Below are 114,095 nucleotides of genomic sequence, written 5' to 3'. Positions count from 1 at the left end.
GTCCAGGGTGTCGGCGCGGGCGGACTGATGATCGGTGTGCAGGCGATCATGGCCGACATCGTGCCGCCCCGCGAACGCGGCCGCTACATGGGCATCATCGGTGCGGCCTTCGGTCTCGCGTCCGTTGCCGGGCCCCTTCTCGGCGGCTACTTCACCGACCACCTCTCATGGCGCTGGTGCTTCTACGTCAACGTGCCCTTCGGCCTTGTCACCCTGGCCGTGGTCGCCGTCGTGCTGAGACTGCCGAAACCCACCACGAAGGCCCGTCTCGACGTCATCGGCACACTGCTGCTGGCCGCCGCCTCGACCTGTCTGGTGCTGCTGAGCAGCTGGGGCGGAACCGAGTACGCCTGGGGGTCCCGGGTCATCCTGTGCCTGGGCGCCGGTGCGGCCCTCGCGAGCGTGCTCTTCCTGATCACCGAGAGGTTCGCCGTCGAACCCCTCATCCCGCTGCGGCTGTTCCGGGACTCCGTCTTCAACATCACCGCCCTGGTGGGGCTGGTCGTCGGCGTCGCGCTGTTCGGCGCGGCCAGTTATCTGCCCACCTTCCTGCAGATGGTCGACGGGGCGAGCGCCACCGAGTCCGGGCTGCTGATGCTGCCGATGATGGCCGGGATCGTCGGGGCTTCGATCGTCTGCGGCCAACTCATCAGCCGCACCGGCCGCTACAAGGTGTTCCCGCTCCTCGGCAGCGCCCTGGCCGCCGTCGGCATGTGGCTGCTGTCCCTGCTGGAGATCGGCACACCGCGCTGGCAGTACAGCATCTGGATGGCGGTCCTCGGCACCGGCATCGGCATGGTGATGCCGGTGCTGATCCTGGCCGTGCAGAACTCCGTGCGCCCCGCCGACCTCGGCACCGCGACCAGCGCCAACAACTACTTCCGGCAGATCGGCGGCAGTGTCGGTGCCGCCGTCTTCGGCACCCTGTTCGCGGGCCGGCTCTCCGACGCGCTGGAGGACCGCCTCACTCCGCGGGCCGGGGCGGGACTGCCCGATCCCGACTCCATCACCCCGCAGCTCGTCCGCGCACTCCCGCCGGCAGTGCGCGACGTGTACATCGCCGCATACGCCGACGCCATGCCGAGGATCTTCCTCTACCTCGTGCCGGTGATCGTCCTCGGCCTGCTCATCGCCTTTTTCCTCAAGGAGAAACCACTGGTGTCCCACAACGCCCCCGCCGACCAGCAGCCCGCGGCCCAGGTCCCGCAGGCACGTTCGCCGTACGCCGCCGGAGTGCCCGTGTGCGGCACGGTCCAGCACCCCGACGGCACCGTCGTGCCGCGCGCCGCGCTCACCCTCATCGATGTCGCGGGAGTGCAGATCGGACGCGGCGCGAGCGGCGAGGACGGCCGGTACGCGCTGTCCACGCCCGGAGCGGGCTCGTACGTCCTGATCGCGGCCGCGGGCGGCCACCAGCCGCAGGCGGTCTCCGTGACCGTCGGGGAGCGCCCGGTCGAACTGGACGTCGTGCTCGGTGGCGCGGGACGGCTCGCGGGCAGTGTGCTCACGGCCGACGGCTCGCCCGTGCGTGATGCCGCGGTCACGCTCACCAACGTGCACGGAGAGGTGGTCGCGAGCACCCGCAGCGGGCGTGAGGGCGGGTACGTCATCAGTGAGCTGGTGGCCGGCGAGTACACCCTCGCCGCCAGCGCGCCCGCGTTCCGCCCGGCCGCGCTGCCCGTCACCGTGCAGGCCTCGCGTGAGACCCGGCAGGACGTGGAACTCGCGGGCGGCGCCGTGCTGCGCGGCACGGTACGGGCGGGAGACGGGCGGCCGGTGGAGGACGCCCGGGTGACCCTGCTGGACGCGGCGGGCAACGTCGTCGACACGATGACGACCGGAGCCGACGGTACGTTCCGTTTTGTCGATCTGTCGTCCGGTGAGTACACGGTGATCGCCGCGGGGTACCCGCCGGTGGCCACGGTGTTGCAGGTCGCCGGGGGCGGTCGCACCGAGCGGGACCTGCAGCTGGGCCACGAGGACTGAGGGCCACGAGGACCGAGGGGCGCGAGGACCGAGGGGCGCGGGCGGCGGGACCCGGCGACGGCGGCCGGTCCCGCCGCCCGGTGTCGCCGAGCGCGCCCCGGTCCCGCGCCCCCTCGAACGCACCGACGGCGCCCCCGGTTTCAATTCGCGCAATGCCACACATCGCAACCGGACTGCGCCGTACCGTGGTCGGGCGGTACAGATCTTGCGGACGCGGTGGGAGAGAGGTCGCGGGCCATGGACCACGGCGCCGACACGGATGCGGTTCCCGTCCCGCCGGCCGGCGACGAGGCGGCGGAGCACGCCGCACCCGGCCGAATACCCCTGGCCGTGGTCGTGGTGGACCGCGAAGGCCTCGTCTCGCACTGGAGCCGTGGTGCCCGGCGGTTGTTCGACACGGCCCGGCAGGACGCGGTCGGGCGGCCCGCCGTCGATCTGCTCCCCGTCTCCGGCGCCCTGCCCGAGAGTGGCGGGAGAGACGCGTACGTGGCGCACGACGGACTCGGCCCAGACCTCGAGGCCTCGCTCGACGGGCGGCTGTCCTACCCGGCCGCGGGACGGGCCCGCCTCTTCGTGCCCGAGGGCGGGCGAAGCGCCACGGGGACCCGTCCCGGCGTGGGGTGGGACCGAGCGGATGTGCTGTGGTGGGCCTACCCGTTGGTGGGGCCAGGACCCGAACGGCTCCTGGTGCTGGCCGCAGACGCGGACGCGCTGCACCAGGAAGGCGGAGCGGCGGTCGAGTCCGTCGCCCCCGGATTCGCCCTGCACACCGATTTCCCCGGAGCCGAGGAACTCGCCCGCAGACTGCCCGAGATCATGCCCAGCATGAGCGTCGGCGAGAGCGCCCGCATCGTCGCCCAGGTCCTCGAACTGGGTTACCCGGTACTGGAGTTCAGCAGGTACGACCGGGTGCCCGTCACCCCCGACTGGGGTGTGCCCCGGCGCGCGGGGCGCAGGGCGCGCCGCGCGGAGGCCGCCCGCGTCGCGGCGTCCGCGCGTCCGGTGCCGGAGGATCTTCTGCACGACGGCGAGGACCTCGAGTACGTCGCGGTGCGTGAGCGCCTTGAGTTCCTCAACGAGGTCAGCGGGAGAATAGGCACCTCGCTCGATCTGGCGCAGACGATCATCGAGGTCAGCAGGGCCGTGGTGCCCCGCTTCACCGATGTGGCGGGCACGTATCTGAGAGAACAGGTCGTGGCCGGTGAGGGGTTCGCCGAGGGAGTGCCGGACACGACCACCATGGACGCCGCCGAGAAGAGCGAGGCGGAGACGTTGCACGCCGAACTGGGCGACACCAACGTCTATATGCGTGGTGTGCTCCACCAGTGCGAGCCCGACGACCGGCAGTCGCTCGTCGACGGTATCGCGACCCTGGTGGGGGAGCGCGGCCGGCTCTTCCTCGTCGAACTCGCCGAAGCGGCCGGACATGTGCTCAAGGGTCTGGCCCGGAGCGCCGAGGGGCCGCCCGCCAAGCTCGCCGCCGTCTTCCGGCACGGCATCGCGCCCGGAGAGGTGGCCGATGCGGCGGTGCCGGAGTACCTGCGTTCGGCCGGTCTCGATGTTCTGGCGAGCGGTGACCTTCCGCTGCTCACCACGGAGCGCTCGGCGGACGGCACACGCACCGAGCTGCCGTCGAAGTGGATCGTCGCGGGGCGGCAGGCCTGAGCCGGGGAGCAGCCGACCGGACACGGCGTCCGAGACGGGGCGGAGTTGATACCACAGCGCCCGCCCCGCCCACGGGCTTCGTCAGGCCCCCGTCCCCGGTGCCGCCGTGGTGCCCCTGATCTCCAAGGAGGGGGGCCTGAGCAGCAGTTCGGCCGGGCGGGCGGGGTCGGTGATGCGGTCGAGCAGGCACTGGGCGGCGCGGCGCCCGACGTCGTGACTGCCGTTGTCCACCGTGGTGAGCCACAGGTGGCGCAGGCGGGAGAGATAGGTGTTGTCGTACCCGACGAGGGAGAGGTCGCGCGGTACCCGGAGTCCGAGCTCCTCGGCCGCGGACAGGGCGCCGACACACGCTATGTCGTTGAACGCGAGGACGGCGGTGGGGCGTTCACGGCCGCTGAGGAGGCGCACCGCGGCCCGGTAGCCGCCCTCCTCCGTCAGATCGCCCTGCTCGACCACGGCCGTGTCCGCGAGACCGTGTTCACGCATGACACCCTCGAAGCCGCGCCGCCGCAGTGCGCCGACCACCCCCTGCCCGGCGATGTGCGCGATCCGGTGGTGTCCGAGGCCGATGAGGTGCTCTGTCGCGAGACGGGCGCCCCGCTCGTCGTCGCCCGCGACGATGTCGACCGACGGCAGCTCCGGCTCCCGGGCGCCCGCGACGACGGTGGGGACACGGGCCGCCGCCGTGCGCAGTGCCTCGGAGGGCGGGAGTGTGCCGACGGCGATCAGTCCGTCGACCCGTAGGTCGGTGAAGGTGCGGGTGAGGTCCTCGCCGAGACGCCGGTTGAGATGTCCGTCGGCCAGCAGAGTGTGCAGACCGTTGTCGTGCAGCAGGGAGTTGAGGCCGTCGAGCAGTTCCACGAACCAGGGGTTGCGCATGTCGTTCAGCAGGACGCCGACGGTGCGGGTGCGCCGCTCGCTGAGGCTGCGCGCGGCGGCGTTGGGGCGGTAGCCCAGTTCCTCGACGGCGGCCAGCACGGCCCGCCGCTTCTCCGGGCGTACCTGGTCGGAGCCGCGCAGCACCAGGGAGACCAGCGACTTGGACACCCCGGCCCGTTCGGCCACATCGCGGATGGTCGGCGGTCTCATGTCTGGACCGTTCCATATGGCTTCCGTGCTTGTCAAAGGCGTTGACAAGTGCAGAGACGGCCACCAGTGTGAGGGAAAAGGTTCCTGGACCGGTCCAAAGAAGGGCAGTCATGGTGAGCAGGCTCGGCGTCGCCGTCGTGGGATTCGGCTGGATGGGACGGGTGCACACCCAGGCCTACGTCCGTGTGCCGCACCACTTCCCGCAGCTGTCCCTGCGGCCCGAACTGGTCGCCGTCGCCGACGACGTGCCCGGTCGCGCCGAGGAGGCCGCCGGCCGCTACGGCTTCGCGACGGCCGTCCGGGACTGGCGCGAGATCGCCGTCGACCCGCGGGTGCATGCGGTGAGCATCGCCGCGCCGAACTTCCTGCACCGCGAGATCGGCGTCGCCATGGCCGAGGCCGGCAAGCACATCTGGATCGAGAAGCCCGTCGGCCTCACCGTCGAGGACGCCCGCGCCGTCTCCGGCGCCGTGACGAAGGCCGGTGTCCGGGGCACGGTGGGCTTCAACTACCGCAATGCGCCGGCCGTCGCCGCCGCCCGCGAGCTGATCGCCTCCGGTGACATCGGCACCGTCGCCCATGTGCGCATCCGTCTCCTCAGCGACTACGCCGCGCACCCCGAGGGCGCCCTGACCTGGCGTTACGAGCGCGAGCGCGGCGGTGGCGGGGTCCTCGGCGACCTCGCTTCGCACGGGGTGGACCTGGCCCGGTTCCTGGTCGGCGAGATCGAGTCGCTGGCCGCGGACACCGCCGTCTTCATTCCCGAACGCGCCCGCCCCACGAGTGCCACCGCGGGCCACACCCGCGCCACCGGTGGGGTCCCGGGACCGGTGGAGAACGAGGACTACGTCAACTGCCTGCTGCGCTTCGCCTCCGGCGCCCGCGGTGTACTGGAGGCCTGCCGGGTCTCGGTCGGCGAACAGAACAACTACGGCTTCGAGGTCCACGGCACCCGCGGCGCGGTGTTCTGGGACTTCCGCCGCATGGGGGAACTCCGCATCAGCCGCGGCACCACCTATCAGGACCAGCCCGTCAGCACCCTCCACGTCGGGCCGGGCCACGGTGAGTACGCCGCTTTCCAGCCCGGCGCCGCGAATGCGATGGGCTACGACGACCTGAAGGTCATCGAGGCGTACCACTTCCTGCGGTCGATCGAGGACGGTACCGCGTACGGTCCGACCCTCGACGACGCCGTGCACAGCGCCGCGGCGCTGGACGCCATGAGCGGTTCGGCCGAGCGGCGCGGGTGGGTCAGTCCGGTGGTGTGAACGGGTGTGTGCGCCCGCTCCGAGAGCCGGCCCGGCGGGACGATGACCCGCCGGGCGCTGCCGCGGTGGCGGGAGCCCCCGTGCGCCGGGCGTCCTCCCGCCCGGCGCGCACGTTGTCAAGGCCGTACGAGGAGCTGGAAGTCGAAGGCGTAGCGCGAGGCGCGGTAGATGTGGGTGCCGTACTCGACGGCCCGGCCCGTGTCGTCGTAGGCCGTGCGCTGCATGGTGAGCAGGGCGGCGCCCTCCGGTTCGCCCAGTCGCTCTGCCTCCTCGGGGGTGGCGCAGCGGGCGCCGACGGACTGCCGGGCGCTGTGCAGGGTGATACCGACGCCGCGCATCATGCGGTACAGGCCCGTCGCCTCCAGCCTCTCCGTGTCGAGGTCCAGAAGGGCCACCGGCACGTAGTTGGACAGATAGGCCATCGGCTGGCCGTGGGCCAGCCGAAGCCGCTCGATATGGCGTACGTCGTTGCCCTCGGCGATGCCCAGAGCGGCGGCGACCTCCGCCGACGCCTGCACCACCTCGTTGCGCACCACCTGTGTCGCGGGCTTCTGCCCGGCGGACTCGAGGTCGTCGTAGAGGCTGCTGAGTTCCAGCGGGCGCTTGACCTGGCTGTGCACGACCTGGGTGCCCACGCCCCGGCGGCGGACCAGCAGCCCCTTGTCCACCAGCGACTGGATGGCCTGGCGGACCGTGGGGCGGGAGAGCCCCAGCCGCCCTGCGAGCTCGATCTCGTTGCCCAGCAGGCTGCCCGGGCCCAGCGCGCCGTGCTCGATCGCCGCCTCGAGCTGCTGGGCCAGCTGGTAGTAGAGCGGGACCGGACTGCTGCGGTCGAGGGTGAAGTCGAGGGTCGCGGGGCTGGAAGTGCTCACGGGGAGAGGATAGGCGGGGGACTGGTTGACAGGAACCCTTGTCATCACATTGTCCTGACAATAGATCCGGAGGTGGCCGGTGCGGGAGGGTGTACCGCCCTTCCCGCACCGGCCACCGCGTTTCTCAGGAGTTGCTCGGGAAGCCGAGGTTGATACCGCCGTCGGCCGGGTCGGGCCACCGTGTGGTGATCACCTTGCCCTGGGTGTAGAAGGCGATGCCGTCGTTGCCGTAGACGTGCAGATCGCCGAAGAGCGAGTTCTTCCAGCCGCCGAAGGAGTGGTAGCCGACGGGCACCGGGATCGGCACGTTCACGCCGACCATGCCCGCCTGGACCTCCAGCTGGAAGCGGCGCGCGGCGCCGCCGTCCCTGGTGAAGATCGCGGTGCCGTTGCCCCAGCGGGAGGCGTTGATCAGCTCGACGGCGTCGTCGTAGGTCTCGGCGCGCACCACGCACAGCACCGGGCCGAAGATCTCGTCCCGGTACGCGTCCGCCGTCACCGGCACCCTGTCCAGCAGCGAGACGCCGATGAAGAAGCCGTCCTCGTGACCCTGAACCGAGTAGCCCGTGCCGTCGACCACGACCTCGGCCCCCTGATCGGCCGCGCTCGCCACGTACGAGGCCACCTTGTCGCGGTGCTCACGCGTGATCAGAGGGCCCATCTCCGACGCCGGGTCGTCTCCGGGGCCGATGCGCAGGCTCTTCGCCCGCTCGGCGATCCTGCCGACCAGTTCGTCGCCGGTGTCCCCGACCGCCACCACGACCGAGACGGCCATGCAGCGCTCGCCGGCCGAACCGTAGGCCGCGTTGATGGCCTGGTCGGCCGCGAAGTCCAGGTCGGCGTCCGGCAGGACCAGCATGTGGTTCTTGGCACCGCCGAGGGCCTGCACGCGCTTGTCGTGCTCGACCGCCTTGAGCTGGATGTACTTGGCGATCGGGGTGGAGCCGACGAAGGAGACCGCGGCCACGTCCGGGTGCTCGAGGAGCCGGTCGACGGCCACCTTGTCGCCCTGCACGATGTTGAAGACGCCCTCCGGCAGGCCCGCCTCGGCCAGCAGCTCGGCGAGCCGGAAGGAGGCGGACGGGTCCTTCTCGCTGGGCTTCAGCACGAAGGTGTTGCCCGTCGCGATGGCCAGCGGGAACATCCACATCGGCACCATGGCGGGGAAGTTGAACGGCGTGATGCCCGCGACCACGCCGAGCGGCTGGCGGATCGAGGCGACGTCCACACGGGTGGAGACCTGGGTGGACAGCTCGCCCTTCAGCTTCTCGGAGATCCCGCAGGCCAGTTCCACGATCTCCAGGCCTCGCGCGACCTCGCCGAGAGCGTCCGAGTGCACCTTGCCGTGCTCGGCCGTGATCAGCTCGGCGATCTCGTCGCGGTGCGCGTCGAGCAGTTCGCGGAACTTGAACAGGATCGCCGTGCGCTTGGCGAGCGAGGACTGTCCCCAGCTCTCGAAGGCGGCCCGCGCGGCGGCGACGGCGGCGTCGACCTCGTCCACGGTGGCGAAGGCGATCTGCTTCTCCTGGGCGCCGGTGGCCGGGTTGTAGACGGGACCGAAGCGGTCCGAGGTGGCCTCGACGGGCTTGCCGCCGATCCAGTGGCTGATGGTCTTCATGGTGCGGGGGCCTTTCGTGAGCGGGGGTCAGAGGTGGTGCCGGCGGTCGGCGGTGTGCCGGTCGTACCGCTCGCGGGCGGCCAGGGCGGCCGGGCGGGAGGCGACCTCGGCGACGGGCACGTCCCACCAGGCCTCGGCACCGGGGGCGGTGGGCGCCGGGTCGGTCTCGACGTAGACACAGGTGGGCCGGTCGGATGCGCGCGCCGTGGCCAGCGCGTCACGCAGCTCCCGCACGGTCTTGGCGCGCAGCACGTCCATGCCGAGGCTTCCGGCGTTGGCGGCGAGGTCCACCCGCAGCGGGGTCCCGGTGAAGGTCCCGTCGGCGGCGCGGTGGCGATAGGCGGTTCCGAAGCGTTCGCCGCCTGTCTCCTCGGACAGGCCCCCGATGGAGGCGTAGCCGTGGTTCTGGATGAGGACCAGATTGACCGGCAGGCCCTCCTGGACGGCGGTGACGATCTCGGTGGGCATCATCAGATAGGTGCCGTCGCCGACCAGCGACCACACCGGCGTACCCGGCGCGGCCTGCTGGACACCGATCCCGGCCGGGATCTCGTAACCCATGCAGGAGTAGCCGTACTCGAGGTGGTACTGGCGGGGCGAGCGGGCCCGCCACAGCTTGTGCAGGTCGCCGGGGAGCGAGCCGGCCGCGTTGATCACCACGTCGTCGTCGCCCACGACCGAGTCCAGGGCGCCGAGGACCTGGGTCTGGGTCGGTACGGCGTTGTCGTCGTCCGCGCGGAAGGCGGCCTGAACGACCTCCTCCCAGCGCTCCTTGCCCGCACGGTACTCGGCCACGTACGCGTCGCTCACGTGATGGCCGGCAAGGCCCTCGGACAGTGCCTCCAGACCCGACCGCGCGTCGGCCACCAGGGTGCGGCCGGCGAGCTTGTGGGCGTCGAAGGCGGTGATGTTGAGGTTGACGAACCGGACGCCGGGGTTCTGGAACAGCGTGCGGGACGCGGTGGTGAAGTCGCTGTAGCGGGTGCCGACCCCGATGACCAGGTCGGCGGTGCGCGCGAGGTCGTCGCAGACGGCGGTGCCGGTGTGCCCGATGCCGCCGAGGTCGGCGGGGTGGTCGTGGCGCAGCGAACCCTTGCCCGCCTGGGTGGAGGCGACCGGGATGCCGGTGGCGTCCACCAGCGACTTCAGCGCCTCCTCGGCCTCGCTGTGGTGGACGCCGCCGCCTGCCACGATCAACGGCCGTTCGGCCGCGCGGATCGCGCGGACGGCCTCCGTCAGCTCCGTGCGGTCCGGTGCGGGACGGCGCACGTGCCAGACGCGCTCGGCGAAGAACTCCTCCGGCCAGTCGTACGCCTCCGCCTGCACGTCCTGCGGCAGGGCGAGGGTGACCGCGCCGGTCTCGGCCGGGTCGGTCAGCACCCGCATGGCGTTCAGCGCGGACGGGATCAGCATCTCGGGGCGCGTGATCCGGTCGAAGCAGCGGGAGACGGGGCGGAGCGTGTCGTTGACGGACACGTCTGCCTCGACGGGGTGTTCCAGTTGCTGGAGCAGCGGGTCGGCCGGGCGCGCGGCGAAGTAGTCGCCGGGCAGCAGCAGGACCGGGAGACGGTTGATGGTGGCGAGCGCGGCTCCGGTGACCAGGTTGGTGGCGCCGGGGCCGATGGAGGTGGTGACGGCCTGCGTGGAGAGCCGGCCCCGCTGGCGGGCGTAGCCGACGGCGGCGTGCACCATCGCCTGTTCGTTGCGGCCCTGGTGGAAGGGCATGGCCTCCTCGCCGGCCTCGAGCAGCGCCTGGCCGATCCCGGCGACGTTCCCGTGGCCGAAGATGCCCCAGGTGCCGGCGATCAGCCGGTGCCGTACGCCGTCGCGCTCGCTGTACTGCGCGGACAGGAACTGCACCAGTGCCTGGGCGACGGTCAGGCGGCGCACTGACTGGTTCGGGTGGCTCATCGGGACCTCATTCGGACGGCTTCGTACGCGAAGGACTTCACTGGGCGGGGGCGGCGTAGAGCGGGAGGCGGGGGTCGACGGGATGCTCGGGCCAGGTGTCGCGGATCCATGCGTGGTCGGGGTGGTCGCAGATCAGCCAGGCGCGGTCGGGGTCGGGTCCGGCCATGACGTTCAGGTAGTACATGTCGTGGCCGGGCACGGCCATCGACGGGCCGTGCCAGCCGTCCGGGATGAGGACGACGTCACCGTCGCGCACCTCCGCCAGCACGTCCGTCCCCCCGGCGTGACCGGAGGGGGAGACCCGCTGGTAGCCGAGCCCGGGCGTGCCGTCGTGGGCGGCGAACTCGAAGTAGTAGATCTCCTCCAGCTCGGACTCCTCCCCGGGCCTGCGCTCGTCGTGCTTGTGCGGCGGGAAGGAGGACCAGTTGCCGCCCGGTGTGATCACCTCGACGGCGATCAGCCTGTCGCACTCGAACACCCCGGCGGCACCGAAGTTGTTGACCTGGCGCGAGCAGTTGCCGGTGCCGCGCAGTTCGACCGGGACGGAGGAGGCGGGTCCGTAGCGCGCGGGCAGCCGGCGCTCGCAGCGGGCGCCGGCGAGCGCGAACCGGCCGCCCTCGCGGGTCGTGATCGCCGCCTGCGCGTCGCGCGGCACATAGGCGAAGTCGCTGACGCCGCTGAACACGCTCGCGCGGCCGTGCAGCCGGAAGGTGTCGTCACCGACGGCCACGGTGCAGGAGCCCGACAGGGGGAGCACGATCCACTCGCTGTCGCCGGTGTCGAAGGAGCGCCGGCCCTCCGGCGGCAGTTCGAGCACCCGCAGGCTGGAGTAGCCCCATCCGGCGGATTCGGGGGAGACGTCGACGGTGTGGTCGCCGGTGGCGGCCCTGCCCGCGGGAAGGTGGTGCGTGGTGGTCATGATGCCCTTCGTCGTTGCGGTGTCACAGCAGGCCGACCGCGGTGTCGACCGCGGTCTCCACACTGCCCTCGGCGGGATACAGCAGGGACCGGCCGACGACCATGCCCTGCACGGTGGGCAGGCGCAGCGCCTTGCGCCACTTCTCGTACGCGCCCTCCTGGTCCTTGCCGACCTCGCCGCCGAGCAGCACGGCGGGCAGGGTGGACGTCTCCAGAGCCTCGGCGGCCTCGTCGGGGTCGTCGGTGACCGGCAGCTTGAGCCAGGTGTAGGCGGAGGTGCCGCCGAGCCCCGAGGCGATGGCTATGGAGCGGGCCACGGCCTCGGCGCTCAGGTCGTTGCGCACCCTGCCGTCGATCCTGCGGGACCGGAACGGCTCGACGAAGAGCGGCAGCCTCCGCGCGGCCATGTCGTCGACGGCGCGGGCGGCGGACTCCAGGGTGCGCAGGGAGCCGGGGTCCTCGTAGTCGATGCGCAGCAGCAGTTTTCCGGCGTCGAAGCGCAGCCGCTCGATGTCCTCGGGGCGGTGGCCGGTGAAGCGGTCGTCCATCTCGAATGCGGCGCCCGCGAGTCCGCCGCGGTTCATGGAACCCATGACGACCTTGTCGTCCAGAACGCCGAGGAGCAGGAGGTCCTCCAGGATGTCGGCGGTGGCCAGCACCCCGTCCACGCCGGGCCGGGCCAGTGCGACGCACAGGCGTTCCAGCAGATCGGCCCGGTTGGCCATGGCCAGCCGGTGGTCGCCGACGCCGAGAGCCCCGCGGGCCGGATGGTCGGCGGCCACGATCATGATCCGGCCGCTGTCGCCGATCAGCGGTCGGCGCAGCCGGCGTGCCGCGGCCTCGGCGATGGCCTCCGGGTGACGGGCGCGCACCGTGGCGAGGTCGGGGATGCTGATGGTCAAGACAGGCTCCGTTCAGGGGTGGCGGCGGTCGGCCGCGTGCGAGAGGCCTCGGCGGGACGGTCAGTCGCGTGCGAGGAGGCCGGCGACCTCCGGTTCGGTCGGCATCGCGGAGGAGCAGGCGAGACGGGAGGCGACCAGCGCCCCGGCCGCGTTGGCATGGCGCATGGTCTTCTCCAACGGCCAGCCGGAGAGCAGTCCGTGGCAGAGCGAGCCGCCGAACGCGTCACCGGCGCCGAGTCCGTTGACCACCTCGACGGGTACGGGCGGCACCTCGGCCGTCGTGCCGTCGCGGTGCACGGCGAGCACCCCCTTGGGTCCCTGCTTGACGACCGCCAGTTCCACGCCGGCGTCCAGCAGCGCCCGGGCACAGGCCTGCGGTTCGCGTACGCCGGTCGCGATCTCGCACTCGTCGAGGTTGCCGACGGCCACGGTGGCGTGGCGCAGCGCCTGCGCGTAGTAGGGCCGCGCCGAGGCGGGGTCGCTCCAGAACATGGGGCGCCAGTCGAGGTCGAAGACCGTGATGCCGGCCTTGTCCCGGGCCGCGAGGGCGGCGAGCGTGGCCGAACGGCTCGGCTCCTCGCTCAGACCGGTGCCGGTCATCCAGAAGATGCGGGTCGAACGGATGGCGTCGAAGTCCAGTTCGTCGGCGTGGATCTCGAGGTCGGGTGCCTTGGGCCGGCGGTAGAAGTACAGGGGGAAGTCGTCCGGCGGGAAGATCTCGCAGAACGTGATCGGGGTCGGATGGGCCGCCACGGGTGTGACGAACCGGTCGTCCACGCCGAACTCCCCCAGCTGCTGGTGCAGATAGGTCCCGAAGGGGTCGTCGCCGGTCCGGGTGATCACCGCCGTGCTACGGCCGAGCCGCGCCGCCGCCACCGCCACGTTGGCCGCGGAGCCGCCGAGGAACTTTCCGAAGGATTCGACCTGGGGGAGCGGCACACCGGTCTGCAGCGGGTAGAGATCCACACCTATGCGTCCCATGGTGATGAGATCGAAATGTTCGGCAGGCTCAGGCATGAGCGTCGCTCCTCGTACGGGGATGCGGGGTCGGATGTCCGCAAGGGGGACATCGGGGCCCGGATGCCTCACAGGTGTAGGCCGCACGGGTTGTCCCTGTCAAGACTTTGTTCTTACATTCGGACCTGCTTCTGAAATGATGTCTTAACAAAGTATTGACAGGCGGGTGTCGCAGGGGTTTGTATCCCGTCCCAGCGAATCCGCCGGTTCACCCGGTACCTACCCGGACATCCCGTCCGGACCCGGGCGGGACATCCCGTCCGGCGTCGTCCCTCCCGTCCCCTTTCCCCCCGGTCGCACAGTGAGGTGCAGGAAAGATGGATCGCACGTTTCACCCCCGCCGTTCCCTCAGGGTCGCCCCGCTCGTTGCGATAGCGGCGGCGTCGGCGCTGCTCGTCGCCGGCTGCTCCAGCAGCTCGGGTGGAAAAAAGGCGGAGGAAAGCAGCTCCGGCGCCGCCGCGGGCAAGGCGGACACACCCCGTATGACGGTCGCGCTGGTCACCCACCAGGCGCCGGGCGACACCTTCTGGGACATCGTCCGCAAGGGCGCCGAGGCGGCCGCGGCCAAGGACAACATCAAGCTCGTCTACTCCGCCGACCCGAACGCCGGCACCCAGGCCAACCTGGTCCAGAACGCGGTCGACCAGAAGGTCGACGGCATCGCGATCACCCTCGCCAAGCCGGACGCGATGAAGGACGTCGTGAGCAAGGCCAAGTCCGCGGGCATCCCGGTGGTGGGCCTCAACTCGGGTGTGAGCGACTGGCAGAAGCTCGGCCTGATGGAGTTCTTCGGGCAGGACGAGAGCGTGGCGGGCGAGGCGCTCGGCAAGAAGCTGAACGAGGTCGGCGCGAAAAGCACCGTCTGCGTGATCCAGGAGCAGGGCAACATCGGGCTCTCCCAGCGCTGCGACGGTGTGAAGAAGACGTTCAGCGGCAAGACCCAGATCCTCTACGTCAACGGCACCGACATGCCGTCGGTGAAGTCGACGATCACCGCAAAGCTCAAGCAGGACAGCTCGGTCGACTACGTCGTCACGCTCGGTGCGCCGTTCGCGCTGACGGCGGTGCAGTCGCTGGCCGACGCGGGCAGCAAGGCGAAGGTCGCCACGTTCGACCTCAACAAGGACCTGACCAGCGCCATCAAGAAGGGTGACATCCAGTTCGCCGTCGACCAGCAGCCCTACCTCCAGGGTTACCTCGCGGTCGACTCCCTGTGGCTGTACAAGAACAACGGCAACTACAGCGGCGGCGGTGAGCAGCCGGTGCTGACCGGCCCGGCCTTCGTCGACAAGTCGAACGTCGACACCATCGCCACCTTCGCCGCGAAGGGCACCAGGTGATGACCATGTCCCAGCAGGCTGCGCCGGCGGTGACCTCACCGCCGGCCTCCGGCCCCAAGGAGCGTGACGGCCGGACCGCGCAGCGCTCCCTCGTGTTGCGGCTGCTGGCCCGGCCCGAGGTCGGCGTCTTCCTCGGCGCCGTCGCGGTGTTCGTCTTCTTCTTCGCCATGGCACCCACGTTCCGCTCGGGCAGCGCCATGGCCACCGTCCTCTACCAGTCGTCCACCATCGGGATCATGGCGCTGCCCGTGGCCCTGCTGATGATCGGCGGCGAGTTCGACCTGTCGGCCGGTGTCGCGGTGATCACCTCCGCGCTGACCGCCAGCATGGTGAGCTTCCAACTCACCATGAACGTCTGGGTGGGCGTGATCGTCGCGCTCGTCGTCTCGCTCGCCGTCGGAGCGTTCAACGGGTGGATGATGGTGCGCACCGGGCTGCCCAGCTTCCTGGTCACCCTCGGCACCTTCCTGGGTCTGCAGGGCATCAACCTCGCGGTCACCAAGCTGATCACGGGCAATGTGGCGACCGACGACATCAGCGACATGGACGGCTTCGGCCAGGCCAAGGCGGTCTTCTCGTCGTCGTTCACCGTCGGTGGCGTCCAGTTCAAGGTCACCGTCCTGTGGTGGCTGTTCTTCGCGGCGCTGGCGACCTGGGTGCTGCTGCGCACCAAGTACGGCAACTGGATCTTCGCGGTGGGCGGCAACAAGGACAGTGCGCGGGCCGTCGGCGTGCCCGTGAAGTTCACCAAGATCTCGCTGTTCATGCTGGTCGGCTTCGGCGCCTGGTTCGTGGGCATGCACCAGCTGTTCTCCTTCAACACCGTGCAGTCGGGTGAGGGCGTCGGCCAGGAGCTGATCTACATCGCCGCCGCAGTGATCGGCGGCTGTCTGCTGACCGGTGGTTACGGCTCCGCGATCGGCCCGGTGTTCGGCGCCTTCATGTTCGGCATGGTGAGCCAGGGCATCGTCTACGCCGGCTGGAATCCCGACTGGTTCAAGGCCTTCCTCGGCGTGATGCTCCTCGGCGCCACGCTCATCAATCTGTGGGTCCAGAAGTCTGCGACCCGGAGGTGACCCCCATGACGACCGCCGACACCGGCAAGAACAACGACCAGGCCGCCGCGGCCGACCGGACTCCCGTCGTCGAACTGCGCGGCACGGGCAAGTCGTACGGCAACATCCGCGCCCTGCACGGAGTCGACCTCGCCGTCCACCCCGGCAAGGTCACCTGCGTCCTCGGCGACAACGGCGCCGGCAAGTCCACCCTGATCAAGATCATTTCCGGTCTGCACCAGCACACCGAGGGCGAGTTCCTGGTCGACGGAGAGGCGGTGCGCTTCAGCACCCCGCGCGAAGCCCTGGACCGGGGCATCGCCACGGTCTACCAGGACCTGGCCACCGTGCCGCTCATGCCGGTCTGGCGGAACTTCTTCCTCGGCTCCGAGATGACGAAGGGCCCCTGGCCGGTCCGCCGTCTCGACATCGCCCGGATGAAAAAGACCGCGGACGAAGAGCTGCGGAACATGGGCATCGTGCTGGACGACCTCGAACAGCCCATCGGGACGCTGTCCGGCGGCCAGCGCCAGTGCGTCGCCATCGCGCGCGCCGTCTACTTCGGCGCTCGTGTCCTGATCCTCGACGAGCCCACGGCCGCGCTCGGGGTCAAGCAGTCCGGTGTCGTCCTGAAGTACATCGCCGCCGCCCGCGACCGCGGCCTCGGCGTCATCTTCATCACCCACAACCCCCACCACGCCTACATGGTCGGCGACCACTTCAACGTACTGCGCCTCGGCACCCTGGAACTCAGCGCCGACCGCAGCGAGGTCAGCCTCGAGGAGCTGACCAACCACATGGCAGGCGGCGCCGAACTCGCCGCCCTCAAGCACGAGTTGGCGCAGGTCCGCGGCGTCGACGTCGAGGAGCTCCCCGAAGCGAAGGACCTCCAGGCACCCATGGCGGCATCCTCCGAAGGGAATTCCTGACATGACGCAAGCCCTGGACCGCATCCGGGTCGGCTCGGCACCCGACTCCTGGGGCGTCTGGTTCCCCGACGACCCGCAGCAGGTGCCGTGGGAACGCTTCCTGGACGAGGTCGCCGACGCCGGCTACTCCTGGATCGAGCTCGGCCCGTACGGCTACCTGCCGACCGACCCGGCACGTCTGACGGACGAGGTGGCCAAGCGGGACCTGAAGGTGTCGGCCGGCACGGTCTTCACCTCCCTGCACCGCGGACCGTCCGTGTGGGAGTCCACCTGGGAGCACGTCGGCCAGGTCGCCGCGCTCACCCAGGCGATGGGCGCGAAGCACCTCGTGGTCATCCCCTCCTTCTGGCGGGACGACAAGACCGCCGAGATCATCGAGCCGTCGGAGCTCACCACCGAGCAGTGGGCACACCTCACCAAGGGCATGGAACGGCTCGGTCACGAGGTCAAGGAGACCTTCGGCCTGGACATCGTCGTGCACCCGCACGCCGACACCCACATCGACACCGAGGCCCACGTCGAGCGCTTCCTCGACTCGACCGACTCCGACCTCGTCAACCTCTGCCTGGACACCGGGCACTACGCCTACTGCGGCGGCGACAGCGTCAAGCTCATCGAGACCTACGGCGAGCGCATCGGCTATCTGCACCTCAAGCAGGTGGACCCGGAGATCCTCGCCGACGTCGTCTCGAACGGGGTGCCCTTCGGCCCCGCCGTCCAGCGCGGAGTGATGTGCGAGCCCCCCGCGGGCGTTCCGGCGCTCGAGCCCGTCCTCGCCGCCGCACAGGGACTCGGCGTCGACCTCTTCGCCATCGTCGAGCAGGACATGTACCCCTGCGCGCCGGACAAGCCGCTGCCCATCGCCGTACGCACCCGCGCGTTCCTCCGCTCCTGCGGCGCCTGATCACCCCCGAAGGGACGAACGACCACCATGACCCAGCGTGGAACGCTCGGAGTCGCCGTCATCGGTACCGGGCGGATGGGCGCCGACCATGTGCGCCGCATCAGCGAGGTGATCAGCGGGGCCCGGGTGGCCGCCGTCGTGGACGTGGACGCGGAACGCGCCAAGAACGTCGCGTCAGGCGTCGAGGGCTGCACGGCCTACACCGAACCGGACGCGGCGATGGCCGCCGCCGACGTCGACGCGGTACTGATCGCCTCTCCCGGCCCCGCGCACGAGTCGGCGCTGCTCGCCGCCTTCGAACGCGACCTGCCCCTCCTGTGCGAGAAGCCGCTCACCCCCGACGCGGCCTCCGCGCTCAGAGTCCTCGAGGCCGAGCAGCGGCTTGGCCACCGCCGGGTCCAGGTGGGCTTCATGCGGCGCTACGACGCCGAGTACGTGAAGCTCAAGGCGCTGCTGGACAGCGGACAGCTGGGCCGCCCGCTCATGCTGCACAACCGGCACCGCAACGCGTCGAGCCCGCCCGGCTTCACCGACGCGATGCTCATCAACGACTCGGTCGTGCACGAGATGGACGTCACGCGCTGGCTGCTCGGGCAGGAGATCACGGCGGTGACGGTGCTGCGCCCGACACCCTCGGACGTCGCGCCGGAGGGCCTCGCCGACCCGCAGTTCGTCGTCCTGGAGACCGACGGCGGCGCCCTCGTCGACGTCGAGATCTTCGTCAACTGCGGCTTCGGCTACCAGGTGCAGGCCGAGGCGGTCTGCGAGCGCGGCACCGCCCGGATCGGGGACGGGCACGCCATGGTCACCAACGCGGCGGGGCGCTGGGGCGGGACCATCGCCCAGGACTTCGTGGAGCGCTTCGAGGAGGCGTACGACCGCGAGGTGCAGGCCTGGGTCGACGCCACCCGGCGCGGTGAGGTGACCGGGCCGAGCATCTGGGACGGTTACGCCGCGGCGGCGGTCTGCGAGGCGGGGGTGCGCGCCCAGACGGAGGGGCGCCGCACGGAGGTCGAACTGATAGAGCGCCCCGCGCTGTACCGCTGAGACGTGCGTCGCGCGCGGCCGGTCGCGGACCGGCCGCGCACGACGTCCCCCGAGGCATCGGGGCAGACGGGCGGCGGTGGCGGGACACTTTTCCACAGGGCTGGGCGCGCATCGTCACGAGCGCGTAAGTTGCCTGGCATGAAGATCCTCATCAGCGCCGACATGGAGGGCGCCACCGGTGTGACCTGGCCGGCCGACGTGCTGCCCGGGACGCCGCAGTGGGAGCGATGCCGGTCGATGTTCACCTCGGACGTGAACGCCGCCGTGCTCGGCTTCCTCGACGGCGGCGCCGACGAGGTGCTGATCAACGAGGCCCACTGGAGCATGCGCAATCTGCTCCTCGAGCGGCTGGACGAGCGGGCGCAGATGCTCACCGGTCGGCACAAGTCCCTGTCCATGGTGGAGGGCGTGCAGCACGGGGACGTGGACGGCGTCGCGTTCATCGGCTACCACGCGGGCGCCGGCACGGAGGGTGTACTGGCGCACACCTACCTCGCGAACTCGATCACCGGGGTCTGGCTGAACGGCGTCCGCGCCAGCGAGGGCCTGCTGAACGCGCACGTGGTCGCCGAGTACGGCGTGCCCGTCGTCCTCGTCACCGGCGACGACGTCGCCTGCGAGGACGCACTCGGATACGCGCCGGAGGCGCTCAAGGTCGCCGTGAAGGACCATGTCTCGCGGTACGCGGCCGTGTGCCGCACCCCGGCCAGGACCGCCGCCGACATCCGCGCGGCCGCCAAGGAGGCGTCCGTGCTGGCCGTGCGTCACGATCCGGTGAGAGGCGGGCCGTTCACCGTGACGCTGGAGTTCGACGCGGAGCATCTGGCCATGGCCGCCACCGTCGTGCCGGGCGTGGACCGCGTCGGCGAGCGGAAGGTGGCGTACACGAGCGAGACCATGTACGAGGGGATCCGGACCTTCAAGGCGGTCACCACGATCGTCTCGGCCGCGGTGGAGGAGCAGTATGGCTGACGAGCAGGCACTCGAGGAGGTCGTGCGCTTCACGTCCGACCTCATCCGCGTCGACACCACGAACCGCGGTGGCGGTGACTGCCGGGAGCGGCCCGCCGCCGAGTACGCGGCGGCGTTGCTGGCCGAGGCGGGCCTGGAACCCACTTTGCTGGAGCGCACCGAGGGCCGGACGAACGTCGTCGCCCGTATCGAGGGCACCGATCCCTTGGCAGACGCCCTGCTCGTGCACGGCCATCTCGACGTGGTGCCGGCGGAGGCCGCCGACTGGAGCGTGCACCCGTTCTCCGGCGAGGTCCGCGACGGCGTCGTCTGGGGCCGGGGCGCGGTCGACATGAAGAACATGGACGCGATGATCCTGGCGGTCGTGCGCTCCTGGGCGCGTTCGGGCGTACGCCCGCGCCGCGACCTCGTCATCGCCTTCACCGCCGACGAGGAGGCGAGCGCGCAGGACGGCTCCGGCTTCCTCGCGGACCGGCACGCCGACCTCTTCGAAGGATGCACCGAGGGCATCAGCGAGTCGGGCGCGTTCACCTTCCACGACGGCGGTGGGCGGCAGATCTATCCGATCGCCGCTGGTGAGCGGGGCACCGGCTGGCTCAAGCTCACCGCCCGCGGCCGCGCGGGCCATGGCTCCAAGATCAACCGTGACAACGCGGTCACCCGGCTCTCCGCGGCCGTCGCGCGCATCGGCGCGCACGAGTGGCCCCTCAGACTGACACCGACGGCACGCGCGGCGCTCGTCGAACTCGCCGCCCTGTACGGCCTCGACGCCGACCTGGACGATGTGGACGGCCTGCTGGACAAGCTCGGGCCGGCCGCCGCTCTGGTGGCGCCGACCGTCCGCAACAGCGCCAACCCGACCATGCTCGACGCCGGATACAAGGTCAATGTGATCCCGGGAGAGGCCGTTGCCCATGTCGACGGACGCTATCTCCCGGGCGGCGAGGACGAGTTCCGCACGACCCTCGACGAGCTCACCGGCCCTGACGTGGACTGGGAGTTCCACCATCGCGAGGTGGCACTCCAGGCACCGGTGGACTCACCGACGTACGCCCGGATGCGCGCCGCGGTGGAGGAGTTCGCGCCCGAGGGGCACGTGGTGCCGTACTGCATGTCCGGCGGCACGGACGCCAAGCAGTTCTCGCGCCTCGGCATCACCGGCTACGGGTTCGCGCCGCTGAAGCTCCCCGAGGGCTTCGACTACCAGGCGTTGTTCCACGGAGTCGACGAGCGCGTGCCGGTCGAGGCGCTGCGGTTCGGCGTCCGGGTCCTGGACCGCTTTCTGCGCACGGCATGAGGGACGTGGGGGAGAAGACGATGAGCGAACCGGGGGAGACGACGATGCGGACACTGCCGTACGGGGCCTGGCCCTCGGCCATCGACGCGGCGCTCGCCGCCGCGCACGACGGACAGCCCGAGTCGGTGGACTTCGTGGGCGAGGAGGCGTGGTGGACCGAGCCGCGCCCGGCCGAGGGCGGACGCCGCACACTCGTGCGCCGCACGGCGGACGGCACGCAGGAGTCGGTGCTCCCCCCTCCGTGGAACGTGCGCAGCCGGGTCATGGAGTACGGCGGCCGGCCCTGGGCCGGGGCATCGGGTCCAGGCGGGCCACTGGTGGTGTTCGTGAACTTCGCGGACCAGCGGCTGTACGCGTACGAGCCCACGGCGGGCGGCGCCGAGCCGCGCCCGCTCAGCCCCCTGTCACCGGTGGGCGGCGGACTGCGGTGGGTCGACCCGCGGCTGCATCCGGAACGCGGTGAAGTCTGGTGCGTCCTCGAGGAGTTCACCGGCGACGGGCCGACGGATGTACGGCGGGTGGCCGTCGCGGTGCCGCTGGACGGTTCGGCGGCGCAGGACCGGGACGCCGTGCGTGAACTCACCGACGCGCACCACCGTTTCGTCACCGGACCCCGGCTCTCGCCGGACGGCCGGCGCGCGGCCTGGCTCGCCTGGGACCATCCGCGCATGCCGTGGGACGGCACCGAGCTGATCGTCGCCGAGGTGGCCGAGGACGGGACCCTGGGCAAGCCGCACACCGTCGCCGGAGGCCCCGAGGAGTCGATCGCCCAGGCCGAGTGGGCGCCCGACGGCTCCCTGCTGTACGCCAGTGACCGCACCGGCTGGTGGAATCTGTACCGCGACGGCGAGCCCCTGTGCCCCCGCGAGGAGGAGTTCGCAGGGCCGTTGTGGAAGGTCGGGCAACGCTGGTTCGCCCCGCTGGAGAACGGGCTGATCGCCGTCGTGCACGGCCGCGGCGCCGGCCGGCTGGGCATCCTCGACCCGGAGAGCGGCGAAGTGGTCGACGCGGCCGGGCCGTGGACCGAGTTCGCCGCCACGCTCGCCGTGCACGGCAGCCGCGTCGTCGCCGTCGGTGCCAGTCCGCGCAGCTTCCCCGAGGTCGTCGAGCTGGACCTGCCGGCGCAGGACCGTACGGACGCGCGTCCGGGTGCCCCCACCGGTCCTCCCCGTGTCATCGGCGCGGCCCACCGGGACCCGGTGGATCCCGCCCACTACCCGGAACCGCAGATCCGCACCTTCACCGGCCCGGGCGGCCGCGAGATCCACGCACACATCTATCCGCCCCACCACCCCGGCCACATCGCGCCCGCCGACGAGCTGCCGCCGTACGTGGTGTGGGCACACGGCGGTCCGACCGGTCGTGCGTCGCTCGTCCTCGATCTGGAGATCGCCTACTTCACCTCGCGCGGCATCGGCGTCGCCGAGGTCAACTACGGCGGCTCCACCGGATACGGCCGGGAGTACCGCAACCGCCTGCGCGAACAGTGGGGCGTCGTCGACGTCGAGGACTGCGCCGCCGTCGCGCTCGCCCTCGCCGACGAGGGCACAGCGGACCGTGACCGGCTCGCCGTGCGCGGTGGCAGCGCGGGCGGCTGGACCACGGCCGTCTCCCTGACGACGACGGACGTCTACGCCTGCGGCACGATCATCTACCCGGTCCTCGACCTGGTGAACTGGGGCAGCGGGGGGACCCACGACTTCGAGTCGCGGTATCTGGACTCGCTCGTCGGACCGTACGCGCAGGTACCCGCCCGCTACGCCGAACGGTCGCCGCTCGAGCACGCCGACCGGATCACCGCGCCCTTCCTGCTGCTTCAGGGACTGGACGACGCCATCTGCCCGCCCGTGCAGTGCGAGCGGTTCCTGGACCGGCTCGCGGGGCGGTCGGTCCCGCACGCCTACATCGCCTTCGAGGGCGAGGGGCACGGCTTCCGGCGGGCCGAGACCATGGTGCGCGCCCTGGAGGCCGAGCTGTCGCTGTACGCACAGGTCTTCGGGCTGAACCCACCCGGCATTCCCCTTCTGGAGCTCACCACGTGACCCCTCTCGTACGACCGCCCAGACTCGGCCCCGGTGCCCGCGTGGCCGTCGTCGCACCGAGCGGGCCCGTGCGCGAGGAGCGGCTCGCCGCCGGGCTGGACATCCTGCGCGCCTGGGAACTGGACCCCGTCGTGGCACCGCACGTGCTCGACCGGCACCCCGACTTCCCCTATCTCGCGGGCACGGACGCCGACCGGGCCGCCGACTTCCAGGCCGCATGGTGCGATCCGGACGTGTCCGCGGTGCTGTGCGCCCGCGGCGGGTACGGGGCGCAGCGGATGGTCGAGCTGCTCGACTGGGACGCGCTGCGCGCCGCCGGCCCCAAGGTGCTGGTCGGCTTCAGCGACATCACCGCACTGCACGAGGCGTGCGCGTCCCGGCTCGGCCTGGTGACCCTGCACGGGCCGATGGCGTCCGCCGTGGACTTCATCAAGAACACACGGGCGCAGGACCACCTGCGTGCGACGCTGTTCGAGCCGGAGAGCGTGCGGACCATCGCGTCGCCGGGCTCCGCGCTTGTGCCCGGCCGCGCCCGCGGCGTCACCCTGGGCGGCTGTCTGAGCATGCTCGCCTCGGAACTGGGGACCCCCGGCGCCCGGTCCGGGGCCCGGGGCGGGCTGCTGCTGATCGAGGACGTGGGCGAGGAGGCGTACCGCATCGACCGGATCCTCACCCAGCTGCTGCGCTCCGGCTGGCTGGACGGGGTCGCCGGGATCGCACTCGGGTCGTGGGAGCGCTGCGGGCCGTACGAACTGCTGCGCACGGTACTGCTCGACCGGCTCGGCGGACTCGGGGTGCCGGTCGTGGAGGACTTCGGGTTCGGTCATGGTGAGGGCGCGCTGACGATTCCGTTCGGCGTCGGCGCCGAGCTGGACGCGGAGGCGGGCACGCTGACCCTGGACGTGCCGGCCCTGGCATAGCGGGGGCGCGACCGCAGCGCGCGCTCCGGGAACGGTCACCCGTCCGGACCCATCGGCCGGGCGCCGCCGTCCGCCCCGCTCGTCCGGCACCGAAGGCCTTCGCCGGCGCCGGTCCGGCCCTGCCGTGTACCGGAGCCCGCCGCGGCCGACCCCGCTTCGCATAGGGTGTCAAGGTGCCTGACACCCCTGGATATCTCGCCGAAGGCCCCCGCGTGGGCATACGTCACTTCGCCCAGGAGGACGCCGCCGAGTTCACCGCCCGAGCCAGGGAGAGCAAGGACCACCACCATCCGTGGCTGTTCCTGCCGACCAGCGCCCAGGCGTACGCCGCCTACGCGGGGCGGCTGATCGAGGACCCGACAAGAGCGGGGTTCCTGGTCTGTGAGAAGGACAACGGGAGCATCGCCGGGTTCATCAACATCAACAACATCGTCGAAGGCGGCTTCCTGAGCGGGGCCCTCGGGTACGGCGTCTTCGCGCACGCCGCAGGACGCGGGCTGATGACGGAGGCCCTGGACCTCGTGGTGGGCCACGCCTTCGGACCCATGGGGCTGCACCGACTCGAGATCAACGTCCAGCCCGGCAACGCCGCCTCGATCGCCCTGGCCCGGCGCAGCGGGTTCCGTCTCGAGGGCTTCTCACCCGACATGCTCTACATCGACGGGGCGTGGCGCGACCACGAACGCTGGGCGATCACGGCCGAGATGGTCGCTTCCCGCCGTTCGGCGCGCGACGCCGGATGAGCCCCCTGCGCCTGGCGGGCGCCGTTGTGTCCGCCTTTGCGGAATCCTGACCGGCAGGGCCTCTGGTCGGCTCGCCGGAGGGCGGGTTCCATGGAGATCGTGACGACGATACGACGGGACACAATGACAGTGCCCGCCGCGGCGCTGGGACCGGACAACCCGCTGCCCCCGCTGCGGCCGCTCGACGAGGTGCACCGTATCGAGGACCGCGACAGGGAGGACCTGCCGCGCGACATGGCCCGGCAGATCGGCTGGGAGCCGCTGCACAGTCTGCTGCCCGTGCGGGTGAGGGACGGTTACGGCAGAGCGCGCGCACCCATGGACATCGACACCGTCGTGATCGAGAACGACAGGCTGCGCGCCACCGTCCTGCCCGGCCTCGGTGGACGGATCGCCTCGCTGTTCCACAAGCCGACGGGCCGCGAACTCCTCTACCGCAACCCGGTGTTCCAGCCCGCCTGTTTCGCGCTCAACGGTGCCTGGTTCTCCGGTGGCATCGAGTGGAACATCGGTGCCACGGGCCACACCACCCTTTCCTGCTCTCCTCTGCACGCGGCCCGGGTCACCGCGCCCGACGGCGGGGAGATGCTGCGCCTTTGGGAGTGGGAGCGCCTGCGCGACCTGCCGTTCCAGGTGGACCTCTGGCTGCCGGAGGGCTCCGACTTCCTGTACGTCGGCGTCCGGATCCGCAATCCGCACGAGAGGCCGGCGCCGACCTACTGGTGGTCCAACATCGCGGTGCCCGAGGAGTGCCGGGTGCTCGCCCCCGCCGAGGAGGCCTATCGCTTCGGCTACGAACGCCGGCTGCACCGGGTGCCGGTGCCGACGTACGACGGTGCCGACCGCACCTACCCCATGAACGGCACCCATCCCGCCGACTACTTCTACGAGGTGCCCGACGGGCGGCGCCGCTGGATCGCGGCGCTCGACGAGGACGGGCGCGGACTGGTGCAGACGTCGACCGATGTGCTGCGCGGCAGAAAGCTCTTCGTGTGGGGCACGGGCACCGGCGGGCGCCGCTGGCAGGCGTGGCTCACCCAACCGGGCACGGGCGGCTACTGCGAGATCCAGGCCGGCCTCGCCCGCACCCAGTTGGAGCATGTACGGCTGGAGCCGGCGAGCGAGGTGTCGTGGCTGGAGGCGTACGGGCCGCTCGAGGCGGAGCGGGAGGGGGAGTGGACCACCGTGGTAAGCGGGGCCGAGGCCCGGCTCGACGGGGCCCTGCCGCGTCCGGTGGTCGACGCCGCGTACGAGGCGTGGCTGCCGTACGCGGACGCGGACCCCGGCGAGACGCTCGCCGTCGGCTCCGGCTGGGGCGCGCTCGAACTGCTGCGGTCCGGCGGCAAACTGCCGGGCACGCCGTTCGAGGAGACGACGCTCGGCGAAGCGCAGGCGCCGTGGCGGGAGTTGCTGCTCACCGGCTCCCTTCCCGAGTCGCGGCGGGTGGCGCCGCCCGGTGAGACTCTGGTGGCACCGCACTGGCGGGACATGCTGGAGACCGCGCCGGCCCGGCCGCTGACCGAGTATCACCTGGGAGTGGCCCAGTGGCATGCGGGCGATCGGGCCCAGGCGGTGCGCAGTTGGGAGCGTGCTCTCGAACTGGCCCCGTCCCTGTGGCCGTTGCTGCGCTGTCTCGCCGTTGCCGACCAGGAGGCCGGTAACCGGGAACGCGCGGCCGACCGGTACGCCGAAGCCTTCGACGATCTGTGCCGGGAGCGCCGCGACGACGGGGAGAGCTGGACGGCCGCCACGGCTGCGCTCGGCCGCGAGGCGCTCGAGACACTGCTGGCCGTGCACCGTGTGGCCGAGGCACGCGCGGTGTGGAACCGTCTGCATCCCGCGACGCGCGAGCGCGGGCGGTTCCGGCTGCTCGGTGCCCGGCTGCTGCTCGCGGAGGGCGACCGGGCGGGCGCCCGGTCCGTCTTCGACGCCGGGTTCGAGGTCGCGGACCTCCGGGAGGGCGCCGAGACCATCGGTGAGCTGTGGGCCGAACTCACCGACGAGCCGCTGCCCGCCCGGTACGACTTCCGGATGCGACCCGGCGACCCCGGAGCCGCAGGCCGGCAGTGACGTGGGGTGCCGCCGGCCGTCAGTCGGCCGGCCGGCGGTCCGCGTACTCGTACACCGAACCGTCCGGGTGCACGGCGATCAGGTTGCGGCCGACCGGCGTGGCCACCGGTCCCGCCAGGACGCGGGCGCCCGAGCCGGTCAGGACCCGGTGCGCCTCGTCGACGTCCTGCACCGCGATCGTCGCCGAGACCTTGCGCAGGATCGCGAGTTCGGACTCGGGTCCGCTCATCAGCAGGAAGCAGCCGATCGCGGCCACCGAGACTCCGCCGCGCTCGAAACGGAGGGCGGGACCGCCCGCCAGTCTCTCGTAGAACGGGACCGAAGCCTCCAGGTCGTCGACGCAGATCCGCAGCGTGGCTCCCAGAATCTCCATGTGCACGAGCCTAGTTGGGCCCGGGCGGGGAGGAGATCGTTTCGGACTGATCGCGAGCTTGCGGGCCGGCGGGCACGGGCGGTGCGAGGCCGGGTGCGCGGCGTTACCCGGCGCCGGGTCCGGGTACCCGGCGGGCATGAATCGATTGGATCATCTGGAACATCTGGACAAGGACCTGGTCGACGAGCTGGCGCAGGTGGCCCGTGAGGCCGTACGCGACGAACTGCGCGAGCAGACGCGCAAGCAGCGCCGTACGGCCGCGCTGTACGCCGCCTCCGGCGCCGTCGGCCTGTACGCGGGTGCCGCGCTGGCGCTCGCCCTCGGCCTGGTGCTCGCGCTGGGTCTGCCCGGCTGGGCCGCCGCGCTGATCATGGCGGCGGTGCTCGGTGTCGCGGCCTATCTGCTGCGTGGGGCGGCCCGTTCCGGCAGCGGCCACGACACGATGGCCTCGCCGGGCGACGGCGCGGTCATCGGCGGTACGGCGCCCTCCGCGCCGCCGAGCCGGCGAGGGATGCCCTACCCGCCGACGCCCCCCACCGTCCCCGGCGTTCCGGGCGCGGGTGCCCCCGAGCCGGGAACCGGGGGTCCCGGACCGGATCCCGAGGCGCCGCATCACCGAGCCCGGTGAGCGACGGCGGCAGCCCCGTCGGACGCCCTGCCGGGGATCGCGGGGCGCTCGCGGTGACCGGCCGCCGGGCGGCCCGGACCACGCCGCCCCCGTCCCCGTCGCCCTCGGTGACCGGGGCGCGAAGGGGATCCGACCCTGGGAGGCGTGCTCCGGCGCCCGGGGGTCCACGGAGGCCGGAACCGGCCCGTCCGGGCCGCCCTCGCCCGGTGCCGTCCGATCCACGGGACCGGACGGCACCGGTGAGGAAGCACCACCACGGAGAACAGCCGGACCCCGCCACGGGGTCCTGCGCACGGGCATCGCGCCGGTACCCGGCCGGACCATGACGGCGGCGGGTGCGAATCGCCCGTTCCACGGCGTTTGGGCGCCCGGACCAGGGGGACGCGGAAGGTCTCGCAAGGGCGGCATCCGTGCGCCCGCCAGCCATACGCAGACGACGTACGCGCGACCACGCCGGAGGCGAATCGTGAGTCGACCCCGCATCCTGATCGTCGGTGCCGGATTCGCCGGCTACCAGACGGCCCGCACCCTGTCGCGGCTGACCCGGGGCAGAGCCGACATCACCCTGCTCAACCCGACCGACTACTTTCTGTATCTCCCGCTGCTGCCCCAGGTCGCCGCGGGCATCCTGGAACCCCGGCGCGTCACGGTCTCCCTCTCGGGCACCCTGCGCCATGTGCGGCTGGTGCTGGGCGAGGCCGACGGCATCGATCTCGACGCGCGCACCGTGCACTACACCGGCCCCGAGGGCCAGGGCGGCACACTCGGCTACGACCGGCTGGTGCTGGCCGTCGGCAGCGTCAACAAGCTGCTGCCCATCCCCGGCGTCTCCGAGTATGCGCACGGCTTCCGCGGACTGCCCGAAGCGCTGTATCTGCGGGACCATGTGACCCGCCAGATCGAACTGGCAGCCGCGGCCGAGGACCCCGAGAGCTGCTCCGAACGCTGCACCTTCGTGGTGGTCGGCGCCGGCTACACCGGTACCGAGGTCGCCGCGCAGGGCCAACTGCTCACCGACGCGCTCGTGCGCGATCAACCGCTGCGCCAGGGCATGAGGCCGCGCTGGCTGCTGCTCGACGTCGCGCCGCGTGTGATGCCGGAGATGGACGAGCGGCTCTCCCGCACCGCGGACCGTGTGCTGCGGCGGCGCGGTGTCGACGTGCGGATGGGCACCTCCGTGAAGGAGGCGACGCACGACGGAGTCCTGCTGACCGACGGGGAGTTCGTCGCGACCCGCACGCTGGTGTGGTGCGTCGGCGTACGCCCCGATCCACTCGTCGAGAGCATCGACCGCCCTCTGGAGCGCGGACGGCTGCTCGTCGATCCGTATCTCCAGGTACCGGGCCATCCCGAGGTGTTCGCCTGCGGGGACGCGGCCGCCGTGCCCGATCTGGAGAAGCCGGGCCAGTACACCCCGATGACCGCGCAGCACGCCTGGCGGCACGGCAAGGTCTGCGCCCACAACGTCGCCGCGTCCCTCGGGTTCGGTTCCCGGCGCGTGTATCGCCACCGCGACCTGGGCTTCGTCGTGGACCTCGGCGGGGTGCAGGCCGCCGCCAACCCCCTCGGCATCCCGATGTCCGGACTGCTCGCCGGGGCCGTCACCCGCGGATACCACCTCGCGGCCATGCCCGGAAACCGGGTCCGGGTCGCAGCCGACTGGCTCCTGGAAGCCCTACTGCCCCGCCAGGGGGTCCAGTTGGGGCTGGTCCGCTCCTGGTCCGTGCCACTGGAGTCGTCCTCGCCCGAACTTGCCCGTGTACCCGGAGGCCCCGACCTTCCCCACGGGACGAAGGAGAAGTCATGAACACCCGTCAGCTCCACGAACTGGCCCAGCAGTTGCGTGTCGACAGCGTCCGCGCCGCCGCCGCGGCCGAATCCGGACACCCCACCTCGTCGATGTCCGCCGCGGACCTGATGGCCGTACTGCTGGCGAACCACCTGCGCTACGACTTCGAGCGCCCCGCCCACCCCGCCAACGACAGGTTCGTCCTCTCCAAGGGGCACGCCTCCCCGCTCCTGTACGCAGCGTACAAGGCGGCGGGAGCCATCAACGAGACCGAGCTGCTGACCTTCCGCAAACTCGGCAGCCGTCTGGAGGGGCACCCCACCCCCCGCCGGCTTCCCTGGGTGGAGACGGCGACCGGCTCGCTCGGCCAGGGGCTGCCCGTCGGCGTCGGTATCGCCCTGGCCGGCAAGCGGCTCGACCACACCGGGTACCGGGTCTGGGTGCTGTGCGGTGACAGCGAGCTGGCTGAGGGCTCCATCTGGGAGGCCGCGGAGCACGCCGGGTACGAGCATCTGGACAACCTGATCGTGATCGCCGACATCAACCGGCTGGGCCAGCGCGGACCCACCCGCCACGGCCACGACCTGGACGCGTACGCGCGCCGCTTCAAGGCCTTCGGCTGGCACACCGTGGAGGTCGACGGCCACGACGTCGACGCCGTGGAGCGCGCCTTCGCCGAGGCCGAGTCCACCACGGGACAGCCCACCGTCGTCCTCGCCCGCACCCTCAAGGGCAAGGGCGTCGCCGCCGTCCAGGACCGGGAGGGCATGCACGGCAAGCCCCTGCCGGACGCCGAGGAGGCCGTCACCGAGCTCGGCGGCGTACGTGACCTGCGTGTCGAGGTGCAGTCGCCGCCCGCGGCCCGGATGCTGCACGCCGTGCAGGGCGGGCATCTCGACCTGCCGCGCTACGACATCGGCGACGAGGTACCCACCCGCGACGCCTACGGCCAGGCGCTCGCCGCGCTCGGCCATGCCCGCGGCGACGTCGTCGCCATCGACGGTGAGGTCGGCGACTCCACGCGCGCCGAGTTCTTCCACAAGGAGCACCCCGAGCGCTACTTCGAGTGCTACATCGCCGAGCAGCTGATGGTCGGGGTCGCGGTGGGCATGGCGGCGCGCGGCTGGGTGCCCTACGCCTCGACGTTCGCCGCCTTCCTCACCCGCGCCCACGACTTCATCCGCATGGCCTCGATCAGTGGCGCAGGCATCAACCTCGTCGGTTCGCACGCGGGCTGTGCGATCGGCGAGGACGGCCCCTCCCAGATGGGCCTCGAGGATCTCGCCATGATGCGTACGGTGTACGACTCGACCGTGCTGTACCCGTGCGACGCCAACCAGACCGCGCGGCTGGTCGCCGCGACGGCCGGTCTGGAGGGCGTCCGGTATCTGCGCACCTCGCGCGGCAAGATGCCGGTCATCTACGGCCCCACCGAGGAGTTCCCGATCGGCGGCAGCAAGGTGCTGCGCGCCTCGGCGGAGGACCGGCTCACCCTCGTGGCGGCCGGAGTCACCCTGCACGAGGCGCTGAAGGCGGCCGACGCCCTCGCCGGGCAGGGCATCAGCGTGCGGGTGATCGACCTGTACTCGGTCAAGCCCGTCGACCGCGCCACCCTGCGCGAGGCCGCCGAGCGCACCGGCTGCCTGCTCACCGTCGAGGACCACCGCGAGGAGGGCGGCCTCGGCGACGCGGTCCTGGACGCCTTCACGGACGGGCGCCCCGTGCCCCGCCTGGTGCGGCTCGCCGTCCGTACGATGCCCGGCTCGGCGACCCCCGCCGAGCAGCTGCACGCCGCCGGCATCGACGCCGAGTCGATCGCGGCCGCGGCCCGGCTGCTGGTGGAGGAAGCCGTCGTGCGCTGACCGGAGGGAGCACGATGACCAGCGCGCGGACCATGCGCGTGGGCCACCGCACGGTGGCGGTCCACCGGCCGGACAAGGTGCTGTTCCCGGGAGAGGGTGCGGCGAAGGCGTACACGAAGGCCGACCTCGTCGCCTATTACCGCTCCGTGGCCCGTTTCATGCTGCCCCGGCTGAGGGGCCGGCCGCTGATGCTGGAGCGGCATCCGGACGGTTTTGCGGGCCCCCGATTCATGCAGAAGAACACCCCGGAGCACTACCCGGACTGGATCCACCGTGTCGAGGTGGACAAGGAGGGCGGCACCGTCTGCCACACGGTCTGCGACGACACGGCCACCCTTGTGTACCTGGCCGACCAGGCGTGTGTGACCCTGCACCGCTGGCTGTCCCGCGCCGACCGGCTCCGCCGGCCCGACCGGATCGTCTTCGACCTCGATCCCGCGGACGACGATTTCGGCCAAGTGCGGCGTGCCGCACGGTTGGTGGGCGATCTTCTCGGTGAACTCCGGCTGCCGTCCGGTCTGATGACAACCGGATCACGCGGGCTGCACGTCATCGTCCCGATCAGCGGAGACCACGACGTGGACGACATACGGGAGTTCGCGGCGGACGTCGCGGAGACCCTCGCCGAGGCCCACCCCGAGCTGCTCACCACAGCCGCCCGCAAGAAGGACCGAGGGGACCGGCTCTACCTCGACGTACAGCGCAACGCCTACGCACAGACCGCAGTCGCCCCCTACAGCGTGCGGGCCCTGCCGGGCGCTCCCGTCGCCACGCCTCTGTCCTGGGACCAGTTGGACGACCCGGAGCTGCACGCCCGTCGTTGGACCATCGCCGACGCGGTGGACCAGGCCCGTACCGAGCCCTGGGCGGGGCTGAGGCCCCATGCGCCGGATCCCGCGCGCAGGCGACTGGCAGCGCTGCGCTGACGACAAGGCGGATTCGACGCGTCGCCGTGGGTGAGCGCGCGGGACCACCCTCAGTGCGCCTGAGGGTGGTCCCGCGCGAGCCCGCATTCTCCCGTCCGAATACCGGCTCCGCATGTTTGTGGAGAACACAGTGGGCACTCGGCTTACGAGGTCGCCATGTCAAATACATCAAGCGCATCGAATTCACAGGACTCGCCCAAGAAGTCCGGGGACGGCGCGGGAAGGGCCCGGTTGAAGCCGATGGAGGTGCTGCGTCGGGGCCGCGACGAGTTCGCGGAGCTGACCGGCATGACCCCCGAATCCGTGTCGTCCTTCGAGCGTACGGAGGGCGGCTGGCAACTGCAGATCGAGGTCCTGGAGCTCGCCCGGGTCCCCGACACGATGAGCCTGCTCGCGAGCTACGAGGTGGAGCTCACCTCCGAGGGTGAGCTCGCCGGCTATCGGCGCGTTCGCCGCTACGAACGCGGCAGGGCCGACGCACATCGGCCGGGCGGTCAGCACTAGACCGCCGTCCGGCCCGCATTCCCGAACACCACACGGACAAGGAGGATCGGTTGGTATGACGGTTGTCCCGGCACAGACCGGCGGAGGTGGCGGCTCCAGTGGGCTGTACGACGTCCTGGAGCTTGTCCTCGACCGAGGACTCGTCATCGACGCGTTCGTCCGCGTCTCCCTCGTCGGCATCGAGATTCTGAAGATCGACGTGCGGGTCGTGGTCGCGAGCGTCGACACCTATCTGCGCTTCGCCGAGGCCTGCAACCGGCTCGACCTCGAGGCGGGCCCGCGCAAGTCCCCCGGACTCCCGGACCTGGTCGGCGAGATCACCGAGTCGGGTGCGCGGGGCAAGTCGAAGGGCGCCCTGTCAGGAGCGGCGGAAACGATCTCCGATGCCTTCAAGCAGGCCCGTGAGGAGGGTCAGGGCGAGGAGAGGCCGCGGCCGCGCAGGAGCACGTCCGCCCGGAAGAGGGAGGAGTAGGAGTGAGCACGTACGTCTACGGCATCGCCGCGAGTTCGCACCCCTCGCTCCCCGAGGACATGGGCGGCGTGGGTGACCCGCCGTGCCCGATCCGGATCCTGAAGGCGGGCGAGCTGGCGGCGATCGTCAGCGACGCCCCGGAAGGACTGCGGCCCAAGCGCAGGGATCTGCTCGCCCACCAGAGCGTCCTCAGTGAGGCGGCCGGCGGCGGTTCGGTGCTGCCCATGCGCTTCGGCAGCGTCGCCCCGGACGACAGCGCCGTCACCGAGGTGCTCGCCGAGCGCGCCGAGCACTACCGGGAGCGGCTGACCGCTCTGGCCGGCAGGGTCGAGTACAACGTCAAGGCCAGTCACGACCAGGAGGCGGTGCTCCAGCGGGTGGTGGCCGGCAACCCGGAGCTGCGCGCCTTGATCGAGGCCGGACGGCAGGCGGGCGGCGGCAGTTACGACGACCGGCTGCGGCTCGGTGAGATGGCCGCCGGGGCGGTGCAGAGCCTCGAGGAGGAGGACGCCGCGGAGCTGAGGAACCTGCTGGAGCCGACGGCCGAGGCCGTCAGCGTGGGTCCCGAGTCCACCGGCTGGCTGGCCAATCTCTCCTTGCTGGTGTCCAGGGACGCGGCCGAGGAGTTCGTGGCTGCCGTGGAAGAGATCCGCAAGAGCCACCCGCACCTCGAAGTGCGAGTCAACGGGCCTCTGCCGCCTTACAGCTTCGTCGAGCCGGGCCCTGCCGAACCCGCGGCGAGCACGACGAGCACGGCAACGCACGAGGAGTGACTGATGGGACTGCTCACGGAGGCCCTGCTGCTGCCGTTCGCACCGGCGCGCAGCAGCCTCTGGGTGATCAGACAGGTGATCGCCGAGGCCGAGCGACAGTACTACGACCCGGCGACGGTCCGGGCCGAACTCGCCCTTCTCGAGCGTCGGCTCGAGGAGGGCGAGATGACAGAGGAGGAGTTCGACCGCGAGGAGGACGCGCTCCTCGCCCGGCTGGAGGTCGGTATGGGTCGTACATCGGGAACTGGCGACGGGACGACATGATGAATCGAACCGCACTGGGCCTCGCCGTTGGGGCGGGATACGTCCTCGGGCGTACCAAGAAGATGAAACTGGCGTTCGCCGTGGCCTCACTGGTCGCCGGAAAGCGCATGCAGCTGAGCCCCCGGGCGATCGCCGATCTGCTCAACCAGCAGCTGCTCAACAATCCGCAGTTCAAGGAGATCGGCGACCAGCTGCGCCAGGATCTGCGCGGGGTGGGCAAGGCCGCCTCCGGCGCGCTCCTGGAACGGCAGATGGAGGGCATCGCCGACCGGCTGCACGACCGCACCTCGCAGGTGCGGGACGGACTGTCCGGAGTGGTGCCGGAGAAACCCGACCTGCCCGGCCTCGGGGACGAGGACGAGAAGGACCGGTCGCAGGACGAGTCCCGCGAGTCCGGTGAGCGCGCGGAAAGGGATGCCCCGTCGCGTGCCGAGCCGGAGAAGAAGGCCGCGGGCAGGCAGAGGCCTGCGAAGAAGCCGCCCGCCAAGCAGGCACCCGGTTCCAAGGCGGCCGCCAAGAAGACCCCGGGCAAGAAGGCCCCCGCGAAGAAGACCGCGGCGGCCAAGAGCGGCGCGCGGAGCGCCGCACGCGGATCCCGTGGTGAAGGGAGGCGATGACGATGTCCGACACAGCGGGTTCCGCGGCGGACAGGACGAACGGCGGACTGTCCAAGGTCGCCCAGAGCGAGGCGTTCGACCACCTCAAGCAGGAGATGCAGGGTTATCTGGCCGCGCAGGCCGAGCGGATGCTCGTGGGCGTGGGCCGCAAACTGGGCTCGACGACAGTCAAGCTGAACGACATCGCCGAGGGCAACAGCCCCGGCTTCGCCAAGCTCGCTCTGGAAGGCGGACGCAAGCTCGCCGAGGGCAAGGGCCCGCTGCGCGCCGTCCTGGAGACGGGTGCCGGCCAGGCCAAGGAGAAGCTGGGCGAGGCCGTCAAGGGCCTCACCGGAGGCAAGAGCAAGCGCAAGCGCGGTGGGGGCAACAAGCCCACGGTGATCATCGAGTCCATCGACGTCGGCGTGCCCGTGCGGACCGCGTACGACCAGTGGACCCAGTACCAGGACTTCAGCACCTTCGCCAAGGGCGTCAAGAGCGCCAACCGCGCCGACGACACCACCTCCGACTGGCAGGCCAAGGTGTTCTGGTCGAGCCGCAGCTGGAAGGCGCACACGATCGAGCAGGTGCCCGACTACCGCATCCAGTGGAGTTCGGAGGGCGCCAAGGGCTCCACCAAGGGCGTCATCACCTTCCACCCGCTCGGTGAGAACCTCACGCGACTGCTGCTGGTGATGGAGTACTACCCCAGCGGGTTCTTCGAGAAGACCGGCAACATCTGGCGGGCCCAGGGCCGCCGGGCGCGCCTCGACTTCAAGCACTTCGCACGCTTCATCAGTCTCAAGGGAGAGGCGGAGGACGGCTGGCGCGGCGAGATCCGCGACGGCGAGGTCGTCCGCACCCATGAGGACGCGGTCGCCGAGGAGGAGCGCGAGGAAGAGGGCGTTGAGGAGGAGGGCGCCGAGGAAGAGGGCGCCGAGGACGAGTACGAGGACGACGAGGACCAGGAAGGCGCCGAGGAGGAGCCCGAGGGCGAGTACGACGAGGAGGCCGAGGACGAGTACGAGGACGAGGAGGAGCCGGAGGAGGAGTACGAGGGCGACGGCGAGGAGGAAGAGGAGTACGAGGAGGAGGACGAACGTGAGGCCGAGCCGTCGGCCGCCGGGAGCAGGCGATGACGACGCCCCACCGGCTTCCCGACCCCTATGGGGGGCCCAGCAGCGGCGCCAACCTCGCCGACATCCTTGAACGGGTCCTCGACAAGGGCATCGTGATCGCCGGTGACATCCGGATCAACCTGCTCGACATCGAACTCCTCACCGTCAAGCTCCGGTTGATCGTCGCCTCCGTGGACAAGGCGAAGGAGATGGGCATCGACTGGTGGGAGTCCGACCCCGCCCTGTCCTCCCGCGCCCGACGCGACGAACTCACGCGGGAGAACACCGAGTTGCGCGCCCGTCTCGAACGCCTCGAGGCCAGTCGGGAGGCTGACGAGCTCGAAGCCGCCCCGCGACAGGCCCCGCGACGCAGGAAGAAGGAGTCACCGTGACGGCGCTGCGGTACGTCTATGCCGTCTGCCGCCCCCTTAGCGCGCCCCTGCAGGCCCAGCTGACAGGGGTGGCCGGCATTCCCGCACGGCAGTTGGAGCACCACGGCCTCATCGCGGTCCTCAGTCTCGTTCCCGAGGAGGACTTCGCGGAGGAGCCGCTCAAGGAGCATCTGGAGGACCTGGAGTGGCTCACCGCCACGGCCCGCGCCCACCAGAACGTCGTCGACGCGCTCACGGGCGTCACCACTCCACTGCCCCTGCGGCTCGGCACCGTGTTCCGTGACGACAGCGGCGTACGCGTGATGATCGAGGAGCGCGAGGAGGATTTCCGGCGCGCCTTGGACCGGCTGGAGGGCCGGGTGGAATGGGGCGTGAAGGTGTACGTCGAGCAGGAGGAGGAGAAGGAGGCCGTGGGGGAACGCCCCGCGGCGAGGCCGGCCTCCGGACGGGACTATCTGCGGCAGCGCCGCAGGCGTACCGCCGCACACGAGGAGCGGGGGCAGAAGGCCGAGGAATTCGCGGCCCGGCTGCACGAAGTGCTCTCCGGGTACGCGGAGGACGCCCGGTTGCACGCCCCGCAGAACGCGACGCTCTCAGGGGCCACCGGACGCAATGTGCTCAACGCCTCCTACCTTGTCCCGCGATCACGTTCCGAGGAGTTCGTGGAGCTGGTGGACCGTGCCGAGGACGACACCCCGGGCGTCCGGGTCGAACTCACCGGTCCCTGGGCGGCCTACTCCTTCACCGGACTGACGCAGGGAGTGGCATGATCGCCGTCGAACACCGCGAGATCGCCCTGGTCGACCTGCTCGACCGGCTGCTCGCGGGCGGGGTCGTCATCACCGGTGACATCACTTTGCGCATAGCGGACGTCGATCTCGTCCGCATCGATCTGAACGCCCTGATCAGTTCGGTGAACGCCCAAGTCCCCTCGCCCTGGCCGGAGGCCGAAGCCCCATGACCGACAGGACGCCCCGCAAGCCGCGCAACCGGCTGGACCTGGAGCCCGACACCGTCGAACGGGACCTGGTCAAGCTGGTGCTGACGGTTGTCGAACTGCTCCGCCAGCTGATGGAGCGCCAGGCGGTGCGCCGGTTCGACACCGGGGAGCTGACCGAGGACCAGGAGGAGCGGATCGGGCTGACGCTGATGCTCCTGGAGGACCGTATGGCCGAGCTGCGTGACCGCTACGGGCTGCGGCCCGAGGACCTCAATCTGGACCTCGGGCCACTGGGCCCGCTGCTGCCGCGTGACTAGGGGTGCATACGCGCGCCCTTGAGGACCTTGTCGACCGCGTTGCGCGGTCCGTGGACCGCCATGCCCACCAGATCGAGCTGCTCACTTCGGACGGCCCGCACCGCCGCCCGGTTGTCCCGGTCGTTGCCCGTGCCGAACAGATCCGAGGTGAAGACGGCTGTCGCCAGCGAACGCGACAGGGCACGGGCGTGCGCGAGCGACAGCGTCTCCTTCGTCCCCTCGAAGACCAGCACGGGCTGGCGGAACATCGGCAGATACGCGGTGCCGTCGGCGTCGGCGTACGGCTCGCCGATCACCTCGGGCGCCGCCGTGCCGAGCCCGCTGACCACAAAGGCGGTCACATTGAGCCGCTGCCAGGGCTCCAGATCGTCCCGCAGCAGTACGGCGATCTTCGTATCGAAGCGGACGGGTGTCCTCTCGGTCGCCTCATCGGTCCGGGCCCCGCCCCCGGCCACCGTCTGATCCATCGTTCTCATGGAGTGAGACTGCGGTGTGGACGCCCCCGGCGTCTTGTACGTTTCTTGCGTGGCATCCCGGCAGGAGATCTCTGCTTGGCGCCCGCCGGTCCAGGGCGTCGTCGAGGTCTTCCACGCCCATTTCGTCGAGCACGCCTATCCCATGCACGTCCACGACGCCTGGACGCTCCTGATCGTCGACGACGGCGCGGTCCGCTACGACCTGGACCACCACGAGCGGGGCACCCCGCACGACACCGTCAGTCTGCTGCCGCCCCAAGTGCCGCACAACGGATCCCCCGCCACCGCGCACGGCTTCCGCAAGCGTGTCCTGTACCTCGACATGACGCAGCTCGACGAGAGCTTCATCGGCCCGGCGGTCGACGGCCCCGACCTCGCCGATCCCCTCCTGCGCCGACGTATCGGACAGCTCCACGCGGCCCTCGCCCACCGGGGAGACGAACTGGAGGCGGAGAGCCGTCTGGCCCTGATCAGCGGACGCCTGCGCGCACATCTGTCGCCCGGCCTCCCCGCCGATCCCGCGGTGAGCGACCGCGGTGTGGCCCGGGACCTGCGCGACCTCCTCGACGAGCAACTCCGCGAAGGGACCACGCTGGACGAGGCCGCGAGCGTGCTCCACGCCCACCCCGCACATCTCGTACGTGCCTTCAGCGCCGCGTTCGGCATCGCGCCCCACCAGTACGTGACGTCCCGCCGCGTCGATCTCGCCCGCCGCCTGCTGCTCGACGGGCGACCGCCGGCGGAGGTGGCGACCGCCGTGGGCTTCTACGACCAGTCCCACTTCACCCGGCACTTCAAGCGGATTCTGGGCACGACTCCGGGCCGGTATCTCCGTACCGGGACGAGGAGGGGCGGAACGGGAGACAGTGCCGAGAAAATAAGACGTATCGAATCGCTGAATTCCTGAGCACGGCCGGATTCCATTCCCTACGGCGTGGAACAGCCGCGTGAATTCACCGGAACGGCCGAGCCGGCCCGCGGGCGGTACCCGCGGGCCGGCTCGGCCGTGGCCGACGCTTCTCGAAATGCCGGTGACGGACGGATCACCGGACGCGCGTCAGGGTCACCATCGGTACCAGCGGCCCCTTCCACCGGCGGCGGTCGTCCCGCGCACGAGGAACCCGAGGAGCCAGATCACAAGAACCGCGAGAGCGATCCACCACAGCACCTTCACCGCAAATCCAACGCCGAAGAGAATCAGGGCGAGAAGCAGAACCAGCAGAATGGGAACCATTTTGTTGACCTCCTGCCGACCGTGTTTCCCGAACCGCGCCGTTCAGACTTGCTTTTGGCAGAGAATTTCTCCGTGAAGTACCGCGAACCAGCCGTCCTCGTGCCGTCCCCAGTCCCGCCAGGCCTCCGAAACCGCGCGCAGCCCCCCGGGTGTCGCATGGCCTCCTTCGGCGGCGCGGTCCGCGTATGCCGAGGCGAGGGTGCGGTCCGCCCACAGCCCGCTCCACCAGGCCCGCTCCTCCTCGGTGGCGAAAGTCCAGGTGCCGGACGTGGTGGTGATGTCGCGGATGCCCGCGCTCAGTGCCCACGACTTCAGGTGCCGTCCGGCGTCGGGTTCGCCGCCGTTGGCCCGTGCGACCCGCCTGTAGAGGTCCAGCCAGTCGTCCAGGCCCTCGGATGCCGGGTACCAGGTCATCGCCGCGTAGTCGGCGTCGCGGACGGCGATGTATCCGCCCGGCTTGGTCACCCGGTGCATCTCGCGCAGCGCCTGCACCGGGTCGCCCACGTGCTGGAGCACCTGATGGGCGTGGACCACACAGAACGTGTCGTCCGGATACTCCAGTGCGTGCACGTCGGCGACCGCGAAGTCGACGTTGCCCAGGCCGCGCGCCGCGGCCGTCGCCCGGGCCTGCTCCAGGACGCCCTCGGCCCGGTCCACGCCGGTGACATGGCCGTCGGGGACCAGTTCCGCAAGGTCGGCGGTGATGGTGCCCGGGCCGCAGCCGATGTCCAGAATCTTCATGTGCGGTTTGAGCGATTCGAGGAGGTACGCCGCGGAGTTGGCGGCGGTCCGCCAGGTGTGCGAGCGCAGCACGGACTCATGGTGGCCGTGCGTGTAGACGGCCGTCTCCTTCGACATGACCTTCCTCTTCCCATCGTACGGACCGGCGGCCGAACCGCCGGGCGATACGCATCACGGTAGGCGCTCATGCCGAATAATGAGACCCGCGTCTTGTTATATGGACGTGCCCGCAAAGGGGGACGGTCAGCCGAGCGGCAGGGGCCGGTAGACGGTCAGCGCCTCGGGCAGCTTCTCGAGCGTCACGTCGCCGTCGACCTCCGTGACCTCCCCGTCGTAGGCGAGCGGAGTGCCCGGGGCCACCCCGTCCAGGCGCAGACGCCGCACCCGCACGGCCGCATGGGCCGGAGAGCGGGACAGCGGACCCGCGAAGGCGGCGGCCAGCAGCCGCGCGGCCGGGCGGCGCCCGCCGTGCACCACCCGCACGTCGAGCTTGCCGTCCGAAAGATCGTGGCGGCGAGCGGGGGCGAGGCCCATCCGGTGGTACGTGCCGTTACCGGCGAAGAGCAGCCACAGCGGGCGGGTGCCGCCGCCGAGGTCCACGCGGAGGGGGTGGCGGTCGGCGCCCAGGACGCGCAGGGCGGCGAGGACCCCGGCCGGCCAGCCGCCGATCCGCGGTGACCAGCGCTCCCGCTCGCGCACCAGCTCCGGGTACACGCCCAGACTGAAGGTGTTGAGGAAACAGCCGCGCTTCGCGCCCGAGACGAAACGCCCCACGTCGACGCGGACCGCGTCACCTTGCTGGACGGCGCGCACCACGTCGCGTACGTCCTCGACGCCGACGTCCAGGGCGAAGTGGTTGAGGGTGCCGCCCGGGACCACGGCGAGCGGCAGGGTGTGCCGCATGGCCACCTTGGCGGCCGCGTTCACCGTGCCGTCGCCCCCGCAGACGCCGAGGACCCGGGCGCGGGCGGCCGCCTTCTCCAACTCGGTTTCCACGTCGGCCGGTTCGCTTTCCACGATCTCCGCACCGGGAAGGGCGTCCTGCAGGGCGTGTATCCGGTCGGCGGTCCCCGAGGCCCTGTTCGCCACCACCACGAGACCGGTCCCGTCCGGCAGCGCGGGTGCGTCCGCGTGCGGGCGGCCGGGCGGCGGCGCCGGGTAGCGGGTCGGGACCAGGCCGCGTACGGCCAGGGCGGCGCCCACACCGAGGGCCGCGCCGGCCAGGACGTCGCTCGGGAAGTGGACGCCGGTGTACACGCGGGAGACCGCGACGGCGGCCGCGAGCGGGACGACCGCCGCGCCCCAGCCGCTCGACTCCAGCGCCACGCCCGCGGCGAAGGCGGCGGCCGAGGCGGAGTGCCCGGACGGGAACGACGTGGTGATCGGCTGGCGCTTGAGCCTGCGGGCGGCGGGGACCGGGTCGAGGACCGGACGGGGGCGGCGCACCGTCCGTTTGCCCAGGGTGTTGATGGCGGCGGACGCGAGGGTCAGCGAGGCGACGCCGCGAGCGGCGGCCCGGCGGGCGCGCGGGGTCCGGGCGGCGGCGATGGCGGCGGCCGTGGCGAACCACAGGACACCGTGGTTGGCCGCCCGGCTGAGCCGGGGGAGCACATGGTCGGCGCCGGGCCAGTGCCGGGAGGCGACGGCCTCGAACAGGCGGCAGTCGGAGGCGAGCAGGCGATCGCGGAACGGATGCGGGCCCGGCGGACGCATGGTGAGGTCGACATCTGGGGTCATGGAACGCGGATACCCCGAGAAGGACGAACCCTGCCCGGACCGCCGCCGGAGCGATAAACGATTGCCCGGCACCCCCGTGCCCGCACACAATGCGCCACATGGGACACCTGGAAGCCGCGCACCTCGAGTACTACCTCCCGGACGGGAGGGCGTTGCTCGGCGACGTGTCCTTCCGGGTCGGCGACGGGGCGGTCGTCGCGCTCGTCGGGCCCAACGGCGCCGGGAAGACCACCTTGCTGCGGCTGCTCTCGGGCGAGCTGAAGCCGCACGGCGGCGGTGTCACCACGAGCGGCGGGCTCGGGGTCATGCGGCAGTTCGTCGGCTCCGTACGGGACGAGACGACCGTGCGGGACCTGCTCGCCTCGGTCGCCCCGCCCCGTATCCGCGAGGCCGCCCGCGCCGTGGACGCCGCCGAGGTCGCCGTGATGACGGTCGACGACGAGTCCGCCCAGCTCCGGTACGCGCAGGCCCTGTCCGACTGGGCCGAGGTCCGCGGCTACGAGTCCGAGACCCTCTGGGACATGTGCACCATGGCGGCCCTCGGCGTCCCGTACGAGAAGGCCCAGTGGCGCCAGGTCCGCACCCTCTCCGGCGGCGAGCAGAAGCGGCTCGTCCTCGAGGCGCTGCTGCGCGGAACCGATGAGGTCCTGCTCCTGGACGAGCCCGACAACTACCTCGACGTGCCCGGCAAGCGCTGGCTCGAGGAGCGGCTGGAGGAGACCCGCAAGACCGTGTTGTTCGTCTCCCACGACCGGGAGCTGCTGGCCCGCGCCGCGCAGCGGATCGTCTCGCTGGAGCCGAGCCCCACCGGCGCCGACGCCTGGGTGCACGGCGGTGGTTTCGCCACCTACGACGAGGCCCGGCGGGAGCGCTTCGCACGTTTCGAGGAACTGCGCCGGCGCTGGGACGAGAAGCATGCGCAGCTCAAGAAGCTCGTGCTCAATCTGCGGCAGGCCGCGAGCGTCAGCCATGAGATGGCGTCCCGCTACCAGGCCGCGCAGACCCGGTTGCGGAAGTTCGAGGAAGCCGGGCCGCCGCCCGAGCCGCCGCGTGAGCAGGACATCAGGATGCGTCTCAAGGGTGGCCGCACCGGCGTCCGGGCGGTCACCTGCGCGGGACTGGAGCTCACGGGCCTGATGAAGCCCTTCGACCTGGAGGTCTTCTACGGCGAGCGCGTCGCGGTCCTCGGATCCAACGGCTCGGGCAAGTCGCACTTCCTGCGGCTGCTGGCGGGCGGCGACGTGGCGCACACCGGGGAATGGCGGCTGGGGGCGCGTGTCGTGCCGGGGCACTTCGCCCAGACCCACGCCCACCCCGAGCTGGAGGGCCGTACCCTCCTGGACATCCTGTGGCTCGAGCACTCCCAGGACCGCGGCGCGGCCATGTCCCGGCTGCGCCGCTACGAGCTGACCGGGCAGGCCGAGCAGAACTTCGAGCGGCTGTCCGGAGGGCAGCAGGCCCGCTTCCAGATCCTTCTGCTGGAGCTGGAGGGTGCCACGGCCCTGCTGCTCGACGAGCCGACGGACAACCTGGACCTGGAGTCCGCGGAGGCGCTCCAGACCGGCCTCGAGGCGTTCGACGGCACGGTCCTCGCGGTCACCCACGACCGCTGGTTCGCCCGCTCCTTCGACCGCTACCTGGTCTTCGGCAGCGACGGCCGGATCCGCGAGACCCCGGAACCTGTCTGGGACGAGCGAAGAGTGGAGCGGGCGCGCTGAGGGGTGCCGGGAGGCCTGCTGCGCTATGCCCAGCGCAGCAGCGCCCCCACGCCGCCCATCGGCGCCTCGCCCGGCTGTACGGCCGGCACCGAGATCGCCGCGGCCCCCGTCTCCACCACGGCGCGCAGGAGCGCGTCGTCCGCCCGGGCCTGCTCGGGGTACCGCTCGCCGAGCGCCGTGAGGTCCCCGCGGCGCACCGCGACCTGGTCGGCATCCTCTCCGATCCACACCTCCCGGTGCGTCTCGGAGCCGGACGGGTGGATCAGAAGTTCGTCGATACGGTGCTCGCGAGCCGCCTCGGCCACCGCCTGCACGCCCTCGGCCGCCCGTGACCGACCCGTTGCGTCCGGTGCGCGGGCCGCGAGGAAGCGCTCCAGCTCCTCCGCCGCCCGGGCACGCCCATGCTGGGCGCGGATCCGTTCCACGTCCTCGTCCAGCAGCCGGCTGCCCGGGCCGTGCGGCGCCTCGGCGACCTGGCCGCGGAGCCGGTTCGGCAGCCGCTCGTGCACGGAGTGCCGCTCACGCCGCTCGCCGACCAGGATGACCAGGTCGGCGCCCGTCTCCTCCTGGCAGACGGCGAGCGCGTCCGCGATCTCGGCCGCGTTGTGCTCCCAGATGTTCTCCACCCGCAGCTGGAAGTGGCGCACGGACCAGTCACCGGTGGTCGTGCGGTGCAGCGGCCGCTCCTGTCCGGTCACCCTCCCGGCGTCCCTGCTGCCCAGCGCCCCGCGCAGCTCGAATTCGGCGCCCTTGCGCTCGATGTACGCCACCACGCACACCGGCTCCTCGTTGGCCAGGTCGAGCAGTGGAGCCGTGTGCGGCAGAGCGGCCCAGGACGCCGAGGACTCGCCCGGGACGGCGGCCAGCGGCGGATCCAGGACCACCTCGCCGGCCCGCGCGAACAGTGCCCTGCCGTGCGGTTCGGGGGAGTGGGCCAGTTCCTCGACGGCGGTCCGCACGGCCCGGCAGGTGGGCTCGTCCGCGCCCTGCCAGTCCAGATCACGGGCGAGCGCCTGAGCGGTCAGGGCGCACTCGTGGGGGGTGGACTCGGTGTGCCGGGAGGTGTCCACGTACACGGAGGCCCAGGGTCCGGGATGTTCGTACAGTGGATGGAGAAAGGCGAGATCCATGGCTCCCTCCCGGATGCCGCTCGGGGTAGTGCTTCGTCCGGGCGGGTACCCGGACCGCACCGAGGAACACGACGAGCGGGGTACCACGATGACCGGAGTCGACCCGGGCCGGCTGACCGACCAGCAGCTCATGAAGGAGCTGGAGACGATCCACCGCACGCGGCACGACACGCTGCTGTACGGATCGAACGACGCGCTGCGGGCCCACAACGACCGCATGGCGAAGCTGGAAGGCGAGTACCTGCTCCGCCATCCCCGCCGTGTGATCGCCGCGAGCCGGACGCGCGACGGCGCCCGGGAACGCGACCGGGGGACGAGTCTGACGGAACTCGGAAGCGCGGAACCCGAACGGGTGAACCCCGCCCGCTGACACGGGCGTGCCGTGGTCCTCGGAGCGGCGGGGCCGACCGGCACCGCGCCCGCCGGGGGAGCGCGTGTCGGGCGCATCCCCCTGATCGGGGAGGTCAGCGCCGACCGGCCGCCGTCCCTCACCGTCGGTGCCGGGATGCCTGCGTCCGGGGAAACCTGCTTTCGGCGGTGGCGTTCCGTTACGCAGCGAACTCGGTCAGTATGGCCTCGTCGAACGCCTTGAGATCGGCCGGCTTGCGGCTGGTGATGAGCTTGTTGACGCCCTGGTCGACCCTCACCTGCTCGTCCACCCAGGTGCCGCCCGCGTTGGTGATGTCGGTGCGCAGGCTGGGCCATGACGTCAGGGTGCGGCCCCCCACGACATCGGCCTCGACCAGCGTCCACGGCGCATGGCAGATCGCCGCCACCGGACGCCCCTGGGCGAAGAAGGAGCGCACGAACTCCACGGCCCGTTCGTCCGTCCGCAGGAAGTCGGGGTTGGCCACGCCTCCGGGCAGTACCAGCCCGTCGAAGGACTCGGCCTGCACCTGGCCGACCACCGCGTCCACCGGGAATGTGTCCGCCTTGTCCAGGTGATCGAACGCCTGGATGTGGCCCGTCCTCGTCGACACCAGAACCGGTTCGTGGCCGGCTTCGGTCAGGGCCTGCCAGGGATCGGTGAGTTCCACCTGCTCGACGCCTTCGGGCGCGGTCAGGAACGCGATACGCATGACGGTCACTCGTCCTTTCTCTGCTTGCGCGTGCCGGGTGGCGCCGTCGCGCGCGGCCCTCGGGCGGCCCGTCGCGGCGGCCGGCGCCGGCCGGCAGGGGTACTGCTGCGGCGCAGCGACGCCCGCAGTACCCCTGGGCCGGACGTCCATGCCTCCCGCACGGCCGGCTAGCTGCGCGCGACGGCTTCCGCGAGCGCCTCGGCGTTGGCGTAGCGGGCCGGGCGGGGGAGCCGCTCCACCGCCTCGAGCAGGGGGTCGGGCGCGTTCTTGCTCCGCAGGACGCGGGCCAGATGGCTCGGCGTCGCCGGGAAGTTGCCGCGTCCGAGATACCGGGCCAACTCCAGGCGGGCGGCCTCCAGGGCCGTCCGTGAGTCGCCGGGCACCACCGCTCCGCGCCAGACCGCCGGGTCGTCGTCGGCGACCGGTTCGGGGTCGTACCACTCCTCGGTCCTGGTCGGGTGACCGGACCGCAGCAGGCCCTGCAATTCGTGCTTCATCTCGTCGTCACGGTGGACGCTCAGGCGGTCACTGCCTCGCTGCATGACTCCCTCCAGATCTTCGGGGTGGACCCTCGCGTACCCGGTGGGCCGCGATCGACACGGAGGAAAGCCGGATGGCCGAACCGGGTGGTGGGAAGGGACGCGCACGGCCCGCGATCGCGGGGGAAGAGCTGATCAGCGCGCCTCGGGCGGGCCGGAACGGAACGAGGGGCCACGGGACGCCGCGTCCCCCGCCGGGGTGTCCCCGCCCGCGGTGGCGCTCCGGGTGGCGGGCGCCGCCGCCCAGCTGGAGAGGATGTGGAGCTTCTCCTCGGACGGTGAACCCGCGGCCGCGAGGTAGAGGGTGAGATACAGATCCGCCTCGGTGGGGGTGTGCAGTGTCTCGTACCTGAGTGTCATGTCACCGACGGCCGGATGACGGAAACGCTTTGTGCCGTGCGTGTGCTGGAAGACGCGGTAGTTGGCCCAGTAGCGAGCGAACTCCTCCGATCGGGTGCTCAGTTCTCCGACCAGGGAGGCCAGGGCCGGGTCCGAGGTGCTGCGGCCCGCGGCCACGCGGAGGATGGCCACGGTCTGCTCGGCGATCTCCCCCCAGTCGGGATAGACCTCCCGGGCCCTGGGGTCGAGGAACATCCAGCGGGCCATGTTGCGCTCGGCCGCCGGCATGGCCTCGAAGTCGTCGAGGAGGGCCTTGCCCATCCGGTTGATGCCGACGACCTCCAGGCGCGGTCCGTGCAGCACGGCGGGTGTCGGATCCAGGGACCGCAGCAGCTCGTGCAGCCCGGAACGGGCCCTGGGCGCCCGTGCGGGCGGCGCGGCGGCGGTCCGGTCGGGGCGGCCCGCGTCGGCCCTGACCAGGTCGAACAGGTGCTGCCGCTCCAGCCCGTCGAGCCGGAGCGCGGCGGCCACCGCGGCGAGGACCTGGTCGGAGACGTTACGCGCCCGACCCTGTTCGAGCCGCGTGTAGTAGTCCACGCTCACCCCGGCCAGTACGGCGATCTCCTCCCTGCGCAGCCCGGCCACCCGGCGCCCGTCCATGTGCCAGGGAAGCCCTACGTCCGGAGGCGTCAGGCGAGCCCTGCGGGACCTGAGGAACTCGCGCAACTCGGTGTGCTCGGCCATGTCCTCAAGTATCGGCAGCCGGTGATCGGCCTGCCAGGGCGAAGGGGGGTCTGCCGGAACCAGGAACACCGGAGCCCGACAACCGCTGGGACACCGCCCCGGTCTCCGGTCGTATGGGGAGGGTCCGCTCCGGTCGTGGCAGCGACCGGATCCTCACCCCCCTCATGGAGTCTCTTTCATGCGTACGTGGTTCATCACCGGCGCCTCCCGCGGCTTCGGACTGGAGATCGTCCGCCAGGTCCTGGCGGACGGTGACAACGTCGTGGCCGCCGCCCGCAACCCGCGGGCCGTGACCGACGCCCTGCCGGGGCACCCGGAGCGGTTGCTGGCCGTGCCTCTCGACGTGAACGACCCCGAGCAGGCCGAGGCGGCGGTGGCCGCCGCGCTGCACCGCTTCGACCGGATCGACGTGCTGGTCAACAATGCCGGACGGGGGCTGGTCGGAGCCGTGGAGGAGACCTCCGACGCCGAGGCGCGCAGTGTCTTCGACACCAATGTCTTCGGCCTGCTGACCGTCACCCGCGCCGTACTGCCGGTCATGCGCGCCGGCCGCAGTGGAACGGTCCTGAACATCAGCTCCGTCGGCGGCTTCGTGGGCTGGGCCGGCTGGGGTCTGTACTGCGCCACCAAGTTCGCGGTCGAAGGCCTCACCGAGGCGATGGCTCTGGAGCTCGCTCCCCTGGGCATCAAGGTCAGTGCCGTCGAGCCCGGACCGCTGCGTACGGACTTCCTGGACGGCTCCTCGCTGCATCGCGCCGCCGGCGTCATCGGCGACTACGCGGCGAGCTCCGGTGCCTCGAGGACCTGGGCCGACGACACCAACCACGCCCAGGCGGGCGACCCGGTCAAGGCCGCCCGGGCGGTGATCACCGCGGTTCGGGGCCCGTCGCTGCCGATCCGCCTCCCTCTCGGCGCCGCCACCGTCCACGACGTCGAGGCCAAGCTGGCCGCGACGGGGGACGTGCTGGCCGCCTGGCGGGACGTCGCCCTGTCCATCGACGAGCCGTCCGCGGCCTGACGGAGGGAGCCGCGGCCCTCGCCGCCCCCGAGGCGGCCGGGCGCCGGCGGACGCCCGCTTCTGCTGGCGGTGGCCCGCGTGCGGATCCCACTATGGGGAGGTGGGTGCGTTGCGTCGTTCGACGGCCGATCGCGGCTGAGCGGCCCTGCGGTCCACGTGCCGGTGGGACGGAGGTGTGTGGTGCCATGACAGGCAGTGACATGCTCATGCGAATCGATGACGCCGGGCGGGTGATCGAGTGCTCTCCGCTGGCCTGTGAGCTGTTCGGATGGGACGCGGCGGACGTGGCCGGCCGTTCCGTCGGTGCCCTCTTGGACGGGGCCGTCGCCGAGGGCGAACGACACCGGCCCGGCTGCGGGGGCGCGGACTCGATGCTGGTGAGGTCGGTGCCGGCCGGCTCCTCGAAGGTGTGGGAGGTTCGTGCGGCCGCCGGCGCCGTCTCCAAGCAGGATCTGGCGATCCTGCGGGCGATGTTCACCCAGTCGCCCGTGGGCCTGCATGTCCTGGACGACCGGCTGCGCATCGTGCGCGTCAACACGGCGACACGCGGACTGCGTGACGTCCCTGCCGAATCACTGGTGGGCCGGGTGTTCGGCGAGGCGTTCCGGCTCATGGCACCCGAGAAGGAGGAGGAGACGGCCCGAGAGGTCCTGGCGAGCGGCAGGCCGGCGCTCGATCGGCTGGTGCGCTCCCTGATGGGGGCCGTCGGCCGCAGGCCCCGGGTCTACTCGGTGTCCTACGCCCGGCTGGAGAGCGAGTGCGGGGAGGTTCTGGGGCTGATCGTGTCCACCGTGGACGTCACCGAACGTGAGCGGGCCCTGCAACGCCTGGAAACGCTGGAGCATGTGCGCGGATGCGTGGGGGAGCGGTTGGAGGTCGTGGCCGTCTGCGAGGAACTGGCCGACGCGGTCGTACCGGCGTTCTCCGGGATCGTGGTGGTCGAGGTGATCGAGGACGTGGTGCGCGGCGAGGAGCCGCCGCTGGCTCCGGTCGACCGGGACATACCCCTGCGCCGGGCCGCCTTCCGGGGGCTGCGGTCGGCGTATCCGGTGGGCGAGGTGCGGAAGCTGCCGTACGGCACCCCCTTCTCGCGGGTCCTGACCGATCTGCGGCCGCGGCTCGTGCCCGTGGAGCCGGACAGCATTTGGCTCGAGGCGGACCCGGCCCGAGCGGAGTCCATCCAGCGTTCCTGCGCCCACTCCTTGATCGTCGCTCCGCTGTCCGTGCGGGGCGAGGCGCTCGGGGCGGTGAGCTTCTACCGCTACCGGGACGAGGACCCGTTCGACGAAGCGGACGTCGCACTGGCGTCCGACATCTGTGCGCATGCCGCGCTGTGCATCGAGAACGCCCGCCGCTACACCCGGGAGCGGACCATCGCCGCCACTGTCAAGCGCAGACTGCTCCCGCAGCAGCCGGCGACACCGTCCACGGTGGCGATCTCCCATCTGCACATTCCCGGGCCGGGGGGCGGGGGCGCTTGGTTCGACGTGATCGAACTCGCGGGGGCGCGGACGGCACTCATCCTCGGCGATGTGTCCGGACGCGGAATGGACACCGCGACCACCATGGGGCAGCTGAGGACCGCTCTCCACTCCCTGGCCGCCCTGGACCTCGAACCGGACGAACTGATGGCACGGCTGAGCGACACCGCCGCCCGTCTGGCCGAGGAGCGGGAGGCACTGCCCAGCGGCGACCCCCTGCACCGTGTGCCGCTCGCCGCGGGTTGCCTGATCGTGGTCTATGACTCGGTCGAACAAAAGTGCGCCATCGTGCGTGCGGGGCACCCGAAGCCCTTCGCGGTGCTTCCGGACGGCAGCGCGGCCACGATGTGCGTACCGGCAGGCCCTGTGCTCGCCGGCAAGGGCAGCGCGCCGTTCCCGGCCACCGCGGTCTCCCTCCCCCCGGGCAGCACCCTCGCGATGATCAACGAGGACCTTCCCGTGCCCCTGGGCCCACTCCTCGAGACGGGCGCGCGCCGGCCCCTGGGCGACCTGTGCGACGCACTCGCCTATGCGCTCCGGGACGCGAACGACAAGGAGAAGATGGTCCTGCTGGCGCGCATCGAAGCGCTGCCCGCGGACCAGGTGCTCACCTGCCCCCTGCCGGCCGAACCCAGAGCGGCACCGCTCGCGCGTGCGGCCGTCCGCCGCCAGCTGGAGACCTGGAAGATCGACGAAGAGACCTCCTTCACCACCGAGCTCATCGCCAGCGAACTCGTCGGCAACGCGGTCCGCTACGGCGCCCCGCCCATCCGGCTGCGCCTCATTCTGGACCGTCAGCTGACCTGCGAGGTCAGCGACACCGCGTCCAGCGCCCCGCACCTCAAGCACGCCCGCACGATCGACGAGAACGGCCGGGGGCTGTTCATCATCGCCAACCTCGCCGACAACTGGGGGACCCGCTACTACGCGGACGAGAAGACCGTCTGGGCGCAGCAGACCGTCGGCGCGACCTGAGCGGTGACTTCTGCGACTCGACGAGGCGCCTGCCGTGCGAACGGGGACGTCGGGCGCCGTCCGGTCGCGCCCTTCACAGGGGCTCGGTCGTCCTCTCCCGCATTCGGGTGTTTGCCGTCCAGGGGTCAGGGCAGGCGGAGTTCAGTGCTTCGGACAGGAGGCACGTCCGTGGGAGTGATCGAGACCCGCCACGGGTGTGCCCGTCCGGCCCGGGTGCCCCTCCCACGGTGACTGTCCACCCCAGGCACCAGTAAAGGGAGTTGCGACCCACCATGCCGAACCGCGCGAGCGTGAAGCACCATCCCCATGACGACGCCCCGGACACTGCTGAGGCCTTCCGCAGGCTCGCCACGCTCTCCCCGGGCCCGGAGCGCGACGTGCTCCGCGACCAGATCGTCGAGGCCTGGCTCCCCATGGCCGAACGGCTCGCGGGACGCTTCCGCAGTCGCGGCGAGAGCTACGAGGACCTGCGCCAGGTCGCGGCGCTCGGCCTGGTCAAGGCCGTCGACCGCTACGACCCCGAGCGCGGTCATGCCTTCGAGAGCTATGCCGTGCCCACCGTGACCGGTGAGATCAAGCGTCACTTCCGCGACCACATGTGGACCCTGCACGTGCCGCGCCGCGTTCAGGACCTGCGCAATCGAGTGAGGTTCGCGAATCAGGACCTGTCACAGACCATCTCCGGCCGAAGGCCCACCGTCGCCGAGATCGCCGAGCACGCGAACATGAGCGAGGAGGACGTGCTGGTCGGACTGGAGGCCCTGGAGAGTTTCACGGCGCTCTCGTTGGACGCCGAACTGCCGGGCAGCGAGGACGGCTACTCGCTCGGCGACTCCCTCGGTTCGCCCGACCCCGCGCTGGACACCGTCGTCGACCGCGAGGCCGTCAAGCCCCGGCTGCAGGCCCTGCCCGAACGCGAACGCGCCATCCTCTACATGCGCTTCTTCGACGACATGACCCAGAGCGTCATCGCCGAGCGCCTCGGCATCTCCCAGATGCACGTGTCCCGGCTGATCAGCCGCTGCTGCAACCAGCTCCGGGAACAGGTCATGAGGGACGCCGCCTGACGTCCGTGGACCGGGAGCGAGCGCGAAGGTGACGGGACATCACGTCGTCCTCGCGCTCGTGTCGCCGCTGAGGGCCCCGTGGCTCTTCGGGGCCGTTGATCCGGTCGGGTGCCCCTCGCCGCCGAGGGGCACCCGACCGGATCCCCTGCGTCCTCCTCCGTCACCCGCCCGGCTGCCCCGGTAGCGCGAATGGGGTCCGGCCGCGCGCGGGCCGCGGCCGGGCGGGCTGTCATGGGCTTGCGAGGGCACGCTCACCGTGCCCGGAGGAACCCGGCCGAAGGAGCCCGCCGCATGCGCCGCAGTGACCATGTCCCGTTCGCCGCCGTGGCCGGTGCCGCTCCGGGTGCCGTAGCCGCACCCGCGTCCGCCGGCCCAGCCGCGCGCATCACACCGCGGACGGTCGCACAAGGCGGACTGGACACCGTCTCGGTGTCCTGCGATGCCGTCGGCGGCGCCCTGCCCGAATTCATCGACGCCGCCTCATACGCCTTCGACGAGGGCAGGGGCCGGCTGGACCGGGTCGGCGGCCACGACTATGCCGACGGAGGCGGCATGCAGGCCAGGAGCCCGGGCGCCGTCGTGTACAGCGGTACGGCCCGGATCCCGGTCGGCGGCAAGTTCCGGAGCCGGATCCCGGGTCAGCGGCAGACTCAGAGCCGGACTCCGGACCAGGCCCAGGTCCCGGGGCAGTACCGCGGCCAAGCCCGAGGCCAGGGCCAGGAGGGTTCCGACGATCGTGGGCAAGGACAGTCGCCCCCCGGAGTCCAGCACGGGTCGCAGGCCGGTATGGGCGGTGCCTTCTGCGGTTCCGTACCGTCACTGGTCGCAGGCGGCCCGCTCAGCGCGGCCGTGCTCGGGGCCGCGGCGCACCGGCTGCGCCGCCACGGCCCGAGCGTCGACCGCTGACCCGTGTCCCGTGCGCCTCGCAGGCACGGCCATGACCTTCCGGATCCCTGGGTACTCAGACCCCGAGGGCGTCCCCCGCACCGGGGAGGAACAGGAGTATGAGCGCGGACCACGGTCACGGTCGATGGCCCTGAGCGAGCCGGAGCCCCGGGGGACCGGCTACCGCACCAGGGACGGCGTGGAGGCACATATGCGGCGCACGGATCCGGAAGGGCACGGTCCCGTCCGTTACGGTCCGCCCCTTCCCGGTCAAGGGCTGCCCCTGCTGCCCGGCCTGTCCGCCGCGCTCGCCGAAGCCGCCGACCACGACGGCGCCTTCCCCGCCGGGCGTACCGACGCCCTCCTGGACGCCGCCTGCGGCTACTTCGCCCGGCGTGGACTGCCGGCCGACCCGGACACCGTGGCCGCGGCTCCCGGCGCGCCCATCCTGTTCGCGGCGGTCACCGCCGCGCTCGGCGGCGACGTACTGGTACCGCGGCCGTGTCCCGCCTGGTGGGCGCCCCAGATACGGGCGCTCGGCCGCTCCGTGTTCCATGTGCCGACGCCCGCGGAGTGCGGTGGGGTCCCGGATCCGTACGCACTTCTGGAGACCGTCCGCAGGATCCGTGCGGAGGGCGGTGACCCGCGCCTGCTCGTGCTCGCGGTCGCCGACGACCCGACCGCGACCGTGGCCCCGCCCGAGGTGGTGCACGAGACCGTCGAGGCCGCCGCCGGCCAAGGACTCCATCTGGTGAGCGACGAGACCTGGCGCGACTGCGTGCACCGGCCGCACGAGACCGTGCTGCTCAGCCCCGCCGAGATGCTCCCGGACCGGATCACGGTGGTCACCGATCTCGCCGGTCCGTTCCTTCCGGCCGGCTGGCCCGCGGCCGTCGCCCGCTTCCCGGCCACCACCGACGGCGCCGGGCTGCGCGCCCGCGTCCTCGATGTGCTCACCGCTCTCGGCGCCCGCGTCGCCGATCCGGTCGCAGCCGCGGCCGCCTACGCCCTCGACGAACCCGACGACGTCACCGAGCGCCTCGCCACCGGCATCGCGCTGCACGCGCAGGTGGCCGCCGCCGCGCACCGGTCCCTCGTCGCGGCGGGCGCCCTCGTCCGGCCCCCGCAGGCGGGCCGCCACCTCTACGCGGACCTCGGCCCCTTGCGCTCCGCGCTCGACGCCCGGGACGTCGGCGACTCGCAGGAGCTGGAGGACTTCCTCACGGCCCGGCTGGGCATGCCCGCGCCGGGCGGTCACCGTTTCGGGGACGACCTGGCCGCATTGCGTGTCCGTCTGTCCACCTGGCCGTTCCTCGGGGGCACCACCGACGAACGCCACCAGAGCCTCGTCTCGCCCACGCCGCTGGAACTGCCGCACGTGCAACGCGCGTTGAACCTCCTGGGATCGGTCTTCGACGATCTACGCGACGACGCTCAGCGATGGGAGCCTCCCCGATGACGCAGCAGTCCGAGCCGACCACGAGCACCGTTTCGACCCGATCGGACGCCGGTGAGCCCGTGTCCGCCTCCCTGCTGAGTCCGGACGCCGGTCCGCGGACCCCGTTTCCGCCGATCACCGAACCGAGACCACTCGGCGAACACCGCATCTGGCCGCGTTCCTTCGTGGACCGGCTGACCGCGCCGCTGCCGGGGCTCAAGGCCTTCGCCCGCTTCGCCCGCGAGGGCGCGGTGAGGCCGGGTCCCGATGGCCTTCGGGACATCCCCCTGCTGCCGTACGAGCCGGCGCCGCTGCCCCGGGTCGGCGCTGGCACGATCGCCGTCTCCTGGGCGGGGCACGCCAGTTGGGTGGTGCGGATCGGCGGGCTGACCGTTCTGACCGATCCGGTCTGGTCCCGCCGGATCCTCGGCACCCCTGCCCGGATCACCCCCGTAGGCATCGTCTGGAGCGCCCTGCCGCGCATCGACGCGGTCGTCATCAGTCACAACCACTACGACCATCTGGACCTACCCACCCTGCGCCGACTCCCGTACGACACACCGGTGTTCGCGCCCGCGGGCCTCGCACTGTGGTTCCGGCGCCGCCGGTTCACCTGCGTCACCGAGCTGGACTGGTGGGAGGGCGCCGAACTGGGCGGCGTGCGCTTCGACTTCGTCCCCGCCCACCACTGGTCCAAGCGCACCCTGACCGACACCTGCCGTTCGCTGTGGGGCGGCTGGATCATGACCGCACCCGACGGACAGCGTGTGTACTTCGCGGGCGACACCGGACACGGCCACTGGTTCGAGCGGATCGGCCGCCGCTATCCCGGGATCGACCTGGCGCTGATGCCGATCGGCGCGTACGACCCGCGGTGGTGGCTCAGTGACGTGCACTGCGACCCGGAGGACGCGGTGCGCGCCACCCGGGAGCTCGGCGCACGGCGGATGGCGCCCATGCACTGGGGCACGTTCGTACTGTCGGCGGAGCCGGTGATGGAACCCCTGGCGCGGGTGCGGGCGGCCTGGGAGAAGGCGGGCCTGGCCCGGGAGGACCTGTGGGATCTGCCGGTGGGGGCGTCGCGGGTGCTGGACTGAGTGCGACCGGCGCTCACGAGGCGGCGGTCCTGCGTATCCGGCGCCATATGCCGGGCGCGGCGCCGACGGCCAGCGTCAGCACGACCGCCGCCGCCACGCCCTCCCACGGCTCCGGGAACAGGGAGCCGCCGAGGATCCCGATCAACTGGTAGGTCGCGGCCCAGGCGAGGCAGGCCGGGGCGTCGCCGCGGGCGAAGTCCCGCAGCGGCATCCGGGCCAGCAGGCAGGCGAGCATGACCGGTATGCGGCCCGCGGGAACGAGTCGGGAGAGGGTCAGCACCGCGATGCCGTGGTCGTTCAGCTTCTGCTGCGCCTGGGCCAGCCGCTCCTCGGGGGCCCGGTCGCGGATCGTCTCCAGCCAGCGGGAACCGTTCTTCGACCGCATTCCGCGGCGTCCGAGCCAATACAGCGCGACATCCCCGAGGAAGGCCGCGAACGCCGAGACGACGAACACCAGGGCGAGCGAGAAGGGTGCGGTCTGGTGGAAGGCCACGACCGCCGCCGAACTCACCAGAGCGCCCGTCGGCACCACCGGGACCAGCGCACCGATCAGCACCAGCAGGAACAGCGATGGATATCCGAGTGCCTGCTGCGTCGACTCCGGGGGCACGCCGGTACCGGCGGTGCCGAGGAACATCACCGGGCGACCTCCGGCCGGACACTCTCCCCGTGGGCCAGGAGGTGCACCGACACCTCCGGCGCACGGTGCGCGGCCAGACGTACGAACTCCTCGCCCGGCGTGTGGAACTCATGGGGTCGCACGGCATCCATCCCGATCGGCCAGTACGTGCCGTAGTGCACCGGCACCGCGCTGCGCGGCATCAGCCGGGCCAGGGCCTCCGCCGCGCGCCCCGCGTCCAGATGCCCGGGACCGAGGTAGGGACCCCAGCCGCCGACCGGCAGGATCGCCACGTCGACCGGTCCGACCTCCTCGGCCATCGACTCGAACAGGCCGGTGTCCCCGGCGAAGTACGTCCGTGCGCCGCCCTCGAGCACAAAGCCGAGAGCGGGGGACCGGTGCGGCCCGACGGGCAGCCGGCGCCCGTCGTGACGGGCCGGCACCACCCGGACGACCAGGTCGTCGACGCGCACGACGTCCCCGGGCACGACCTCGGTGAGCCGCAGACGGCCCAGTCGGCGCAGCCCCGGCACCTGGGCCAGGGCACCGCGCGGCACCAACAGGCGGGTGCCCGGGGCCAGGCGGGCCAGCGAGGGCACATGCAGATGGTCGGCGTGCAGATGCGAGACCAGCACGACGTCCGCGACGCAGGCTTCGGGCGGCGGCGGCGCCCCGCGGCGTCTGCGCAGATGTGCGAGACGGCGCGCGAACAGCGGATCGGTCAGCACCCGCGTACCGGAGTCCTCGACCGTGCAGGTGGCGTGACCCCACCACGTGATCTCCACCGGCACTCCATTGCCTCCTTCGTGCGACTCCCCTCGAGCCTACGGGCAGGAGTAGGGTCGGCGGCGAAACCCTGAGGTGAGGGGACCCCATGGGAGATGCGTACGGTACCTCCGGCCCGCCCGACGGCTGTGACCGGCCCGGAGCGGTACGGGTGGCGGCCATCGCGAGTCTGACGCCGCTGGAGGAGCTGGACGCGGACCCCTTCCTCGTCGACTCCCGCAGCCAGCACGCGATGTGTGCGCGCTGGGCGGCTGAGCGGGGATACGTGGTGACGAGGGAGCTGCTCGTGCGCAGTCTGCGCCCCGACCACAGCGCGCTGTGGTCGGACGTGGAGGCGGGCCTCGTCGATCTGTTCGTGGCCCCGAGCCGGCGGGTCCTGGAGCGGGCCCTGTCCTCCGTGGACGAGTTCGCCGCGGAGTGCGCGCGGCGGGGCGTGCGCGTCGAGACGGTCGGCTGCGCGGAACCGTTGTACGACGCCCAGATGAAGGCGCGCATCCACCGCCGTCTGTCGATGCCGACCGCGGGGTACGACGGTCGTTGACCACCGGGGCGTGGCCGCCCGCGCCCGGTGCGTTTCGGGTGATCCCGGGCGATGTGACAAGGTGGGGCGGGTCCCCAGGGGATCGCGGCGGCCGGGACGTGAGGTGAGCGGGGCGTGGGGCAGGAGCGCTGGCGGAGACTGATCAGCGGAGCGGGGCGGAGCGTCGCGGTGTGGGCCGCGTCCACCGCGACTCTGCTCGTTCTCGCCGGTGTCCTCCCCGACTTCCGGCTGGAGTCCGCGGCCGGTGACAGCGTCACCCGCGTCGCCCTCACCGCAGCGGCCGGCGCCGGTGTCTTCGGTCTGCTCTCGTCTCTCGTGTGGCCCCTGCTCGTCCGGTTGCTGCTGCTCGTGCCGGCCCTCGTGCTGGGGCTGCTGGTCTTCTTCCTCAACGGGTCCCTGCTGCTGCTCGCCCTGCGCCTCAACCCCTCCGGACGGGGCGAGGCGGCGCCCGAGACGGCGGTCCTGGTCGCCGCCATGATGTCCGCGGTCGCCTCGGCGACAGGCGGTGCCCTCGCCGTACGGGACGACGACGCGTACCGCAGGCGGCTGTACCGGCTGGCGGCCCGCCGGCGCAGGCGGGGCGACGGGCGTGCCGGGCCCGGCAGCCCGGCGGCACTGTTCATCCAGCTCGACGGGGTCGGGCACGACGTGCTCAGGGCGGCCGTCGACAAGGGGCTCATGCCGACCGTCGCCTCCTGGCTCGGTCCCCGCGACGGCCGTGGACCCACGCACCGGCTCGGCGCATGGCGCACCGACTGGTCCAGCCAGACCGGCGCCAGCCAGCTCGGCATCCTGCACGGCAGCAACCACGACGTGCCGGCCTTCCGGTGGTACGAGAAGGAACACCGCGAGGTCGTGGTGTGCAACCGGCCGTCGAGCGCCGCCGAACTCCAGCGCCGGGCCATCGAACGGACCGGTGACGGCGGACTCCTCACCGTCGACGGCGCGAGCCGAGGCAATCTCTTCAGCGGTGGCGCCGACGAGGTCGCCCTCGTGCTGTCCATCGCCGTCAGGCGAGGTCGGGAGAACCGGTCCCGTGCGGGGTACTTCGCCTACTTCAGCGATCCGGCCAACGCCGTCCGCACCGCTCTGTCCTTCCTGGCAGAGGTCGGCCGTGAGGCCTCTCAGTCCGTCCGGGCCCGTCTCACCCGGCGGCGACCGCGGGTCAAGCGCGGCGGCCTCTACCCCTTCGTGCGCGCCTTCGCCACCGTCGTCGAGCGGGACGTCGTCGTCGCCGCGGTCATCGGCGACATGCTCGCCGGGCGCAACGCCATCTACGCGGACCTGGTGGCCTATGACGAGGTGGCCCATCACTCCGGTCCGCACAGCCGGGACGCCGAGCAGGTCCTTGCGCGGCTGGACCGGTCGCTGGCGCTGCTCGCGCAGGTCGCCGAACACGCCCCGCGTCCGTACCGGATCGTGGTGCTCTCCGACCACGGCCAGAGCCCCGGCGAGACCTTCCGGACCCGCTACGGGCTGAGCCTCGCCAATCTGGTGCGGGCCGGCTGCGGACTGCCCGTGCCGCGCAGGGTGGAGCGCACCCACAGCGGGACGGAGGCGCGTGCGGCGGTCCGGGCCGCGCTGCGCCGGCCGGTGGAGGAGGGCGGCGCGGAGCACCGGCCCGCCCGCCGCCGCAACGAGCCCATCGTGCTCGCCTCCGGCAACCTCGGACTCGTCTCCTTCCCGGACGTGCCGCACCGGATGACCAAGGAGGAGATCGACCGCCGCCACCCCGCGCTGCTGTCCACGCTCGCCCACCACCCCGGCATCGGCTTCCTCCTCGTACGGAGCGAGCAGCACGGCGGGGTGGTGCTCGCCGCGCACGGCGCCGAGGTCCCGGTCGACCTGCTCGCCGACGAGACCGGTCCGCTCACCGGCTTCGGCGCCGGCGCCGCCGACGCCATACGCCGTACGCACTCCTTCCCGCACACCGCCGACATCATGGTCAACTCCTGGTACGACCCGGACGAGGGCGAGGTCCTCGCGTTCGAGGAGCAGATCGGCTCGCACGGCGGGCTCGGAGGTGCCCAGACGCGCCCCTTCCTGCTGTCCCCCGTGGCCCTGTCGGCCCCCGTCGAGGCGGGCGCCGAACTCGCCGGAGCCGAGCGGCTCCACGGGCTCTTCCGCCGCTGGCTGCGCGAGTGCGACGGCCCCCAGGTGCCGTTGTCCGCGATCGAGGACGAACGCGCCGCCTGAGCCGGCAGGAACCCGGCGGCGGCACGCGCACGAAAATGACATGACGGCCGCTGCCGGTCGTTGAGAACCTCGACGGCGAGCAACCACGGCCGCGAGAGCGGCACCCGTTCAGGCCCGAAGAGGAGAGCCGCTGCGTGCAGGCAGCCGTCACCGTCACCCCCGCCCGCATTCCGGAACTGCTGCTCGGTCTCGCGACCGTGCGGCCCGTGTTCATCTGGGGTGCCCCCGGTATCGGAAAGTCCTCCCTGGTGCGCGCGTTCGCCGAGTCGCTGGGGCTGGAGTGCGTGAGTCTGCTGGGCACGCAGCTCGCCCCCGAAGACCTGATCGGCGTCCCGCAGATCCGGGACGGCCGCTCGGTGTTCTGCCCGCCGGAGGCCATCGCCCGAGACGAGCCTTACTGCCTTTTCCTGGACGAGCTGAACGCGGCGACCCCGGACGTGCAGAAGGCGTTCTACTCGCTGATCCTCGACCGCCGCATCGGAACCTATGAGCTGCCGAAGGGTTCCATCGTCATCGGCGCGGGCAACCGCGCCACCGACAACGCCCTCGCCCGGCCGATCGCCTCGGCGCTGGTCAACCGTCTCGCCCACGTCCACCTGGAGGCCTCCGCGAAGGACTGGCTCGTCTGGGCGGCGGCGAACGCCATCCACCCGTGGATCCTCGATCACCTCACCGACCGGCCCGACCACCTGTGGTCCAAGCCGCCCAAGACCGAGGAGCCGTTCTCCACGCCCCGCTCGTGGCACATGCTCTCCGACGCGCTGCATTCCTTCGGCCGAGAACTCGACGAGGAGACGCTGAAGGTGCTCGCCCACGGCACCCTGACCCCGGCACACGCCACCGCCTTCTGCGGATACGTCAAGATCGTGCGCAGCCGGTACGGCATCGAGGCCATCATCAAGGGCGACGCGCACTGGCCGAACCGCATACAGGACCGGGACCTGCTGTACTACCTCGCCGAGTCCTTCCGGGGCCGGCTCGTCAAGGAGCTGCCCGCGAGCAGGGAGCACATGTCGACGAACGGACGGCAGACCGCGTACCGCGCCAAGTCCCTGCTCGTGCAGCTCGCGGAGATCTCCGTCGAGATAGCCCAGAGCGTCATCGCATCCGACGCCGACGGCAACCCCGTCCTGCCGTCCTGGTTCCTGGTGGAGGCGGCCCGGGACATGCCGCGGCTGGTGGAGGCGCGGCGATGAGCCGCACCCGCCCCGGGAAGAAGCGGGACCTCGCGGCGGAGGCCTTCGCCGAGGGCATGCGGCTGATGCGGGCCAACCCGGCGCTGGCCGCCGTCGAGTTCAGCGTCTGCCGCGCGGAGGAATGCGCCACCGCCCCGCGCGACGGGTTGGTCCGCGTCGACTCCGACGGCGTGTTGCACGCCCATCCGGACCGGCTCGCCGACCCCGCCGACTGGGCCTGGGCGCTGGCGCACGCCGTGCTGCATCTCGGCTTCGGGCACGTCCCCGCGATCAAGGGCACGCGTGTCCAGCCCGACCGCCACGACGTCGCCGCGCGCTGCGTGGTCGTCAACCGGTTCCTGCTCGGCTTCCCCGTCGGCAGGTCCCCCGAGGACCTGCCGGCCTCCTACCCCGACGGTGACGAGGAGCAGCTCGCCGCGCGCTGGCGCCGGGACGGTCTGCCCGCCGTGTACGAGCGCTGCGGTACGGCGGGCGGGGAGCCCGACCAGCTGCTCGTGGACGGGAAGGGATGGTGGGGGCAGGCCCCTGACTGGCAGCTGGCCTTCGCCACCGCCCTGACCCGGACCGTGTCCGCGGCGATGGACATGGCGGGCGGCCGCCGTGACTCCCTGGACGGCGAGGCGGCCCGGCCGCGCCCTTGGGAGCACGCGCTGAGCTGGTTCGTCTCCTCCTACCCGCTGCTCGGTGGCGTGGCGGCCGGGATCAAGCTCGTCGCCGACGCCGAACTCGCCCACGCCCACGGCATCTCCGTGGCCGCGGTCAACGCCGAGGCGGGCGAGATCTACATCAACCCGCTGCGGCAGTTCGAGGACGAGGAGTGGCGTTTCGTCCTGGCGCACGAGATGCTGCACGCCGCCCTGCGCCACGGCGACCGCTGCGGCACCCGCGACCCGTACCTGTTCAACATCGCCTGCGACTACGTCATCAACGGCTGGCTGCGCGAGATGCAGATCGGCACGATGCCCGAGGGGCTGCTGTACGACGCGGACCTCGCGGGCCTGTCCGCGGAGCAGGTCTACGACCGCATCGCCGGCGATCTGCGCAGGATGCGGCGGCTGGCCACGCCGCGCGGCCGGGGTGTCGGCGACGTGCTCGGCGCGCCGCTGCGTCCGCCCGGCGACCACGTAGACCTCGACGAGTTCTACCGCCGGGGCCTCGCACACGGCCTGGACCTGCACCAGCAGCAGGAGCGCGGTTTCCTGCCCGGCGGTCTGGTGGAGGAGATCCGCGCGCTCAGCCATCCGCCACTGCCGTGGGACGCCCGACTCGCCCGCTGGTTCGACGAGTTCGTCCCCCGCCCCGAACCCGTACGCTCCTTTGCGCGCCCCTCCCGCCGCCAGAGCTCCACGCCCGACATCCCGCGCGCCGGGCGCTACTTCCCGCCCGAGGAGGTGGCCCGCTGCACCTTCGGCGTCGTCCTCGACACCTCGGGCTCCATGGACCGCGTCCTGCTCGGCAAGGCGCTCGGGGCGATCGCCTCGTACGCCGGGGCCCGCGACGTACCCGCGGCCCGGGTCGTCTTCTGCGACGCGGCGCCGCACGACGCCGGCTATCTGCCGGTCACCGACATCGCCGGCCGGGTACGGGTGCACGGCCGCGGCGGTACGGTCCTGCAGCCGGGGATCGATCTGCTGCACCGGGCACGGGACTTCCCGCCCGGTGCCCCGGTCCTGGTGATCACGGACGGCTGGTGCGACGTGCTGCGGGTACGGCGGGAACACGCGTATCTGATACCGCAGGGCGCGCGGCTGCCGTTCACAGCCCAGGGGCCGGTCTTCCGGGTGCGGTGAACCCGCGGGCCGGGGACGGCTTCACCGCCATGTCCGGTGCGTGCGCCGTGTGCCGATGTGATCGGATGGTGCCTACGGAACCCGGCAACGGGCCCACACGTGAAAGGAAGAATTGTGGCAACCACGCGCACCGCACACACCGTCTGGGAAGGCAATCTGCTCGAGGGCAACGGCGTCGTGACCTTCGACTCCTCCGGCATCGGCCAGCAGCCGGTGTCGTGGCCGTCGCGCGCCGAGAAGGCCAACGGCAAGACCAGCCCGGAGGAGCTGATCGCCGCCGCCCACTCCAGCTGCTTCTCCATGGCGCTGTCGCACGGCCTGGCCGGCGCCGGCACCCCGCCCACCAAGCTCGAGACGAAGGCCGACGTGACCTTCCAGCCGGGTGAGGGCATCACGGGCATCCACCTCACCGTCGAGGGCACGGTCCCCGGCATCGACAACGACGCGTTCGTCGCAGCCGCCGAGGACGCCAAGAAGAACTGCCCGGTCAGTCAGGCGCTGGCCGGTACGACGATCACCCTGGAAGCCAAGCTCGCCTGACGTACACACATACGAGGTGCCGCGCCCGCCGGGAGGGGGGCGCGGCACCGCCGTTTCCGGGGTATGGGCCAGGGGGCCGAAGGCGTCAGCCATGACCCGACGTCATTGACAAGGGGCCACTCAAGTTTTCCGATGGAGGGCGGGACCGCCCTGGCGGAAGGGGACAGCGATGGCACGTGCGGTGGGGATCGACCTCGGAACGACGAACTCGGTGGTGGCCGTCCTGGAAGGTGGTGAGCCCACCGTCGTCGCCAACGCCGAAGGCGCCCGCACTACCCCGTCGGTGGTCGCCTTCGCCAAGAACGGCGAGGTGCTCGTCGGCGAGGTCGCCAAGCGGCAGGCCGTGACGAACGTCGAGCGCACCGCGCGCTCGGTGAAGCGGCGCATGGGTGACACACAGTGGCGCTTCCCGGACAAGGGCACCGTGGACGGCACCCGTTACCGGGCCCAGGAACTGTCCGCCCGGGTCCTGCAGAAGCTGAAACGGGACGCCGAGGCATATCTGGGCGAGGAGGTCACCGACGCCGTGATCACCGTGCCCGCCTACTTCGACGACGCCCAGCGGCAGGCCACCAAGGAGGCCGGCGGGATCGCGGGGCTGAAGGTCCTGCGGATCGTCAACGAGCCGACGGCCGCGGCCCTCGCGTACGGTCTCGACCGCGCGGAGGAGCAGACGGTCCTCGTCTTCGACCTCGGCGGCGGCACGTTCGACGTCTCCCTTCTGGAGATCGGCGACGGAGTCATCGAGGTGAAGGCCACCAACGGCGACACCCGTCTCGGCGGCGACGACTGGGACCAGCGGATCGTCGACCATCTGGTCAAGCGGTTCAAGGGGCAGTACGGCGTCGACCTCGGCGCCGACAAGATGGCGCTTCAACGGCTGTGCGAGGGCGCCGAGAAGGCCAAGATCGAGCTGTCCGGTTCCACCGAGACGACCGTCAACCTGCCCTACATCACCGCTTCCGCGGAGGGGCCGCTGCATCTTGAGGAGAAGCTGACCCGCGCCCGCTTCCAGGAGCTCACCGCCGATCTGCTGGACCGCTGCCGGACCCCGTTCCGCCAGGCGGTCGAGGACGCCGGTGTGCAACTGTCCGCGATCGACCACGTCATTCTGGTCGGCGGTTCGACCCGCATGCCCGCCGTCACCGACCTGGTGAAGGATCTTACCGGCAAGGAGCCGCACAAGGGTGTCAACCCCGACGAGGTCGTGGCCGTGGGCGCGGCCCTGCAGGCCGGTGTCATCCGCGGCGACGTCAAGGACGTCCTGCTGCTCGACGTCACCCCGCTGTCCCTCGGCATCGAGACCAAGGGCGGCATCATGACCAAGCTGATCGAACGCAACACGACCATTCCCACCCGGCGTTCGGAGATCTTCACCACCGCCGACGACAACCAGCCGTCGGTCGGTGTCCAGGTCTACCAGGGCGAGCGCGAGATGGCCGCCCACAACAAGAAGCTCGGCGTCTTCGACCTGACCGGACTGCCGCCCGCACCGCGCGGGGTACCGCAGATCGAGGTGGCCTTCGACATCGACGCCGACGGGATCATGCACGTCTTTGCCAAGGACCTGGCGACGGGCCGGGAACAGAAGATGACGGTGACCGGCGGCTCCGCGCTCCCCAAGGACGAGATCGACCGGATGATGCGGGACGCGGAGCAGTACGCGGAGGAGGACCGCAGGCTCCGGGAGACCGCGGAGACACGCAACCAGGCCGAGCAACTCGTGTACCGGACCGAGAAGTTCCTGCGGGACAACGAGGAAGGCGTTCCGGCGGACACCAGGGACCAGGTCACGGCCGTGGCGGCCGAGCTGAAGGGTCTGCTGAAGGACGAGGCCGATACGGCGGCGCTGCGCGCCGGGATCGAGGAACTGGCCACGGTGAGCCAGAGGATGGGGCAGGCGATGTACGACAGGGCCCAGGCCGGGCCGTCCGAATCCGGCGGTGCCGGAGGTTCCGGCGACGAACGGAACCCCTCCGACGACGAGTCGGTGGTGGACGCCGAGATCGTCGACGACGACAGGGACACGAAGGGCGGCGCGGCCTGAGGCGGTGATGAGGACACGAGGCGTGGCGGCCGGTCGGCCGGGGCCGGGACGCGCTCAGGACTTGCGGGCGACCCCCGCGTACACCGGCACGATGCCCTCCGCCTGGGCCGTCACGTCGTCCGGCTCCGGCCGCCACCCGAAGACGGGGATCACCCCGGGTCCCAGCAGTTCCAGTCCGTCGAAGAAGCGCGAGAACTCGGCGAGCGGGCGAGGGAAGAAGGGGGTGCCGCTGTGCCGGAACAGTCCGGCGGCCCGCTCGACGGCCTCGGGGTTCAGGTCGGGCGTGACCTGGGAGACGACCAGGTGGCTGCCCGGGGCGAGCGCCTCGACGTAGCGCTTCAGCAGGTCGTGCGCCTCGTCGCCGAGATAGTGCGTCAGTGCGATCAGCGAGAGTGCGACCGGCTTCCCGAAGTCGAGGGACTCGGCCGCGCGGCCGAGGACGGTGTCGGGATCGTGGACGTCCGCGTGGACGTAGTCCGTCGTGCCCTCCGCCGAGCCGTGCAGCAGCGCCTGGGCGTGCCGCAGCACGATCGGGTCGTGGTCGGCGTACACCACCCGGGCGTCGAGGGCGATCTCCTGCGCGACCTGGTGGAGATTGGGCTCGGTGGGGATGCCCGTGCCGATGTCGAGGAACTGGCGCACCCCCGCCCGCGCGAGCGTCCTCGTGGCCCGTTGCATGAACCGGCGGTTGGCGCGCGCCCCGCGCCGTACGGTCGGGTCGGCGGCGAGGATCTTCCGGCCCAGTTCCTCGTCGACCGGATAGTTGTCCTTGCCGCCCAGCCACCAGTCGTACACGCGCGCGGGATGGGGCCGGCCGGTGTCGATCCGACCCGGTTCTGCTTCGTGTCCTGGCGTCATACGCGTGCTCCTGAAGAGGCTGGGGGCAGGGGAGCGGCCGGGTCAGAAGGTGTCGCGGTACTCCTGGAAGAGCCTTTTCGTCCGCTGGACGGAGGCCGCCTTCGCGGACATGTGGTCCAGCACCTCCAGATGCATGGACACCTCGGGGCGCGAGTCGAGATAGAGCGCGCCGGTCAGGTACTCGCTGTAGACCATGTCGGGCAGCTCCGGCTCCCCGAAGCGGAAGAGGACGAACGGAGTGCAGGCCCCCGGGTGCGGACCGGCGGCGAACTCGGCGACCTGCAGGGTGATCCGCGGATTGTCGCCGGCCTCGATCAGCCTGTCGAGTTGCTCGCGCATCACCTTGGGGTCGGCGCTCACCGGGCGCCGCAGCACGGTCTCGTCCATGATCACCCAGAAGTGCGGCGGGTTCTCACCGGTGAGCAGCGTCTGCCGGGCCATCCGCAGCGCCACATGCCGCTCGATGTCCTGGGGGCGGACCTGCCCCACCGTTCCGGCCTCCAGTACGGCACGGGCGTAGTCCTCGGTCTGCAGCAGACCGGGCACGAAGTGCGGCTCGTAGGAGCGCACGATACGGGCGGCGCCCTCCAGGCTGACGTGCAGGCTGAACCAGTCGGGCAGCACGTCGTGGTAACGCTGCCACCAGCCGGGCAGGTTGGCCTCCTCGGCAAGCCGGACGAAGGCGGTGACCTCCGGATCCGGCACGCCGTAAGTGGACAACAGCACCTGCAGGTAGGGGATCTTCAAGGCGACTTCGGCGGCCTCCATGCGCCGCACGGTCGCGGGAGCGACGCGCAGTATCCGCGCCGCCTCCTCACGCTTGAGACCGGCGGCCTCCCGCAACTCCTGCAGCCGCCGTCCGAGGACCACCTGCCCCACGGTGGGCGCAGCCCGCCGCTCGCTCACGCCACGCCTCCCCTACGCGTCCCTGTACGCGAGCAGTGTGGCACGTTCGGACGTACGTCTCATCGGGACGACGGGAAAACTTTGACGCCACCTCAATTCCCCGTGCTTTGCAGGTACTTCGCCGTCGCCGGGTCGGCGGGCAGAAACGTCTCGACGGCCAGTTCCGCCACCGTGACGTCCATCGGGGTGTTGAAGGTGGAGATCGACGAGATGAAGGACAGCACCCGGCCGTCGTGCTCGATCCGCATCGGGAGAGCGAAGCGCGGTACGGGCCCGGCCGGTTCGGACCCGATCCGGTCCGGGACCGGATAGGCCGCCACCTCGTCGTACAGCGCCCGCAGCACCTCCGAGCGCCGCAGGGCGATCTGACGCTCCATCTGCGTCAGCAGATGGTCCCGCCACTCGCGCAGATTGCGGATGCGCGGAGCCAGGCCCTCCGGGTGCAGCGTGAGGCGCATCGCGTTCAGGGGCGAGGCGAGCAACCGCTCCGGGACGCCCTCGAGGAGCATCGTGATGCCCCGGTTCGCCGCCACCACGTCGTACCGCGCGTCCACCACCAGCGCTGGGTAGGGCTCGTAGGCGTGGATCAGCCGCTCCACGCCCTCGCGCAGCGCCTCCATCGAGGGGTCGTCCAGCGGTGTCTCCGGGTAGTGCGGTGCGTAACCCGCCGCCAGCAGCAGCGCGTTGCGCTCGCGCACCGGTACCTCCAGATGCTCGGCGAGCCGTAGGACCATCTCCTCGCTGGGCCGCGAGCGGCCCGTCTCGACGAAACTGACGTGCCGGGCCGAAGAACCGGCCCGCAGCGCCAACTCCAGCTGGGTGATGTGCCGTTGCTCCCGCCAGCCGCGCAGCAGCGCTCCGAAGGCCGGTTCGGAAGGGGCCGGCGAGGGGGCGGCGGTGCCGGACGCGAGAATGGTCATGAGACCGACCGTAATCGAGGAGTGGCGCATGTACGACCGGCTCGGCCCGTCCTGGGAGGCCACCGCGATCTACCGCGCACGCGTGCGCGGCTGTCTGCTCGCAGGCGCGATGGGCGACGCCCTCGGGTACCCGATCGAGTTCGCCTCCCTGGACCGCATCCGCGCCCTGCACGGCGAGCGGGGCGTCACCGGTCTCGTCCCCGGCGGCGGGGGCGTGGTGGGCCGTGTCACCGACGACACGCAGATGACGCTGTTCACGTTGGAGGGCCTCCGGCAGGCGCACGAGCGCGAACGGCTCAAGGGCATCGGCGGCGGCTGGTCTCGGCTGGTGCGCGAGGCGTACGGGCGCTGGTTCGACACCCAGCGCCTTCCGGCCCCGCCCGAAGGGGCGACGGGCCTTGCCGCGCAACCCTGGCTGTACGCCCGCCGCGCCCCGGGCAACGCCTGCCTCTCCGGCCTGGCCCAGGAATTCGTCCCCGATCCGACGGCCGAACTGGGCCGCCCCGGCCCGGTCAACTCCGACTCCAAGGGCTGCGGCGCGGTCATGCGCTCGGCGCCCTTCGGACTGAGCCGGGTGCCCGGCGACACCGCGTTCGCCATGGCCGCCCGCTCCGCCCAGACCACCCATGGCCATCCCACGGGCTACTACTCCGCGGGCGCCTTCGCCGCGATCGTCGCCCACCTCGTCGAGGGGGACTCCTTGGAGGGCGCCGTGCTTCGCGCCCTGCGTCTGCTCGCCCGGTATCCCGGCCACGAGGAGACCACGGCCGCCCTGCACGAGGCCCTCGACCTGGCCGCCGAGGGATCGCCGACCCCCGAGAAGGTCGAGTCGCTCGGTGAGGGCTGGATCGCCGAGCAGGCGTTGGCCATTGCCGTGTACTGCGCGCTCGTCCAGCCGGAGCCACGGCACGCGCTCCTGCTGTCCGTCAACCACTCCGGCGACAGCGACTCCACGGGGGCCATCTGCGGCAACCTCCTGGGCGCTCACCACGGTGACCACCGGCTGCCGCAGGAGTGGCTCGAGCCGGTCGAGGGACGTGCCGAGATCGCGGTCTGCGCTGACGACTTCGCCGCGGAGTGCGTACGACGCTGAGGGACCGACCGCGCGTACGGCGTCGCACACGCGTACGCCGTCGCACAGGGGGGATGTGTCAGGGTGAGGCGATCCCGCGTCCCACGGAAGGAGCCGGTGATGGCCGTCGAACCGCTGTCGCAGAAGGAGATCGAGGACCGGCTGGCGGAGTTGCCGGGCTGGTCGCAGGACGGCGACCGGATCGCCCGTTCCTACCGGCTCGGCTCGCACTTCGCGGCGACCGGCATGGTCGTGCACATCGCCCAGGTGCAGGAGGAACTCGACCACCACTCCGATCTCACCCTCGGCTACAACACCGTCGTCGTCACGGTGAACACCCACAGCGTCGGCGGCGCGGTGACCGAACTCGACTTCCGGCTGGCCCGGCGGATCGAGGAACTGGCCCCCGGGCACGGCGCCCACTGAGTGGAGGTCACCGTGCTCGACTACGAGGCCGAGGCCGACGCCTACGACGCCACGCGCGGCGGTGAGCCCCGGGCCGGAGCCGCCGCCGATGCCGTGCTCGGGCTGGTGCCAAAGGACGCCGGCCGGCTGCTGGACGTGGCCTGCGGGACTGGGATCGTGACCCGGCGGCTCGCGGCCGGGCGGCCGGGACTGGTGGTGGCCGGCGCCGATCTGACCCATGCGATGGCCCGGCTGGCCGTGGCACGGCTGCCCGGCGCCGTCGTCCGCGCCGACTGCCGCCGGCTGCCCGTCCGCGACCAGGCGTTCGAGGCGGTCACGACCATCTGGCTGCTGCACCTCCTCCAGGGTCCCGAGGACGTACGAGCCGTGGTCACCGAGTGCGCCCGGGCTCTGCGCCCGGGCGGTGTGTACATCACCACCGTCGACAAGGCCTCCGCCCACGACGTGGGCAGCGACATCGACGCCGCCCTGGCCGTGCGCCCGCGCCGCCCGGCGCTGGACGCCGCGGAGACCGTCACGGAGTACGCGGCCGTGTGCGGTCTGGTCCCGGCCGGGCAGGCCCGCTTCCCCGGGGTCGGGCAGGGACGCAGCCCCCGCACGACCATGGAGGACCTGCGGCGCGGCTGGTTCACGACGACGGGGCCCGGTGATCCGACGGGCGACCGGATCGCCGCGCGCCTCGCGGCCCTGCCGGACCAGGACCGCACACGCCCGGACCCGGTGTTCACACTGCGGGCGTTCCGCAAGGGCTGAGGGCCGCCGGCCACGTACCGGCGCCGGGGCATGTCATCCCGAGACGGTCTTCGACCAGTCCTGGTCGACCGTCCGCCGCGCCTTCGCCAGCTGTGCGTCCGTCGGGAACTGCGGCGTCCCCTCGACCGTCGGCAGCCGGGCGGCTGCGGCCTCGTCCAGCGTGCCGTCCCGCTTCATGGTGTCCATGAGTACCGGGCGGGCGTAGCCGGCGAGCCGCAGGTTCTGGCCCTCGGTGCTGAAGAGGTATTCCTCCCACAGGCGCGCTGCGGCGGGGTGCGGGGCGTTCTTGTTGATCGCCTGTGCGTAGTACTGGGCGAAGCTGCCGTCCAGGGGGATCGCCACGTTCCAGTCCACCCCCTTGGCCCGAAGCCCTTCGGCGTAGCCGAGGTTGAGGTAGTCCCAGTTGATGCTGATGGGTGTCCGCCCGGTCTTGACGGCCCCGGAGGTCGACTCGAGGGGGTTGAAGTTGCCGCTCTTCTTCAGCTGGGCGAAGAAGTCCAGACCGGGCCGGATGTTGTCGAACGACCCGTCGTTGGCCAGTGCGGCGGCGAAGACGGCGGCGAAGGCGGAGTTGGCCCGGGTGGGGTCGCCCTCCAGGGAGACCCTGCCCTGGTAGCCGGGTCTGAGCAGTTCGGCGAAGGTCCCGGGACAGGGCTTGACGCGGTTGGCGTCGCATCCGATCGAGACGTAGCCGCCGTAGTTGTTGTACCAGTGGGCCTGCGGGTCCTTCTGGAAGGCGGGGATGGAGTCCCATGCGGCGACCTTGTACGGCGCGAGCAGGTTCCGGCTCGCCGCCGACCGCGCGAATGTGTCGCCCAGGTCGATCACGTCGGGTGCCGTCGGCCGCTTCCCGCTCTTGACCAGGGCGTCGATCTCGTCCTCGCTGTGGGCGTCGGGATGGTCGACCGTGACCCTGATGCCGTACCTCTTCGCGAAGCCGTCGATCAGACCGCCGTAGTTGGCCCAGTCGCGCGGAATGGCGATCGCCCGGAGCGTACCTTCCTTCTTCGCTGCGGTGATCAGCGCGTCCATACCGCCCGCGTCCGCGGCGGAGGTGGCCGCGGAGGGTTTCCTGGGCCGCTCGGGTGCCCTGCTCTCGCAGGATGCCAGCGCCGTGAGGACGAGACAGCAGAACGCGGCCGCTGCTCGGGCCCGGAGTGGGGTCACGACGGCTCCAGAGGGTGCGATGTGCGAGGAGGGCGGTCACGGAGAACGTTTGTCATCGGGCCGCCGGAGCGAACGACCGGTGCCGTCGGTGTGCGGGCCGCCGTGCGTCCGCGGACAGCGCCTCGGCGTGGTCGCGGAGTCGGGGAAGCGGTCGGGGTCGGGGCCGCTTCACGCCCCGGGCCACGCGTTTCGATCGGCCGCCGAGTTCGCGCGCGGGGGCGGGGCGGCGGGTCCTTCGCGGCGCTTCCCGGCCCCCTGGTCTGCAGGCCTCCTCGGGTCCACTGCGACGACATGGTCATCGAGGTCAGCGTACCTGGCGCCTTCGTGGTACGACGGCTTGTGCGAGCGCCTGCGATCAGCGCGTATCCAGGGCGGACCGGCGGTTTGCCCTTCCCCGTCCGGCCGCTGTGCGCGGCGTGTCGTCCACGGCGGCCGGCGGCCCCGCGCGGCCCCTCACAGAGCCGTGTCGTCAAACTGGTCGAGCAGCATCTCGCCGAGGTCCTCCGCCTCGGACGCGGCGCCGCCGCGCAGCGACTGCTCGGCCCAGATGACCTTTCCGGTGGGGGTGTAGCGGGTGCCCCATCGTTCGGTCAACTGGGCGACCAGGAAAAGTCCGCGGCCGCCCTCGTCGGTGACGTTGGCCCGGCGCAGGCGCGGCGATGTGCTGCTGCCGTCGCAGACTTCGTAGATCAGGGTGCGGTCGTGGATCAGGCGGACGGTGATGGGGTCGCTGCCGTAGCGGATGGCGTTGGTGATCAGCTCGCTGAGCACGAGCTCGGCGGTGAAGGAGATCTCCTCCAGGCCCCACTGCGCCAGCCGGTCGGTGCAGGCGCTGCGCACCGACGACACGGCCGCCGCGTCACAGGGCACATGCCACTCGGCGATCCGGTCGGGGTCGAGCCTGCGGATGCGGGCCACCAGCAGGGCGATGTCGTCCTTGGGCCGGGCGGGCAGCATGGCGTCCATCACCGCCGCACACGTGGCCTCAGGGGTGCGATCGGGCCCGGTCAGAGCAGCGCGCAGAGCCGCCAGGCCGGCGTCCAGATCGTGGTCCGCGCCCAGGACGAGGCCGTCGGTGTAGAGCACCAGCCGGGATCCCTCGGGCAGGGTCAGGTCGGTGCACTCGAAGGGCAGTCCCGCGCCCAGTCCGAGTGGCGTGGAGACGGGCACCGGGGGGAAGTCCACGGTCCCGTCGGGATGGACGAGGGCCGGTCCCGGATGGCCGGCGGTGGCGATGACCAGATGGCCGGAGGTGGGGTCGTAGACGGCGTACTGACAGGTCGCGCCGGTGATCCCCTGCTCTTGCCCTTCGTCCGCGTCGATCTGGGCGACCAGCTCGTCCAGCCGGGCCAGCAGCTCCTCCGGGGGCATGTCCAGTCCGGAGAAGTTGTGCACGGCGGTGCGCAGCCGGCCCATGGTCGCGGCGGCATGCAGACCGTGACCGACCACATCGCCGACGACCAGCGCCACCCGGGTGCCGGACAGCGGGATGACGTCGAACCAGTCCCCGCCCACCCCGGCCTGGGCCGGGAGGTAGCGGTAGGCCACCTCGAGGGCGGACTGCTCGGGCAGCTCCTGCGGCAGCAGCCTGTGCTGCAGGGTCACCGCCATGGCGTGTTCCCGGGTGTAGCGGCGGGCGTTGTCGATGCAGACCGCGGCCCGGGTGCCGAGTTCCTCGGCGAAGGACACGTCCTCGTCGTCGAAGGGCGGGGAGGCGCCGGCCCGCCAGAACATCGCCATCCCCAGTACCACTCCGCGGGCCCGCAGCGGGACCACGAGCAGGGAGTGGATGCCGTGGTCGATGAGCTGCCGGGTGCGTTCGGGATCCTGGGCCCGCCAGTCCCTCAGCGTGCGCAGATCCTTGACCAGGAGCGTCCGGTTGGTGGCCATCGCTGCGGCGACGGGATGGGCGTCGCCGAAGGGGATCGGCTCGCCGAGGGGGTACAGCAGGTGGGACCTGTCCAGGCCCGCGACCGCGACACGCCGCAACGGCGCGGTCTCGTCGGAGGACTCCTCGCCGCGCAGTACGGGGTCCAGCAGCTCGACGGTGGCGATGTCGGCGAACCGCGGCACCGCCACCTCCGCCAGCTCCTCGGCCGTGTGTGTGACATCCAGCGTGGTGCCGACCCGGATGCCGGCGTCGTAGAGCAGCCTCAGGCGTTCCCGCGCGCCCTCCGCCCTGCCGGAGAGGGCGCGCAGCTCGGTGGTGTCGCGCAAGGTCACCACGTATCCCGCCGTTCCATGGGGCGCGGTGGGCCGCTTGTTGATCGCCAGGAGCCGGTCGCCCGCCAGGTACACCTCGTCGGTGACCGTGCGGTCGGAGACGAGCAGCGCGGCGATGTCCGCATCCAGCCCGAGCCCGCCGACATCACGCTGCTCGGCGTCCGCCGGGAGGTCCAGCAGCCGGCGTGCCTCGTCGTTGGCCAGCACCAGCCGCCCGTCGCAGTCGAGGATCAGGACCCCTTCCCGGACGGCGTGCAGTACCGCGTCGTGGTGCTCGTACATCCGGGTCATCTCGGCCGGCCCCAGGCCATGGGTCTGCCGCCGCAGTCGCCTGCTCACCAGTGCCGCGCCGCCCGCGGCGATGACGAGGGCCCCGGCGGCGCCCCCGAACAGGTACGGCAGCTGCTGGTTCATGCTGTGTTGGACCTTCTCGACCGTGACGGGCACGGCGACGACCGCGACGACGGAGCCGTCGGGTGCCCGCACGGGCACCGCCGAGACCACGGAAAGCCCCAGGGATCCGTGGAAAGTGCTGGTGAACGCCCTGCCGTCGGCCGCCTGCCCGTAGGGGCCGATGACATGCTTGCCGATCTGGCTCGGGTCGCTGTGGGTGAGGGTGACCCCGTCCAGCGTGTACACGATGATGGCGTCGACGCCCGCGGCCTTCCGGGCCGCCTCGGCGTCCGGTTGCAGCACCGCGGTCGGGTCGGGACTCTTCAGGGCCTCCACGATCCCGGGCGCGTGCGCGAAGGTCTGTGCGGTCGCGAGCGTCCTGTGCTCGGCATCGGCCATGCTGTCGCGCCGGGCCTGGATCACGAGGGCGACCAGCGCGGCGGCGACGAGCAGCGCCACGACCAGCAACTGCAGAAGGAAGACCTGGCCCGCGAGGCTGCGCATGTTCAGTACCGGGTGCAGGCGCCACGGTCGCCACCATCTGCGCCTGCGAGAGGGCCGGCCGCGGTCCTGCCCCTGGTGCCCATCGACGGGGCGGGGAGGCCCACCGGTCCGATGGCCCCGGGGCGCGTCCGACGCCCCACGACCACCGTGACCAGAAACTCCGCGCATACCCCTTTTGTATCGCTTCTTGGCCGATGACCACGGGGTGTGGGCGTCACGGACCGGCCGGCACGGCGTGGCGGTGAGCTGTCCTCGGAGCGCCGCGGACCCGGCGTACGGCACGTCCGCCCGGTCCGCCGGGACAGGTCGCGGCGCCCGCCGACCCGCCGTATCCGCGCTGTGCCGCTGAGCCGACCGGTGTGCGACGAGGTGACGGGCAGCGGCACGACGTGGTGGGTGTGCCGCCGGGCCGTCCCGTACGTCGCCGCGTCATCCGGCCGTGTCGATCGAGCGGGAACCGGACCGTATGACCGATGCCGCCGTCACCGGTCCGGACGGTAACACGGCTTCCGGCGGTACGGCCGAGGACCGCGCACCGCCTCGAGCCCGTCGCGTCGCCCGGAGCGGAGGGTGCCGTCCCGGTCCGCCTCGGTCGTCAGACGACGTCGGTGGGCCGGGGCCCGCCTCCGTGGGCCAGACCCTCACGGATCGCGAACTCCACGGCCGAGTAGTCGCCGTCCTGCCGCTCCAGCTCGCACGGCACCGTCGCGTACAGCGGCGGCTGCGCCATGAAGCGGGGGCGCGTGCCGTGGTGGGGCTGGGCGGCGTGGACGAGGAACGGGTGGCAGAGGTAGACGTCCCCGGGGCGCCCGGTTGCGTAGTCGATCGGGCGGTGCGCGGAGGCGGCGTCGACCTTCGGCCCGAGCTCCAGGAAGGAGGCGCCGCGTTCGCCGTACGGCTCCAGGACCGGCGGTACGTCGAGATGCGAGCCCACGCGGATACGCGTCGGGGCATCCTCCTCACCGACCTCGGAGAACAGGAAGAGCATCAGCAGGGCACGGTCCTTCGACCACAGGTTCGTGTGCCAGAGAGTGGCGCCCTCCGGCAGATAGCTGCCCTCGATGTGCCAGCCCGCGTCGTCCGGCTCCTCCTCGTGCGGGAAACGCAGCGGAAAGCTGCCGAGCGCGTACCGCGGTTGCCAGCGGTGCTCACCGCACAGCAGGTCGAAGGCCTCGTGCAGCGCGGGGGAGTTGGCCGCGGCGGCAAACGGGCCCTGCGCCATGGCGGACACCCAGTGCACCGGGTCCTTCCAGGTGCCGGGGTCGTCGGGGTCGTACCCGGTCTCCTTCCACAGCAGCCGCGCGCATCCCTCGGCGACGCGCGGGGGAAAGGCACCCTCGATCTTCACGAACCCGTCCCGCAGGAAGCGTTCCACCGACTCGTCGTCCATGAGGTACATCGTGGGAGACGGCCGGGACCGGGCGCATCCCGTTTTTCCGGGGCCGGGCGCATGCCGTTCATGGCGAGGCCCGTGCGGATGGTCCCGCCGCACACCGTGCCGTTTCCGGAGGCGCGTTTGCCGGACCGGCAACGGAACTGGCCGTGCCCCGGTGCGTGGGCCCAGTCTGGGAACCTCCGGACGAGAGGCTCATGACCATGGCACACCACCACCACGATCACGACGACCACACCGACATCGACTGGGCCGTGATGGCTCCCCTGCTCGAGGCGCAGGCCGAGCTGTTCACCCCGCTGTACGAGAGTGCCATGGCCTGGCTCGCGCAGGAGGTGCCGGGACCGGGCCTGGTCGTCGACTCGGGCAGTGGGCCGGGTGTCGTCTCCTGCTTGTTCGCCGAGGCGTTCCCGAGCGCGCGGATCGTCGCGGTGGACGGCTCCGAGCCGCTGCTGGAGCGGGCGCGAGCCCGGGCGGAACGGCTGGGACTCGCCGATCGCTTCGGCACGGTCGCGGGTGAACTCCCCGAGGCCCTGGACGACCTGCCCTATCCGGCCGACCTGTTGTGGGCGAGCAACAGCCTGCACCACCTCGCCGACCAGCGGGCCGCCCTGGCCGCGTTCGCCGGGCGGCTGGCGCCCGGCGGCACCCTCGCCCTGCTGGAAGGCGGGCTGCCCGCCCGGTTCCTGCCGCGGGACATCGGCTTCGGCCGTCCGGGGTTGCAGGCGCGGATCGACGCGGTGGAGGCCGAGTGGTTCGCGCGGATGCGGGCATCGCTGCCCGGCGCGGTCACCGAGGCCGAGGACTGGCCGGCGCTGCTGTCCGCCGCGGGTCTGAAGCACACCGGTACCCGGAGCTTCCTGCTGGACCTGCCCGCACCGGTCTCGGACCGGGCGCGCGCCTATGTCGTCGCATCCCTGAGCCGGCTCCGCGAGGCACTGGAGGAGGATCTCGACCGCGAGGACCGTGCCACGCTGGACCGGCTGCTCGACCCGCAGGACGAGGCGAGCGTGCACCACAGGAGCGATGTGTTCGTGCTGAAGGTGCACACGGTGTACACGGCCGTACGGACCGCCTGAGACCGGTCGCCCCTGGCTCGGAGAGCGCTCGAGGTGGTGAAATTCCCCCGGCTTCACCGAAATACGGGGGCAATCATGACCGGCTCCCCGGTCGCACTCGTCGAGCGCGGTGGCGGCGGGGTCGGCGCCGCCGGTGCCCGGCGGCTTCTCGACGCCGGGCACCGGGTGGCCGTCACCTGGTGCGGTGAGGAGCGGTTGCGCGGCTTCACCGTCCAACTCGGTCGTCCCGATGGCCTGGTGACGGTCGCGGGGAGCGCCGCCGACCGTATCGCCGGCTCGATCGTCCGGGCGATACGGCGGCCCGAGGGTGTCGACGCCGACGCCGTGGTCGTACGTCCGATCGGGCTGCCGAGTGAGGGGCGCCGGCCGCCCGGTACCGCGGAGGACCGCGACGCCGGGCGGGCCGGGCCTTGTTTCAGTTGTTCTGGATGAACTGCTGGGCCAGCGACTGGCCGAGGGAGACGGCCGCGCTGTGACTCTCGATCGGCGACACCTGCGAGTTCTTGAACAGGATGTACGTCACGCCCGAGTCCGCACCGCCGGTCTCCGGGTCCGGGTCGATACCGAGAGCGTTCGCGGTGGCGTACGAGGCCTCGCCGATGATCTGCGTGGGGCCGGTGTCACCGACGACCGCGTACTCGACCTTGTTGTTGTAGATGACGGCCACCACGCCGCCGCCCTTGATGCCGGCGCTGGAGTACTTCCAGATGCTGCTGGAGCTCGGCACGACGACGTACGGCAGCGAGTCGGCGCGCAGGGGCCTGCCGTCGGACTGGTGGAAGGCGGTGTCGTCCTGGAACCAGGGGTCGGTGTCGCCGTTGCAGTTGGCCGTGACCTGGCCGTCGCAGTCGATGTCCATGTCGGCCTTCCAGAACACCGCGCCGTTCTTGCCGCACACGGGGATGGTGGCCGAGGTCTCGTCGTCGGTCTTGTACTTGCCGTTCGATATCTGCGAACAGGACGTCACCTTGGCGAGCAGGGCGGACGCGCTGACGGTGCCTTCCTGGGGGGACTTGGGGGCGGCCGCTCCCGATGCGTTCGTGGGGAGCACCGCGGTGGCGAGAAGTGCGGCGCCGGAGGCCGCGGCGAGGGTCAGTGTTCGAGTGCGCACTGTGGGGGACCCTTCTGTTAGGAAAGTTTCCTTACCGGGTGCCGTACAAGGTGGACCGACTTACATGACCGCGTCAACCCCCTTGAGGCAAAGGGGATTTCGGCGACGGTCGGTCCTGCGCACGAAGGGCCGGATCACCGTCGGCGCGCAGTCCGCTGACCACCGGATTCTCGGGTTCCGCCTCGGCCGGACCGGTGTGGAGGCCACCCGCGGGCCGGCCGGGACAGATCGGTGCCGGGCCCCGGCGGCTCCACGAACGGGTGCGCGGCGGCGTCAGCCCACGTCGAAGGTCGCGGGGTCGGGGCCGAGGCGGCGGTCCTCGTTGAGCGCGCTGATCGCCGCCATGTCCTCGGTGTCCAGCGAGAAGTCGAAGACCTCGATGTTCTCCCTGATCCGGTCCGGCGTCACGGACTTCGGGATCACGACGTTGCCCAGCTGGATGTGCCAGCGCAGCACGATCTGGGCGGGGGTGCGGTTGTGCTTCTGGGCGATGGCGATGATCGCCGGGACCTCGAGGAGGCCTCTGCCCTGGCCGAGCGGGGACCACGCTTCGGTGGTGATGCCCTCCTGTGCGTGGTACTCGCGCGCCGCGTGCTGCTGCATGTGCGGATGCAGTTCGATCTGGTTGACCGCCGGGATGAGCGAGGCGTGGGCGATCAGCGTGCGAAGGTGCTCCGGAAGGAAGTTGGAGACGCCGATCGCCTTGGCGCGGCCGTCGGCGTTGAGCTTCTCCATGGCCTGGTACGTCTCGACGAACCTGCCCCGGGACGGCAACGGCCAGTGGATCAGGTAGAGGTCCACATACTCCAGGCCGAGCTTCTCCAGCGACACGTCGAGCGCGCGCATCGCGGGGTCGTACCCGTGGTCGGCGTTCCAGAGCTTGGTGGTGACGAAGAGGTCCTTGCGCGGGATGCCCGAGGCGGCGACCGCCCTGCCGACGCCTTCCTCGTTGCCGTAGATCGCCGCCGTGTCGATGCTGCGGTACCCGGCCTCCAGGGCGGTGGCGACGGCGCTCTGCGCCTCGTCGTCCGGCACCTGCCAGACGCCGAAGCCCAGCTGGGGCATCGCGACGCCGTTGTTCAGGATGATCGGAGGGACCTTGCTGCTCACGAGCTCTCGATCCTTCAGTCGTGGGGTGGTATTCCCATGGTCGACGATCACGACCGGACCTGCATTCCTGGCCGGGCGTGTCCTCGGGGAACATCGGTGACGGCCGTGGATTGGCCGGAAATGGCTCCGACTCCGTCGGCGGATCATTGACCGGGGCCCGCCGTCCCGAGACCCTGTATCGCGTGACCGAACGCGTTGATGAACCCGGTGCATACATGTGAACACACCGGCTGCCCGGGCCGTTCCCCGGACCTCCCACCCCCACCGCGGAAAGCAGGTAAGCGCCCTGGTGATCGCACCCCGATCGCGGCCCCCGTTCACGACGACCAACACGTGAGTTGCACGGCCGGGTCGCCCGTCTCGCGGCCGGGCGCGCCCGGTGCAGGGACTTCCTCCCGTTCGAGGGGGCAGCGCGATGTGACGCCCGGTCATGGTGACTCAGGTGCCCCGGGTGGAGCGGCGGCGTCGCCTCGTACGGTCCCGGCGAGACCCTCGGCGCGGCAACCGGCCCTCGGCGCCGGGCGACCCGCGGTCGGCGACCGGTTCAGGCCCGGTAGAGCGCCTCCACCTCGGTCGAGTACGCGGTCTCGATCGCCTTGCGCTTGAGCTTCAGCGACGGTGTGAGCAGTCCGTGCTCCTCGGTGAACTGGTGCGCGAGGATACGGAACGTGCGGATCGACTCCGCCTGCGAGACCAGGGTGTTCGCCGCGACCACCGCGCGTCGCACCTCGGTCTCCAGATCCGGATCGCGAACCAGATCGGCCGGGGGCATGTTCGGCTTGCCGCGCATCTGCAACCAGTGCTCCACGGCCTCCGAGTCGAGCGTGACGAGGGCCGCGACGTAGGGCCGGTCGTTGCCGACGACGATGCACTGCGCGACCAGCGGATGGTCCCGTACACGCTCCTCGAGCACCCCGGGCGAGACGCTCTTGCCGCCGGAGGTCACGAGGATCTCCTTCTTGCGCCCCGTGATGGTGAGGAAGCCGTCCTCGTCGAGGGAACCCAGGTCACCCGTCGCCAGCCAGCCGTCGTGCAGGGACTCGTCGGTGGCCTTGGGGTTGTTGAGGTAGCCCTGGAAGACATGGCCGCCGTGCAGCCAGACCTCGCCGTCGTCCGCGATGTGCACGGTCGTACCCGGGATGGCCTGGCCCACCGTGCCGTACCGGGTGCGCTCGGGCGGGTTCGCGGTCGCCGCCGCGGTCGACTCCGTCAGCCCGTACCCCTCGTATATGTGCACACCGGCGCCGGCGAAGAACAGCCCGAGTCTGCGGTCCATGCCCGAGCCGCCCGACATCGCGTGCCGCACCCGGCCGCCCATCGCCGCGCGGATCTTGGCGTAGACGACCTTGTCGAAGAAGCCGTGTTGCATCCGCAGGCTCGCCGACGGGCCTGGGCCTATGCCCCACGCCTTGGACTCCATGGCGTCCGCGTACTTGACGGCGACCTCGACCGCCTTCTCGAAGGGGCCGGAGCGGCCCTCCTTCTCGGCCTTGCGGCGGGCCGCGTTGAAGACCTTCTCGAAGATGTAGGGCACGGCGAGGAAGAACGTGGGCTTGAACGCGGCCAGGTCGGGCAGCAGCGCGGCCGCGTTCAGTTGGGGCTGATGGCCGATCTTGACCCGGCCGCGGATGCACGCGACCTCGACCATCCGCCCGAAGACGTGGGCCAGCGGCAGGAACAGCAGTGTGGAGGCCTCGTCGCCCCTCTTGGAGTGGAAGACCGGCTCCCAGCGTTCGATGACCGTGTCGCCTTCGAACATGAAGTTGCCGTGCGAGATGACACAGCCCTTCGGGCGGCCGGTGGTGCCGGAGGTGTAGATGACCGTCGCCGTCGAGTCGGGGGTGACCGCCTGCCGGTGCCGGTGCACCACCTCGTCCTCGATGTGCGCGCCCGCGTCGTACAGCTCCTGCACCGCACCCACGTCGAGCTGCCACAGCCGGTGCAGCTGGGGCAGCCTGTCGATGACCGTGGCGATCGTCATCGCGTGGTCCTCGTGCTCCACCATGGCGGCCGACACCTGAGCGTCGTACAGCATCCAGAAGACCTGCTCGGCCGACGAGGTGGGGTAGATGGGCACCACCTGGGCGCCGATCGTCCAGAGGGCGAAGTCGAAGAGCGTCCACTCGTAGCGCGTACGGCACATGATGGCGACGCGGTCGCCGAACCGGACCCCGTGCGCCAGCAGCCCCTTGGCGAGCGCGAGGACCTCGTCGCGGAACTCCGCGGCGGTCACATCACGCCACCGGCCTTCCCCGTCCTTGCGGCCGAGGGCGACACGGAGCGGATCTTCCTGGGCATACTCGAAGATGACATCGGCCAGACCGCCCACCGGCGGCGCCGATGCCAACGGAGGGTTGGTGAACTCGCGCAATCCCACTCCTTGTGGCGCTCCGCACAGCGCCGTGAAAGCTACCCCAACGCACGGCCGGGCGGGAGGGGGGTGTTTTCCGGGGCATTCGCCGCAAACGCACAGGTCAGCCAAGGAAAATGACCGCACATGGGGTGGCGTCGGGCGCATTTCCCTACGGCGCCGTAGGTTGTTGACCCTTAATCTCCACGGAATCTGTGCGACGCATTTACTGCTCCCTGCACCCTACTCGCGAGTATCACCGGGCGGTGGCCGGTTGTCGAGACCACCGCCCGCGCCGTTCAGCTCGGCGCCGCCGTCTTCTCCAGCACCTCGGGCGCCGGTTGCACGACCGCGGCTCGCGGCTGCCGCAACAGGATCAGCACCAGGGCACCTGCCACAATCCCCGTCAGACCCGCCCCCACCAGAGCCGCGTTGAGCCCCGAGGCGAACGTGGAGCGCAGCGTGTGCTCGGGGAAGACACCCCGCAGGGCCGCGGCCCCGCCGCCCGCAAGAGCGTGCGCCGAGTCGTGCGACATCGTGGTCTGCATATGGGACGTCAGTACGGTGCCGCAGGCCGCGACGCCGAGGGCATACCCCAACTGACGGAACGTATTCACCGCTCCGCCCGCCATGCCCGCGCGCTCGGGTGGCACGGAGGCGAGCGCCGCTCCGGCCACCGTGGGCGACACGAGGCCGGTGCCGACGCCCACCAGGACGAGCCCGGGCACCAGAGTGGTCCAGGTGCTGCTGGCGTCCAGCACGGCCTCGCAGAGGGTGCCCGCACCGATCAGGAGGATGCCGGCGCCGATGGTCAGCCGGGCCTGCACCCCGTGCAGCAGCCGGCCGACCAGGATGGCGACCGTCATGGACGCGAACGTCAGTGGCAGCAGTGTCATCCCCCCGTGCACCGGGCTCATGCCGAGCAGCGTCTGCGTCCAGATGGAGAAGTACGGAGTCATCCCGAACGCCACGCCGCTGAAGGCCAGCGCGCCCGTCATCACGCCCACGAACGCGGGCTTGCGCAGCAGCGTCAGATCGAGCAGGGGATGGGCCACCCGGCACTCCACCATCACGAACAGCGCCAGGGCCAGCGTCGCGAGCCCGAACGAACCGAGCGTCGTGGCGGAGGACCATCCGTCCACGCCCGCGCGCACCACGCCGTAGGTGGTGCAGCCCGCGAACCCCGCGAAGGCGAGCGTGCCCGCCCAGTCGATCCGCATGCCGCGCGGGCCCCGCGACTCCGGTACCGCCCGCAGCATGAGCACCACCGCGGCCACGCTGACCGGCAGGTTCACGAAGAAGATCCACCGCCATCCGGGTCCCTCGGTGAGTGCGCCACCGAGGACCGGTCCCACCGCCGCGGCCGAGCCGCTGACGGCGCCCCAGATGCCGAGCGCGGCGGACCGCTGCCGTCCGCGGTAGACCGAACCGAGCAGCGGAAGTGTCGTCGCGTACATCGCTGCCCCGCCCACCCCCTGCAGCGCCCGGGCCGCGACCAGCGTGCCCGGCCCGGAGGCGAGCCCGCACATCAGCGATGCCGCGGCGAACAGAGCCACACCCGCGATGTGCACCCTGCGCCGTCCGAGGATGTCGGCCGCGGCCCCGATCCCGAGCAGCAGTGCCGCGAGTGCGAGCGCGTACCCGTCGACGACCCACTGCAGATCGTTCAGGGAGGCGTGCAACGACCGCGCCATGTCCGGCAGTGCGACGACCACGATCGTCGCGTCCAACAGCAACATGAATGTGCTCAGGCACACCGCTGTGAGCGGCCCCGATGTGCGCATGTCTCAACTCCCTCTGCGATGGATGCGTGTGACTCCCTACGATGAGCGGCAAGCGGCCGATCGCAGCGCAAGGCAACGCTGGGCGTCGGAATTCGACGAAGGAAGGTCCGATGGAGAGGGAATCCCTCACCCTCGACAAGCTCGACCTGCAACTGCTGTCGGCGCTGGAGATCGACGGACGGGCCTCGTTCAGCCGGATCGCGGCGGTGCTCGACGTCTCCGACCAGACCGTGGCACGCCGGTATCGCAGACTGTGCGCCGAAGGAGGGCTTCGCGTCGTCGCGCTGCGGGACGCCCACCGCCTCGGCCAGGACCAGTGGATGCTGCGCGTGCGCTGCGCCCCGGACACCGCGCTGACCATCGCGGACGCCCTCGCCAAGCGCCCCGACACCTACTGGATCGGGCTCGCCTCCGGCGGCACGGAGGTCCTGTGCCTGACCCGGCCGCGCACCCGTGGCGACCACGACGATCTGCTGCTCGCCAAGCTGCCACGGACCCCGAGTGTGGTGGAGATCCGCGCCCATCAGCTGCTCCACCGTTACTACGGCGGGGTGAACGGCTGGATCCGCAAGTTCGGCGTGCTCACGGACGATCAGATCGCCGCTCTCCGGCCCGGTCCGCCCCCGGGACCGGGCCCGGTCGGCATCGAACCGGAGGACGAACCCCTGCTGGCCGTGCTCGAGCGGGACGGACGCGCCACCCACCCCGAACTCCAGCGCGCCACCGGCCGCTCCGAGTCCGTGGTCAAACGCCGGCTGAACGCGCTGCTGGCCTCCGGTGCGGTGTACATCGACACGGAGTACAACGCGGACCTGTTCGGCCACTCCGTCGCCGCCGTCCTCTGGATCACCGCCGCGCCCGCCGCCCTGCACTCCGTCGGCGAGGCCCTCGCCACGCACCCCGAGATCGCCCATGCCTCCGCCACGGCCGGTCCGTCGAACATCGTCGCGACGGCGGTGGTCAGGAGCACCCAGGAGCTGTACGCCTATCTGAGTGGACCTCTCGGCCGGCTCGAGGGCGTACAGCACGTGGAGACGACGCCGTTCCTGCGCCGGGTCAAACAGCTCACCTATCAGCGCCCGTCGCGTTGACCGGCGGGTGCCCGGCCTCCGCAAGCAACCGCTCTCGCGGGTCGGCGGCGGCCGGCGCTCTCGCTCACAGACTCAGCAGCCCCCGCACCAACGGCAGCAGTTCGGTCGGGTCCGCCGCCGCCAGTTCCTCGAAGGCCCCGGCGCCGCGGCCCATGATCACCCCGATGAACGCGGCCGTCGCCACCTCGGCACGCAACCGCGGCCGGTCCAGACCCCGCGCCGTGAAGTGTTCCTGCAAGGGGGCGATCATCCTGGCCTCCAGCGCTTCGTGCGCGGCCTTCTGCACGGCCGGATCCCGGGTCGGCTGGACGGCGACCTGGAACACGGGGCCCGGACCGAGCCGCCCGACTCGTTCGAACAGGTCGAGCACCCGCTCGGGGTCGGCCAGGGACGGCAGCGTGCCGTCGCCCTCCTCGGCGCGCAGGACGGCAATGAAGAGCCGGGCCTTGCTCCCGAAGTACCGGGCGATCAAGGCCTGGTCCACTCCCGCGCGCTCGCCGATGTCCCGCACCGTGGTGCGTTCGAAACCGCGCTCCGCCAGCAACTCGCGCGCGGCCTGGAGCAACCGCTCCTTGCTGCGTGCGGAGTCCCTGCGGTGCGCGGGCTTTCCGGTGCTCATCGACGGAGACGGTCCCTCCTCGTGCGGTCCCCCGCCTGCGACTCTGCCATGACGGGCCGATCGCCGGCGCACGGGGAGTGAGTCGCGTCACGCCGACGCGGACCACTACGAGGTGAGGTAGTAGCGTCTTCGCTTCCCCCCTTGCCCCGTCGCGCGCCGGGCGGAACGGCGGGAGCGCGGACGTCGGCGGATCGCCATCTACTAAGCACCCTCGTATGTACGGGGAATCGGTCGGGCGCCGGAATTCTCTACATTGCTATGTCAGCAAGTGCTGACTTGGCGACCCATCAGGAGATGTGCCCGTGCATCAAGAGGGATTCACGTCCGCGACGACGGGCCCCGATGTCGTCCCGCCTTCCTGGGCGTCCACGGATCCGGAACAGCGCGGAAACCGGTCCCGGCACCGGGCGCATCCGCAGTCCGACGCGGCGCCGGTGCCGCGCGGTCTCACCGGCACCAAGGCGGTGCTGATGCCGGTCGTCACCGTGCTGACCATCGGCCTGGTGTTCGTCTCGGTCTTTCTCGCCGCCTTCCATACGCCGAGGGCCCATCGCCTGCCGATCGCGGTCGCCGCCTCGGACCGGGCGGCGGCACTCTTCGACGTGAAGCTGCAACGGGTGGCGCCCGACGCCTTCCAGGTGGAGCGCTATCAGGACGCGGACACCGCCAGGTCGGCCGTCGAGCACCGCCGGGTGTACGCGGCCTACGTGGACACCACCGGCTCCCCGCGCCTGCTCTACGCGGGCGCCAACGGCCTCGCGGTCACGGCGATGGTCACTCCGCTCGGCCGCGACGCCCACGGGGACACCGGCACGATCCAGGTGCGGGACATCCTTCCGCTGTCGAAGGGGGACAGTCGCGGACTGTCCGTCTTCTACGCCTCCTTCGGGCTCGTCCTCGCCGGATTCCTGTTCGGCCAGATGACGTACCAACTCGCGCCGAGGCTCTCGTTCAGGCAACGAGTGGTCAGCCTCGGGATCTTCGCGGTGGCGGGGGGCCTCGCCACGGCGCTCATCGCGTCGACGATCTTCGATGCGATCCCGGGCTCCTTCCTCTCCCTCGTGGGGGTCATCACGCTCATGGCGGGAGCGGTGGCGGCCGGAACGGTCCTTCTCATCCGTGTCTTCGGCCCCGTCGGTGTCCCGCTGGGCTCGATCTTCATGCTGGTGATGGGCAATGCCACCAGCGGCGGAGTCCTGCCACCCTCCTTCCTGCCGGGCTGGCTCCAGCCGCTGGCCTCGGTGATGCCCGCGGGTGTCGGGGTGCGGGCCATCAACGGCCTTGCGTACTTCCACGACGACGGTGTCGGCAGCGCGGTGGTGATCCTGTCCTGCTGGGTCGTGCTGTGCGTCGGAGCCGTCTTCGGACTCGACCGCATCGCCGCCTCGCCGGGCATCGTGCATGTCGCGCACCGCGGGAAGCCCCCTGCGCACGCCTGATCCCCGCCCGGCGCGGATCGGGCTCAGTGCGTGCCGGGTTCCTCGTACGGGATGCGGCGCAGGTGCAGGATCTCGCCCAGCGTGCCCCATTCGTCGCCGCCGAGCTTGGTCAGCGGCTGGAGCGACCGGCTGTCGGGGCGGCCGCCGACGAGGCAGCCCTCGTCCACGGCCGCTTGGACCACGCGTCCGAAGACCAGCGTGGAGTTGCCCATGCGCAAAGTGGTGTGCGACCGGCATTCCAGTACCACGGGGGAGGCGGCGACCCTCGGTGGACGTACCCGTCGGCTGTCCTCGCGCTCGACGCCGGCGGTCTCGAACTCGCTGATCGACCGGGGCTGGTCGATGGCGGTGGCGTTGATCACCGCCATCAACGGGGCGGGGGAGAAGTTGACGACGAACTCACCGGTGTCCTCGACATTGCGCAGGGAGTCCTTGCGGCCGATCGAGGTGAACTGCACGATCGGCGGATCGGTGCTGGCGATGCTGAAGAAGGAGTGCGGGGCGAGGTTCTCGGTGCCCGCGTCCGTGGTGACCGTGGACACCCAGGCGATCGGGCGGGGCACGACGACGGACGTCAGGAACCTGTAGAAGGAGTCGGTGCTCATCTCCTGGGGGTCGAACTCGACGCGCATGGCGACCAGTATGGAGCCGGACACGTTCCGTCACGGTCAAGACGCGGCCCACGGCGAGGGGTGCGAGGTTCCGTGGCGGACCTCCGTCCGTACCGGCCCTCTTCAGCGCCGGTGTAGTCGGTCCCCCGCCGCCAGGACCGCCCCCGCCAGAGCCTGGGCGGCGGTGCGGGCCGGGCCCTGACGGGGGCCGTGCGCCAGTACGAAGTCGATCTCGCCGAGCTCCGGCAGCCCGGCACGCTCGGGTACGCGCACCAGGCCGGGCGGCACCAGTCCCCGGGCGTGCGCCATCACGCCGAGGCCGGCGCGGGCCGCCGCGATCAGACCGTTGAGGCTGCCGCTGGTGCACGCGATGCGCCAGGCCCGGCCCTGATTCTCGAGGACCTCCAGGGCGCGGGCGCGGGTGATCCCGGGCGGTGGGTAGACGATCAGCGGAACCGGCCGGTCGGGGTCGAGGCGCAGCCGCTCGGCGCCGATCCACACCAGTCTGTCGTGCCAGACCAGTTCGCCGCGCCGGTCCTCGGGTCGCCGTTTGGCGAGCACCAGATCAAGACGACCCGCCGCGAGGCGCTCGTGCAGCGTGCCGGACAGCTCGACCGTCAGTTCGAGGTCGACCTCGGGATGGTCGTACCGGAACGCCTCCAGGATCTCCGGCAGCCGGGTCAGCACGAAGTCCTCCGAAGCGCCGAACCGCAGCCGGCCGCGCAGCCGGGTCCCGGTGAAGAACGCCGTCGCCTGCTCGTGGACCTCCAGGATCCGCCGTGCGAAGCCGAGCATGGCCTCGCCGTCCTCCGTCAGTTCCACGGAGTGCGTGTCCCGGGAGAACAGCTGCCGTCCGGTTGTGTCCTCCAGCCGTCGTACGTGCTGGCTGACCGTCGACTGGCGCAGCCCGAGCCGCCGGGCGGCCTGAGTGAAGCTCAGCGTCTGGGCCACGGCCAGGAACGTGCGCAACTGGGAAGGGTCGTACATCTTCCCCACGTTATCGCGGAGCGCGATAACAGTCAGAGCGGTATACCGGATTCCCGATCGGCGGCCGGAAGAGGACGATGGGGAGGGCACGACCGTGTCCGGCACGGAACGTACAGCGAAGCAATGGAGCACAGTGAAACGCCTGCAGTGGCCGTCGTGGATGCCCGTCGATCCGTTCATCGTCCTGCTGCTGGGAACGGTGGGGCTGGCGGCTCTCTTCCCGGCCCGGGACACGGCCGCCGATGTGGCGTCCGGTGCCTCCACGGCCGCGATCGCCCTGCTCTTCTTCCTGTACGGGGCCCGGCTCTCCACGCGTGAGGCGATCGAGGGGTTCAAGCACTGGCGACTGCACGTCACGGTGCTGGCCAGTACGTTCGTGGTCTTCCCGTTGCTGGGTCTTGCGGCGCGTGGACTGGTGCCGGTGCTGCTGACCCACAGCCTCTTCACCGGACTGCTCTTCCTCACCCTCGTCCCGTCCACCATCCAGTCCTCGATCGCCTTCACCTCGATCGCGCGCGGAAACGTGCCCGCCGCGATCTGCGCGGGCTCCTTCTCCTCGCTCGCCGGCATCGTGATCACCCCGCTGCTCGCCGCCGCGCTGCTCGGGGGCAGCGGCGGTGGCTTCTCGGCGGACTCCCTGATCAAGATCGTTCTGCAACTGCTGGTGCCCTTCGTCGCCGGGCAGGTGCTGCGGCCGTGGATCGGCGGGTTCATCACCCGGCACAAGAAGGTGCTCGGGGTCGTCGACCGCGGCTCGATCCTGCTGGTCGTCTACACCGCCTTCAGCGAGGGCATGGTCCAGGGCATCTGGCACCAGGTGAGCCCGCTCAGGCTGGGCGGACTCCTCGTCGTCGAGGCGGTGCTGCTCGGCGTGATGCTGCTCCTGACCTGGTACGGCAGCCGGGCGCTGGGCTTCGCCCGTGAGGACCGGATCGCGATCCAGTTCGCCGGGTCCAAGAAGTCCCTGGCCTCAGGTCTGCCGATGGCCAGCGTCCTCTTCGGCGCCCACGCCTCGCTGGCCGTCCTCCCGCTGATGCTCTTCCACCAGATGCAGCTCATGGTGTGCGCGGTGATCGCCAAGCGCCGCTCCCGCGACCCCCGGAACGCGCCGGTCGCCATCGCACCGGCCGCGACGTCACGCACGGCGGTCGGTACGGGGGCGCGTTTCCGCTGAGGTTCGCCCGGGCGAGGCGTGCGTAGCACCCAGTGAATTTCGGAGCGTGCCCTGGACCGGAGCCGGCCGAGGACGCCTGCGGCCACGGTGTGCTCCGGCCGTGTGTGTGACCGTAGGCGCCGTGGACGCGCCGAACCACGGCCCTGCCCCCGGGCAGCTTCACCCGGGAGTGGGAGTCGTCGTCGGTGCGCGTGGCGGCGTCGGAGTTCCGTGCCGATCCTGCGTCGAGCGTGGCTCCCGACCTCCGCTTCCGAGCCGCGCGAGCCGTCCCTCGCCGGGAACGTGGCCCGCCTTCCCCGGCGGAGCCGTTCGGCGCGACGTCGATCACTGAACGCGACCGGTTCACGGATATGTTGATCGGGATTTCCGGTACGGACGGCTGACGGGAGATAACGTTCCGTCATGAACGCACCCCTCGCGCTCGACCCAGCGCGCACCGCCCTTGTGCTCGTCGACCTGATGGAGCGCATCGTCGCCCTGCCACTGGAGCCCCGCAAGGGCACGGAAGTCCTCGCCACGGCGGAGGAACTGGCCGGCGTGTTCCGGTCGGCCGGCGCCCCCGTCGTCCTCATCCGTGTCGAGCGTCCCAGCGTGGCCGAGCAGCCGCCGGGCAGCGGCCTGGTGCCCGGCCTGCTCCGGGACGGCGACGTGGAGGTGGTGAAGGGGACGATCGGCGGCTTCCAGGGCACCGACCTGGACGAGCGCCTGCGCGAGCGGGGCATCCGCACCCTGGTTTTCGGCGGCATCGCCACCAACCTGGGTGTGGAGTCCACCGCCCGCGCGGCGGCGGACCTCGGCTACGAACTCGTCTTCGTGGAGGACGCCATGACGGCGTTCACCGCCGCCGAGCACGAGGCGTCGGTCAGGTTCGACTTCCCACGGCTGGGGTCGGTCGCGACCGCCTCCCACGTGCGCCTGACCACCGCATGAGCCTCGGGCGCCCGACCAGCGCCCGACCTCAGACCAGTACCCCGCCGCCGTCCACGACCACCACCGACCCGGTGCTGTAGCCGCCGCGCATCAGGTAGAGGTACGCCTCGGCGATGTCGGCGGGCTCGCCCACCCGTCCCACCGGCAGCGACCCGGCGGAGGACTCGTACAGCCCCTTCCGGTCCTCCTCCGGCAGATCGCGCCACAGATCCGTGCGCACCACGCCGGGGGAGACCACGTTGACGCGGAGGGGGGCGAGCTCCAGGGCCAGGGCCCGGGTCAGCGACTCCATCGCCCCGCACAGGCTCGCCGCCACGGTCGTGCCGGGCATCGGCCGGCGCCCCGCCGTCCCGGTGGTGAGCACCACGGAGCCGCCCTTGCGCATCAAGGGGGCACCCTGTTTGACGGCCGTGTAGGCGCCCCACAACCGGGTGTCGAGGAAGCGCCGGGCCCGGTCCAGGTCCGACTCCAGGAAGCCCTCCATCAGCAGCGACTCACCGGCCGTGTAGACCAGGTGGTCGAAGGCGCCGACGCGCTGGAAGAAGGCGCCCACCGCCGCTTCGTCCGTCGCGTCGAGCACATGGCCCTTGGTGCCCTGCGGCAGCCGCTCCAGCGCCGCGTCCACGCTCTGCTGCCGACGCGAGGCGACCACGATGTCCGCCCCCTCCCGCCCGGCGGCCTCCGCGACGGCGAGACCGATGCCCGACGTACCGCCGATCACGACGATCCGCTGTCCTTGCAGGCTCATGTCGATGTCCCTTCCCTGCTCGACCTCACGTTTGTCCGACGTCGTCCAGCCTGTGGCCCCGGCCGCCCCGCAGTCCAAGACCTCTTTTCGCGGTGGCGATACCCTGAAGGCATCGCCACCGCACGACGGAAGGGGCGGCCATGGATCTGGACCTGCGGAAGGTCCGCTACTTCACGGCGGTCGCGGAACAGCTGCACTTTGGGCGTGCCGCCGAGTCCCTGCACATCGCGCAGCCGGTGCTGAGCCGTCAGATCCGGGCGCTGGAGAAGGACTTGGACGTCCGCCTCTTCGAACGGGACAGTCATGGCGTCAGGTTGACGGCGGCCGGGCGCCAACTCCTCGACGATGCCCGGCATCTGCTGGCCAACGCGGCCGCGACCCGGCGCCGGGTGCTCGGCGCCGCACACGGGCCGCGCCGCCTCGTCGTCGGTTTCCGGGCGGGTGTCGTCGTCACCGGCGCCCTGCGCGCCTTCGGGGCGGTCCATCCGGACGTCGAGGTCAAGGCACGCCGCGTCGAATGGGACGACCAGGAACAGTCGATCCTGGACGGAACCGTGGACCTCGCTTATGTCCGGCGGCCGATCCGCGAGCAGGGCCTGACGCTCGTCGCGCTGTTCAGCGAGGCGCGGGTGGCGATGCTGCCCACGGAGCACCGGCTCGCCGGCAAACAGGAGCTCGCCCTCGCCGACCTGGAGGGCGAGCCGTGGCTGCGCTACTCCGATCCCCGGCCGGGCGATCTGCCGATCCGCACCGTCGAAGAGAAATTCGAGAGCGTGGCGGCGGGCGCGGGCATCACTCTCGTGCCCGAGTCGGTGGCCGAGCAGTACTCGCGCCCGGACATCGCCTACGTACCCGTCCGGGACGCCGAGCCCGACCAGGTGTTCCTCGCCTGGGAGGCCGGCCGTCGCTCAGCCCTGATCGCCGACTTCGCCCGGATCGCTCAGGAACGAAGCTGAGCCGGAGCGCGGGTCAGCCCCGGACTGCCGCGGTCTGCAGCACGATGCGGTCCTCCCCCGCGTACACGTTCATGGAACTGCCCCGCAGGAAGCCGACCAGGGTCAGGCCGGTCTCGGCGGCCAGGTCCACGGCCAGCGACGACGGGGCCGAGACCGCGGCCAGCACCGGGATGCCCGCCATCACGGCCTTCTGGGCCAGCTCGAAGGAAGCCCGGCCCGAGACCAGGAGCACGGCCCGCGAGAGGGGCAGGTCGCCGTTCTGCAGGGCGCGGCCGACCAGTTTGTCGACCGCGTTGTGCCGGCCCACGTCCTCACGGATGTCGAGCAGTTCGCCGTCCTCGGTGAACAGGGCCGCGGCGTGCAGGCCCCCGGTCCGGTCGAAGACCCGCTGGGCCGCCCTGAGCCGGTCGGGGAGGCTCGCGAGCAGCGTGGGGTCCAGCCGGACCGGGGGAGTGTCGGTGATGGGCCAGCGCGCCGTCGTCCGCACCGCGTCCAGGCTCGCCTTGCCGCACAGCCCGCAGGACGAGGTGGTGTAGACGTTGCGCTCCAGTGTGATGTCGGGGATCACCACGCCGGGCGCGGTCCGCACGTCCACCACGTTGTAGGTGTTGGAGCCGTCGACCGTGGCCCCCGCGCAGTACACGATGTTCTGCAGATCGCTCTGCTCGGCCAGCACGCCCTCGCTGACCAGGAACCCCGCCGCCAGCGCGAAGTCGTCGCCGGGGGTGCGCATGGTGATCGCGAGGGGTTTGCCGTTGAGCCTGATCTCGAGTGGTTCCTCGGCGACGAGCGTGTCGGGCCGGGCCGAGACCGCGCCGTCCCGGATGCGGATCACCTTGCGTCGTTCCGTGACTCGTCCCATGTCCTGATCAGCCCCGGTTCTGTACGTGCTGGCGGCCGAAACGGCCCTTGATGCCGAGGTCGCCTTCGGTCACCGGGTGGTCGTGCCGCGAGGTGACCTCGACGATCTCATTGTCCTGCACCCGCGGGGCGGGTCGGCAGCCGCTCCACGGTGGTCGCACACCGTGGTGGTACCCGCTCGCACCGGACCGCGCGCGGCGCCGCGCCCGCCGCCCGGGGCCGGCGGTGCACGGGAGACGGCGCGGACCGGTGCGGGGACCCGGGCCGGGTCCCCGCACCGCGTCGTCTCATGCGGCGCTCCTGAGCGCGAGCAGGTCCGAGATGGCGTGGACGGTGCGCAGGGTGGGCACCTCGACCTTGGTGATCTCCGCCAGTTCGACGACGGCCGCCAGCAGGACGTCGAGTTCGAGCGGTTTGCCGCGCTCCAGGTCCTGCAGGGTGGAGGTGCGGTGGTCACCGACGCGTTCCGCGCCCGCGAGCCGCCGCTCGATGGAGACGCCGACGGTGCATCCGAGGGCCTCGGCGACCGCGAGCGTCTCCTGCATCATGGTCTCGATGACCTTGCGGGTGCCGCCGTGCAGGCACATCTGGCGCATGGTCGCGCGGGCCAGTGCGCTGATGGGGTTGAAGGAGATGTTGCCCAGCAGCTTGAGCCAGATGTCGTTGCGCAGGTCCGGCTCGACGGGGCACTTGAGCCCGCCCGACTGCATGGCCTCGCTGAGTGCCTGACAGCGGTCCGACACACTGCGGTCGGGTTCCCCGATGGAGAACCGGGTTCCTTCGAGGTGGCGGACGACTCCCGGGGCCTCCAGCTCGGTGGCCGCGTAGACGACGCATCCGATGGCCCGTTCGGGCGCGAGCACCGCACTGACCGCGCCGTCGGGGTCCACACTCTCGATGCGATGGCCCTCGTAGGGGCCGCCGTGCCGGTGGAAGTACCACCAGGGGATGCCGTTCTGGGCGGCCACGACCGCCGTGGTGTCGTGCAGGAGCGGCTCGATCAGCGGCCCGCACGCCGCGTACGAGTTGGCCTTCAGGCCAAGGAACACATAGTCGACGGGGCCGACCTCGGCCGGGTCGTCGGTGGCGTGGGTGTGCGCGGTGAAGTCGCCACGTGGGCTGATCACCCGCACTCCGTCCCGCCTCATGGCCGCCAGATTCGGTCCACGGGCGATGAGATGCACATCGGCGCCCGCACGGTGGAGTGCGGCGCCGACATAGGCGCCGATGGCTCCGGCGCCGAGGACTGCGACTTTCACAGGAACACTCCGTTCGGTCGAGGGAGTACCGCGGAGGTGACGCGACGCGTCGAATCATGTCGACGAAATATTGTCTACAGTATGGAGATAGTGCGCGGCAAGGGTTCGCGCAGCGTCCGGAGCGGAGACGGCGACCGTTCGGCGCAGCCTGGATACCGCTCACCGCATACGGTCGACGCGACCGTTTTCAACAACCCGCGGGATTCGTACCGTCCGGGATCATGAGTCCTCCTGTTGCTCCCCCGGGATGGAGCCGTTGGCTGGTTCCGCCCGCCGCTCTTTCGGTCCACCTCTCCATCGGACAGGCCTACGCCTGGAGCGTGTTCAAGCCGTCGCTGGAGTCCGCACTCGACCTCAATGGCACCCAGAGTGCGCTGCCGTTCCAGCTGGCCATCGTGATGCTCGGTCTGTCGGCCGCGTTCGGCGGCACGCTCGTGGAGCGCAACGGACCGCGCTGGGCCATGACCGTCGCCCTGATCTGCTTCTCCTCCGGTTTCCTGATCGCGGCGCTGGGGGCGCAGACCGAGCAGTACTGGCTGATCGTCCTGGGCTACGGCTTCGTCGGCGGTATCGGCCTCGGCATCGGCTACATCTCCCCCGTCTCCACGCTCATCAAGTGGTTCCCGGACCGGCCCGGCATGGCCACCGGCATCGCCATCATGGGGTTCGGCGGCGGCGCGCTCATCGCCTCGCCGTGGTCGGCGCAGATGCTGGAGTCCTTCGGCTCCGACCACTCGGGCATCGCGCTCGCCTTCCTCGTGCACGGACTGTCCTACGCCGTCTTCATGGCGCTGGGTGTCCTGCTGGTGCGGGTGCCGCGCACCGAGAAGCCCGTGGAGGACGGGCCGAGCGCCTTCGAAGGGGTCCAGGTCTCGGCGGCGAGCGCCGTGCGCACCCCGCAGTTCTGGTGCCTGTGGATCGTGCTCTGCATGAACGTGACCGCCGGCATCGGGATCCTCGAGAAGGCCGCCCCGATGATCACGGACTTCTTCGCGGACACCTCCACGCCGGTGTCGGTCTCCGCGGCCGCCGGCTTCGTGGCCCTGCTGTCCGCGGCCAACATGGCGGGCCGTATCGGGTGGTCCTCCACCTCGGACCTGATCGGACGCAAGAACATCTACCGCGTCTACCTGGGCGTCGGCGCGGTCATGTACCTGCTGATCGCGTCGTTCGGCGACTCGTCGAAACCGCTGTTCATCCTGTGCGCGCTCGTGATCCTCTCCTTCTACGGCGGCGGCTTCGCGACGATCCCCGCCTATCTGAAGGACCTGTTCGGGACGTACCAGGTCGGCGCGATCCACGGCCGCCTGCTCACCGCCTGGTCCACGGCGGGCGTTCTCGGTCCGCTGATCGTGAACTGGATCGCCGACCACCAGAAGGAAGCCGGCAAGCACGGTTCGGCCCTCTACGGCCTCTCGTTCATGATCATGATCGGGCTGCTCGTCATCGGGTTCGTCGCCAACGAGTTCGTGCGGCCGGTCCACCCCCGCCACCACATCCCCGCACCACAGGAGGTCGCCGATGGCCGGCGAGAGCAGCCCGCCTGACCGCCGCGCACTGATCGCCCTCTCCTGGGTGTGGGTGGGTGCGCCCCTGTGCTACGGCCTCTACGAACTCGTCCTGAAGGCCAAACAGCTCTTCACCGGTTGAGGCCGAAGGGCCGTACGGGAGACCCCCGGGCGTCCGGGGGTCTGCGGGAAGCCGACAACAGGGGCGTCCCATTCCTGTCGGTTCACGTGCCGTCGTACCGGTGAGTCACTGATCAGACTGTGGATCCCGCTACCCGAGGCAATGAGGGGGATCCGCCCATGACCGGTTCGCGTATCGCCGCCGTCGGCCACTACCAGCCCGCCCAGGTCCTCACCAACGAGGACCTGGCGGGCGTGGTCGACACGAGCGACGAGTGGATCACGAGCCGGGTGGGCATCCGGACGCGCCACATCGCCGGGGCCGACGAGCCCGTCGACGAACTCGCCGCACACGCCGCGGCCAAAGCCCTCGCGTCGGCCGGCCGGGGGCCCGCCGACATCGACCTCGTCGTGGTCGCCACCTCCACCGCCATCGACCGCTCGCCGAACACGGCAGCCCGCGTCGCCGCCCGGCTCGGTGTCCCGTCCCCGGCGGCGATGGACATCAACGTCGTCTGCGCGGGATTCACCCATGCCCTCGCCACCGCGGAGCACGCCCTGCGCGCGGGCGCCGCCACTCGGGCGCTGGTCGTCGGCGCCGACAAGATGTCCGATGTGACGGACTGGACCGACCGTGCGACCTGCGTACTGGTCGGGGACGGTGCCGGTGCGGCCGTCGTCGAGGGGTGCCCTCCGGGCGAGGAGCCCGGGATCGGGCCCGTGCTGTGGGGGTCGGTGCCCGAGATGGGGCACGCGGTGCGCATCGAGGGCACACCGCCGCGGTTCGCCCAGGAGGGGCAGAGCGTGTACCGGTGGGCGACCACCCAGCTCCCGCCCATCGCGCGGCGGGTCTGCGAGCGGGCCGGGACCGCGCCTGAGGACCTCGCCGCGGTGGTGCTGCACCAGGCGAACCTGCGCATCATCGAGCCGCTCGCCGAGAAGCTCGGCGCGGTGAACGCGGTCGTCGCCCGCGATGTCGCGGAGTCGGGGAACACCTCGGCGGCGAGCATCCCGCTCGCGTTGTCCAAGCTGGTGGAGCGCGGGGAGATCTCGAGAGGCGACCGGGTGCTGCTGTTCGGCTTCGGCGGAAACCTCTCCTACGCCGGACAGGTCGTCCGCTGTCCGTGATGGGCCGACCGGTCGGGTGTGACAAGCCCAACTCGCCGTGCCCCTGGCCATGGTGCCCCGTAGACTGTAGACGAAAGACACTGGCCTTCCGGCCACCGCGCCGCCGTTGCCCTGGAGGGGGACCGCGATGTTGTCGACAGGACTGCCGCAGGGAGCGGTGCCCAAACTCGAGCGGCCCGGTCCGCTGCGCGACCGGGTCTACGAGGCGCTGCTCGAACTGATCACCACCCGCGCACTGCAGCCCGGCCAGCACCTCGTGGAGAGCGAGCTCGCCGGGCACCTCGGGGTCTCCCGGCAGCCGGTGCGTGAGGCGTTGCAGCGGCTGAACACCGAGGGATGGGTCGATCTGCGGCCCGCCCAGGGCGCATTCGTGCACGAGCCGACGGAGGAGGAGGCCGATCAGCTCCTGACGGTGCGCACGCTCCTGGAGGCCGAGGCGGCCCGGCTCGCCGCCGCCAACGCGGGCAGCGCCGGCATCGCGGCCCTGGAGGAACTGTGTGCTCAGGGCGAGGGCGCGGTGGCGAACGACGACGTCGACGGGGCGGTCGCGACGAACGCCCGCTTCCACGCGAAAGTGATGGAGCTGGCGGGCAACGCGGTGCTCGCCGAGCTCGCCGGCCAGGTCGACCGCCGGGTGCGCTGGTACTACACGCCGGTCGCCCGTCAGCGCGGCAGGCAGTCCTGGGTCGAGCACCGCGAACTGATCGCGGCGATCGCGGACCGCGACGAACAGCGGGCCACCCAGCTCATGCGCGAGCACACCGAGCACACACGACGGTCGTATCACGCACGGGCCAAGTAACGCCCGACAGCGTCTGACCGGCGGCCGCTTCCGGGGCGCAGGGGCCCCTCCGGGGCGGCCGTCCGTGCTGTTGTACGCGGCCTTGCCGTCGCGGCTTCCGCCTCGCCCCGCGCTTCCACGACCTGGCCGACCAGCGTTCGGGTGCGCGGATCCGCCCGGTGGCGAGAGGCCGGTCGCCGAGTGCGGGCTGCGGTCGCATGCAACAGGGTTGACCTGAAGCGAATCGCCACCCATCGGCCGGACTTGCCCCACGTCGCCGGATCGCTCGTCACCGACCGGGTCCGCGCCTACGACGTGCCGGGTGCCGCAAGGTCTTCGCGGACAAGAAGTCGGGCAGGAACGTTTCCATGTCTTCGCCGCCCTGGCGGAGTTCATCCGCGAACTCAGGGCGGCTACAGGCCCGCCCGGGTCAGCAGCCACTCCATGCGCTCGACGGGAAGGAACGGCGAGGCACCGGCGGCCTCCGCGACGTGCTCCGAGGAGTCGGAGAGGAGTCGGAACAGGGATGGGAGCGGGAGATTGCGGTGGGGAGCGACCGCACGGCGGACGCGGTCTTCGGGGTCGGAGGCCAGCTTCTCGGCGAGTTCCGACGGCAGATTCGGATCGTGGGGGGCGAAGGAGCGGAGCCGGGGTTCAGGGTCGGTGGCGAAGCGGCGCAGTGCCTCTGAGGGGAACGTCAAGACCTCCTCGTTGTCCCACCAGAACGTGAACTTGTCCCGTCGGCGGTAGCGGCGCTCGATGTTCTCGGCGGTCGCGGGATCGACCAGGTGCGGGGCGGTGCGCGGCAAGGTGAGGCGGACGATCTCCTCCTCGTCGTCGAGCAGTCGGGCGACCGCGTCGGCGGGGAGGGCCTTGCTGACGGCTGCTGAGAGTCGGAAGCTGACATAGGGCGAGTCGATGTGCGGCAGCGGATCGGCCGTAACCCATTGCAGGCGCAGGATCCGCAGCTCCGTGGGCGCGGCGACGTCTTGGTACCACTGCAGGACCGTTTCGTCGTCGGCGTCGGGACTCGGGTCGGCCATCGAAAGTGAAAGCTCGTGGACCGAGGTGTGGATCTGCGCCCGCACGTGCTCCGGCGTGTCAGGTCGGGCGAAGACCGTCACCCGGACGCTCAAGGCCGGATCAACGGCAAGGGCATCGCGGACCGACGGCGGTAAGTCGGGATGCCGGGCGAGCTCAGCGCGCACCTCGCTGTCCGCATCACCGGCGAGCTGCTGGAGGGTGTCCGCGTCGAGAACGGCGTGGATCATCGCGCCCGCCCGGGTCACGGGGTCCGCCAACAGCGTCGGTAGCAGGTCCGAGGGCGGTACCGGATGCGGCCGATGGGCGAAGTAGGTCGAACAGGCCGCGGCGCGGACCTCGGCCTCGGGATCGGTCAGCAGGATCCGGCGGACTGCTTCCGGCGCTTGGGTCCAGTGTTTCGCCAGCGCGGCGCGGATCGAGGGGTCGGAGTCAGCGGCGAGGCGGGCCCGGAGGTCGGGCGGCGTGTGATGACCCTGGGCCAGGTACTGACGGACCCGTGGGTCGGGATCGTCGATGAGCTGCTCCAGCATCTCTCTCGGCGCGGTCGCGGCGCGGACGACGAGCGCGGACCGGACCGCCTTGTCTTGATGGGCGGCCAGACGGATGCGAAACCGGTCCGGCAGCCGGTCGTTGAGGGCCAGGCTGTGCAGGAGCCAGCGGTCGTCCATCGCAATGATCTCGGCGAGCATGTCCTCGGTGAGGTCCGGACACCTCGCGACCTTCACCCCGCCCCGCCGCCATGCGAACAGTCGCCGGACCATGGGAGCCGGCAGGGCTGAATTCATCGCCAACCCGTCCATCACCTTGTCGAGGTGGACCGGAGTCAGGGCGTCGGCGTCCGTGCGGCCAGGATGCCAGGCGGACTTCGACGCGAGCTGCCGGGTGGCGGTCGGCATCGATCAAGGCTCGCTCGACGTCCGAGACGCGGCGATGCACTGACCGTGGGGACCAACGTGTCACCACGCCCGGCCTCGGACCCGCCTTTGTCCTGTGAGTGGAGAAAGATTGCGGGAATCCCTGCGCGACTTCTTCCCACTCCCGGCAGTCGCTGCTACGTTCCACTCGAAAGCCCGACACTGGTAGCCGAATTGAGGCGGGGAGGGGCGCGTGAGACGCATGACTGCACGACCGGCGAACGCGCACCAGGCCCGCCTGCTCAAGCTGTTGCGCGACGGAGGACCCAACTCCCGGGCGCAGCTGGGCGATCAGGTCGACCTCTCGCGGTCCAAGCTGGCCGTGGAGGTGGACCGGCTCCTGGAGACGGGACTGGTGGTCGCGGACGGGCTCGCCGCCTCGCGCGGTGGTCGCCGCTCGCACAACATCCGGCTCGCCCCGAACCTGCGTTTCCTCGGTGTCGACATCGGCGCGACCTCGGTCGACGTCGCGGTCACCAACGCCGAACTGGAAGTGCTGGGGCACCTCAACCAGCCCATGGACGTACGCGAAGGCCCGGTCGCGGTCTTCGAGCAAGTCCTGGCCATGGCGGCGAAGTTGCGGGCCACGGGACTGGCCGAAGGCTTCGACGGCGCCGGTATCGGCGTCCCGGGCCCGGTCCGCTTCCCGGAGGGCGTGCCGGTGGCGCCGCCGATCATGCCGGGCTGGGACGGCTTCCCGGTACGGGAGGCGCTCAGCCAGGAGCTCGGCTGTCCCGTCATGGTCGACAACGACGTGAACCTGATGGCCATGGGGGAGCAGCACGCGGGCGTCGCACGCTCCGTGGGCGACTTCCTCTGCATCAAGATCGGTACCGGCATCGGATGCGGCATCGTCGTCGGTGGTGAGGTCCACCGCGGTACGACGGGCAGCGCGGGCGACATCGGTCACATCCAGGCCGTGCCCGACGGACGCCCCTGCGCCTGCGGCAACCGGGGCTGTCTAGAAGCCCACTTCAGCGGCGCGGCACTGGCCCGCGACGCGCTGGAGGCGGCCCAGCAAGGACTGTCGGCGGAACTCGCCTCCCGGCTGGAGACGAACGGCGGGCTCACCGCCGTCGACGTCGCCGCCGCGGCCGCGGCGGGTGATGCCACCTCGCTCGACCTCATCAGGGAGGGCGGCACCCGCACCGGCCAGGTCATCGCCGGCCTGGTCAGCTTCTTCAACCCCGGTCTCGTGGTGATCGGCGGCGGTGTGACCGGTCTCGGCCACACCCTGCTCGCCGCGATCCGCACCCAGGTCTACCGCCAGTCGCTGCCTCTCGCGACCGGCAACCTGCCCATCGTCCTCGGTGAACTGGGCCCGAACGCCGGTGTCATCGGCGCGGCCCGTCTCATCAGCGACCATCTGTTCTCGCCCGCGTAACGGCTCGTCCCGCAAGAGATCCACCAGCACAGCGCCCTGCTCTGCCCTGCCCTGACAACGCCTGCCCGGCACGCGTTCCGCCCTGAAACCGGCTCGCACGCCCGCCGAGGGGAACCCACATGGCACCAGAAACACCGCTGCTCAGCATGTCCGGCATCACCAAGTCGTTCCCCGGAGTACGGGCCCTCGACGGCGTCGACCTCGACGTACGGGCCGGTGAAGTGCACTGTCTGCTCGGCCAGAACGGGGCCGGCAAGTCCACCCTCATCAAGGTCCTGGCCGGTGCGCACCAGCCCGACACCGGCGCGATCCACTGGCGCGGCGAACCCGTCACGCTCCGCTCGCCGATCGCCGCCATGAGGCTGGGCATCGCCACCATCTACCAGGAACTCGACCTGGTGGAGCATCTGTCGGTGGCCGAGAACGTCCACCTCGGCCACGAACCCACCAGTGCCGGCTTCGTCGTACGGGGCAAGGCGGCGCGGGCGTCGACGGCCGCGCTGCTGCGACGGCTCGGCCACCCGGAGATCGACCCGGGGCGCCTGGTCGGGGAGTTGTCGGCCGCCCAGCAGCAGATCGTGTCCATGGCGCGGGCGCTCTCCCACGACGTACGGCTCATCGTGATGGACGAGCCGTCCGCCGCGCTCGACCCGGACGAGGTCGACAACCTGTTCCGCATCGTGGGCGACCTGACCGCCGACGACGTCGCGGTCGTCTACATCTCGCACCGGCTCGAGGAGATCCGCCGCATCGGCGACCGGGTGACCGTCCTCAAGGACGGCCGGGCGGTGGCGGGCGGACTGCCGGCGAAGTCGACGCCGACCCGGGAGGTCGTGGCGCTGATGACGGGACGCAACGTCGAGTACGTCTTTCCCGAGCGGCCCTCCTCGGACCCCACCGGCGAGCCCGTCCTTCAGGTGCGGGGGCTGGCGCGGGACGGCGAGTTCGCGCCGCTGGACCTCGAGATCCGCCCCGGTGAGATCGTAGGCCTCGCCGGTCTCGTCGGATCGGGCCGCTCCGAGGTGCTCGAGACGATCTACGGCGCCCGCAGGCCCACCACCGGCCAGGTTCTCGTCGACGGGCGCCCGCTGCGCCCGGGGAGCGTCCGCGCGGCGGTGCGCGCGGGACTCGGGCTCGCCCCCGAGGAACGCAAGGCGCAGGCGCTGCTCATGCTGGAGTCCGTCACCCGCAACGTCTCGGTCTCCTCCCTGTCCCGCTTCTCGCGCGGAGGCTGGATCGACCGTCGCGCCGAACTCGGCGCCGCACGCGCGTCGACCCGGGAGCTGTCCCTGCGCCCCGACAACCCCGCCGTACCCGTTCGCACGCTCTCCGGAGGCAACCAGCAGAAGGCCGTCCTGGCCCGCTGGCTGCTGCGCGGCTGCCGCGTGCTGCTGCTCGACGAACCGACGCGCGGCGTCGACGTCGGCGCCCGCGCCGAGCTCTACGCGGTGGTGCGCCGGCTCGCCGACGAGGGCCTCGCGGTGCTGCTGGTCTCCAGCGAGGTGCCCGAGGTGCTCGGCCTGGCCGACCGTGTGCTGGTACTGCGCGAGGGACGCGTCGTGCACACGGCGCCCGCCCGCGAACTCGACGAGCACCGTGTCCTCGACCTCGTCATGGAAGGGAGCCCGGCGTCATGACGCAGCCCGTGTCCCCGCCGCGCGACAGCACCGACAAGGTGCCGTCGATCGGCCAACCGTCCGCCTGGCGCGTCCTCGCAGGCCGCGCGGACGTCCGTACCCTGTCCCTCCTGGGGGTGCTCGCCGCACTGGTCCTCATCGGCGGCATCACCAAACCGGACGAGTTCCTCGACACCCGCAACCTCCAACTCGTCCTCACCCAGGCATCGGTGATCGGGGTCGTCACCGTCGGGATGACCTTCGTCATCACCTCGGGCGGGATCGACCTGTCGGTGGGCGCCATCGTCGCTCTCGCCTCCGTGTGGGCGACCACGGTCGCGACTCAGGAGTACGGATTCGCCGGCATCCTCTTCACGGCGATGGTCGTCGGAGTGGGCTGCGGGCTGGTCAACGGCCTGCTCATCGCATACGGCGGCATGGTCCCGTTCATCGCCACACTCGCCATGCTGGCCTCCGCGCGCGGTCTGGCGCTGCAGATCACCGACGGCCGGACGCAGATCGTCACCGTCGACGGGATACTCAAACTGGGCGAGCGCGACTCCTACGTGCTCGGCATCCCGCCGCTCGTGCTGGTCTTCGCCCTGGTGACGGTCATCGGCTGGCTGGTGCTGAACCGCACCACCTTCGGGCGCCGTACGGTCGCCGTCGGCGGCAACGCGGAGGCGGCCCGGCTCGCCGGTATCGACGTACGGCGCCAGCGGCTGTACCTCTACCTGCTGTCCGGGCTGTGCTGCGGCATCGCGGCCTTCCTCCTGATCATCCTGTCCGGCTCGGGCCAGAACACCAACGGCAATCTGTACGAACTGGACGCCATCGCGGCCGCGATCATCGGCGGCACGCTGCTCAGCGGGGGCCGCGGCACCATCGTCGGCTCTGTCCTGGGTGTCCTGATCTTCACCACGATCACCAACATCTTCGCCCTGAACAACCTGCAGAGCGACGTTCAGCAGATCGCCAAGGGCGCGATCATCGTCGCCGCCGTGCTGGTCCAACGCCGTACCGCAAGCACGACCTGAGGAAAGGGTTCACCGCCATGTCACAGCTCACCAGCCGCAGAGGGCTGCTCTTCGGGAGCGCCGCCGTGTCCGCCGGTGCCCTGCTCGCAGGTTGCACAAGCAATGAGACCAAGTCCGAGAAGCCCGCCGGGAACGACCAGCCGGCCGCCGACGACAAGCCCGGCAAGCACGTCACCATCGGATTCGCCGGCCCGCAGGCCGACCACGGCTGGCTCAACGCCATCAACGACAACGCCAAGAACCGTGCCAAGAAGTACTCGGACGTCACGCTGGAGATCACCGAGGGCTCCAACGACACCGCCGCGCAGATCGGCCAGATCGAGACCCTCATCAACAAGAAGGTCGACGTGCTGGTGGTCCTGCCCGCCGACGGCAAGGCGCTCACCCAGGTCGGGCTGAAGGCGATGCGGGCCGGGATCCCGGTCGTCAATCTCGACCGCATCTTCAACACCCCGCAGGCCTACCGCTGCTGGATCGGCGGCGACAACTACGGCATGGGCCTCAACGCGGGCCACTACATCGGCGAGAAGCTCAAGGGGAAGTCGGACGCCCGGGTCATCGAGCTGGCCGGCATCGACAACCTCGAGCTGACCAAGCAGCGCACCCAGGGCTTCGACGACGCCCTGAAGAACTACCCGAACATCAAGAAGGTGGCCCGCCAGGCCGCCGAGTTCACGGTGGAGTCGGGTCAGGCGAAGATGGCTCAACTCCTCCAGGCGCAGCCCAAGTTCGATGCGCTGTGGAACCACGACGACGATCAGGGCGTGGGCGCGCTGCGGGCCATCGAGCAGGCCGGGCGCGACGACTTCCTGATGGTCGGCGGGGCCGGGGCGCTGTCCGCGTTCCAGGCCATCAAGCAGGACAACGGCGTCCTCAAGGCGACCGTCCTCTACCCGCCGACCATGGCCGCCTCCGCGATCGACCTCGCGCGCGCCCTCGGTCAGGGCAAGGGCATCGGCGGCCTCGCCGAGTACGAGATCCCGGCGTCGATCACGCTCTACTCGGCAGTCGTCGACAAGGACAACGTCGACCAGTACATGCCCACCGGCTTCCGCTGACGGGTTCCGCCCGCACCCCCCACGGCTCTTTCACCACGAGGACGAGGAGGACATCCGTATGGGACAGCCGCAGCAGCCGGACGGGACAGAGGGAGAGAAGCCGCCACTTCGCGTCGGCATGGTCGGTTACGCCTTCATGGGCGCCGCCCATTCCCAAGGCTGGCGCACTGTGGGGCGCGTCTTCGACCTGCCGCTGCGGCCGGTCCTGGCCGCGATCTGCGGCCGCGACGGCGCTGCCGTGCGAGCGGCGGCCGACCGGCACGGCTGGGCCGCCGCCGAGACCGACTGGCGCGACCTCGTCGCCCGGGACGACGTCGACCTCGTCGACATCTGCACGCCCGGCGACAGCCACGCGGAGATCGCGCTCGCCGCCCTGGCCGCCGGAAAGCACGTGCTGTGCGAGAAGCCCCTCGCCAACACGGTCGAGGAGGCCGAGGCAATGGTGGAGGCGGCTGAAGCGGCGCGCGCCAACGGCCGGTTGGCGATGGTCGGCTTCAACTACCGGCGCCTGCCCGCCACCGCCCTCGCCCGGAGCATGGTCGCCGAGGGCAGGCTCGGCACCCTGCGGCACGTACGCGTGACCTACCTCCAGGACTGGCTGGTCGACCCCGGGTTTCCGCTGACCTGGCGGTTGAGCAAGGAGCACGCCGGCTCGGGCGCCCTCGGCGACCTGGGCGCCCATATCGTCGACCTCGCCCAGTACCTGGCGGGGGAGCGGCTGGCCGGGGTCTCCGCGATCACCGAGACCTTCGTGCGGGAGCGTCCGCTGCCCGAGGGTCCCACGAGCGGCCTCTCCGCAGTATCGGCCGGCGGCACCGGAGCCGTCACCGTGGACGACGCGGCCCTGTTCACAGGACGCTTCACCTCCGGTGCCCTCGCCTCCTTCGAGGCCACCCGCTACGCCACCGGGCGCAAGAACGCCCTGCGCATCGAACTCAACGGGGAGCGCGGTTCGTTGGCCTTCGACCTGGAGCGCCTCAACGAACTGTCGTACCACGACGGCACCGAGCCGGGCGCACACGCCGGCTTCCGCCGCATCCTCGTCACCGAACCCGACCACCCCTACCTGGACGCCTGGTGGCCGCCGGGCCACGGCCTCGGCTACGAGCACAGCTTCGTCCACCAGGCCCGCGACCTGGTGCACGCGATCGCCGCGGGCCGCACCCCCGAGCCGTCCTTCGCCGACGGACTCCAGGTGCAGCGGGTCCTCGCGGCGGTGGAGGAGAGCGCCCAGAAGAACTCCGTCTACACCCCGACAGCGGTCTGAGGAGGCCTTGGTCATGCCGCGCACTTTCACGCTCTTCACCGGCCAGTGGGCGGACCTTCCGCTGGAGGAGGTCTGCCGGCTGGCCCGCGACTTCGGCTACGACGGACTCGAACTCGCCTGCTGGGGCGACCACTTCGAGGTCGACAAGGCGCTCGCGGACCCGTCGTACCTCGCCTCGCGCCACGAACTGCTCGACAAGTACGGCCTCAAGTGCTGGGCGGTCTCCAACCACCTGGTCGGCCAGGCCGTCTGCGACGCCATCATCGACGAGCGTCACCAGGCCATCCTTCCGGCGCGCATCTGGGGTGACGGCGACGGGGAAGGCGTACGGCGACGGGCCGCAGCCGAGATCGCCGACACCGCCCGTGCCGCCGCGGCCTTCGGCGTCGACACCGTCATCGGCTTCACCGGCTCCGCGATCTGGCACCTGGTCGCCATGTTCCCGCCCGCCCCCGAGACGATGATCGAGCGCGGTTACGAGGACTTCGCCGAGCGCTGGAACCCGATCCTGGACGTCTTCGACGCCGAGGGCGTGCGGTTCGCGCACGAGGTCCACCCCAGCGAGATCGCCTACGACTACTGGACGACACAGCGGGCGCTCGAGGCGGTCGGCCACCGGCCCGCGTTCGGGCTGAACTTCGACCCCTCGCACTTCGTCTGGCAGGACCTGGACCCGGTCGGCTTCCTGTGGGACTTCCGTGAGCGGATCTACCACGTCGACTGCAAGGAGGCCCGCAAGCGCCTCGACGGCCGCAACGGCCGCCTCGGCTCCCATCTGCCGTGGGGAGACCCGCGCCGCGGTTGGGACTTCGTGTCCGCCGGGCACGGCGACGTCCCGTGGGAGGACGTCTTCCGGATGCTGCGCTCCATCGACTACCAGGGCCCCGTGTCCGTCGAATGGGAGGACGCCGGCATGGACCGGCTCCAGGGCGCCCCCGAGGCCCTTTCGCGCCTGAAGGCGTACGACTTCGAGCCGCCGTCGGCATCCTTCGACGCGGCGTTCGGCAACTGACCGCTTTTCCGCTTTTCCGCATCTCCGGGATGACGGCGCATCCCGGCGTCAGCACCCGCCCCGTACAACCGGCCCCTTTCTGGAGGCACTCGTGCACGGGAACGACCGCATCATCGGCACCGACAGAATCGAGACCCACAGACGACGCCGCCCGTCCCTGCGCAAGGCAGTCGCCCTCCTAGGCGGCGCACTGCTGGCAGGCGCGTCCCTCACCCTCACCGCACCCCAGGCCGGCGCAGCCGTCACCGACCGGGGTGCCGTCGCCGCCGAGGACTTCCAGCAGGTCACCCTCGCCAAGGGCGAGGCGGAGGTCGGCGAGCCCATGTCGCTCGCCGTCCTCCCGGACCGCTCCGTCCTGCACACCTCGCGCGACGGTGAACTCCGCCTGACCGACGCGGCGGGCAACACACGCCTCGCCGGCAAGCTCGACGTGTACTCGCACGACGAGGAAGGCCTGCAGGGCGTCGGCGTCGACCCGCACTTCACCGACAACCGCTTCATCTACCTCTACTACGCGCCCCCGCTGAGCACACCCGCGGGCGACGCCCCCGAGAACGGCACCGCGGCCGACTTCACGCCTTTCGACGGTGTGAACCGGCTGTCCCGTTTCGTGCTCAAGACGGACGGCACGCTCGACCCGGCCAGTGAGAAGAACATCCTCGAGGTCAAGACGTCCCGCGGCATCTGCTGCCACGTCGGCGGTGACATCGACTTCGACGCGGCCGGCAACCTGTACCTGTCGACGGGCGACGACACCAACCCCTTCCAGTCGGACGGCTACAACCCGATCGACGAGCGTTCCGACCGCAACCCGGCCTTCGACGCCCAGCGTTCGGCCGGCAACACCAACGACCTGCGCGGAAAGATCCTGCGCATCAAGGTGAACGACGACGGCTCGTACTCCATCCCGGACGGCAACCTCTTCCCGCCCGGCACGGACAAGACCCGCCCCGAGATCTACGCGATGGGCTTCCGCAACCCGTTCCGCTTCAGCGTGGACAAGGAGACCGGCATCGTCTACGTGGGCGACTACGGTCCCGACGCGGGTGCCGCCGACCCGAAGCGCGGCCCCGGCGGGCAGGTCGAGTTCGCCCGGGTCACCGGCCCCGGCAACTTCGGCTGGCCGTACTGCACCGGCGACAACGATGCGTACGTCGACTACGACTTCGCCACCGGGACGTCCGGCGCGAGCTTCGACTGCAACGCGCCGAAGAACAACTCGCCGCACAACACGGGTCTGACGGACCTGCCCCCCGCCCAGTCCGCCTGGATTCCCTACGACGGCGCGTCCGTGCCCGAGTTCGGCGACGGCTCGGAGTCCCCGATGGGCGGCCCGGTCTACCACTACGACCCCGCTCTTGACTCGCCGGTGAAGTTCCCCGAGGCCTACGACGGCAACTTCTTCGCGGGTGAGTTCGGGCGCCGCTGGATCAAGCGGATCGTCAGCGACACGGACGGGAACGTGCAGTCGATCAACCCCTTCCCGTGGACCGGCACTCAGGTGATGGACATGGCCTTCGGGCCCGACGGCGCGCTCTACGTCCTCGACTACGGCACCGCCTGGTTCGGCGGCGACGACAACTCGGGTCTGTACCGCATCGAGAACGCGACCGACGGCCACTCGCCGGTGGCGCAGGCGGCGGCGAGCAAGACCTCAGGTCAGGCACCCCTGAAGGTGGCGTTCTCCTCCGCGGGAAGCAGCGACCAGGACGGTGACGCGCTCACCTACAGCTGGGACTTCGGTGACGGAAGCACGTCGACCGCCGCCAACCCCTCCCACACGTACCGGAAGAACGGGACCTACACGGCGACCCTCACCGCCAAGGACGGCGACGGCCGGACCGGCGGCGCGAGCGTGCAGATCGTCGTCGGCAACACGGCACCGAAGGTGACCGTCGAACTCCCCCAGGACGGCCAGCTGTTCAGCTTCGGTGACGCCGTTCCGTTCAAGGTGAAGGTCACCGACCCGGAGGACGGCAATAGCGTCGACTGCTCGAAGGTCACGGTCAACTTCGTCCTCGGCCATGACACCCACGGCCACCCGATCACCTCGGCCAACGGCTGCTCCGGCACCATCCAGACCACCGCCGACGGCGGTCACGACGAGGACGAGAACATCTTCGGCGTCTTCGACGCGCAGTACACGGATGGTGGAGGCGGCGGACAGGCCCCGCTCACCTCGCACGACCAGAGCGTCGCCCAGCCGCGGCACCGCCAGGCCGAGCACTTCGGCACCTCCTCCGGCATCTCGGTGATCACGAAGGACACCGCGCACGGCGGCAGGACGGTCGGCGACATCGACAACGGCGACTGGATCTCCTTCACGCCGTATGTCCTGAGCAACGCCAAGAAGATCACGGCGCGTATCTCCTCCGGCGGCGCGGGCGGCACCCTCGAGGTCCGCGCGGGCTCGGCGAAGGGGACCCTGCTGGGCAAGGCGACCGTACCGGTGACGGGCGGCTGGGAGAACTTCCAGGACGTCAGCGCGAACCTGTCCCGCGCCCCGAAGGGCACGACCACGCTCTACCTGGTCTTCAAGGGGAGCACCGGGTCCGGCGCCCTGTACGACGTCGACGACTTCACGTTCACGACGAGCTGAGGAGGGGAACCATGCACGCGACCGGCAGACTGACGACCGCCGTTGTGGGAGCGGCCCTGCTGCTCGGCTGTGTCTCGGGGCCCGCCGCCTCGCACTCCGCCGACGGCAAGCGCGTACTGGTCTTCTCCAAGACCGCCGGCTTCCGGCACGACTCCATCCCGGACGGTGTCGCGGCGGTGCGGCAACTCGGCGGGACCGGCGGCTTCGCCGTCGACGCCACGGAGGACGCGGGCGCCTTCACCTCGAAGAACCTCAAGCGCTACGACGCGGTGGTGTTCCTGTCGACGACGGGAGACGTGCTCGACTCCGCGCAGCAGAGCGCCTTCGAGGGCTACATCAGGCACGGCGGCGCATACGTCGGTATCCACGCGGCCGCCGACACCGAGTACGACTGGGAGTTCTACGGCGGCCTCGCCGGCGCCTACTTCCAGTCGCACCCGGCGATCCAGCAGGCGAAGGTGGACGTGGAGGACCGCGCCCACCCGGCGACCTCGGAGCTGGCGCAGACCTGGGAGCGGACCGACGAGTGGTACAACTACCGCTCCAATCCACGGGAGAGGGCCCACGTCCTCGCCTCGCTCGACGAGTCGTCGTACACCGGCGGCACCATGAACGGCGACCATCCGATCGCCTGGTGCCAGAACTATCAGGGCGGCCGCGCCTTCTACACCGGAGGTGGCCACACGAAGGAGTCCTACACCGACCCCGCCTTCCTCGCGCACCTGCGGGGCGGGATCGGCTGGGCGATCGGCGACGCCCAGGCGGACTGCCGCCCGGAGAACGGCTACCGGCCGCTCTTCGACGGTACGGCCGAGTCGCTGTCCGGCTGGAAGCAGGCGGGTCCGGGCTCCTTCACTCTCGACGACGACGGCACCCTGACGTCGTCGGGCGGTCTGGGCATGCTCTGGTACGCCGCGTCGGCCTTCTCCAGGTACTCGCTGAAGCTCGACTGGAAGACGGCCGGTGACGACAACTCCGGTGTGTTCGTGGGCTTCCCGCCCTCGGACGACCCGTGGTCGGCCGTGGACAACGGCTACGAGGTCCAGATCGACGCCACCGACGTACCCGAGAAGACCACGGGGTCCGTCTACGGCTTCCGCTCCGCCGATCTGAAGAAGCGCGACCGAGCGCTGAATCCGCCGGGGGAGTGGAACACGTACGAGATCCGCGTGGAGGGCGAGCACCTCCGCGTGTGGCTCAACGGCGTCAAGATCAACGATTTCACCAACACCGATCCGGCGCGGAGCCTGCGCGACGGACACGTCGGCATCCAGAACCACGGATCCGGCGACGAGGTGTCCTTCCGGGACATCCGCATCAAGGAACTGCCCGCCAAGGGCAAATGAGCGGCGGCGGGCGGGAGACGCCGGACTCCCGCCCGCCGTCTTCCTCCCGACCTGCCGAGGTTCGCAACGCAAGGAGGCTGCCCATGTCCGCGTCCCCTTCCCGAGCCCGTGCCGGTGTGTGGCTGATCGGTGCCCGCGGCTCCGTCGCCACGACCGTCGTCGCGGGGTGCGCCGCCGTCAGTGCGGGTCTGCACCCACCCACCGGCATGGTCACCGAGACGTCCGTGTTCGCCGCCTCGGGGCTTCCGGCGCTGTCGTCCCTCGTCTTCGGCGGCCACGACACGGTGGACTGCCCGCTGCCCAAACGCGCGGAGGCACTGGCGGCCGGCGGAGTGCTGCCGCCCGGTCTGCCCTCGGCCGTCATGGCCGAACTCGCCGCCGCCGACCGTGAGATCAGGCCGGGCGGTCCCGACCCGGCCGACACGCGGAGCCAGGAGGAGCTGATCGCCGCGTTCGCCGGGGACATCGACGACTTCGTGCAACGGCGCGGCCTCGAACGCGCGGTGGTGGTGAACGTGGCCTCCACCGAGCCGTCCGCCACCGGTGACGCGCTGCCGCCGAGCTCGCTGTACGCGGCGGCCGCGCTCAGGGCGGGCTGCCCGTACGTGAACTTCACCCCCTCGACCGGCCTGCACCATCCGGCCCTGGAGGGCACCGCGGCCGCGAGCGGACTGCCGTACGCGGGCCGCGACGGCAAGACCGGGCAGACACTGCTGCGGTCGGTGCTGGGCCCGATGTTCGCCCAGCGGGCCCTCGCGGTGCGGGCCTGGTCCGGGACCAACCTGCTGGGCGGCGGCGACGGCGCCTCGCTGGCCGACCCGGACGCGGCCGCCGCCAAGAACGCCGGCAAGGAGAGGGTCCTCGCCGACACTCTCGGCACATCCGTCGAGGGCGAGGTGCACATCGACGACGTCCCCGCCCTCGGCGACTGGAAGACCGCCTGGGACCACGTCGCCTTCGACGGCTTCCTCGGCGCGCGCATGGTGCTCCAGACCATCTGGCAGGGCTGCGACTCGGCGCTGGCCGCACCGCTGGTGCTCGACCTGGCGCGGCTCGCGCTGCGCGCCCACGAGGCCGGTCTGTCCGGCCCCCTGGAAGAGCTCGGCTTCTACTTCAAGGATCCGATGGGGCGCGGACCTTCGGCGCTCGGGGAGCAGTACGCGGCGCTGGCCGGCTTCGCGGACCGGTTGCGGGAGACGGGCGCCGAAGAGGGCCCGGAGGGACCGCGATGAGCCATGGCGACACGGCCACGGACCCGGTCGACGCACCCGGCGCTCGCAGGGTCGGCGGCGGCCGGACCGGACTCGGAGCCTGGGCCGAACTGCTGCGCCTGCCCGCCCTGTTCACCGTGCCCGGAGACGCACTGGCCGGTGCGGCCGCGGTCCCGGCGGCCCCGGGTCGCCGCACCGCCCTGGCCATCGGCTCCTCCCTGTGCCTGTACGAAGCGGGCATGGCCCTCAACGACTGGGCCGACCGGGACGAGGACGCCCTGGAACGCCCTCACCGCCCCCTGCCCTCCGGACGTATCGCCCCCGCCGCCGCCCTCACCGCCGCCTGCGCCCTCACCGTGGCAGGCCTCGCCCTGGCCCGCTGCGCCGGCCGTCCCGCGTTCCGGGTCGCGGTCCCGCTCGCGGCCACCGTATGGGCGTACGACCTGGGCCTGAAGCGCACACCGGGCGGCCCGCCGGCGATGGCGGCGGCACGTGGCCTGGACGTGCTCCTGGGGGCGGCGGCCACCGGGGGCCACATCCGTCCGGCCCTCGCCCCGGCCGCCCTCCTCGGCAGTCACACGCTCGCCGTCACCACCGTGTCCCGCCACGAGACGCGGGGCGGCTCACCCCTGTCCGCTCTGGCCGCACTGGTCACGACCGGGGCGCTGACCCGGCTGCTGCCACGCCGGGGGGCAGGGGCCACCGCCGCGGGGACTCCGGCACCCCCCACGGGCACCCTCGGCGCGGCGCTCGCCGCCGCCTATGCCGCGACCGCCGCCCGGCCCTACCTCCACGCCACCCTGAATCCGTCACCCCCGCTCACCCAACGCGCCGTGGGAGCCGGCATCCGCGCCACGATCCCGCTCCAGGCGGCACTCGCGGCCCGCTCCGGGGCCCCGGTCAGCGCGCTGCTCACCGCGGCCCTGGCCCCTCTCGCCGCGAAGTTCGCGAGGAAGGTGAGCGTGACATGACTCCCGGACCTGGCGCGCTCCGCTTCGGTTACGGCACCAACGGCCTCGCCGACCTCCGTCTCGAGGACGCCCTCGCGCTGCTCGCCGACCTCGGCTACGACGGCGTCGGACTGACCCTCGACCACATGCACCTCGACCCGCTGGCTCCCGACCTGGCCTCCCGCACGCGCAGGCTCGCCCGCCGCCTGGAGACCCTCGGCCTGGAGGTCACCGTCGAGACCGGTGCCCGCTATGTGCTCGACCCGCGGCGCAAACACGGTCCCTCCCTCCTGGACGCCGCCCCGGACGACCGTGCCCGCCGCGCCGACCTGCTGTCACGGGCCGTCCGGATCGCCGCCGAGCTCGGCGCCCACGCGGTCCACTGCTTCAGCGGCACCGTCCCGGAGGGATGCGACGAGGACACGGCCTGGAAGCGGCTCACTGAGGGGCTCACCCCCGTCCTCGAGGCCGCAGCCACCGCGGACGTCCCTCTCGCCGTCGAACCCGAACCGGGCCATCTCCTCGCCACCCTCGCCGACTTCCACCGGCTGAGGGAGGCTCTCGCGGACCCCGAACACCTGGGCCTCACCCTCGACATCGGACACTGCCAGTGCCTGGAGCCGCTGCCTCCCGCGGACTGCGTACGTGCGGCCGCCCCCTGGCTGCGGCACGTCCAGATCGAGGACATGCGCCGGGGCGTGCACGAGCACCTCCCCTTCGGAGAGGGCGACATCGACTTCCCGCCGGTCCTCGCGGCCCTGTCGGACGCCGCCTACCGGGGGCTGACCGTCGTCGAACTGCCCCGCCACTCCCACGCCGGGCCCCACCACGCCCAGCTCTCCCTCCCGTTCCTCCGCACAGCGGCGGCGGCCGCCACCACCCACAGGCCGGTCGCCACCCCCACCCATGGCGCGCCCTCCGCCACCCCCGATGGGAGCTCCGCATGACCCACCCCCACGCCGCCCCGGGCACCCCCGCGTCCGGTGCCGCCCTCGCCCGCACCCCACCGGAGGAACTGCACGCCCGACTCGGCACCCACCTCGACGCAGGCGCCCGCGCCTGGCTCGACCGGTCACTCGACGAGGCCGCCGCCCACCCCGGCGCCCACGGCCCCATCTCCGTCTGGGAGTTGCGCCTCGCGGAGGCCGGACGCCGCTGCGGTCCCGTACACGCCGACGCGGCTCGTGTCCTCATCCTCCACGCGGCCCGCGCCGACACCACGGCACTCACCCGGGTCTACCGGCAGGGCACCGCCGACGAGCGGCGCGCCGTCCTGCACGCCCTGGCCCACCTCGTGCCGGGCCCCGAGGCCCTTCCGCTCGTCGAGGACGCGCTGCGCACCAACGACACGCGGCTGGTGGCCGCCGCCGTCGGCCCGTACGCGGCCCGGCATCTCGCCGCCCACCTCTGGCGGCACGCCGTCCTGAAGTGCCTGTTCACCGGCGTGTCCGTCGCCGGTGTGAC

General features: G+C 71.4%; 103 protein-coding genes and 3 pseudogenes (2 of these 106 running past the window's edge). 70 read left to right on the top strand and 36 right to left on the bottom strand.

Annotated elements, in window-relative coordinates:
• The 3 genes and pseudogenes from ADL25_RS21700 to ADL25_RS49825 all read left to right on the top strand — a co-directional run.
• Positions 1-1,986, top strand: partial view of an MFS transporter gene (locus ADL25_RS21700; protein ID WP_059129416.1) — the 3' portion only. Its footprint begins 417 nt before the window's first position; the window shows 1,986 of its 2,403 coding nt (coding positions 418-2,403); its start codon lies beyond the left edge, outside the window; its stop codon occupies positions 1,984-1,986.
• 237 nt (positions 1,987-2,223) lie between these two features.
• Positions 2,224-3,228: pseudogene (locus ADL25_RS21695) on the top strand (PAS sensor protein); the annotation flags it as partial.
• Positions 3,229-3,651 (top strand): annotated as a pseudogene (locus ADL25_RS49825) (SAM-dependent methyltransferase); the annotation flags it as partial.
• A gap of 81 nt (positions 3,652-3,732) precedes the next feature.
• Here ADL25_RS49825 and ADL25_RS21690 read toward each other — a convergent pair.
• Positions 3,733-4,740 (bottom strand): LacI family DNA-binding transcriptional regulator, encoded by a 1,008-nt coding sequence (locus ADL25_RS21690; RefSeq protein WP_059129415.1) that lies wholly within the window; start codon positions 4,738-4,740, stop codon positions 3,733-3,735.
• Between the two features lie 110 nt (positions 4,741-4,850).
• Here ADL25_RS21690 and ADL25_RS21685 point away from each other — a divergent pair, with 110 nt between their 5' ends.
• Positions 4,851-6,008 (top strand): Gfo/Idh/MocA family protein, encoded by a 1,158-nt coding sequence (locus tag ADL25_RS21685; protein WP_059129414.1) that lies wholly within the window; start codon positions 4,851-4,853, stop codon positions 6,006-6,008.
• A 116-nt stretch (positions 6,009-6,124) separates the two neighbouring features.
• On the opposite strand, the gene ADL25_RS21680 is transcribed toward ADL25_RS21685, so the two are convergent.
• The 6 genes from ADL25_RS21680 to iolC form a co-directional block, all read right to left on the bottom strand.
• Positions 6,125-6,925, bottom strand: coding sequence for a GntR family transcriptional regulator (locus tag ADL25_RS21680; RefSeq protein WP_079050506.1), 801 nt, complete (start codon positions 6,923-6,925; stop codon positions 6,125-6,127).
• Between the two features lie 79 nt (positions 6,926-7,004).
• Positions 7,005-8,498 (bottom strand): CoA-acylating methylmalonate-semialdehyde dehydrogenase, encoded by a 1,494-nt coding sequence (locus tag ADL25_RS21675; RefSeq protein ID WP_059129413.1) that lies wholly within the window; start codon positions 8,496-8,498, stop codon positions 7,005-7,007.
• Positions 8,499-8,525: 27 nt separating this feature from the next.
• Positions 8,526-10,409, bottom strand: coding sequence for a 3D-(3,5/4)-trihydroxycyclohexane-1,2-dione acylhydrolase (decyclizing) (gene iolD / locus ADL25_RS21670; protein WP_059129412.1), 1,884 nt, complete (start codon positions 10,407-10,409; stop codon positions 8,526-8,528).
• A 37-nt stretch (positions 10,410-10,446) separates the two neighbouring features.
• Complete coding sequence (gene iolB, locus ADL25_RS21665) at positions 10,447-11,328, bottom strand: 5-deoxy-glucuronate isomerase (protein ID WP_059129411.1); 882 nt, start codon at positions 11,326-11,328, stop codon at positions 10,447-10,449.
• Between the two features lie 22 nt (positions 11,329-11,350).
• Positions 11,351-12,229 carry a Cgl0159 family (beta/alpha)8-fold protein gene (locus tag ADL25_RS21660; protein WP_059129410.1) on the bottom strand — a complete coding sequence of 293 codons (879 nt, stop codon included), beginning with the start codon at positions 12,227-12,229 and terminating at the stop codon, positions 11,351-11,353.
• Positions 12,230-12,289: 60 nt separating this feature from the next.
• A complete protein-coding gene (iolC, locus tag ADL25_RS21655) occupies positions 12,290-13,246 on the bottom strand; it encodes a 5-dehydro-2-deoxygluconokinase (protein WP_059129409.1) in 957 nt (318 codons plus the stop codon).
• A gap of 317 nt (positions 13,247-13,563) precedes the next feature.
• Here iolC and ADL25_RS21650 point away from each other — a divergent pair, with 317 nt between their 5' ends.
• The 11 genes from ADL25_RS21650 (at position 13,564) to ADL25_RS21600 (ending at position 26,565) form a co-directional block, all read left to right on the top strand.
• Positions 13,564-14,586: a sugar ABC transporter substrate-binding protein gene (locus tag ADL25_RS21650; RefSeq protein ID WP_059129408.1), complete on the top strand. Its 1,023-nt coding sequence runs from the start codon at positions 13,564-13,566 to the stop codon at positions 14,584-14,586.
• Positions 14,586-15,662: an ABC transporter permease gene (locus tag ADL25_RS21645; protein ID WP_059129407.1), complete on the top strand. Its 1,077-nt coding sequence runs from the start codon at positions 14,586-14,588 to the stop codon at positions 15,660-15,662. The genes ADL25_RS21650 and ADL25_RS21645 overlap by 1 nt, the downstream gene beginning before the upstream one ends.
• A 5-nt stretch (positions 15,663-15,667) precedes the next feature.
• Positions 15,668-16,570 (top strand): ATP-binding cassette domain-containing protein, encoded by a 903-nt coding sequence (locus ADL25_RS21640; RefSeq protein WP_059129406.1) that lies wholly within the window; start codon positions 15,668-15,670, stop codon positions 16,568-16,570.
• A gap of 1 nt (position 16,571) precedes the next feature.
• Positions 16,572-17,474: a sugar phosphate isomerase/epimerase family protein gene (locus ADL25_RS21635; protein WP_059129405.1), complete on the top strand. Its 903-nt coding sequence runs from the start codon at positions 16,572-16,574 to the stop codon at positions 17,472-17,474.
• Between the two features lie 27 nt (positions 17,475-17,501).
• Positions 17,502-18,521, top strand: coding sequence for a Gfo/Idh/MocA family protein (locus ADL25_RS21630; RefSeq protein WP_059129404.1), 1,020 nt, complete (start codon positions 17,502-17,504; stop codon positions 18,519-18,521).
• Between the two features lie 138 nt (positions 18,522-18,659).
• Positions 18,660-19,493, top strand: coding sequence for a M55 family metallopeptidase (locus ADL25_RS21625; RefSeq protein ID WP_059129403.1), 834 nt, complete (start codon positions 18,660-18,662; stop codon positions 19,491-19,493).
• Positions 19,486-20,790, top strand: a complete 1,305-nt coding sequence (locus ADL25_RS21620) for a M20/M25/M40 family metallo-hydrolase (protein WP_059129402.1) — start codon at positions 19,486-19,488, stop codon at positions 20,788-20,790. Before ADL25_RS21625 ends, ADL25_RS21620 begins: the two co-directional genes overlap by 8 nt.
• A 44-nt stretch (positions 20,791-20,834) precedes the next feature.
• Positions 20,835-22,832 carry a prolyl oligopeptidase family serine peptidase gene (locus tag ADL25_RS21615; protein WP_059129646.1) on the top strand — a complete coding sequence of 666 codons (1,998 nt, stop codon included), beginning with the start codon at positions 20,835-20,837 and terminating at the stop codon, positions 22,830-22,832.
• Positions 22,829-23,752, top strand: a complete 924-nt coding sequence (locus tag ADL25_RS21610) for a S66 peptidase family protein (RefSeq protein ID WP_059129401.1) — start codon at positions 22,829-22,831, stop codon at positions 23,750-23,752. The genes ADL25_RS21615 and ADL25_RS21610 overlap by 4 nt, the downstream gene beginning before the upstream one ends.
• A gap of 173 nt (positions 23,753-23,925) precedes the next feature.
• Complete coding sequence (locus ADL25_RS21605; protein ID WP_059129400.1) at positions 23,926-24,495, top strand: GNAT family N-acetyltransferase; 570 nt, start codon at positions 23,926-23,928, stop codon at positions 24,493-24,495.
• A gap of 90 nt (positions 24,496-24,585) precedes the next feature.
• A complete protein-coding gene (locus ADL25_RS21600) occupies positions 24,586-26,565 on the top strand; it encodes a DUF5107 domain-containing protein (protein ID WP_059129399.1) in 1,980 nt (659 codons plus the stop codon).
• Positions 26,566-26,584: 19 nt separating this feature from the next.
• Here the strand turns inward: ADL25_RS21600 and ADL25_RS21595 are convergent, their stop codons facing one another.
• A complete protein-coding gene (locus ADL25_RS21595; protein WP_059129645.1) occupies positions 26,585-26,938 on the bottom strand; it encodes a VOC family protein in 354 nt (117 codons plus the stop codon).
• A gap of 136 nt (positions 26,939-27,074) precedes the next feature.
• Here ADL25_RS21595 and ADL25_RS21590 point away from each other — a divergent pair, with 136 nt between their 5' ends.
• From ADL25_RS21590 to ADL25_RS21525, 14 genes are all read left to right on the top strand, one after another.
• Positions 27,075-27,566: a phage holin family protein gene (locus ADL25_RS21590; protein WP_059129398.1), complete on the top strand. Its 492-nt coding sequence runs from the start codon at positions 27,075-27,077 to the stop codon at positions 27,564-27,566.
• A gap of 466 nt (positions 27,567-28,032) precedes the next feature.
• Positions 28,033-29,373, top strand: a complete 1,341-nt coding sequence (locus ADL25_RS21585; protein WP_059129397.1) for an NAD(P)/FAD-dependent oxidoreductase — start codon at positions 28,033-28,035, stop codon at positions 29,371-29,373.
• Entirely contained in the window at positions 29,370-31,217 is a 1,848-nt protein-coding gene (locus ADL25_RS21580; RefSeq protein ID WP_059129396.1) for a transketolase, read from the top strand. The genes ADL25_RS21585 and ADL25_RS21580 overlap by 4 nt, the downstream gene beginning before the upstream one ends.
• Positions 31,218-31,231: 14 nt before the next feature.
• Positions 31,232-32,143 (top strand): non-homologous end-joining DNA ligase, encoded by a 912-nt coding sequence (gene ligD / locus ADL25_RS21575; protein WP_059129395.1) that lies wholly within the window; start codon positions 31,232-31,234, stop codon positions 32,141-32,143.
• A gap of 156 nt (positions 32,144-32,299) precedes the next feature.
• A complete protein-coding gene (locus tag ADL25_RS21570; RefSeq protein ID WP_079050505.1) occupies positions 32,300-32,647 on the top strand; it encodes a gas vesicle protein in 348 nt (115 codons plus the stop codon).
• A 55-nt stretch (positions 32,648-32,702) separates the two neighbouring features.
• The gene (locus ADL25_RS21565; protein ID WP_059129393.1) at positions 32,703-33,119 is read left to right on the top strand and encodes a gas vesicle structural protein GvpA; all 417 of its coding nucleotides are present in this window, start codon (positions 32,703-32,705) and stop codon (positions 33,117-33,119) included.
• Positions 33,120-33,121: 2 nt separating this feature from the next.
• Positions 33,122-33,892, top strand: coding sequence for a GvpL/GvpF family gas vesicle protein (locus ADL25_RS21560; RefSeq protein WP_059129392.1), 771 nt, complete (start codon positions 33,122-33,124; stop codon positions 33,890-33,892).
• Between the two features lie 3 nt (positions 33,893-33,895).
• Positions 33,896-34,156: a gas vesicle protein GvpG gene (locus ADL25_RS21555; protein WP_059129391.1), complete on the top strand. Its 261-nt coding sequence runs from the start codon at positions 33,896-33,898 to the stop codon at positions 34,154-34,156.
• On the top strand, positions 34,156-34,773 hold the full coding sequence (locus tag ADL25_RS21550; RefSeq protein ID WP_059129644.1) for a hypothetical protein: 618 nt from the start codon (positions 34,156-34,158) through the stop codon (positions 34,771-34,773). Before ADL25_RS21555 ends, ADL25_RS21550 begins: the two co-directional genes overlap by 1 nt.
• Positions 34,774-34,775: 2 nt before the next feature.
• On the top strand, positions 34,776-35,891 hold the full coding sequence (locus ADL25_RS21545; RefSeq protein ID WP_059129390.1) for an SRPBCC family protein: 1,116 nt from the start codon (positions 34,776-34,778) through the stop codon (positions 35,889-35,891).
• Complete coding sequence (locus ADL25_RS21540; RefSeq protein WP_059129389.1) at positions 35,888-36,262, top strand: gas vesicle protein; 375 nt, start codon at positions 35,888-35,890, stop codon at positions 36,260-36,262. The genes ADL25_RS21545 and ADL25_RS21540 overlap by 4 nt, the downstream gene beginning before the upstream one ends.
• Positions 36,259-37,032, top strand: a complete 774-nt coding sequence (locus ADL25_RS21535; RefSeq protein ID WP_059129388.1) for a GvpL/GvpF family gas vesicle protein — start codon at positions 36,259-36,261, stop codon at positions 37,030-37,032. Before ADL25_RS21540 ends, ADL25_RS21535 begins: the two co-directional genes overlap by 4 nt.
• A complete protein-coding gene (locus ADL25_RS21530; protein WP_059129387.1) occupies positions 37,029-37,223 on the top strand; it encodes a gas vesicle protein in 195 nt (64 codons plus the stop codon). The genes ADL25_RS21535 and ADL25_RS21530 overlap by 4 nt, the downstream gene beginning before the upstream one ends.
• Positions 37,220-37,519 (top strand): gas vesicle protein K, encoded by a 300-nt coding sequence (locus ADL25_RS21525; protein WP_059129386.1) that lies wholly within the window; start codon positions 37,220-37,222, stop codon positions 37,517-37,519. The genes ADL25_RS21530 and ADL25_RS21525 overlap by 4 nt, the downstream gene beginning before the upstream one ends.
• Here ADL25_RS21525 and ADL25_RS21520 read toward each other — a convergent pair.
• Positions 37,516-37,995: a DUF2000 family protein gene (locus ADL25_RS21520; RefSeq protein ID WP_107116666.1), complete on the bottom strand. Its 480-nt coding sequence runs from the start codon at positions 37,993-37,995 to the stop codon at positions 37,516-37,518. The two genes, ADL25_RS21525 and ADL25_RS21520, sit on opposite strands and share 4 nt — an antisense overlap.
• Before the next feature lie 49 nt (positions 37,996-38,044).
• Between ADL25_RS21520 and ADL25_RS21515 the strand changes: the two genes are divergently transcribed.
• On the top strand, positions 38,045-38,902 hold the full coding sequence (locus tag ADL25_RS21515) for a helix-turn-helix transcriptional regulator (RefSeq protein ID WP_059129384.1): 858 nt from the start codon (positions 38,045-38,047) through the stop codon (positions 38,900-38,902).
• A gap of 156 nt (positions 38,903-39,058) precedes the next feature.
• Here the strand turns inward: ADL25_RS21515 and ADL25_RS21510 are convergent, their stop codons facing one another.
• The 3 genes from ADL25_RS21510 to ADL25_RS21500 all read right to left on the bottom strand — a co-directional run bounded on the left by ADL25_RS21510 (position 39,059) and on the right by ADL25_RS21500 (position 41,707).
• Positions 39,059-39,229, bottom strand: a complete 171-nt coding sequence (locus tag ADL25_RS21510; protein WP_059129383.1) for a hypothetical protein — start codon at positions 39,227-39,229, stop codon at positions 39,059-39,061.
• A 42-nt stretch (positions 39,230-39,271) separates the two neighbouring features.
• Complete coding sequence (locus ADL25_RS21505) at positions 39,272-40,087, bottom strand: class I SAM-dependent methyltransferase (protein ID WP_059129382.1); 816 nt, start codon at positions 40,085-40,087, stop codon at positions 39,272-39,274.
• A gap of 126 nt (positions 40,088-40,213) precedes the next feature.
• Positions 40,214-41,707: a bifunctional phosphatase PAP2/diacylglycerol kinase family protein gene (locus ADL25_RS21500; protein WP_059129381.1), complete on the bottom strand. Its 1,494-nt coding sequence runs from the start codon at positions 41,705-41,707 to the stop codon at positions 40,214-40,216.
• Between the two features lie 98 nt (positions 41,708-41,805).
• Here ADL25_RS21500 and ADL25_RS21495 point away from each other — a divergent pair, with 98 nt between their 5' ends.
• Positions 41,806-43,425, top strand: coding sequence for an ABC-F family ATP-binding cassette domain-containing protein (locus ADL25_RS21495; protein WP_059129643.1), 1,620 nt, complete (start codon positions 41,806-41,808; stop codon positions 43,423-43,425).
• Between the two features lie 23 nt (positions 43,426-43,448).
• Here ADL25_RS21495 and ADL25_RS21490 read toward each other — a convergent pair whose 3' ends face one another.
• Positions 43,449-44,555, bottom strand: coding sequence for a Vms1/Ankzf1 family peptidyl-tRNA hydrolase (locus ADL25_RS21490; protein ID WP_059129380.1), 1,107 nt, complete (start codon positions 44,553-44,555; stop codon positions 43,449-43,451).
• Positions 44,556-44,568: 13 nt separating this feature from the next.
• Here ADL25_RS21490 and ADL25_RS21485 point away from each other — a divergent pair, with 13 nt between their 5' ends.
• Positions 44,569-44,925: a DUF6158 family protein gene (locus ADL25_RS21485; RefSeq protein ID WP_059129379.1), complete on the top strand. Its 357-nt coding sequence runs from the start codon at positions 44,569-44,571 to the stop codon at positions 44,923-44,925.
• Positions 44,926-45,103: 178 nt separating this feature from the next.
• Here the strand turns inward: ADL25_RS21485 and ADL25_RS21480 are convergent, their stop codons facing one another.
• The 3 genes from ADL25_RS21480 to ADL25_RS21470 form a co-directional block, all read right to left on the bottom strand.
• On the bottom strand, positions 45,104-45,634 hold the full coding sequence (locus ADL25_RS21480) for a type 1 glutamine amidotransferase domain-containing protein (protein ID WP_059129642.1): 531 nt from the start codon (positions 45,632-45,634) through the stop codon (positions 45,104-45,106).
• Positions 45,635-45,801: 167 nt separating this feature from the next.
• A complete protein-coding gene (locus ADL25_RS21475) occupies positions 45,802-46,176 on the bottom strand; it encodes a DUF2795 domain-containing protein (RefSeq protein ID WP_059129378.1) in 375 nt (124 codons plus the stop codon).
• A 132-nt stretch (positions 46,177-46,308) separates the two neighbouring features.
• Positions 46,309-47,256, bottom strand: a complete 948-nt coding sequence (locus ADL25_RS21470; RefSeq protein WP_059129377.1) for a helix-turn-helix transcriptional regulator — start codon at positions 47,254-47,256, stop codon at positions 46,309-46,311.
• A 178-nt stretch (positions 47,257-47,434) separates the two neighbouring features.
• Between ADL25_RS21470 and ADL25_RS21465 the strand changes: the two genes are divergently transcribed.
• From ADL25_RS21465 to ADL25_RS21440, 6 genes are all read left to right on the top strand, one after another.
• Entirely contained in the window at positions 47,435-48,274 is an 840-nt protein-coding gene (locus tag ADL25_RS21465) for an SDR family NAD(P)-dependent oxidoreductase (protein WP_059129376.1), read from the top strand.
• A gap of 185 nt (positions 48,275-48,459) precedes the next feature.
• Complete coding sequence (locus ADL25_RS21460) at positions 48,460-50,730, top strand: SpoIIE family protein phosphatase (protein WP_159044972.1); 2,271 nt, start codon at positions 48,460-48,462, stop codon at positions 50,728-50,730.
• A 272-nt stretch (positions 50,731-51,002) separates the two neighbouring features.
• Complete coding sequence (locus tag ADL25_RS21455; RefSeq protein WP_059129375.1) at positions 51,003-51,797, top strand: RNA polymerase sigma factor SigF; 795 nt, start codon at positions 51,003-51,005, stop codon at positions 51,795-51,797.
• A gap of 291 nt (positions 51,798-52,088) precedes the next feature.
• On the top strand, positions 52,089-52,703 hold the full coding sequence (locus tag ADL25_RS49050; RefSeq protein WP_059129374.1) for a hypothetical protein: 615 nt from the start codon (positions 52,089-52,091) through the stop codon (positions 52,701-52,703).
• Between the two features lie 190 nt (positions 52,704-52,893).
• The gene (locus ADL25_RS21445) at positions 52,894-54,141 is read left to right on the top strand and encodes an aminotransferase class I/II-fold pyridoxal phosphate-dependent enzyme (protein ID WP_059129640.1); all 1,248 of its coding nucleotides are present in this window, start codon (positions 52,894-52,896) and stop codon (positions 54,139-54,141) included.
• Complete coding sequence (locus tag ADL25_RS21440; RefSeq protein ID WP_059129639.1) at positions 54,138-55,217, top strand: MBL fold metallo-hydrolase; 1,080 nt, start codon at positions 54,138-54,140, stop codon at positions 55,215-55,217. Before ADL25_RS21445 ends, ADL25_RS21440 begins: the two co-directional genes overlap by 4 nt.
• Positions 55,218-55,230: 13 nt before the next feature.
• Here the strand turns inward: ADL25_RS21440 and ADL25_RS21435 are convergent, their stop codons facing one another.
• Both ADL25_RS21435 and ADL25_RS21430 read right to left on the bottom strand, forming a co-directional pair.
• A complete protein-coding gene (locus ADL25_RS21435) occupies positions 55,231-55,854 on the bottom strand; it encodes a DedA family protein (RefSeq protein ID WP_059129373.1) in 624 nt (207 codons plus the stop codon).
• Positions 55,854-56,627: an MBL fold metallo-hydrolase gene (locus ADL25_RS21430; RefSeq protein ID WP_059129372.1), complete on the bottom strand. Its 774-nt coding sequence runs from the start codon at positions 56,625-56,627 to the stop codon at positions 55,854-55,856. The genes ADL25_RS21435 and ADL25_RS21430 overlap by 1 nt, the downstream gene beginning before the upstream one ends.
• Before the next feature lie 83 nt (positions 56,628-56,710).
• Between ADL25_RS21430 and ADL25_RS21425 the strand changes: the two genes are divergently transcribed.
• From ADL25_RS21425 to dnaK, 6 genes are all read left to right on the top strand, one after another.
• On the top strand, positions 56,711-57,163 hold the full coding sequence (locus tag ADL25_RS21425) for a hypothetical protein (RefSeq protein WP_059129371.1): 453 nt from the start codon (positions 56,711-56,713) through the stop codon (positions 57,161-57,163).
• 114 nt (positions 57,164-57,277) lie between these two features.
• Positions 57,278-59,359: an alkaline phosphatase family protein gene (locus ADL25_RS21420; RefSeq protein ID WP_199839190.1), complete on the top strand. Its 2,082-nt coding sequence runs from the start codon at positions 57,278-57,280 to the stop codon at positions 59,357-59,359.
• Between the two features lie 134 nt (positions 59,360-59,493).
• Positions 59,494-60,555, top strand: coding sequence for an ATP-binding protein (locus ADL25_RS21415; protein WP_059129370.1), 1,062 nt, complete (start codon positions 59,494-59,496; stop codon positions 60,553-60,555).
• A complete protein-coding gene (locus tag ADL25_RS21410; RefSeq protein WP_059129369.1) occupies positions 60,552-62,345 on the top strand; it encodes a DUF2201 family putative metallopeptidase in 1,794 nt (597 codons plus the stop codon). Before ADL25_RS21415 ends, ADL25_RS21410 begins: the two co-directional genes overlap by 4 nt.
• A 114-nt stretch (positions 62,346-62,459) precedes the next feature.
• Positions 62,460-62,885, top strand: a complete 426-nt coding sequence (locus ADL25_RS21405; protein WP_059129368.1) for an OsmC family protein — start codon at positions 62,460-62,462, stop codon at positions 62,883-62,885.
• A gap of 169 nt (positions 62,886-63,054) precedes the next feature.
• Positions 63,055-64,932: a molecular chaperone DnaK gene (gene dnaK / locus ADL25_RS21400; protein WP_059129367.1), complete on the top strand. Its 1,878-nt coding sequence runs from the start codon at positions 63,055-63,057 to the stop codon at positions 64,930-64,932.
• A gap of 54 nt (positions 64,933-64,986) precedes the next feature.
• Here the strand turns inward: dnaK and ADL25_RS21395 are convergent, their stop codons facing one another.
• The 3 genes from ADL25_RS21395 to ADL25_RS21385 form a co-directional block, all read right to left on the bottom strand.
• Complete coding sequence (locus ADL25_RS21395; protein ID WP_059129366.1) at positions 64,987-65,790, bottom strand: SAM-dependent methyltransferase; 804 nt, start codon at positions 65,788-65,790, stop codon at positions 64,987-64,989.
• Positions 65,791-65,832: 42 nt separating this feature from the next.
• Entirely contained in the window at positions 65,833-66,696 is an 864-nt protein-coding gene (locus tag ADL25_RS21390) for a helix-turn-helix domain-containing protein (protein WP_059129365.1), read from the bottom strand.
• A gap of 92 nt (positions 66,697-66,788) precedes the next feature.
• Positions 66,789-67,616 carry a helix-turn-helix domain-containing protein gene (locus tag ADL25_RS21385; RefSeq protein WP_059129637.1) on the bottom strand — a complete coding sequence of 276 codons (828 nt, stop codon included), beginning with the start codon at positions 67,614-67,616 and terminating at the stop codon, positions 66,789-66,791.
• A gap of 28 nt (positions 67,617-67,644) precedes the next feature.
• Between ADL25_RS21385 and ADL25_RS21380 the strand changes: the two genes are divergently transcribed.
• From ADL25_RS21380 to ADL25_RS21370, 3 genes are all read left to right on the top strand, one after another.
• Complete coding sequence (locus ADL25_RS21380; protein WP_059129364.1) at positions 67,645-68,709, top strand: ADP-ribosylglycohydrolase family protein; 1,065 nt, start codon at positions 67,645-67,647, stop codon at positions 68,707-68,709.
• Between the two features lie 99 nt (positions 68,710-68,808).
• Positions 68,809-69,114, top strand: a complete 306-nt coding sequence (locus tag ADL25_RS21375) for a 4a-hydroxytetrahydrobiopterin dehydratase (RefSeq protein ID WP_059129363.1) — start codon at positions 68,809-68,811, stop codon at positions 69,112-69,114.
• Positions 69,115-69,126: 12 nt separating this feature from the next.
• A complete protein-coding gene (locus ADL25_RS21370) occupies positions 69,127-69,867 on the top strand; it encodes a class I SAM-dependent methyltransferase (RefSeq protein ID WP_059129636.1) in 741 nt (246 codons plus the stop codon).
• A gap of 33 nt (positions 69,868-69,900) precedes the next feature.
• Here the strand turns inward: ADL25_RS21370 and ADL25_RS21365 are convergent, their stop codons facing one another.
• The 3 genes from ADL25_RS21365 to ADL25_RS21355 all read right to left on the bottom strand — a co-directional run bounded on the left by ADL25_RS21365 (position 69,901) and on the right by ADL25_RS21355 (position 75,544).
• A complete protein-coding gene (locus ADL25_RS21365) occupies positions 69,901-71,034 on the bottom strand; it encodes an ABC transporter substrate-binding protein (RefSeq protein ID WP_059129362.1) in 1,134 nt (377 codons plus the stop codon).
• Positions 71,035-71,487: 453 nt separating this feature from the next.
• The gene (locus ADL25_RS21360) at positions 71,488-74,154 is read right to left on the bottom strand and encodes a SpoIIE family protein phosphatase/ATP-binding protein (protein WP_059129361.1); all 2,667 of its coding nucleotides are present in this window, start codon (positions 74,152-74,154) and stop codon (positions 71,488-71,490) included.
• Between the two features lie 595 nt (positions 74,155-74,749).
• The gene (locus ADL25_RS21355) at positions 74,750-75,544 is read right to left on the bottom strand and encodes a phytanoyl-CoA dioxygenase family protein (protein ID WP_079050503.1); all 795 of its coding nucleotides are present in this window, start codon (positions 75,542-75,544) and stop codon (positions 74,750-74,752) included.
• A gap of 206 nt (positions 75,545-75,750) precedes the next feature.
• On the opposite strand from ADL25_RS21355, the gene ADL25_RS21350 reads away from it, so the two are divergent.
• On the top strand, positions 75,751-76,626 hold the full coding sequence (locus ADL25_RS21350; protein WP_059129635.1) for a class I SAM-dependent methyltransferase: 876 nt from the start codon (positions 75,751-75,753) through the stop codon (positions 76,624-76,626).
• Positions 76,627-76,701: 75 nt separating this feature from the next.
• Positions 76,702-77,058, top strand: coding sequence for a hypothetical protein (locus tag ADL25_RS52235; RefSeq protein WP_059129359.1), 357 nt, complete (start codon positions 76,702-76,704; stop codon positions 77,056-77,058).
• Here the strand turns inward: ADL25_RS52235 and ADL25_RS21340 are convergent.
• The 4 genes from ADL25_RS21340 to ADL25_RS21325 all read right to left on the bottom strand — a co-directional run bounded on the left by ADL25_RS21340 (position 77,042) and on the right by ADL25_RS21325 (position 82,981).
• Positions 77,042-77,737 (bottom strand): glycoside hydrolase family 75 protein, encoded by a 696-nt coding sequence (locus ADL25_RS21340; RefSeq protein ID WP_059129358.1) that lies wholly within the window; start codon positions 77,735-77,737, stop codon positions 77,042-77,044. The genes ADL25_RS52235 and ADL25_RS21340 overlap by 17 nt on opposite strands.
• 273 nt (positions 77,738-78,010) lie before the next feature.
• Positions 78,011-78,847, bottom strand: a complete 837-nt coding sequence (locus tag ADL25_RS21335; protein ID WP_059129357.1) for an aldo/keto reductase — start codon at positions 78,845-78,847, stop codon at positions 78,011-78,013.
• Between the two features lie 544 nt (positions 78,848-79,391).
• Positions 79,392-81,218, bottom strand: a complete 1,827-nt coding sequence (locus ADL25_RS21330) for an AMP-dependent synthetase/ligase (RefSeq protein WP_059129356.1) — start codon at positions 81,216-81,218, stop codon at positions 79,392-79,394.
• A gap of 278 nt (positions 81,219-81,496) precedes the next feature.
• Positions 81,497-82,981: an MFS transporter gene (locus ADL25_RS21325; RefSeq protein WP_059129355.1), complete on the bottom strand. Its 1,485-nt coding sequence runs from the start codon at positions 82,979-82,981 to the stop codon at positions 81,497-81,499.
• Positions 82,982-83,091: 110 nt separating this feature from the next.
• Here ADL25_RS21325 and ADL25_RS21320 point away from each other — a divergent pair, with 110 nt between their 5' ends.
• On the top strand, positions 83,092-84,072 hold the full coding sequence (locus tag ADL25_RS21320; RefSeq protein WP_059129354.1) for an Lrp/AsnC family transcriptional regulator: 981 nt from the start codon (positions 83,092-83,094) through the stop codon (positions 84,070-84,072).
• 64 nt (positions 84,073-84,136) lie between these two features.
• Here the strand turns inward: ADL25_RS21320 and ADL25_RS21315 are convergent, their stop codons facing one another.
• Positions 84,137-84,691: a TetR/AcrR family transcriptional regulator gene (locus ADL25_RS21315; protein WP_059129353.1), complete on the bottom strand. Its 555-nt coding sequence runs from the start codon at positions 84,689-84,691 to the stop codon at positions 84,137-84,139.
• A gap of 302 nt (positions 84,692-84,993) precedes the next feature.
• On the opposite strand from ADL25_RS21315, the gene ADL25_RS21310 reads away from it, so the two are divergent.
• Complete coding sequence (locus tag ADL25_RS21310; RefSeq protein WP_063805697.1) at positions 84,994-86,130, top strand: ABC transporter permease; 1,137 nt, start codon at positions 84,994-84,996, stop codon at positions 86,128-86,130.
• 23 nt (positions 86,131-86,153) lie between these two features.
• Here ADL25_RS21310 and ADL25_RS21305 read toward each other — a convergent pair whose 3' ends face one another.
• Positions 86,154-86,762, bottom strand: a complete 609-nt coding sequence (locus tag ADL25_RS21305) for a flavin reductase family protein (protein WP_059129634.1) — start codon at positions 86,760-86,762, stop codon at positions 86,154-86,156.
• 102 nt (positions 86,763-86,864) lie between these two features.
• A complete protein-coding gene (locus tag ADL25_RS21300; protein ID WP_059129352.1) occupies positions 86,865-87,728 on the bottom strand; it encodes a LysR substrate-binding domain-containing protein in 864 nt (287 codons plus the stop codon).
• Positions 87,729-87,888: 160 nt separating this feature from the next.
• Between ADL25_RS21300 and ADL25_RS21295 the strand changes: the two genes are divergently transcribed.
• Together ADL25_RS21295 and ADL25_RS21290 are read left to right on the top strand one after the other, a co-directional pair.
• Positions 87,889-88,902: a bile acid:sodium symporter family protein gene (locus tag ADL25_RS21295; RefSeq protein ID WP_059129633.1), complete on the top strand. Its 1,014-nt coding sequence runs from the start codon at positions 87,889-87,891 to the stop codon at positions 88,900-88,902.
• A 402-nt stretch (positions 88,903-89,304) separates the two neighbouring features.
• Positions 89,305-89,832 (top strand): isochorismatase family protein, encoded by a 528-nt coding sequence (locus ADL25_RS21290; RefSeq protein WP_059129351.1) that lies wholly within the window; start codon positions 89,305-89,307, stop codon positions 89,830-89,832.
• A gap of 28 nt (positions 89,833-89,860) precedes the next feature.
• On the opposite strand, the gene ADL25_RS21285 is transcribed toward ADL25_RS21290, so the two are convergent.
• Positions 89,861-90,580, bottom strand: coding sequence for an SDR family oxidoreductase (locus ADL25_RS21285; RefSeq protein ID WP_059129632.1), 720 nt, complete (start codon positions 90,578-90,580; stop codon positions 89,861-89,863).
• A gap of 140 nt (positions 90,581-90,720) precedes the next feature.
• Here ADL25_RS21285 and ADL25_RS21280 point away from each other — a divergent pair, with 140 nt between their 5' ends.
• Positions 90,721-91,536 (top strand): LysR family transcriptional regulator, encoded by an 816-nt coding sequence (locus tag ADL25_RS21280; protein WP_059129350.1) that lies wholly within the window; start codon positions 90,721-90,723, stop codon positions 91,534-91,536.
• Between the two features lie 13 nt (positions 91,537-91,549).
• Here ADL25_RS21280 and fdhD read toward each other — a convergent pair whose 3' ends face one another.
• The 3 genes and pseudogenes from fdhD to ADL25_RS21270 form a co-directional block, all read right to left on the bottom strand.
• Entirely contained in the window at positions 91,550-92,398 is an 849-nt protein-coding gene (gene fdhD, locus ADL25_RS21275) for a formate dehydrogenase accessory sulfurtransferase FdhD (RefSeq protein ID WP_059129349.1), read from the bottom strand.
• A 7-nt stretch (positions 92,399-92,405) separates the two neighbouring features.
• A pseudogene (locus ADL25_RS46395) lies at positions 92,406-92,569 on the bottom strand (Fe-S-binding domain-containing protein); the annotation flags it as partial.
• A 115-nt stretch (positions 92,570-92,684) separates the two neighbouring features.
• Complete coding sequence (locus tag ADL25_RS21270; RefSeq protein WP_059129348.1) at positions 92,685-93,656, bottom strand: 2-dehydropantoate 2-reductase; 972 nt, start codon at positions 93,654-93,656, stop codon at positions 92,685-92,687.
• A gap of 221 nt (positions 93,657-93,877) precedes the next feature.
• On the opposite strand from ADL25_RS21270, the gene ADL25_RS21265 reads away from it, so the two are divergent.
• The 4 genes from ADL25_RS21265 (at position 93,878) to ADL25_RS21255 (ending at position 97,214) form a co-directional block, all read left to right on the top strand.
• A complete protein-coding gene (locus ADL25_RS21265) occupies positions 93,878-95,203 on the top strand; it encodes an OFA family MFS transporter (protein ID WP_059129347.1) in 1,326 nt (441 codons plus the stop codon).
• Positions 95,178-95,306: an MFS transporter small subunit gene (locus ADL25_RS51595; protein WP_267889270.1), complete on the top strand. Its 129-nt coding sequence runs from the start codon at positions 95,178-95,180 to the stop codon at positions 95,304-95,306. Before ADL25_RS21265 ends, ADL25_RS51595 begins: the two co-directional genes overlap by 26 nt.
• 158 nt (positions 95,307-95,464) lie before the next feature.
• The gene (locus ADL25_RS21260; protein ID WP_059129346.1) at positions 95,465-96,412 is read left to right on the top strand and encodes a beta-ketoacyl-ACP synthase III; all 948 of its coding nucleotides are present in this window, start codon (positions 95,465-95,467) and stop codon (positions 96,410-96,412) included.
• A gap of 127 nt (positions 96,413-96,539) precedes the next feature.
• Positions 96,540-97,214, top strand: coding sequence for a GntR family transcriptional regulator (locus tag ADL25_RS21255; protein ID WP_059129345.1), 675 nt, complete (start codon positions 96,540-96,542; stop codon positions 97,212-97,214).
• 392 nt (positions 97,215-97,606) lie between these two features.
• On the opposite strand, the gene ADL25_RS21250 is transcribed toward ADL25_RS21255, so the two are convergent.
• Positions 97,607-99,133 carry a hypothetical protein gene (locus tag ADL25_RS21250; RefSeq protein WP_234380991.1) on the bottom strand — a complete coding sequence of 509 codons (1,527 nt, stop codon included), beginning with the start codon at positions 99,131-99,133 and terminating at the stop codon, positions 97,607-97,609.
• Positions 99,134-99,353: 220 nt separating this feature from the next.
• Between ADL25_RS21250 and ADL25_RS21245 the strand changes: the two genes are divergently transcribed.
• From ADL25_RS21245 to ADL25_RS21190, 12 genes are all read left to right on the top strand, one after another.
• The gene (locus ADL25_RS21245) at positions 99,354-100,535 is read left to right on the top strand and encodes an ROK family transcriptional regulator (RefSeq protein WP_059129344.1); all 1,182 of its coding nucleotides are present in this window, start codon (positions 99,354-99,356) and stop codon (positions 100,533-100,535) included.
• A 119-nt stretch (positions 100,536-100,654) separates the two neighbouring features.
• Positions 100,655-102,172 carry a sugar ABC transporter ATP-binding protein gene (locus tag ADL25_RS21240; RefSeq protein ID WP_059129343.1) on the top strand — a complete coding sequence of 506 codons (1,518 nt, stop codon included), beginning with the start codon at positions 100,655-100,657 and terminating at the stop codon, positions 102,170-102,172.
• Entirely contained in the window at positions 102,169-103,188 is a 1,020-nt protein-coding gene (locus ADL25_RS21235; protein ID WP_059129342.1) for an ABC transporter permease, read from the top strand. The genes ADL25_RS21240 and ADL25_RS21235 overlap by 4 nt, the downstream gene beginning before the upstream one ends.
• 17 nt (positions 103,189-103,205) lie before the next feature.
• Positions 103,206-104,246 carry a substrate-binding domain-containing protein gene (locus tag ADL25_RS21230; protein ID WP_059129341.1) on the top strand — a complete coding sequence of 347 codons (1,041 nt, stop codon included), beginning with the start codon at positions 103,206-103,208 and terminating at the stop codon, positions 104,244-104,246.
• Between the two features lie 58 nt (positions 104,247-104,304).
• Positions 104,305-105,513: a Gfo/Idh/MocA family protein gene (locus ADL25_RS21225; protein ID WP_059129340.1), complete on the top strand. Its 1,209-nt coding sequence runs from the start codon at positions 104,305-104,307 to the stop codon at positions 105,511-105,513.
• Between the two features lie 13 nt (positions 105,514-105,526).
• The gene (locus ADL25_RS21220) at positions 105,527-106,525 is read left to right on the top strand and encodes a sugar phosphate isomerase/epimerase family protein (RefSeq protein ID WP_059129339.1); all 999 of its coding nucleotides are present in this window, start codon (positions 105,527-105,529) and stop codon (positions 106,523-106,525) included.
• A gap of 91 nt (positions 106,526-106,616) precedes the next feature.
• Entirely contained in the window at positions 106,617-109,124 is a 2,508-nt protein-coding gene (locus ADL25_RS21215; protein WP_059129338.1) for a PQQ-dependent sugar dehydrogenase, read from the top strand.
• An 11-nt stretch (positions 109,125-109,135) separates the two neighbouring features.
• On the top strand, positions 109,136-110,470 hold the full coding sequence (locus ADL25_RS21210; protein ID WP_059129337.1) for a ThuA domain-containing protein: 1,335 nt from the start codon (positions 109,136-109,138) through the stop codon (positions 110,468-110,470).
• An 83-nt stretch (positions 110,471-110,553) separates the two neighbouring features.
• Positions 110,554-111,702: an inositol-3-phosphate synthase gene (locus ADL25_RS21205; RefSeq protein ID WP_059129336.1), complete on the top strand. Its 1,149-nt coding sequence runs from the start codon at positions 110,554-110,556 to the stop codon at positions 111,700-111,702.
• Positions 111,699-112,652, top strand: coding sequence for an SCO3242 family prenyltransferase (locus tag ADL25_RS21200; protein WP_079050502.1), 954 nt, complete (start codon positions 111,699-111,701; stop codon positions 112,650-112,652). Before ADL25_RS21205 ends, ADL25_RS21200 begins: the two co-directional genes overlap by 4 nt.
• Positions 112,649-113,578, top strand: coding sequence for a sugar phosphate isomerase/epimerase family protein (locus tag ADL25_RS21195; RefSeq protein WP_059129335.1), 930 nt, complete (start codon positions 112,649-112,651; stop codon positions 113,576-113,578). Before ADL25_RS21200 ends, ADL25_RS21195 begins: the two co-directional genes overlap by 4 nt.
• On the top strand, positions 113,575-114,095 hold the 5' portion of the coding sequence (locus tag ADL25_RS21190; protein ID WP_059129334.1) for an EboA domain-containing protein. It continues 178 nt past the right edge of the window; only the first 521 of its 699 coding nucleotides appear in the window; the start codon lies at positions 113,575-113,577; the stop codon falls past the right edge of the window. The genes ADL25_RS21195 and ADL25_RS21190 overlap by 4 nt, the downstream gene beginning before the upstream one ends.

The sequence above is a fragment of the Streptomyces sp. NRRL F-5122 genome, assembly GCF_001507435.1.
GTDB classification, from domain to species: Bacteria; Actinomycetota; Actinomycetes; order Streptomycetales; family Streptomycetaceae; genus Streptomyces; species Streptomyces lannensis.
Note: the sequence above shows the minus strand (reverse complement) of the source record. Positions and strands in the feature narration are given on the sequence as shown.

Coding starts and splice junctions, on each gene's coding strand:
- ADL25_RS21690 (WP_059129415.1), bottom strand. CDS start 4,740: ATGAGACCGCCGACCATCCGCGATGTGGCCGAACGGGCCGGGGTGTCC.
- ADL25_RS21685 (WP_059129414.1), top strand. CDS start 4,851: ATGGTGAGCAGGCTCGGCGTCGCCGTCGTGGGATTCGGCTGGATGGGA.
- ADL25_RS21680 (WP_079050506.1), bottom strand. CDS start 6,925: ATGACAAGGGTTCCTGTCAACCAGTCCCCCGCCTATCCTCTCCCCGTG.
- ADL25_RS21675 (WP_059129413.1), bottom strand. CDS start 8,498: ATGAAGACCATCAGCCACTGGATCGGCGGCAAGCCCGTCGAGGCCACC.
- iolD (WP_059129412.1), bottom strand. CDS start 10,409: ATGAGCCACCCGAACCAGTCAGTGCGCCGCCTGACCGTCGCCCAGGCA.
- iolB (WP_059129411.1), bottom strand. CDS start 11,328: ATGACCACCACGCACCACCTTCCCGCGGGCAGGGCCGCCACCGGCGAC.
- iolC (WP_059129409.1), bottom strand. CDS start 13,246: ATGCCTGAGCCTGCCGAACATTTCGATCTCATCACCATGGGACGCATA.
- ADL25_RS21650 (WP_059129408.1), top strand. CDS start 13,564: ATGGATCGCACGTTTCACCCCCGCCGTTCCCTCAGGGTCGCCCCGCTC.
- ADL25_RS21645 (WP_059129407.1), top strand. CDS start 14,586: ATGACCATGTCCCAGCAGGCTGCGCCGGCGGTGACCTCACCGCCGGCC.
- ADL25_RS21640 (WP_059129406.1), top strand. CDS start 15,668: ATGACGACCGCCGACACCGGCAAGAACAACGACCAGGCCGCCGCGGCC.
- ADL25_RS21635 (WP_059129405.1), top strand. CDS start 16,572: ATGACGCAAGCCCTGGACCGCATCCGGGTCGGCTCGGCACCCGACTCC.
- ADL25_RS21630 (WP_059129404.1), top strand. CDS start 17,502: ATGACCCAGCGTGGAACGCTCGGAGTCGCCGTCATCGGTACCGGGCGG.
- ADL25_RS21625 (WP_059129403.1), top strand. CDS start 18,660: ATGAAGATCCTCATCAGCGCCGACATGGAGGGCGCCACCGGTGTGACC.
- ADL25_RS21620 (WP_059129402.1), top strand. CDS start 19,486: ATGGCTGACGAGCAGGCACTCGAGGAGGTCGTGCGCTTCACGTCCGAC.
- ADL25_RS21615 (WP_059129646.1), top strand. CDS start 20,835: ATGCGGACACTGCCGTACGGGGCCTGGCCCTCGGCCATCGACGCGGCG.
- ADL25_RS21600 (WP_059129399.1), top strand. CDS start 24,586: ATGGAGATCGTGACGACGATACGACGGGACACAATGACAGTGCCCGCC.
- ADL25_RS21595 (WP_059129645.1), bottom strand. CDS start 26,938: ATGGAGATTCTGGGAGCCACGCTGCGGATCTGCGTCGACGACCTGGAG.
- ADL25_RS21590 (WP_059129398.1), top strand. CDS start 27,075: ATGAATCGATTGGATCATCTGGAACATCTGGACAAGGACCTGGTCGAC.
- ADL25_RS21580 (WP_059129396.1), top strand. CDS start 29,370: ATGAACACCCGTCAGCTCCACGAACTGGCCCAGCAGTTGCGTGTCGAC.
- ligD (WP_059129395.1), top strand. CDS start 31,232: ATGACCAGCGCGCGGACCATGCGCGTGGGCCACCGCACGGTGGCGGTC.
- ADL25_RS21570 (WP_079050505.1), top strand. CDS start 32,300: ATGTCAAATACATCAAGCGCATCGAATTCACAGGACTCGCCCAAGAAG.
- ADL25_RS21565 (WP_059129393.1), top strand. CDS start 32,703: ATGACGGTTGTCCCGGCACAGACCGGCGGAGGTGGCGGCTCCAGTGGG.
- ADL25_RS21555 (WP_059129391.1), top strand. CDS start 33,896: ATGGGACTGCTCACGGAGGCCCTGCTGCTGCCGTTCGCACCGGCGCGC.
- ADL25_RS21550 (WP_059129644.1), top strand. CDS start 34,156: ATGAATCGAACCGCACTGGGCCTCGCCGTTGGGGCGGGATACGTCCTC.
- ADL25_RS21545 (WP_059129390.1), top strand. CDS start 34,776: ATGTCCGACACAGCGGGTTCCGCGGCGGACAGGACGAACGGCGGACTG.
- ADL25_RS21540 (WP_059129389.1), top strand. CDS start 35,888: ATGACGACGCCCCACCGGCTTCCCGACCCCTATGGGGGGCCCAGCAGC.
- ADL25_RS21530 (WP_059129387.1), top strand. CDS start 37,029: ATGATCGCCGTCGAACACCGCGAGATCGCCCTGGTCGACCTGCTCGAC.
- ADL25_RS21525 (WP_059129386.1), top strand. CDS start 37,220: ATGACCGACAGGACGCCCCGCAAGCCGCGCAACCGGCTGGACCTGGAG.
- ADL25_RS21520 (WP_107116666.1), bottom strand. CDS start 37,995: ATGAGAACGATGGATCAGACGGTGGCCGGGGGCGGGGCCCGGACCGAT.
- ADL25_RS21510 (WP_059129383.1), bottom strand. CDS start 39,229: ATGGTTCCCATTCTGCTGGTTCTGCTTCTCGCCCTGATTCTCTTCGGC.
- ADL25_RS21505 (WP_059129382.1), bottom strand. CDS start 40,087: ATGTCGAAGGAGACGGCCGTCTACACGCACGGCCACCATGAGTCCGTG.
- ADL25_RS21500 (WP_059129381.1), bottom strand. CDS start 41,707: ATGACCCCAGATGTCGACCTCACCATGCGTCCGCCGGGCCCGCATCCG.
- ADL25_RS21495 (WP_059129643.1), top strand. CDS start 41,806: ATGGGACACCTGGAAGCCGCGCACCTCGAGTACTACCTCCCGGACGGG.
- ADL25_RS21490 (WP_059129380.1), bottom strand. CDS start 44,555: ATGGATCTCGCCTTTCTCCATCCACTGTACGAACATCCCGGACCCTGG.
- ADL25_RS21485 (WP_059129379.1), top strand. CDS start 44,569: ATGCCGCTCGGGGTAGTGCTTCGTCCGGGCGGGTACCCGGACCGCACC.
- ADL25_RS21480 (WP_059129642.1), bottom strand. CDS start 45,634: ATGCGTATCGCGTTCCTGACCGCGCCCGAAGGCGTCGAGCAGGTGGAA.
- ADL25_RS21475 (WP_059129378.1), bottom strand. CDS start 46,176: ATGCAGCGAGGCAGTGACCGCCTGAGCGTCCACCGTGACGACGAGATG.
- ADL25_RS21470 (WP_059129377.1), bottom strand. CDS start 47,256: ATGGCCGAGCACACCGAGTTGCGCGAGTTCCTCAGGTCCCGCAGGGCT.
- ADL25_RS21465 (WP_059129376.1), top strand. CDS start 47,435: ATGCGTACGTGGTTCATCACCGGCGCCTCCCGCGGCTTCGGACTGGAG.
- ADL25_RS21460 (WP_159044972.1), top strand. CDS start 48,460: ATGACAGGCAGTGACATGCTCATGCGAATCGATGACGCCGGGCGGGTG.
- ADL25_RS21455 (WP_059129375.1), top strand. CDS start 51,003: ATGCCGAACCGCGCGAGCGTGAAGCACCATCCCCATGACGACGCCCCG.
- ADL25_RS49050 (WP_059129374.1), top strand. CDS start 52,089: ATGCGCCGCAGTGACCATGTCCCGTTCGCCGCCGTGGCCGGTGCCGCT.
- ADL25_RS21445 (WP_059129640.1), top strand. CDS start 52,894: ATGCGGCGCACGGATCCGGAAGGGCACGGTCCCGTCCGTTACGGTCCG.
- ADL25_RS21440 (WP_059129639.1), top strand. CDS start 54,138: ATGACGCAGCAGTCCGAGCCGACCACGAGCACCGTTTCGACCCGATCG.
- ADL25_RS21435 (WP_059129373.1), bottom strand. CDS start 55,854: ATGTTCCTCGGCACCGCCGGTACCGGCGTGCCCCCGGAGTCGACGCAG.
- ADL25_RS21425 (WP_059129371.1), top strand. CDS start 56,711: ATGGGAGATGCGTACGGTACCTCCGGCCCGCCCGACGGCTGTGACCGG.
- ADL25_RS21410 (WP_059129369.1), top strand. CDS start 60,552: ATGAGCCGCACCCGCCCCGGGAAGAAGCGGGACCTCGCGGCGGAGGCC.
- dnaK (WP_059129367.1), top strand. CDS start 63,055: ATGGCACGTGCGGTGGGGATCGACCTCGGAACGACGAACTCGGTGGTG.
- ADL25_RS21395 (WP_059129366.1), bottom strand. CDS start 65,790: ATGACGCCAGGACACGAAGCAGAACCGGGTCGGATCGACACCGGCCGG.
- ADL25_RS21385 (WP_059129637.1), bottom strand. CDS start 67,616: ATGACCATTCTCGCGTCCGGCACCGCCGCCCCCTCGCCGGCCCCTTCC.
- ADL25_RS21380 (WP_059129364.1), top strand. CDS start 67,645: ATGTACGACCGGCTCGGCCCGTCCTGGGAGGCCACCGCGATCTACCGC.
- ADL25_RS21375 (WP_059129363.1), top strand. CDS start 68,809: ATGGCCGTCGAACCGCTGTCGCAGAAGGAGATCGAGGACCGGCTGGCG.
- ADL25_RS21360 (WP_059129361.1), bottom strand. CDS start 74,154: ATGCGCAGCCTCGCGGGCCAGGTCTTCCTTCTGCAGTTGCTGGTCGTG.
- ADL25_RS21355 (WP_079050503.1), bottom strand. CDS start 75,544: ATGGACGACGAGTCGGTGGAACGCTTCCTGCGGGACGGGTTCGTGAAG.
- ADL25_RS21350 (WP_059129635.1), top strand. CDS start 75,751: ATGGCACACCACCACCACGATCACGACGACCACACCGACATCGACTGG.
- ADL25_RS52235 (WP_059129359.1), top strand. CDS start 76,702: ATGACCGGCTCCCCGGTCGCACTCGTCGAGCGCGGTGGCGGCGGGGTC.
- ADL25_RS21325 (WP_059129355.1), bottom strand. CDS start 82,981: ATGCGCACATCGGGGCCGCTCACAGCGGTGTGCCTGAGCACATTCATG.
- ADL25_RS21320 (WP_059129354.1), top strand. CDS start 83,092: ATGGAGAGGGAATCCCTCACCCTCGACAAGCTCGACCTGCAACTGCTG.
- ADL25_RS21315 (WP_059129353.1), bottom strand. CDS start 84,691: ATGAGCACCGGAAAGCCCGCGCACCGCAGGGACTCCGCACGCAGCAAG.
- ADL25_RS21305 (WP_059129634.1), bottom strand. CDS start 86,762: ATGCGCGTCGAGTTCGACCCCCAGGAGATGAGCACCGACTCCTTCTAC.
- ADL25_RS21300 (WP_059129352.1), bottom strand. CDS start 87,728: ATGTACGACCCTTCCCAGTTGCGCACGTTCCTGGCCGTGGCCCAGACG.
- ADL25_RS21295 (WP_059129633.1), top strand. CDS start 87,889: ATGCCCGTCGATCCGTTCATCGTCCTGCTGCTGGGAACGGTGGGGCTG.
- ADL25_RS21290 (WP_059129351.1), top strand. CDS start 89,305: ATGAACGCACCCCTCGCGCTCGACCCAGCGCGCACCGCCCTTGTGCTC.
- ADL25_RS21285 (WP_059129632.1), bottom strand. CDS start 90,580: ATGAGCCTGCAAGGACAGCGGATCGTCGTGATCGGCGGTACGTCGGGC.
- ADL25_RS21280 (WP_059129350.1), top strand. CDS start 90,721: ATGGATCTGGACCTGCGGAAGGTCCGCTACTTCACGGCGGTCGCGGAA.
- fdhD (WP_059129349.1), bottom strand. CDS start 92,398: ATGGGACGAGTCACGGAACGACGCAAGGTGATCCGCATCCGGGACGGC.
- ADL25_RS21265 (WP_059129347.1), top strand. CDS start 93,878: ATGAGTCCTCCTGTTGCTCCCCCGGGATGGAGCCGTTGGCTGGTTCCG.
- ADL25_RS51595 (WP_267889270.1), top strand. CDS start 95,178: ATGGCCGGCGAGAGCAGCCCGCCTGACCGCCGCGCACTGATCGCCCTC.
- ADL25_RS21260 (WP_059129346.1), top strand. CDS start 95,465: ATGACCGGTTCGCGTATCGCCGCCGTCGGCCACTACCAGCCCGCCCAG.
- ADL25_RS21255 (WP_059129345.1), top strand. CDS start 96,540: ATGTTGTCGACAGGACTGCCGCAGGGAGCGGTGCCCAAACTCGAGCGG.
- ADL25_RS21250 (WP_234380991.1), bottom strand. CDS start 99,133: ATGCCGACCGCCACCCGGCAGCTCGCGTCGAAGTCCGCCTGGCATCCT.
- ADL25_RS21245 (WP_059129344.1), top strand. CDS start 99,354: ATGACTGCACGACCGGCGAACGCGCACCAGGCCCGCCTGCTCAAGCTG.
- ADL25_RS21240 (WP_059129343.1), top strand. CDS start 100,655: ATGGCACCAGAAACACCGCTGCTCAGCATGTCCGGCATCACCAAGTCG.
- ADL25_RS21235 (WP_059129342.1), top strand. CDS start 102,169: ATGACGCAGCCCGTGTCCCCGCCGCGCGACAGCACCGACAAGGTGCCG.
- ADL25_RS21230 (WP_059129341.1), top strand. CDS start 103,206: ATGTCACAGCTCACCAGCCGCAGAGGGCTGCTCTTCGGGAGCGCCGCC.
- ADL25_RS21225 (WP_059129340.1), top strand. CDS start 104,305: ATGGGACAGCCGCAGCAGCCGGACGGGACAGAGGGAGAGAAGCCGCCA.
- ADL25_RS21220 (WP_059129339.1), top strand. CDS start 105,527: ATGCCGCGCACTTTCACGCTCTTCACCGGCCAGTGGGCGGACCTTCCG.
- ADL25_RS21210 (WP_059129337.1), top strand. CDS start 109,136: ATGCACGCGACCGGCAGACTGACGACCGCCGTTGTGGGAGCGGCCCTG.
- ADL25_RS21205 (WP_059129336.1), top strand. CDS start 110,554: ATGTCCGCGTCCCCTTCCCGAGCCCGTGCCGGTGTGTGGCTGATCGGT.
- ADL25_RS21200 (WP_079050502.1), top strand. CDS start 111,699: ATGAGCCATGGCGACACGGCCACGGACCCGGTCGACGCACCCGGCGCT.
- ADL25_RS21195 (WP_059129335.1), top strand. CDS start 112,649: ATGACTCCCGGACCTGGCGCGCTCCGCTTCGGTTACGGCACCAACGGC.